Raw genomic sequence first — 115343 nt, forward strand, 5'->3', positions numbered from 1 at the left:
CCACCGAATCGACAAGGCCGAAGGAGCTTAGCCCGCAATCTGAAGGGGTGCGGCACCGACGGAGCCGTTCATATGCCGCGCAGAAAGTATTGGTGAAGGGTCAGGTGGGAATGGCGCCCAACCGCGTCGGGCTGTACAACCCCGCGTTCGAGCACGACTCGTGCGGGGTGGCCATGGTCGTGGACATGCATGGCCGCCGTAGCCGCGACATCGTCGACAAGGCGATCACCGCGCTGCTGAACCTCGAGCACCGCGGCGCTCAAGGCGCCGAGCCACACAGCGGGGACGGCGCCGGAATCATGATCCAGGTTCCCGACCGGTTCCTGCGCTCGGTGGTGGAGTTCGAGTTGCCGCCCGCCGGCAGCTATGCCACCGGTATCGCGTTTTTGCCGCAGTCTTCCAAAGACGCCGCGGCCGCGTGTGCGGCGGTGGAGAAGATCGTCGAAGCCGAGGGGCTGCAAGTGCTCGGCTGGCGAGACGTGCCCACCGACGACTCTTCGCTGGGCGCGCTGTCCCGCGACGCGATGCCCACGTTCCGGCAGCTGTTCATCGCCGGGGCCTCGGGTATGACGCTGGAGCGGCGCGCGTATGTGATCCGCAAACGTGCCGAACACGAGCTGGGCACCAAGGGCCCCGGCCAGGACGGTCCCGGTCGCGAAACCGTCTATTTCCCGAGCCTTTCCGGTCAGACGTTCGTCTATAAGGGCATGTTGACCACGCCGCAGCTCAAGGCGTTCTACCTTGATCTGCAAGACGACCGGTTGGAAAGCGCGCTGGGCATAGTGCATTCGCGGTTTTCCACCAACACTTTCCCGTCGTGGCCGCTGGCGCATCCGTACCGGCGCATCGCGCACAACGGCGAGATCAACACCGTCACCGGCAACGAGAACTGGATGCGTGCCCGGGAGGCGCTGGTCAAGACCGATATTTTCGGCTCGTACGACGACGTGCAGAAGCTGTTTCCGATCTGCACCCGCGGCGGCTCGGACACCGCACGCTTCGACGAAGTGCTGGAGTTTTTGCACCTGGGTGGACGCAGCCTGGCCCACGCGGTGCTGATGATGATCCCAGAGGCGTGGGAGCGCCACGAATCGATGGACCCCGCGCGGCGCGCCTTCTACCAGTATCACGCCTCACTGATGGAGCCGTGGGACGGGCCGCGTCGATGACGTTCACCGACGGCACCGTGGTGGGCGCGGTGCTCGACCGCAACGGCCTGCGGCCGTCGCGGATTTGGGTCACCGACGACGGCCTGGTCGTGATGGCCTCCGAGGCCGGGGTGCTCGACCTCGACCCGTCGAAGGTAGTCCGCCGGATGCGGCTGCAACCGGGCCGCATGTTCTTGGTCGACACCGCGCAGGGCCGCATCGTCGATGACGAGGAGATCAAGGCCGAGCTGGCCGCCCAGCACCCCTACCAGGAATGGCTCGACAGGGGCCTGATCCCGCTCGACAAACTGCCGCAAGGCAACTACGTGCGGATGCCGCACCACCGAGTTGTCTTGCGCCAGTTGATGTTCGGCTACACCTACGAAGAGCTTAACCTGCTGGTCGCTCCGATGGCGCGCACCGGCGCCGAGCCGATCGGGTCGATGGGCACCGACACCCCGGTCGCGGTGCTCTCGCATCGGCCCCGGATGCTGTTCGACTACTTCCACCAGCTGTTCGCCCAGGTGACCAACCCTCCGCTGGACGCCATCCGCGAAGAGGTGGTGACCAGCCTGCAGCACACCATCGGGCCGGAAGGCGACCTGCTCAACCCGGACGAGAAATCCTGTCACCAGATCCAGTTGTCGCAGCCCATCCTGCGTAACCACGAGCTGGCCAAGCTGGTCAACCTCGATCCCGACGTGGAAGTCAACGGCCGACGGCTGGACTTGCGCTCCAAGGTCATTCGCTGCTTGTACCCGGTCGCCGAGGGCGGCGCCGGGCTGAAAGCCGCGCTTGACGAGGTGCGTTCGCAGACATCGGCGGCGATCGCCGACGGCGCGCGCATCATTATCCTCTCCGATCGCGAGTCCGACGAGACGATGGCCCCGATCCCGTCGCTGCTTGCCGTCTCCGCGGTGCACCACCATCTGGTGCGGGAACGCACCCGCACCCAGGTCGGGCTGGTTGTCGAGTCCGGTGACGCCCGCGAGGTGCACCACATGGCCATGCTGCTCGGCTTCGGGGCGGCCGCAATCAACCCGTACATGGCGTTCGAGTCGATCGAGGACATGCTCGATCGGGGTGTCCTGGAAAACCTCGACCGCGAGACCGCGCTGCGCAACTACATCAAGGCCGCCGGCAAGGGCGTGCTCAAAGTGATGTCGAAGATGGGTATTTCGACGTTGGCTTCCTACACCGGCGCACAGTTGTTCCAGGCGGTCGGCATCTCCGAAGAGGTGCTCGACGAGTACTTCACCGGGCTGACCTGTCCCACCGGTGGCATCACCCTCGACGACATCGCTGCCGACGTCGCGGCCCGCCACTCGTTGGCGTTTCTGGACCGGGCACGCGAGCGCGCCCATCGCGAGCTCGAGGTGGGCGGGGAATACCAGTGGCGCCGGGAGGGCGAATACCACCTGTTCAACCCGGACACGGTGTTCAAGCTGCAGCATTCCACCCGCACCGGGCAGTACAAGATCTTCAAGGAGTACACCAAGCTGGTCGATGACCAAAGTGAGCGGATGGCGTCGCTTCGCGGGCTGCTGAAGTTCAAAGCCGGTGTGCGCCCGCCGGTTCCGCTAGAGGAAGTCGAACCGGCCAGTGAGATCGTCAAGCGCTTCGCGACCGGGGCGATGAGCTACGGCTCGATCTCCGCCGAGGCCCACGAGACCCTGGCGATCGCGATGAACCGGCTGGGCGGGCGGTCGAACTGCGGTGAGGGCGGCGAGCATGTCAGCCGCTACGAGCGTGACCCGAACGGCGACTGGCGCCGCAGCGCGATCAAACAGGTCGCCTCGGCTCGGTTCGGCGTCACCTCGGACTACCTGACCAACTGCACCGACATTCAGATCAAGATGGCCCAGGGTGCGAAACCCGGTGAGGGCGGCCAGCTTCCGGGCGGCAAGGTGTACCCGTGGATCGCTGAGGTGCGCCACTCCACACCCGGAGTGGGATTGATCTCCCCGCCGCCGCACCACGACATCTATTCCATCGAGGACCTGGCCCAGCTGATCTACGACCTGAAGAACGCCAACCCGCAGGCCCGCATCCACGTGAAATTGGTGTCCGAGGTCGGGGTGGGCACGGTGGCCGCGGGGGTGTCCAAGGCCCACGCCGACGTGGTGCTGATCTCCGGGCACGACGGCGGCACCGGGGCGACGCCGCTGACGTCGATGAAGCACGCCGGCGCGCCGTGGGAGCTCGGCCTGGCCGAGACACAACAAACGTTGCTGCTCAACGGGTTACGCGACCGGATCGTGGTGCAGGTCGACGGCCAGCTCAAGACCGGCCGCGACGTGATGATCGCCGCGCTGCTCGGCGCCGAGGAATTCGGGTTCGCCACCGCGCCGCTGGTGGTGTCTGGCTGCGTCATGATGCGCGTCTGCCACCTGGACACCTGCCCGGTCGGGGTGGCCACCCAGAACCCGGTGCTTCGACAGCGATTTACCGGCAAGCCCGAGTTCGTCGAGAACTTCTTCATGTTCGTCGCCGAAGAAGTCCGGGAATATATGGCCCAGCTAGGCTTTCGCACCCTCAACGAAGCGGTCGGCCAAGTGAACGCGCTGGACACCACGCTGGCGCGGGCGCACTGGAAGGCCCATAAGCTCGATTTGACGCCGATACTGCACGAGCCGGAGTCGGCGTTTATGAACCAGGACCTCTACTGCAGCTCAAGCCAGGATCACGGGCTGGACAAAGCGCTGGATCAGCAGCTGATCGTGATGAGCCGCGAGGCGCTGGACTCCGGCACGCCGGTGCGGTTCTCCACCACGATTTCCAACGTCAACCGCACGGTGGGAACCATGCTCGGCCATGAGGTGACGAAAGCCTATGGCGGCCAAGGCCTGCCCGACGGGACCATCGACATCGCGTTCGACGGGTCGGCGGGCAACAGCTTCGGAGCGTTCGTGCCCAGGGGCATCACGCTGCGGGTCTACGGGGACGCCAACGACTACGTCGGCAAAGGTCTCTCCGGAGGTCGAATCGTGGTACGGCCCTCCGACAATGCGCCGGACGACTATGTTGCCGAGGACAACATCATCGGCGGCAACGTGATCCTGTTTGGCGCCACCAGCGGCGAGGCCTTCCTGCGCGGGGTGGTCGGTGAACGGTTCGCGGTCCGTAACTCCGGAGCCCACGCGGTCGTCGAAGGCGTCGGTGACCATGGCTGCGAGTACATGACCGGCGGCAAGGTCGTCATCCTCGGCCGCACCGGGCGCAACTTCGCGGCCGGGATGTCGGGCGGTGTGGCCTACGTCTACGACCCGGACGGCGCGCTGCCGGGCAACCTCAACACCGAAATGGTGGAACTGGAAAGCCTCGACCAGGACGACCTGGACTGGCTGCATGGCATGATCCAGGCCCACGTCGACAATACCGATTCGGCGGTGGGGCAACGCATTCTGTCCGACTGGGCGGGGGAGCAGCGGCACTTTGTCAAGGTGATGCCGCTCGACTACAAGCGTGTGCTGCAAGCGATCGCCGACGCTGAGCGGGACGGCACCGACGTCGACCAGGCAATCATGGCGGCCGCGCATGGCTGATCCGACGGGTTTTCTGAAGTACACCCGCCGGGAGTTGCCCAAGCGCCGCCCGGTGGAGTTGCGTCTGCGCGACTGGCGCGAGGTCTACGAGGACTTCGACCGGGATGTGCTTCGGCAGCAGGCCACCCGGTGCATGGATTGCGGGATTCCCTTCTGCCACAACGGATGTCCGTTAGGCAACTTGATTCCGGAATGGAATGATCTGGTACGGCGGGGGCGTTGGCGAGACGCGATCGAACGGCTGCACGCCACCAACAACTTTCCTGACTTCACCGGGCGGCTGTGCCCGGCGCCGTGCGAGCCGGCTTGCGTGCTCGGGATTAACCAGGATCCGGTGACGATCAAACAGATCGAGCTGGAGATCATCGACAAGGCCTTCGAGGAAGGCTGGGTGGTCCCGCTGCCGCCGGACAAGCTGACCGGAAAGACGGTCGCCGTGGTCGGCTCGGGTCCCGCGGGCCTGGCCGCCGCACAGCAACTGACCCGCGCCGGGCATGGTGTCACCGTCTTCGAACGCGATGACCGCATCGGCGGGCTGCTGCGCTACGGCATTCCCGAGTTCAAGATGGAAAAGCGCCACCTCAACCGTCGGCTCGAGCAAATGAAAGCCGAGGGCACCGAGTTTCGCCCGGGCGTCAACGTCGGCGTCGACATCAGCGCCGATCAACTGCGCGCCGACTTCGACGCGGTGGTGCTGGCCGGCGGCGCCACCGCGTGGCGCGAGCTGCCGATTCCCGGCCGTGACTTGGACGGCATCCACCAGGCGATGGAATATCTGCCGTGGGCCAACCGGGTGCAGGAAGGCGACGACGTGCTCGGCCCGGACGGAGAGCCGCCGATCACCGCCAAAGGCAAGAAGGTGGTCATCATCGGCGGCGGGGACACCGGCGCCGACTGTTTGGGCACGGTGCACCGGCAAGGCGCGATCAGCGTGCACCAGTTCGAGATCATGCCGCGTCCACCTGACACGCGCGCCGAGTCGACACCCTGGCCGACCTACCCGCTGATGTACCGGGTCTCGGCGGCCCACGAGGAAGGCGGCGAGCGGGTGTTCTCGGTCAACACCGAGGAATTCGTGGGCCGCGACGGGCACGTCACCGCGCTCAGGGCGCACGAGGTGCGCATGCAAGACGGCAAGTTCGTCAAGGTCGAGGGCACCGATTTCGAACTGGAAGCCGACTTAGTGTTGCTGGCCATGGGCTTCGTCGGGCCTGAAAAATCGGCCCTGCTCGCCGACCTCGGGGTCGAGTTCAACGAACGCGGGAACGTCGCACGCGGCGACGACTTCGAGACCTCGGTGCCCGGTGTGTTCGTTGCCGGCGACATGGGCCGCGGCCAGTCGTTGATCGTGTGGGCCATCGCTGAGGGCCGGGCCGCCGCCGCAGCCGTGGACCGCTATCTGATGGGGCACAGCGCCCTGCCGGCACCCATCAAGCCGACCGCCGCGCCACAACGTTAGTCACGTCCACCTCACCAGAATCACCAGAAACATGCCGTGATTGCGTCGGCGCGTCTTCCAGCGTTTGCCAGCAAAGGGGTGTGTAATGGCCGGATGTGGGCGCTACACTCGTTGTAGACCCAGGTTCAGTTGACCGATTGCAGGAGTGATTCCCGTGCATATCAACCTCATACCTCGGTCACGGGTGGGACGAATTGCCTGGTCATGGTTTCGGCACCCGGTGAAGAGCCGTGAATTCCCGGCCAAGCACGAGCGCCTGGTAACCGCCGAGGAACTGCTGCGCTTCGGCGTGTAGCGGCGGCCACGCTTCAGTCGGCTGTCGGTGTTACGCGTTTGCTGAGATTTATCAACTCGTTACCTGGCGTTGTGCGCATCGAGACCTATAGTCCCGAGCCCCTGATCGCCTCCGCCAGCGGCTCAAGTACCGCCGGATCGTGAGGCGGCGCGATGTACACGATGCCCAGATCCAGACCCTCGGCCGCCAACGTGGCAGCATTCTCGAGCAGCTGTGCGTAATTGCGGTCCGGCCCCAGGAACAGGTGCGCCGACAGCATGATCTCCTTCGGGTCGCGGCCGATGTCGGCGCAGTGCGCGGCCAGGACGTCGCGCTTGCGGGCGAATTCCTCGGCTGGGCCGCCGGCAAAGTTCCAGTGCTGGGCGTAGCGGGCGGTGATACGCAGGGTGCGTTTTTCGCCGCTGCCGCCGATGCAGATCGGCGGGTGGGGGCGCTGTGGCCCTTTGGGCTCGTTGCGGGCGGCCTTGAGCTGGTAGTACTTGCCGTCGAAGTCGGTCGTTTCCTGGCTGAGCAGACTGGTGAGCACCTGGCAGGCTTCCTCGAACCGGTCCATGCGTTCCCTGATGCTGCCCAGCTCGATGCCGTAGGCGCCCGATTCTTCTTCGTTCCAGCCGGCGCCGATGCCCAACTCGAGTCGGCCGTTGGAGATGATGTCCAGTGCTGCAACCATATTGGCCAGCACCGCGGGGTGACGGTAGTGAATGCCGGTGACGAGGGTGCCTAACCGAAGCCGGGTGGTGGCCTGAGCCAGCGCGGTCAGGGTGGTCCAACCCTCCAGGCAGGGGCCGGTGGAATCGGAGAAGATCGGATAGAAGTGGTCGAACGTCCACCCGGATTCGTAGACGTCGATGTCGTCGGCGGCCTTCCAGACGGCCAACATGTCAGCCCAGGTGGTGTTCTGCGGAGATGTCTTGAACGCGAATCGCATTCCCCGAGCCTAACGGGGCGCGGTCGATGTCGGCGCGCGGCCAACTAGACTCCCCCGGACCATGGGTCTCGGCATCGACACCAAGATCACCCTGCTGTCGGCGGGGCTGATCTTTCTGCTCGCGCTCCTGCTCGGCGTGTGGAAGTACCGGCAGATGATGGTCGCCGCCGACCACCGGGCGCATCCCTACGTCGACATCGCGCACCGGGCCGCGCTGCTCTACTCGTTTGCGACGCTGCTGATCGCGGTTTTCGTCGAACTCAGCGCCTGGCCGACATGGGTCAATCTGACCGCGGCGATGGTGATGGTGTTCTTCTTTGTTGCCGCCATCGCCAGCTACATCGACCACGGCGTGCGCCGAGACACCACCAACCAATTCGAACACGCCGACCGCAGGCTCAAGTTGGAGATGGCCTCGCTCATCGCCGGTGAGATCGGCGGGTTTGCGGTCATCCTGGCCGGGTTCATCACCGGCCAGTTCATAACTGGTTGACGACGGGCAGACTTGGGTTATGGATCCGGTGGTTGCGCTGCGACAGATCGCCTACTACAAGGATCGTGCCCGCGAAGACCCCCGCCGAGTCATGGCCTACCGCAATGCCGCCGACATCGTGGAGGCGCTAGACGACGCGGAGCGTGAGCGGCACGGTCAGGCCAACAGCTGGCAGTCGTTGCCGGGCATCGGACCCAAAACCGCGAAGGTGATCGACCAAGCCTGGTCCGGGCAAGAGCCCGACTTGCTGGCCGAATTGCGCTCTGCCGCAGGTGATCTCGGCGGTGGCGAATTACGCGCAGCGCTGCGTGGGGATTTGCATCTGCATTCGAATTGGTCGGACGGCTCGGCGCCGATCGAGGAGATGATGGCGACCGCCGCCGCCCTGGGCCATGAATACTGTGCGTTGACCGACCATTCCCCGCGGCTGACGATCGCCAACGGGCTCTCGGCGCAACGGCTGCGCGAACAGCTGGAGGTGATCGAGGGGCTGCGCGAACAGTTCGCGCCGATGCGGATCCTGACCGGGATCGAGGTGGATATCCTCGACGACGGCAGCCTCGACCAGGAACCCGAACTGCTGGAGCGCCTCGACGTCGTGGTGGCCAGCGTGCACTCGAAACTGTCCATGGATGCGCAGGCCATGACCCGGCGGATGGTGCGCGCGGTGTCCAACGGCCACGTCGACGTGCTCGGGCACTGCACGGGCCGGCTGGTGGCGGGTAACCGCGGTATCCGCCCCGAATCCAAGTTCGACGCGGAAACGGTTTTCTCCGCCTGCCGCGACCACGGCACCGCGGTGGAGATCAACTCCCGGCCTGAGCGCCGCGACCCGCCGCGCCGCTTGATCGACCTCGCGTTACAGATCGGCTGCAATTTCAGCATCGACACCGACGCCCATGCGCCCGGACAACTCGACTTCCTCGGCTACGGCGCACAGCGCGCCCTGGACGCCGGCGTGCCCGCCGAGCGGATCGTCAACACCTGGCCGGTGGACAAGCTGCTCGCCTGGACGACCGGGTGAGGCGGCCTGCGGCCGAGCGGCCGAAAATCAGTCCGGCAGGTGCGGCATCTCCAGGCCGGGATCGCGGCCGATCTGCACCGCGCGGGTCAGCGCCGACTTCCCGAAGCGCCGTCGCACCTCGTCGACCGCGGCGTCGATCGCCAACGGCCGCGGCTCTTTCGCGGTAAAGGGCAGCACCAATTGCTCGGCGCCGCTGCGGTCGATACCCGAGACCGCGAACCCCAGCAGCGTCAGCCCCCGCTCGGCAATGAGCGGACGGGCAGATGCGACCAGCTGCCGGGCGGCGACGAGGATGATCTGCGTCGACGACGTCGGCCACGGCAAGGTCCGCGACCGCGTCGCGCGGCTGAAGTCGGCGAACCTCAGCCGCAGCACGACGGTGCGTCCGCTGCGCCCGGCCGCGCGCATGCGTGCGGCAATCCGGTCGATCAGGCTGATCACCACGGCGTCGATCTCGGCGGCCGACATGGCGGTCCCGGCGCGACCGAGCGCACGCTGGGCGCCGATCGACCGGCGACGTACACCGGTGCTGACCCGGCGGCGGTCGATGTTGCGCGACAGCGCATACAGCCGGTAGCCCATCGCCCGGCCCACCAGCGAGGCCAGCATCGACTCGCTGAGCTCGGCGACGTCGGCGACGGTGTCGATACCGTGCGCGTGTAGCCTCTCGGCGGTTTTGGTGCCCACGCCCCACAGTCGGCGCACCGGCAGCGGATGCAGAAACGCCAGCTCCCGGTCGGGCGGCACCACCAGCAATCCGTCCGGTTTAGCTTGCTGGCTGGCCACTTTGGCGAGGAATTTCGTGCGGGCGACGCCGACAGTGATAGGCAGCCCGACCCGGTCACGCACGTCGGCGCGCAACCGTGCCGCAATCTCAACCGGCGCGCCGGATACCCGGTGCAGCCCGGCCACGTCGAGGAACGCCTCGTCCACCGAGACCGCCTCCACCAGCGGTGTGGTGTCGCGGAATACCTCAAACACCGCGTCGCTGGCCCGCAAGTAGGCGCTGACCCGGGGCGGCACGACGACGGCCTGCGGACAGAGCCGTCGCGCTTGAGTTCCGCTCATCGCGGTGCGCACGCCATAGGCCTTGGCCTCGTAGCTGGCGGCCAGCACCACCCCGGCGCCGACGATCACCGGGCGGCCGCGCAGGGCCGGCTCGTCGCGCTGCTCGACCGACGCGTAGAACGAGTCCAAGTCGGCGTGCAGGATGGACGCCTGGTGACCAGCAGAGGCCCACACGAACATATGTTCGCATGGCTGGGTGACAAGTTAACTCGGTTCGCCGTAGATGCTGGTGACCCAGATGTGCACCAGGGTGTCGAGTAGGTGTTCGTTGGGTACCGAGGGACGCGCATCCGCGAAGGACGCCAACATCACCTTTTCGTTGAGCAGGTTCAGCGCCGCGGACAGGTCGTGAGCCGGCAGCGTCACCGGCGCCGCACCGCGGCCGCGTTCGGCCTCGATCACCGCGGCGGCGTGGGCGACCCACTTTTGCATGAAGCGCGACCAGAGCTCGCGGACATCTTCGTTGGTGCGGGCGGCGTCGGCGGCGAGGGACACCGCGCGGTGCGTGCTGAACGTTTCGACGAAAACGTTGATGCCGGTGCGCCACAAGGTCTTTGTGTCCGCTGGGGGATTGGCCACCATGCTTTCCAACGCCGAGTCGGCCTCGACGATCACCCGCTCGAACAAGGTGAGCAGTACCGCGTCCTTGGACGGGAAATAGAAGTAAAAAGTCGGCCTCGACAGCCCGGCACCCTTAGCCAGGTCGTCCACCGAGATCTCGGCGAGCGAACGCTCCTCGAGCAGCCGTTCGGCGGTGGCCAGGATCGCCAGCTCACGGTCGTCGCCAGACGGGCGCGCCGAACGTCGGCTATGGGAGGCGCGGACGGGACTGAGGGTCGTCACGGCTGCTACTTTACACCGCGTCGACGAATTCAACACCTTGTTGACTGACTCGACACTATGTTGATACCGTTGGTCCCATGACTGAGCACCTCGACGTGGTCATCGTCGGCGCCGGCATTTCCGGTATCAGCGCCGCTTGGCACCTGCAGAACCGGTGCCCGACTAAGAGCTACACCATCCTCGAGCGCCGCGACGACCTCGGCGGCACGTGGGACCTGTTCAAATACCCGGGCATCCGCTCGGACTCGGACATGTTCACGCTGGGCTTCCGGTTCAAGCCGTGGCGTTCAGCGAAGTCGATCGCCGACGGCGCGTCGATCAAGGCCTACCTCAAGGAGGCCGCGGCGGAAAACGGGATCGACCGGCGCATTCGCTACCGCCACCGAGTCGTGGCCGCCGATTGGTCTGACGCCGACAATTGTTGGACGCTCACCGTCGAGAACGACGACCGGCGCAGTCAGATCAGCTGCACCTTCCTGTTCGCGTGCAGCGGCTACTACAACTACGACGAGGGCTATTCGCCGAAGTTCGAGGGTTCGCAGGATTTCTCAGGCACCATCGTCCACCCGCAGCACTGGCCGGAGGATCTGGACTACGCGGGCAAGAAGATCATCGTCATCGGGTCTGGCGCTACGGCGGTGACTCTCATTCCGGCCCTGGTGAATTCGGGTGCCGGGCACGTGACCATGTTGCAGCGCTCGCCGACGTATATCGGGTCACTGCCCGAGGTGGACCCGTTCGCCGAGCGGGCCAACCGGCTGCTGCCGGACAAGGCAGCCCATGTCGCCAACCGGTGGAAGGCGATCGCGTTCAGCACGCTGCAGTACCAGCTTTCCCGGCGCTTCCCCAACTACATGCGCAAGACGCTGATGACGATGGCCAAGCGGCGGCTGCCGGAAGGCTACGACGTCGAAAAGCATTTCGGCCCACGCTACAAGGTGTGGGATCAGCGTTTGTGCTTGGCGCCCAACGGGGATCTGTTCCGCGCCATCCGGCACGGACAGGCCGACGTCGTCACCGATACCATCGACCGGTTCACCAAGACCGGGATCAGGCTGAACTCCGGCGACGAGCTGCAAGCCGACGTCATCATCACCGCAACGGGGTTGAACCTGCAGTTGTTCGGGGGTGCTCAGATCCGGCGTAACGGCATGCCGGTCGAGCTCAACGAGACGATGGCCTACAAAGGCATGATGCTGACCGACATGCCCAACATGGCGTTTACCATCGGCTACACCAATGCGTCGTGGACGCTCAAGGCCGACCTGGTTTCGGAGTTCGTCTGCCGGTTGCTCAACTACATGGATGACAACGGCTTTGACACGGTGGTGCCGCAGCACCCCGGAAACTCGGTGGACGAGCGCCCGTTAATGGATTTCACGCCGGGTTACGTGCTGCGGGCACTGGACTACCTGCCTAAAGCCGGTTCTCGAATCCCGTGGCGGCTCAAGCAGAACTACCTGCTCGACCTACGCTTGCTCCGGCGCGGCCGAGTCGACGACGACGCCCTGCAGTTCCGCAAGCATCGGGTCGCGGTGGCCGCCTAGCCTAGCCACGACCGGGTGAGGTGACGACGATTCCGTCGTCGTCGCTGTAGAGGACGTCGCCGGGCACGAACGTCACCCCGCCCAAGTCGATCGCGACGTCGCGCTCACCGGCGCCGGTCTTGGCGCTCTTGCGGGGATTGGTGCCGAGCGCCTTGATCCCGATGTCGATGACGCGCAGCCTGGCGGTGTCACGTACCGCGCCGTGCACGACCAGCCCGGCCCAGCCGTTGCTGCGGGCCAACTCGGCGATGACATCGCCGACCAACGCGGTGTGCAACGAGCCGGCGCCGTCGATTACCAGCACCCCGCCGTCGCCGGGTTCGGAGAGCACAGCTTTCACCAGGGCGTTGTCCTGGAAACAGCGCACGGTGCTGACCGGTCCGGCGAACTGGCGGCGGCCGCCGAACTGGTGAAACTGGACGTCACAACTGCGCACGTCGTCGCCGATGTCGTCGACCAGGTCGGCGGTGGGCCGGAATGTCACGGCCACCGGTTCAGCGGCGCCGCAGCTGTCGGATCAGCAGCAGCGCGATCAGGCCGAGGGCGACCGCGACCACCACCGGCACCGGGGAGCGGGCAGCCGACGGCACCGCGGGCGCCGGGGGAACCGGGTAGTCGGCGGTCTCGACCGTCGACTTGGCTTGCGCCGCAGCCTGTTTGGCTCCGTCAGCAAGCTGGCCGTTGGTTTCGACACGCGCAGAGGCGGGCGGTTCAACCTTGGCGGGGGCTGCCTTCTTGGCGGGAGGTTTCCTGGCGGGCGACTTCTTCGCTGGCGCTTTCTTGGCAGCGGTTTTCGGGGCCTTCTTCGCGTCTTTCGCGGCCTTGGCGGGCGCTTTCTTGGCGGCGGTCTTCTTCACCGCCTTCTGTGGTGGCTTCGGGGCCGGCGTCTGCTCAGCCGGGGGCGTCTGGTCGGCCGGGGCTTCTGGTCGGCCGCCGGTCCGGCCTCCTCGGCTGGCCGTGTGGGCGGGGTCGGTGCCGCGCCGGGTGCGTCTTCTGGGTGATCCTGCGGGTCTGCCATGCGGCTGCTCCTTTGCAGATTTTCGTCGCGTCCGCCAGTCGCGTACACCAGCAGTCGAAACCCCATCATGCCAGCACCGGTGGCCGAAAACGGCTGGGGAGCCAAGCCGACTGGACCTCATGGTCGGCGGCGCAGCAGAGCCCACACCGCCGCACCGGCAACGAGCACGACGGCGCCGACCGCAAACGGCCAAGCCGGGATCGCTCGCGGGGGGCCAGTGCCGGGATATGCCGCGGGTCCAGGCTCACCGGTGCCCGGCACGGCGAGCCGAAACGACCACGAACCCGACACCACATGGCCGTCCGCGGAGGTCACCCGGTAGTTCACCGTGTAGGTGCCGGCCGGTCCCAACGGTCGGACGCCGACGCTGACGACCGCGCCCTGCACCTGCGGCTGACCCGAGGACCACAGGTTCTTATCCGGGCCGACGACCGTCATCGCCGCGAAGCTGGTTTGCATCGGCTCGTTGAAGGTGGCGCTGACTCGTGCCGGACCGGTGTTCAGCACGGCATTTTCCGGTGGATCGGCGGACACCCGGATGGCATGCGCGGCGACGGGTGCGCCGTTGAAGACGCCGGCCCATATGATCGCGGCGAGGAGCAGGCCGAGGGTCGCTGCGCGCGCTACACCGGTCATCAGCCCTACGCGCGCCGGCGTAGCAGCGCTATGCCGACGCCCAGCGCGGCGACCAGCAGGGCGCACCCGCCGAGCAGGCGAGCGGTGTTGTCAGGTGAGCTGTTGGCCTGCCGCGCAGCCGAATCCGTCGGCGCGATCGCAGCGGGCATGTGGTGTGATAATGGCCCCCGAGGCCCGGCGACGAGGGGCAGCCGGGGTGCGGGATGTTCCGGCTCGGCGCCACCCGGCAGCGGCGGCTCATCCCACTTCACGACCGACCCGTCCGCGTAGGTCTGGGTGGCCGGGAATGTCACGGTGTCGCTGTCGGGCAGTTTCAGCGAGATCCGAAACAGCGCGAACTGATCGGCGGGAATGCCGCCGTTCGGGACGGCGGTCCAGGTGACGGACCGCACGGCACCCGACGCAGCGTCCCTGTCGAGTTTGGCCGTCCATCCGGGCACGGTTTCGGTGCCGGCAACGGCCACCCCCGGCAGTGCGACGCTTAGCGCAGTGGTGGGCGCGCCGGTCGGCGATTCGTTCGGCACCTCGAAGGTGACGATGGCCATGTTGCCGCGCACCAGGTTGTCGCTGCTGACATGTACGTGCGCCCAGGCCGGCGCGACACCAGCGGCGGCGCCGACGTAAAGCGTTGCGGCGCTGACGGTTACAAACGCGATACGCATCGCCAACCTGTGACGGCGGGGCATCGACGGTCAGCCTACCCCGAGCCGGGCCATCAGGTCGGCGTCGATGCCGTCGAGTTGTTTGGCGATCGCGGCGTGCGCGCCGCGCCGCCGTGAGGCGGGCATGTTTTCCGCGGCGGTGATAGCCGCGGACAGATCGCTCAGACGCTCGCTGATCGCGGCGACGAACTGGTTGGTCTCAGCATCTTTGGGGTTTTTGTCTTGGACCGCGCGAAGGGTTTGCTCGGCGCCGGCGACACGGGCCGACAGCCGGGCGCCGTGTCCCGAGAACCGACCGATCTGGGCCAGCGGCACCCCGAGCCGGTCGGCGCGACGTTGGTCGATCGCCCCCCGCACGGCCATGGCTGCCCGGTAGACCAGCGGCGCGACGATCGGTGCCAGCAGGCGAGACACCGTCAACACCCGCCGGATTCGCGTGGGTGACAGCAATTTTCCCTCGCGTGCCGCCTTAAGCTGGGTCTCGGCGGCTTTGAGTGCTGCTCGGTCGCTATCACGCTGGGCTTTGAGCTGGGCCTTGAGCGCCTTGGCTTCTGCCCGCTGAGCCGATTTGATGCGGCGTGCCTCGTTTTTCGCGGCCAGTTTTGCGTCGAGCTTGGCGCGTTGCTTGATCGCACGGGCCTCGGCACGACGAATCGCACGGGTCTTTCGCTTGCCGAACAGGCCCATTCCCGGCCGCCCCTCCCGCTATCTCGTTGACCGCTCGCGGCGCGTGTGCGTGATCGCCGTGCCAACCCTAATCGGCGTCGGCCGGTGTCCTTGCGTCAGGTCAGCGCCCGGCGGGCTAGGCGTCGAGGTGCTCTTTGCGGCGCAGCTCTTCAACCCGCTGCGCGACGTCTTCTTGGGCCTCGGGAGAGAGGTCGGCGGCTCCCATTGCGATGCGGCGAATGTTTTCGTTACGCATCGCGGCCCACCACGACAACTCCTTGTCGAGCTTTTCGTAGTACTCGTCGTCGGTGAAGTAGGCGGGCTTGATGCGGAAGAAGTTGGCCAGCGCGGCCATGGTCGCCGCCGAGGGGTTCGTCCGGTTGCCGGAGCGTAGCTGTGACAGGTAGGGAGCCGACATCGTGATGCCCTCTGCCTTGAGCGCCGCGATCACCTCAGCCGAGGTGTGCGGCCCGCGCCCGGGCGGATAGACCGTGTCGAACAGGCGGTTTAGGCGAGCAGCAAACGTCGTGCTCATCGATATGACCTCCAGCGGGTTTGACGAACGAAACGACTCCATCCACGTATTTGCTGATCATCGTAGCGACAGTTATGCCCACAACCAAGTGCAAACCCGTGCGGAATTAATACCGACGCCCGCGGCGGCGATCGGCGGCGCCGTTAAACGACATCACGTGTTTCCCGATGCGTATGTGCATATGCACCAAGGAAAATATGTCGTGCTACGGGTCCGCCATATCGAGGGCCGCAGGCCCGTGTGCTCGCGCGGCCCTCTACCCGCGTCGCCCGGCAACCAACTAGCTGCGTAGGTCGATACGGAAGGCGCTTTGCTGTCGGGTGGCTGCGCCTAGTCGCCGCGACGACGTGCCATCGGCGCTCGGCGGCTCTCTCGCGCGGATTCCGGCGATGGCCCAAAGGGGTCGGCGAGCGGCTGCCTGCGGCGGATGGAACGCAGTGCGGGCATCGTCGCCGCGACCGCCACCGCGGCGACCGCCGCGACGCCCACCCAGCGCCAACCCAGGACGCCGTCGAAGAGCATCCACAATCCGAACGCCAGGAACAGCAGGCCGGCCATGAGGTGCAGCAGCCGCTCCGGCAGGCGGCGGTGCAGCAGGATTCCCGCAACGATGGCCAAGCCGTTGGCCAGCACCATGCCGACCGTGGTGCCGACCCACACGCCCACCCAGTCGTGATCGCTGGCCAGCGTGATCGTCGCCAGCGTGGTCTTATCGCTCAGCTCTGCCAACACGATGGACGACACGACAGCGAGCAGCGCGAATCGCGGTTCTCGGATCGGGGGAACGCCATCGGTGCCGGTGCGGGCCTCCCGCCAGGTCCACGCGGCGAAGACCAAGAACGCGATCGCCGACGCGAAGGCCATCGGCCGCGCCGGCAGCGTCATCCCCAACGAATGCCCGATCGCCACCGAGGCCCCGTGAACCAAGGTCGAGGCGATCGCCACTCCGGTCAGCACCACCCACCAGCGGTAGCGCAGCGAATAGGTGATGGTGATGAGCTGCGAGCGGTCGCCGAGCTCGGCGACGAAAACTACCCAGAAGCTTAGAATCGTGGCTGCGAGCATGTGCCGTGACCTTTCGACGCGTCGCCGGCGACCTCAGCGGTCGCCGAACTCCGGTCGAAGGTCTCGCCCACCGTCCGCTTGGATCGGTTCGCCAGCCGGGCTGTTCGCCAGTATGTCGACTGGGCGATTCAGGACTACTCCCCTTCGATGACGATCTCAGGCTAGCGGCGCTGACGGCGGTTCGCCAGCACCGCAGGCAAGTTCGGGAAGCCGTATTTGTCGATTCGGGTGTTGCCCATTTCGGATTAGCGCGTGCTATATCGGGCAGCGGTGTGGTGTTTGGGGTTGGCGCGTTGAATTCGCTTACGCGGCAAGCAGCATCGCGAGGATCGCAGTGTCCGGATGGCTAATCGGGTCGACGCCGACGCGACTAACCATAGACGTCACCGTGCCGTCGGCTTCTGCCTCAACCCAGGCCGCCCGGTGCTCCAACCCGAGGTACGGCAGTCCGGGCAGCAGGACGCAGCCCGACGCCGCCCCGGTGCATTCCGGCAATGACGGCGTGGTCTCCGACGGCGGATGCAACATCATGAGCGCGGGAGGTTGGTGATCAGCGAAATGCCCTGGCGCGATGGCAGACTCGCCCACCACCGGCCCCTCGGCCACCACCAGGCCCACGGTGCCAGGCTCCGGTGATTCGGGGAGTTCTTCGCGAGCACCGAAAACGGTTGTGGTGGAAAGCAATCCAGGCAACGACGCCACTCGGACTGCCACCATAAGAAACTGGGCCCACTCCTTCGTCGAATCCGGCCAGCGCCCCGAGATCACGAATCCCTTCAGGGAGCCATGGGAATGAAAGGGGGCAACTTCAATTGGCCGGCCTGACCCAGCTTCCATTTCAGCCTCCGCGATACCTCCGCTCGAACAACTCGCAACAACACATCGGTGGGTCGATGAGCACAGCATGCGCCAGCAATCGAGCACCTGCAAGCCGACACGGCTAGTCACCAGCGGCGGGCAAAGGCAGGGCACCGCGCGCTTGGCGCGGCGCCCCGTCTCCGATTCGCCTCGATAGGCGGGCGCACTACCGGCAGCTAGGCGCCCGACCCGCCGGCTTCAGCCGGCGATCAGACCCTTGGTTTTCGAGGTCGCGGCCGCATACCGCTCCTGGACGTCCGCCCAGTTGACCACGTTCCAGAATGCTTTGGCGAAGTCAGCCTTGACATTCTTGTACTGCAGGTAGAAGGCGTGCTCCCACATGTCGAGCACCAGCAGGGGGACGATCCCGAGCGGGAAGTTGGACTGGTGGTCGTAGACCTGGAACACCAGGAGCTTGCCACCCAGGCTGTCCCAGCCGAGTGCCGCCCAGCCCGACCCCTGCACGGTCGTGGCGGCCGCGGTGAACTGGGCGCGGAACTTGTCGAACGAGCCGAACGCGTCGTCGATGGCGGCGGCCAATTCGCCGGTCGGCTTGTCACCGCCGTTGGGGGACAGGTTCTTCCACCACAGGCAGTGATTGACATGGCCGGCCAGGTTGAACGCGAGGGCCTTCTCATGCCCGACGATCGCGGAATGATCGTCTTTGGCGCGCGCCTCCTCCAGCTTGGCGAGCGCGTCGTTGGCGCCTTTGACGTACGTCGCGTGGTGCTTGCTGTGGTGAAGCTCGTTGATTTGACCCGAGATATGCGGCTCCAGTGCCCCGTAGTCCCAATCCAGATCGGGCAAGGTGTATTCAGCCACTCCGATTCCTTCCTTGATCGTCGATGATCTGCTTTGTGACGCTCTGCTTTCAGGGTTCCCGCCTTGCGGCGGCCTAAGCGTGTTCAACCCTGCTCCATGACCGCGCGTGCCGCAACCAAGGTGCGCGGAGTGCCTGCCCGAGAGTGCGAACCGGCGCGACGTCAGACCAAAACGATGAAAGCCAACACCGCCAGCAACGCCAAGGCGATCAACCCGGCGCGCACGCCAGCCACGACGTAGGAGCGATTACATGTCGGCGATCCGGAAAACCACTGCGGCGACGAAGCCGCCGACCGCGGCCCGACTGGTTGTGTGGTCATCGCGTGCCCCTGGCCTGCACCTGAACTGCCCCCAGTGAAATGAGTCACAACGGATGTGGTGCTCGCGATCATAACGCCTGTGGCAGCGGCAGGAAAACAGCCCTGTTGACAGGCTTCTGACCTGTGTATTTGCCCGACGAGGCCGGTGGCTGGGTTAAGCGTTGCCGCGTGAGCCGACGCCGGCTCAGGGTTGCTTAGCGCGGCGAGGTATTTCGCTCGGCAGGTCAGAAGCCTTTGGATGGTGTGGCTGACGGCCGCAGTGTTATCCACAGTCGCGGGGCGCGCGTCGTATTGACACGACGTCAATGCACCCGCCACCCGCACCCGGCTGTGGATAAGGCTGTGGAAACTGTGGATAGCTGTCGGTAGCTGAGACTGCGGATTGGCGGCGTCCCGGCCGCACCGCGAGGCCGGGCTGGTACTGCGACGAGCTTAAGCTTGTGCCGTGATCCAGGTGTGCTCCCGCTGCGGCACCCGCTGGAACGTTCGAGATCGGCAACGGGTCTGGTGTCCACGCTGCCGTGGAACGCTGCACGCGCCGGTGCCTCACGCTGACCTGCGGTGGAGCGGGCATCCAAGCGCCCAGCCCGGCGTCGCACCGCGCACGCCGCCGCAGCTGCCGCCGGGTTACCGGTGGATAGCGGTGCGTCCCGGCCCTCCTCCGCCGCCGCGACGACGGCGGCGGCCGCTGGGACCGACGCCGCGATACGCGGCCATACCGCGATGGGGCCTGGTGGACCGTGTCGATCTCATCGCGGGTCAGCCGTCGCCGCTTCAGCCGGGACCCACACCGGCGAAGGTGCGGGCCACCCTGTTGACCAGCATCGTGGTGCTGGCCATCGCGGCGCTGGTGTACCTGGTGCGCTACGTGCTGCTGGTCATCAACCGCAGCACGCTACTGAACCCGGTGGTGGCCGCGGCTGCGCTTTGGCTCGGGGTCCTGGCCAGCCTGGCCGCGGTGGCCACGGTCGTATTTTGCGCTGTGGTGCTAATCAGATGGTTGATAGTCCGACGGGCCGCCGCGTTTGGCTATCGCCGTCGGCCCGAACCGCGGCCCGAACGAGCGATGTGGGCCGGCTGCCTGGTGCCGCTGGTCAACTTGCTGTGGGCGCCGGTGTACGTCATCGAACTGGCGAAGGTCGAAGACATCCATGCCCGGCTGCGCCGACCCATCTTGGTGTGGTGGGCAGTGTGGGTCGTCAGCACCGCGGTATCGATGTGGGCGATCGCGACCAGCCGCGCCCACGACGCGCAAGGCATTGCCAACAACACCCTCACGACCGCGTTCGCCTATCTGCTGGCGGCGCTGACCGTCGCCGCCATCGCGAAGGTGTTCGAGGGATTCGAGCGCAAGCCTGTGGAGCGGCCCACCCATCGCTGGGTGGTTGTCGATGACGACCAGGCCCGCGCAGCCCCGTCCGGCGCTGCTGTTGAGTTAGCGGGCCAGGAACCGGCAGCATAGTCCTATGACGTGGGCCGACGAGGTGCTCGCCGGGCATCCTTTCGTGGTGGCACACCGCGGCGCCTCGGCAGCTCGGCCCGAACATACGTTGGCCGCATACGATCTGGCCCTCAAAGAGGGCGCCGACGGAGTCGAATGCGATGTGCGGCTAACCCGCGACGGTCATCTGGTGTGCGTGCACGACCGGCGGCTGGACCGGACGTCCAGTGGCGTCGGCCTAGTCAGCACGATGACGCTAGCGCAGCTTCGTGAACTGGAATACGGTGCGTGGCACCGCAGTTGGCGCCCCGACGGCACCCACGGCGACACGGGATTGCTGACGCTGGATGCCCTTGTCGCGCTGGTGTTGGACTGGAACCGACCGGTCAAGATCTTCATCGAGACCAAGCATCCAGTTCGCTACGGGGCGCTGGTGGAAAGCAAGGTGCTGGCCCTGTTGCAGCGCTTTGGGATCGCAACTCCGGCATCGGCTGACCGGTCGCGCGCGGTCGTCATGTCGTTTTCAGCGATGGCGCTGTGGCGGATTCGGCGAGCGGCGCCGCTGCTGCCTACCGTGCTGCTCAGCCGGGCCTACCGATATCTAGGTGGCCCGACGGCCAGCTCGGTCGGGGCCACCGCAATAGGGCCGTCGATCGCGACGCTTCGTGAGCATCCCGAACTGGTGGACCGCGCCGCCGCCCAGGGCCGCGCGTTGTACTGCTGGAACGTCGACCATTTCGAGGACGTCGAGTTCTGCCGCGAAGTCGGAGTGGCGTGGATCGCCACCCATTACCCCGGCCGCGCCAAGGCGTGGCTGCAAAACGGACTGACCGGAGCGGGTCGCGACTGAGCCCACGCTACAGGCGTCCTCCGGCCACCGTCGGCGCGGACGAGTCGGTGGCCGGCATCGCTACCTCGCGGGCGACGAAGTTCTCGAGGTTGAAGAGGTTGTCCCCGGCGCGGCGGGCCACCCGCAACAACGTGGTCATCAGCGCCACCTCCTCGACCTGTTCGCTGAGGAACCACTGCATGAACTGCTCGCCGAGGTAGTCGCCTTCGTCGCGGGCCGCGGCGGCCAGCCTGCTGACCTGCTCGGTGACGGCACGCTCCTGGTCAAGCGCCAACGCCAGCGCCTCTGCCGGGGCGTCGAACCGGTTGCGGACGGGGCCCACACCGGGGATTTCGACACCGAGATCGCGGTCGAGCAGATGCTGTACCAGCATCATCGCGTGATTTCGCTCCTCCACCGCTTGCCGGTAGAAGTGGTTCGCAAGCTGCGGCAGATGAGCGTCGTCGAAATAAACCGCAATCGCAACATATTGCTGGGCAGCAGTGAATTCGTTGTAAATCTGCTCTTGCAGCAATGCGTGGAATTTCGTTTTGGGTATATCCCGCTCAGTCATACGAGCCACGTTACCGCAGCTCAAAGGCGATTGTCATGCAAGGTAATACTTACTGAGGCCAGCGTCCCCTAAGTAAAGCAAGGCTATATTAAATAGACAATTCAAGACGCGTTATTCACAATTTATGGTTGCTCGCCCTGGGGGCCAGATGGCAGCGGTGCGTCGGACGCCAGCGCGTCGAACAACTGGCGGGCCGCATCGTGATTCCACACCACCACCGAGCCCGAATCGCTGCCGGTGAACTCGCCGATCGGCACGGTCATCGTGGCGGTGGCACCGCGCAGCGCCCACCCGAGCCGGGCTAGATCCCAGACGTGGTCGCCCTGGTCGACGGTCAGCGCGTCGGCCGCCGCGCGCGGCACCGTATACCACCGCCAGGGATTGAGCCAGACCGCTGGGCTGGCGGCACGGTGCAGCAGCGTCGACAGCAACTGGCGCTGGTGCACCATCCGGTCCAGGTCGGCGCGCGGCGTTGCCCGGCTGCGGACATAGCCGAGCGCGGCGCGGCCGTCGGCGCGCTGGCATCCGGCCGGCAGATCGATACCGGCGAGCGGATCGTCGACCGCTGCGGTGGGACAGACGGTGACCCCGCCGAGGGCGTCAACCAGGCGGGCGAAGCCACTGAACCCGATCTCGACGTAGTGGTCCAACCGCAGGCCGGTGGCTTGTTCGACGGTTTGGGCCAGCAGCGGCGCCCCGCCCATCGCGAACGCCGCGTTGATCTTGTCGCCGCCATAGCCGGGGATCGGCACGTACGAATCGCGCGGGATCGACACCATCGTGGTCGGCGAACTCGACCCGATCCCTGGCACGTGCACCAGCAGGATCGTGTCGGTGCGCCCGTTGCCGGTGTCGCCGCCGGTGCTCAGCGCTTGCTGCTGCTCGACGGTGAGCCCCTGGCGGCTGTCGGAACCGACGAGCAGCCAGGTGGTACCGCGGCCCGGCGCCGGCCGGCCGGGATAGTCGGTGAGCACCGGGGTGCGCCGCAGTGAGGTGTCGAGCCACAACGCCCCGCCCAGCACACTGGCGGTGGCCAGCAGCACCCCGATCAGCAGCGTCAGCGCCGCGATCCGGCCCCACGCACGCTTGCGGCGCGGTTTTCGCGGACGTCTGGGGGGCGGCGGGGCGGCAGGCCAGCCGGTGACCGGCCTGCGATAGCCGGGGTCACGCGGAATCACCGGGGCCGCCTCCGGCAATGGGCGCCGTCGCCGACCCGGTGCGCGGCCGCCGTTCATCCGGATAACCTACGCGCGGTCAGCGCAGCCATCCCACGCGGTGGGCCAGCAGCACATAACCGACGTACGCGGCCGTGTCGATCAGACCGTGGGCGATTATCAGCGGCCAGAGTCGGCCGGTGCGCTGCCACACATACCCGAACACCACTCCCATCGCCAAATTGCCCAGCCCCGCGCCGAAACCCTGATAGAGGTGGTAGGCGCCGCGCAGCAGGCTCGAGCAACTCAACGCCACGCGCGGGGCGACACCCAATTGTCGCAGCCGGGTAAGCAGGTACCCGACGACTAGCACCTCTTCGGCCCAGCCGTTGGCGAAGGCGGCGACCACCAGCATCGGGATACGCCACCAGGTGTCGCCCAGGCTCGACGGGACGACCGAGGCGTCAAGCCCTAGCTTGCGCGCGGCCAGGTATAGACCCAGGCCGGGCACACCGATCACCACCGCCAGCCCGATGCCGCCGCCTAGGTCGGCGCGCCAGCGAAACCGGGACAGCCCTATCTGCGCCGGACGAAATCCGCTGCGCCACAACAGGTACAACCCGAGCCCGCCCCAGGCGATCAACTGCGCAGCGACCGCGACGTTCAGACCCAGGTCGACCAGGTCGAAGTAGGACCGCTTGGGGTTCAACGGGATTCGCTGAGTGCTGAGGTTACGCAACACCGAATCGGTGAGCTCCAGCACGGCGGTGACGGCGCTGAGCCCGAACGTGACGCCCAGCACCACGACGATCTCGATGCCCAGTGCGCGTCGCTGCAGCTGCTCAGTGTGCGGCGAGTTCACCCCGACACGGTAACCGCAGCCAGTGGTCAGTACCGGCGGGCGCGCAGGCCGTTGGCGAACGGGCAACCCATCAGCAGGCGGATGGCTTGGCTCAAGCCGGCCACGTCGTCGACTGGCTTGCGAAAGGGCAGTCGCACGTCACGGTCGCCGTCTGCGGTTTCCACCCGCAACCGCACGCCGTAGCGATCCAGTCCCAAGGGCCGGACGTCGCCCCGCCGAAGGGGCGCAGGCAGTTTGGACGCCAGGCGCGCGACCACGTCTTGGTGGACGCTGTCCAGGTGGCGCAGCCAGCAGGACTCCATTGCGCAAAACGGGTCCGGCCGGGCCGCCAGCAGGGCCGCAACGTCGACCGACTCGGCCCCGGAGGCGTCGGTCACCACCACCGCCTCGATCTGCAATCGCAGCAACGCATAGCGGGTGTCGCCCGGCCGCGGCGGTTGGGACGCCGGCGTCTGGATTTGCAGCAGCGCCGGATTGGGGTCCTCGGCGGCGATCCGATCGAGCAGGGGGGACACCGCGGCGGGCGGAAGGGGTTGCAGGCGTCCGCGCATCCACACCAGCGCACGCACCGGTTCACGCAGCGGCAGTGGCGCATAATCGGCCAGTTCAAGAACGGCTTGGGTGCCATCGGGAGCGGCGGACGTCGCCGGCACAGCGACCGCGATGGACCCGTCGTCGAGGAGGTGGTGCAGGGGAGTGGTGATCGGCTCGGCACCCTCGACGGCCAGTAGCGCGCCTCCCGCGCGGGCGCAGGTGCTGCGGATGCGCTCGGCCGTGGTCGGCGCGGTGCTGCCAGAACTCATCAGACCTCCGAATCGTGACTAAGGTAAGCCTAACTTAACTAATTCGTGGGCGGCGGCGCAAGACCGGCGAACAGATAGGGTTTGACCGTGGCCCGCATCGCGTACCTCGGTCCTCAGGGAACGTTTACCGAAGCGGCGCTGCGGCAGATGACGGCGGCCGGCTTGGTTCCCGACCACAACGCGGATGCCTTGCAGCCGTTGCCTGTCGAAAGCCCGCCGGCCGCGCTCGACCACGTCCGCAACGGCGCGGCCGACTACGCCTGCGTGCCGATCGAGAATTCGATCGACGGCTCGGTGGCACCTACGCTGGACAGCCTGGCCATCGGCTCGCCGCTGCAGGTGTTCGCCGAGGTGACGCTGGACGTGGCGTTCAGCATCGCCGTGAAACCCGGGCGTAGCGCCGCCGAGGTGCGCACGCTGGCGGCCTTCCCGATGGCCGCAGCGCAGATACGTCGGTGGCTGGCCGCGCACCTGCCGGACGCCGAACTGCAGCCGCCAACTCCAACGCCGACGCGGCGCAGCAAGTCGCCGACGGCCGCGTCGACGCGGCGGTCAGTACCGCGCTGGCCGCCGAGCAGCGCGGCTTGGCTGCGCTTGCCGAGAACGTCGTCGACGAGCCCAACGCGCGCACGCGCTTCGTGTTAGTCGGCCCACCGGGCCCGCCGCCGCCACGCACTGGCGCAGACCGGACTTCGGTGGTGCTGCGCATCAACAACGTGCCGGGGGCGCTGGTGTCGGCGTTGACCGAGCTCGGTGTCCGTGACATTGACCTCACCCGCATCGAATCCCGGCCCACCCGAACAGAATTGGGCACCTACATGTTCTTCCTGGACTGTGTTGGTCATATCGACGACAGCGCGGTCGCCGAAGCACTTAAGGCGCTGCACCGCCGATGCGCCGACGTGCGGTATCTGGGCTCCTGGCCGACGGGCACGCCCGCCGGGGCGCTGCCGCCGCAGTGCGACGAGGCGGAGCGCTGGCTGGCGCGGGTGCGAGAAGGCAAACCCGAACTGGCCGAGGGCTGCGGCCGATGAGCGGCCGACTCGTCCTGCTGCGGCACGCCCAGTCCTACGGCAACCTTGAGCGCCGACTGGACACCCGGCCGCCCGGAGCGGGGCTGACGCCGCTGGGACGCGAGCAGGCTCGGGAGTTCGCGCGCAGCGGCGCGACGCGACCGGCGATGCTGATGCACTCGGTGGCCACCCGGGCCGCAGAGACGGCCGCGGTGATCAGCGCCGAATGGAGCATGCCGGCCCGCGAGGTCGAGGGCATCCACGAGGTGCAGGTCGGGGAGTTGGAAAACCGCAGCGACGACGAAGCGGTCGCCGAATTCAACGCGATCTACAAACGCTGGCACGAGGGCGAACTCGACCTGGCGCTACCCGGAGGCGAGACCGGCAACCAAGTCCTGGACCGTTACGTGCCGGTGCTCACCGACTTACGGCTGCGCTACCTCGACCGCGACGACTGGAGCGGCGACATCGTCGTCGTCAGTCACGGCGCGGCGATTCGGCTGGCCGCGGCGGTGCTGGCCGGAGTGGACGGCAGTTTCGTCGTCGACCACCATCTGGGCAACACCGAAGCGGTGGTGCTGGTCCCGATCACCGACGGGCGATGGAGTTGCGTGCGCTGGGCCGATCAGACGCCGCCGTTTTATCCCGAGCCCGAGCCCACCCCGGTGGCCGACGCGGTGCGGTCGAGCACCGACCCGATGGGCTGACGTCAGACGGCCAGCGCGGCCGGTTGGCCACACGTGCAGCCGATGGCGTCACAGTCGACGACGAAGTCGTGCGGCACCAGTTCCGGGCTGGTGCAACCGTCCTCGGTGCACTCCGATCTGCGCAGGCAATGACGAATGACGGTGCCGTGGCAGTGATCCAAGCCGGCCAGGCAGTCGCGGCAGCTTGTGTTCATGGGCCGTTCATAGCACCATGCGCCGACAAATCCGTCGACGCCACGCCCGAGATCCGTGGTTTAAGCCCAGCCGAGCTGGTGGAGTCGGTCGTCGTCGATCCCGAAGTGGTGGGCGATCTCGTGGATCACCGTGACTTTCACCTCGTCGACAACCTGATCGTCGCTGTCACAAACGTCGAGCAGCGCATCGCGGTAGATCGTGATGGTGTCCGGCAGTGATCCGGCGTAGTTGGAGTCCCGCTCGGTCAGCGCCACGCCCTCGTAGAGGCCGAGCAGATCGGGGTCGTCGGGATGCCGGTCGGCGACCAGCACGACGACGTTGTCCATGACGGCCGCCAGCTGCGGTGGAATCAGGTCCAGTGCGTCGGAGACCAGTTCGTCGAACCGGTGCGGATCCATCCGCACAGACACCGCGGCTAGGCCCCGGCGCGGGCTGAGCTGGGCCAGGCGGTGGCCCGGCCGGTGGGGCTTCCGGGGCAGGCGGTTGCGGTGGCGGTGCCTCTGGAGCCGCGGGGGCGGCGCTTCGGCACCGGGCGCGGGCGCCGGCGGCTGGTTGGCTGGCGCGGGTGGCTGGTTGGCGGCACCCGCGGTGGGGCGGCGGGTGCGGCGGGTTGGTTGGGCAGATGCTCGTTGCCTTGCCGCTGCTGGGTCGGCGGGGCAGCCGGTGCGGTGGCGGCGTTGGTGGGCATCGGGATGGCTGGCGGGTTGAGCCGCTCCGGAGGGATCTCCGGCGGCGGGATCGGCGGCTGGCCGTTGATCAGCAGCGGCCCCTTGGCGCTGTTCAGCAACGTGGCCCAGCCGCCGTTGCCGAGCGTCGCGCCGATGCTGCACGCCACCTCGTGGCTGCCGGCCGACCAGCTGGGCAACGAGATGGTGCTGTAGATCAGGGTCAGCGTGGTGTTGCGCAGCTGCACCGGAGCCAGGTAGGCGTCGGTGAGCCGGGTGCAGGTGTCCTTGATGTAGGTGTCCTGTTCAGCCTCGGAAGGCAGGGCGGCGGGGAACTTCTCGGCCAAGTTGACGGTGCCGGTCACCTCCATGGCATGCGGCGCGGCGCAGTCGACCGGGACGTCGTTTGGCTGGTTGGCCGACAGGTCGATGCCCAGGCAGGTGCCGGCCGGCCACACCTTGGACTGGTCGAGGTCGGCGACCTTGCCTTTGAACGGGATCTGCTGGTTGTCCGGGCCGGGCAGTTGCAGGCCGCACAGCAGGCGGCGTTCGCCGGACTGTCGCCACGCCCGGTCACCCGACCAGAGCATGCTGATGCTGAACTTGCTGTTGGGGTCGAACCGGGTGCCGAGGTAGCGGCGCACCGCCGCTTCGCACTGCTCCTGGCTGATCTGTTCGATGCGCGCGGCCGACGGCGGGGCGGCGTCGGGCCCGTACTCCGAGCCCGGGAAGGTGCGCATGTCGACGGATTCGGCGACCTCGAACCGGTGCTCGTCCTTGCAGTCGACGATGGTCGCGGCCTCCGGCATCCGGTCCGGCCACATCAGGCAGTTACCGCTGGTGGCGTGGTTGAACGCTTCGTTGCCCTTGGTGCCGGTGCTCGGCACCGGGTCGACGTAGCCGGCCAGCCGACCGGGGCGGCTGCCGCCGATCGGAACCACGGTCACCACACCGGCGATCAGCAGGCCACCGAGAGCGGTCAGTAACAGCGCACGCCGGGTCGACGAGGCTTGCAAAGTGTGCAACCACTCGAATCGCGCCAGCCGGCGTTGCGGCTGTTCGGCGGCGGGATGTTCCTGCTCGGGTGCGTCCAGCATCCGCTCCATTCTGACAGGCGCGCGACAGACCGAGCGAACGTGTGACTGATGATGCAGGTGTGGCGTTGTTGTCGGCGGCGTTGGCCGCCCCGCTGCCCGGCGGCTCGGGTCGAAAGTAGGGTCGGGTCGTGATCGACCTGAGGCTCCTGCGCGACGACCCCGAGACGGTGCGCCGTTCCCAGATCAGCCGCGGCGAGGACCCGGGACTGGTCGACGTGCTGCTTGCCGCCGACGCCGCCCGCCGGACCGCGATCTCGCGGGCAGATTCGCTACGCGCCGAACAGAAGGCCGCCAGCAAGAAGGTGGGCGCCGCATCGGCCGCGGAACGCCCGGCCCTGCTGCAGCAGGCCAAAGAACTGGCCGAGCAGGTCAAGGCCGCGGAGGCGGTGCAGGCCGACGCCGAGGCAGCGTTCACCGCCGCACACATGGCCATCTCGAACGTCATCCTCGACGGGGTGCCCGCCGGCGGAGAGGAGGACTACACGGTCCTCGACGTGGTCGGCGAGCCTGCTGGCATCGAAAACCCCAGGGATCATTTGGAACTCGGCGAATCGCTGGGCCTGATCGACATGGCGCGCGGCGCCAAGGTGTCGGGGTCGCGGTTCTATTTCCTAACCGGCCGCGGCGCGCTGTTGCAGCTGGGGTTGCTGCAGCTGGCGCTGCGGTTAGCCGTCGACAACGGTTTCATCCCGCTCATCCCGCCGGTGCTGGTGCGCCCGCAGGTGATGTCGGGCACCGGGTTTCTGGGCGCGCACGCCGAAGAGGTGTATCGCATCGAAGCCGACGACCTGTATCTGGTGGGCACCTCCGAGGTGCCGCTGGCCGGCTACCACGGCGACGAGATCCTGGACCTGTCGGGCGGGCCACTGCGCTACGTGGGCTGGTCGTCGTGTTTTCGACGCGAAGCCGGCAGTCACGGCAAGGACACCCGCGGCATCATCCGGGTGCATCAGTTCGACAAGGTGGAAGGGTTCGTCTACTGCGTGCCCGACGACGCCGAGGCCGAACACGAGCGGCTGCTGGGCTGGCAGCGCGAGATGCTGGCCCGCATCGAGGTGCCCTATCGCGTGATCGACGTGGCCGCAGGCGAACTCGGGTCGTCGGCGGCGCGCAAGTTCGACTGCGAGGCGTGGCTGCCGTCCCAGCATGCCTACCGCGAGCTGACGTCGACCTCGAACTGCACCACCTTTCAGGCGCGCCGGCTTGCGACGCGTTACCGCGACGCCGACGGCAAGCCGCAGATCGCGGCGACCCTCAACGGCACCCTGGCCACCACCCGCTGGCTGGTGGCCATCCTGGAAAACCACCAGCGACCCGACGGCAGCGTGCGGGTGCCCGATGCGCTGGTGCCGTTCGTGGGCACCGAGGTGCTGGAGCCTTAAGCCTGCACGGCTTGACGCGATTGCTCGTGGCGGCGCTGGCGCTCGACGGCGGCGAAGTACAACGCGAACGCAAACGCGAAACTGGTGAACAGGCTCGACACGAAGAACAGCCACGGCCGCCGCAGCCCCCGCCGGTAGCCGTCGACTATCGTAAACAGGGGCAGCAGAACGACATTGGCGATCGTGTAGTCCTGGCTTGCCGAGCTGGCCGCAGGGTTGGTGAACATCAACCGGATGTAGTCCGACCAGCTGCCGGGGCCCCAGATCGGGTTTGCCGATCCGGCCGAATAGTCGTGCACGAAGCGGATATTGAAGTACCAGCCCAGCGCCACCGACACGACGCCGACGACGTAGTAGGCGCATTCCAGCGGCGACAACAGTGGCCCGGATGACGGCCTGGCGAACACGTGCTGATTCGAGGCGACGATCCAGGAGATCACCGTCAAACCGAGCAGTGCGTGGACAACGAGGGAGACCATGACGCAACGCCACCACTCTCGGCTACTTTTGTCAATATTGACAGAACTTAGGAAGGGTACCGTACTGGCATGGTCCGGCCCGCGCAGACCGCGCGCAGCGAACGCACTCGTGAGGCGTTGCGACAGGCCGCGATGGTGCGGTTTTTGGCCCAGGGTTTCGAGGAGACATCGGCCGAGCAGATCGCGGCGGACGCCGGGGTGTCGCTGCGGACGTTTTATCGGCACTTCTCCTCCAAACACGATCTCCTGTTTGCCGACTACGACGCCGGACTGCATTGGTTTCGGGCAGCATTGGCCGCCCGTCCGGTCGACGAGCCGATCATCGAATCCGTGCAGTCGGCCATCTTCGCGTTCCCGTACGACGTTGAGGCCGTGACGAAAATCGCTGCGTTGCGAAACGCCGAACTGGACTCGAGCCGGATCGTTCGGCACATCCGGCAGGTGGAAGCGGACTTCGCCGACGCCGTGGCCGAGCACCTGAGCCGGCGTGCGCGCACCAGCACCGTCGACGAACGCCTGCGGGCCACGGTGACCGCGCGCTGCATAGCCGCCGCGGTGTTCGGCGCGATGGAGGTCTGGATGCTGGGCCAAAATCGTTCGCTGGCCGAACTGGCCCGGCTATGTCATGCCGCGCTGGCTTCGCTGGAAGACGGTCTGCTGCCGCCCGACCGCTAGGGTTTTGTCACTATTGACAAAACTGTCGATCTGCGCGAGCCTGCGGTGCAGGGGCTGACCAAGGGCGGAAGTGATGGCCGACTACGACGCGATCGTCATCGGTGCGGGGCACAACGGGCTGGCCGCGGCGGTAATTCTGCAACGCGCGGGCCTCCGCACGGTGTGTTTGGAGGCCAAGCGCTATGCGGGCGGCATGGCATCGACGGTCGAGTTGTTCGACGGCTACCGGTTCGAGATTGCCGGCTCGGTGCAGTTCCCGACCGCGGCAACGGTAAGCCGTGAATTGGGGCTGGACACCTTGCCGACCGTCGACGCCGAGGTGATGTCGGTAGCGCTGCGCGGGGTCGGCGACGATCCGGTCGTCCAGTACACCGACCCAATCAAGCTGCTCGCCCACCTGGGCGACGTGCACGGCGCCGACGCCGTCAACGGCATGGCGGGGCTGCTGGCGTGGAGTCAGGCGCCGACGCGGGCACTGGGCCGGTTCGAGGCCGGCACGCCGCCGAAGACTTACGACGAGATGTTCGCCTGCGCCAGTGGCGAATTCGAACGTTCAGCTATCGACGACATGCTGTTCGGCTCGGTCACCGACGTGCTCGACCGGTATTTGCCGGACCGGGAAAAGCACGGTGCGCTGCGCGGCTCGTTCACTGTGCTGGCGGTCAACACCCTCTACCGGGGGCCGGCCACGCCGGGCAGCGCGGCGGCGCTGGCGTTCGGGCTCGGTGTGCCCGACGGCGACAGCGTGCTGATGAAAAAGCTGCGCGGCGGCATCGGAGCGCTCACGTCGCACCTGCGGGAGCAGTTCGAAACCCACGGCGGCGAATTGCGCCTGCGCACCAAGGCAACCCAGATCGTCGCCGACGACGGCCGGGTTCGCGGTGTTCGAATTGAGGCGGGGGACACCGTGAGCGCGCCGGTCGTCGTCTCCGCTATCGCCCCGGATCTGACCGTCAACGGGCTGATCGATCCGGCCGCATTGCCCGCTGACATCCGTGAACGTTACGCGCGTATCGACCACCGGGGCAGCTATCTTCAGATGCACTTCGCGCTAGACGAGCCGCCACAATTTGCGGCACCCTATGAGATGCTCAACGATCCCGAAATGCAGGCATCCATCGGTATTTTCAGCACGCCGGAAGAAGTGCAGCAGCAGTGGGAGGAATGCCGCCGGGGCGTCGTGCCGGCCGACCCCACGGTCGTGCTGCAGATTCCGTCGCTGCACGATCCGCAGCTCGCGCCGCCCGGCAAACAGGCCGCGTCGGCGTTCGCGCTGTGGTTCCCGATTGAAGGCGGTCCACGGTCCTACGGGCAGATGAAGGCCGAGATGGGGCAGCGGGTGATCGACAAGATCACCCGGCTGGCCCCAAATTTCGGAGGCAGCATCACCCGACACACCACGTTCACCCCACGCCACATGGGCACGATGTTCGGCGCGCCGGGTGGCGACTACTGCCACGGCCTGTTGAACCCCAACCAGATCGGCCCGAATCGACCCGGCCCCAAAGGCTTTCTGGGACAACCGATACCTCTCGAGGGACTCTACTTGGCCAGCGCGGGCTGCCACGGCGGACCGGGGATAACGTTCATTCCCGGCTACAATGCCGCACACCAGGCGTTGGCCGACATGGGCCGCTAGGCCGGGCTAGCGGACCTCGCTGAGCAATGTGTCAAGCAGCGCCGTGAACTCGCGCGGCTTGGCCGGCGTGAACGCCGGGCGGGGCCGGGTTCCGGGCACGTCGAGGGTGATCAACGTCGACTTGAGCGGACGGCTCACGTCCAGCGGCAGCCAGCGGCGCAGATCCGAGCTGCCCCAGATGCGAAACCGGTGCCAAAACAGGCCCAGCGGCTCGGCTTTATAGCCACGGATCGTCTTCAATGGGATGACTTTCGACGTCCCCGACGGAAAGTGATAGCGGCGCAAGGTGATCGCCTCACGATCCAGCTGGATTAGGCCGTCGTCGTAGCAATCGCTGGATGTCGTGCTCACAGCCGGCTGCACCGAAGCTCGTGACCCCGTGCGGTCAGGCAGTGCCCGGTGTCTAAGTTCCACTGCCAGCCGTGCAGGTTACAGGTCAAGGTGTTGCCCTCCACCACACCGAATCTCGACAGGTCAGCTTTCAGATGCGGACAGCGACGCTGGATCTCATAGCCGTCCAGGATGATCGATGCAGTGTCGTCATGCGCCTCGGCGAACCAGCCGTCGGCGTAGGCGATGCGCTCGTCGGTCAAGCACTTGAAGAAGGTGTACAAATACTCGTTGTAGCCGCCGACCCTCCGGGCGGTGAATCGGGTGGACAAGAAGATCGTGTTGACCCAGTCCGGCTCGTTGTCGCGCAGCACGGTGCGCACCAGCTCGGGTGCGATCTCGAAGCTGTAGCGAAACCTCTCCTCCGGAATCGGTTCGCGCACAGTCCGTTTCGGAAAGTCCAGGACAACGGTTTCGGGCCCGAGCACCAACTCGACAGGGTAGCCGATGCCGTCGCAGATCTCGTCGCTGGCCGACATGATCGGTTCGAACAATGCCTGCAGAGGCTCCAGCAGGGGCTCACCGGTCGCGGGCGCCCAGGTCGCCTTCTCGGCGGCGATCACGGGTGCCATCCGGGCGGCATACGCGGACAGGTAAGCGGCCTTGCCGGTGGTGAAGACCGCCTCGGCCTGGTCGGCGGGCAGCGGGTGCTTCAGCGAATTCAAGTGTGCGCCAGTGAAGTCAGCGGTCGAACCGGGAATCATCAGCAACCCACGGTCGTGGCCGTGGGCGCGCATTTGATCCAGAAACACCATCTGGTCGGGGAAGATGTTGGCGGGATCGCCGCGGTCGTCGTTGAGGTGGCGCAGTTCGGGGTCGAGGAAGCATGGTGGGCCCGCCGACGGAATGACCCAGCTGGCGTCGACCTGCGCGATGTATTGGCGGGCGCGGTCCATCTGGCGTTGCCGTTTTTGCGTGCCGAACACCGCCTTGGCCCGCGCGGGCATGTCGTAGACCATCGGATACCAGATCGCGCCGGAGTACTGCAGCATGTGCACGTCGACGTGGCCGAACTGCGAATGCAGCGCGTCCAGCTCCACCGGCCGGGCGTCGTTCATGTTGAAGACGGTGGTTTCGCCGTCGGAGACCACCAGAGCCGAGTCGCCGATCGGGCCGTCGGCGGGGGCGCGCAGCGCGATGATCATGACCTCCAAAGCCCCTTGCGGGCCCTCGACGCGGTGCTTGACCGAATCCGTCGTCTCGAAGAACCGGTGAAACCCCAGCTTTTCCAGCTCGGCGCGAAGGTCCGGCACCGGATAGTCGGGCAAGAGCACCACCGCGTCCTTGTCGACGTGCGCCCGCAGCAGCTTGGCGTCGAAATGGTCTTTGTGCAGATGCGAAATGTAGAGGTAGTCGCATTGACCCAGCTGGTCCCAGTCCAGCGCGCTGTTGTCCGGGAACGGGAACCACGACGCGAAATAAGCGGGGTTGACCCAGGGATCGCACAAGATGCTGCCCGCACGCGTCTCGATCAGGAAGCCGGCATGACCGACGCTGGTGACCCGCACAAATGCCTTCCTGTTGGGGCTGCTGATTTGCCGCCATTGAGCTTAGCGACGCGGTATCACCCCGGCGCCGGGCCGCGGATGTTACGGGTGCGCGAGTGCGTGGTCGGTCAGTGCCCCCATTGCCGGTGCCAGCAGCCGGGAGTATTCGAACGTTATGTGTGTCGCGTCATTGATGTCCGGGTATACCAGGGTGTTGCCGACGATGGCGGGGCAGCGCTTGGCGGTGCAGAAGAGGGCGGTGACGTCGGCGTAGTGTCCGCCAGCGGCTTTGGTGGCGGCGGCTTCGGCCGCTATCCCGGCATCGTTCACCGCCGCCGAGCGTGCCGGCGCGCAGGCGTTCGCATCCTCGAGGTGACCGGACAGGCAGATCGGCACCACGGTGTGCGGGTCTGGGATGGGGCCGAGCACCAGCACCTGCGCACCGGTGCCGCGCAACTGCCGCACCAAGACGGTGAGGCTGTCGATCCAGGCCCGGTCATAGGAGGTAACACCGTAGCCGGGCGAATACCCGCGCCACATGCTGACCACGACCAGCTTCGGATGCTCGGCGCGCAACCGGGGGAGCAACTGGGCCTGCCACTGCCCGCATTCGGTGTACTTCCTCCGAAGGTGGGGATTGATGATGGGCAGGTTCATCGGTGGGCAAGCGGCCTTGGCCAGGGTTTCCAGCCGCCAGTGCCGCTGGGCGGCGACCTGTTGGAACGCGGGAGCCCACATCGTGGCATCCGAGTCACCGACCAGGGCCACCGTCGTCGCCGAGGCGGTATCACCCGACGCGCACACACGGGGTTGGCGGTCGATGACTTTGTTCAGACAGCCGGTTGAGAACATGGCTAAAGGTTCGGCGGCGGCGTCGGCGAGGGGCGGGTTGAGGTTTGACGGTACTGCCGTCAGGTCGGCAGATGCTGCGAGGGCGGCTTGCACTTGGGCGAACGCGTGCTGCACGGCGGTGTGGTAGCGGTGGGGGCCCGCCGGGTCGGGTGCGGCGGTGATGGCCAGCGCCGTGGCGGCGCGCCGCGCCCGACCGGGGTGGGCACCGCCACCAGCAGCACCACGCCGACGCAGGTCGCGACCGCGGTGGCCACCCCGCCGAGGACCAGGCTGCGCGCCGGCGAGCGCCGAATCGGCGCGGCGAACCGCAACGGGTTTTCCACCAGATACAAGGTCAGCACCGCCAGCGCACCGGACACGCCGCCGCGACCAGCCGGCCGCCAGCCCCAGCGGGTGACCCAGCAGCGGCGCTGCCAGCAGCAGCACCGGCCAGTGCCACAGATACCACGAATACGACACCCGCCCGATCGCGCGCATCGGCGAACGGGCCAGGAGCCGACCCGCGCCGAACCGGCCATCGGCGCAGCCGGCGCCGATCACCAGGGCGGTGCCCAGCACCGGCAGCAGCGCGGCGCTACCCGGATAGGGCGTGGTCGGGCCCACCAGGGTGCAGGACAGCAGGATCAGCACCAGCCCCGCCCACCCGGTGATCGCGGCGCCCGGTGCCGGCAGCCGGCGCCACAGGCCGGCGGTCAGGGCCACCAGCCCGCCCACCGCCAGCTGCCAGGCCCGGGTGGGCAGCGAAAAACGCCACCGCTGGCACCACATAGGTGGCGGCCAGCGACAGCGCGAACGACACCGCCGCGACCACCGCCAGCACCACCAGATACGGGATCTGCGACGAGCCGGGGCGCGCGCCGACGCACCCGCCGGATCAGCCAGGCCGTGCCGATCATCAACGCCGGCCACACCAGGTAGAACTGCTCCTCAACCCCCAACGACCAATAGTGCTGAAACGGCGACGGCGGCATCTCATGCAGGAAATAGTCACTGCCCTCTAACAAGAACCGGTAGTTGGCCACATACAACGCGCTGGCGATGCCGTCGCCGAACACGGTGCGGGCCTGCAGCGGGGGCAGCAGGATTGCTGACGCGATCGCGGTGATCACCCCGACCGTGGCCGAGGCCGGCAGCAGGCGGCGGGCCCGCGCCCCGTAGAAGCGGCGCAGCCGCACGGTCCCGGTGCTGTCAACCTCGCGCCACAGCAGCCCGGTGATCAAAAAACCGGAAATGACGAAAAAGACGTCGACGCCGACGAACCCGCCACCGACACCGGGCACCTCGGCATGAAACAGCACAACGGCCAGCACCGCGACCGCACGCAACCCCTCAATATCTAGGCGAAATCCCGGTCGTGCCGGACGCTGACCCCGCACCGCCTGAACAGGGCTGACGCTATCAGTCCGCAAGATCCCCCCTAGGCAAGAGGCACGGTATTTGATCAACAAGCTCGCCACATTTAATGGCCATCGCAGGCGGTGATGCAGAATCCGACATGTGTCAACCGGGCGCGAGTGCGTGGTCGGTCAGCGACCCGATCGCCGGCGCCAATAAGCGGCTGTATTCGAGTGTCAGGTGAGAAGCGTCGTAGTACACCAGGGTGTTGCCGACGATGGCGGGGCAGCGCTTGGCGGTGCAGAAGAGGTCGGTGACGTCGGCGTAGTGTCCGCCAGCGGCTTTGGTGGCGGCGGCTTCGGCCGCAATACCAGAGTCGTTCACCGCAGCTGACCGTGCCGGCGCGCAGGCCCTCGCATCGTCGAGGTGACCGGACAGGCAGATCGGCACCACGGTGTGGGGGTAGGAAATCGGCCCGAGTACCAGCACCTGGGCGCCGGTGCCGCGCAGTTGCTGCACCAGGCCGGTCAGGCTGTTGAGCCACGCCGGGTCATATGAGGTGAAACCTGAGGGCCAACCGTAGCTGGCGCCGTACCGCCGCCCCATACTCACGACCACCAACAGCGGCTGTTCGGCGCGCAACCGGTTGATGATCCGGTCGCGCCACTCCTCGCAGGCGGTGTACTCGCTGCGGCCGAGGGGATTGATGATGGGCAGGCTCATCGGTGGGCAGGCCATCTTGGCCAGGGTTTCCAGCCGCCAGTGCCGCTGGGCGGCGACCTGTTGGAACGCGGGAGCCCACATCGTGGCGTTCGAGTCACCGACCAGGGCCACCGTCGTCGCCGAGGCGGTATCACCCGACGCGCACACAGGCTGGTCGACTTGGAAAACATTACGCAGACAGTTACTGAGCAACACCGACTTGAGTTCGGCGGCGGCGTCGGCGAGGGGCGGGTTGAGGTTTGACGGTACTGCCGTCAGGTCGGCAGATGCTGCGAGGGCGGCTTGCACTTGGGCGAACGCGTGCTGCACGGCGGTGTGGTAGCGGTGGGGGCCCGCCGGGTCGGGTGCGGCGGTGATGGCCAGCGCCGTGGCCGGCGCGCCGCGCCCGACCGGGGTGGGCACCGCCACCAGCAGCACCACGCCGACGCAGGCCGCGACCGCGGTGGCCACCCCGCCGAGGACCAGGCTGCGCGCCGGCGAGCGCCGAATCGGCGCGGCGAACCGCAACGGGTTTTCCACCAGATGCAAGGTCAGCACCGCCAGCGCACCGGACACGCCGGCCGCGACCAGCCGGCCGGCCAGCCCCAGCGGGTGACCCAGCAGCGGCGCTGCCAGCAGCAGCACCGGCCAGTGCCACAGATACCACGAATACGACACCCGCCCGATCGCGCGCATCGGCGAACGGGCCAGGAGCCGACCCGCGCCGAACCGGCCATCGGCGCAGCCGGCGCCGATCACCAGGGCGGTGCCCAGCACCGGCAGCAGCGCGGCGCTACCCGGATAGGGCGTGGTCGGGCCCACCAGGGTGCAGGACAGCAGGATCAGCACCAGCCCCGCCCACCCGGTGATCGCGGCGCCCGGTGCCGGCAGCCGGCGCCACAGGCCGGCGGTCAGGGCCACCAGCCCGCCCACCGCCAGCTGCCAGGCCCGGGTGGGCAGCGAAAAAAACGCCACCGCTGGCACCACATAGGTGGCGGCCAGCGACAGCGCGAACGACACCGCCGCGACCACCGCCAGCACCACCAGATACGGGATCTGCGACGAGCCGGCAGGCGCGCGCCGACGCACCCGCCGGATCAGCCAGGCCGTGCCGATCATCAACGCCGGCCACACCAGGTAGAACTGCTCCTCAACCCCCAACGACCAATAGTGCTGAAACGGCGACGGCGGCATCTCATGCAGGAAATAGTCACTGCCCTCTAACAAGAACCGGTAGTTGGCCACATACAACGCGCTGGCGATGCCGTCGCCGAACACGGTGCGGGCCTGCAGCGGGGGCAGCAGGATTGCTGACGCGATCGCGGTGATCACCCCGACCGTGGCCGAGGCCGGCAGCAGGCGGCGGGCCCGCGCCCCGTAGAAGCGGCGCAGCCGCACGGTCCCGGTGCTGTCAACCTCGCGCCACAGCAGCCCGGTGATCAAAAAACCGGAAATGACGAAAAAGACGTCGACGCCGACGAACCCGCCACCGACACCGGGCACCTCGGCATGAAACAGCACAACGGCCAGCACCGCGACCGCACGCAACCCCTCAATATCTAGGCGAAATCCCGGTCGTGCCGGACGCTGACCCCGCACCGCCTGAACAGGGCTGACGCTATCAGTCCGCAAGATCCCCCCTAGGCAAGAGGCACGATAATCGAATGCAGGTAGTGTGACATTTCGCCGCAATTTAAGCGGTGATTCCGCGTCGAATTTAGTCGAATATATTTACCGACCCGCGCTAGTTACGGCGTGTGCGACCTGTTGGCTCACTGGCGCTGTGCACACCATCCGTTCGTGTGTCCCGAACAATAGGCTGCCGCTGCCTAATAGCCTTGCAGGGCAATGATATTGCGGGCTCTACGCGAAGATTTCCGATTCGACGTCGATGAAACGGTCACTAGGGTTATGCTTCTGGCCGGCTGAGCCGGCAACAAAAGTGAGAGGCCACGACCCGCGATGAAATTTGTGCTGGCCTGCTACGGAAGTCGCGGCGATGTGGAGCCCTGCGTCACTGTTGGTCGTGAATTGCGGCGCCGCGGGCATGACGTCCGCATGGCAGTCCCCCCCGATCTCGCTGGCTTCGCCGCGACGGCTGAGCTTACAGCGGTGCCCTATGGGCTTGACACGAGAAAGCCACTACAGGCGCAGCGCGACTTCTCGACGCATCTGTTCCGCAACCCTTGGCGGATGCGGGATCTGATAAGACTGTGGCGCGAGGTTGGCAACCTCGTCGCCCAGTGCCGGGTGATGATGAACACGACGCTGGCGTCGCTGGCGGACGGAGCCGACCTGCTGGTGACCGGCCAGGGTTTCGAGGAGCTCGCTTCCAACGTCGCTGAGTATCACGACATTCCGTTGGCCACACTGCACTACTTTCCGGCGCGAGTCAACAGCCACTTCATTCCGCTTCGGCCGGCGCCACTGGCCCGCGCCGCGATGCGAATCGATGAGTGGGGGTATTGGCGCTGGACGAAGAGGGGACAAGACGCACAGCGCCACGCACTTGGCCTGCCAAGGACGACGGAACCCGCGCCGCGGCGGATCACCGCGCGCGGATCACTGGAAATTCAGGCCTACGACGAGCTTTGCATTCCCGGCCTAGCCGCGGAGTGGGCGAAATTCGACGGCCAGCGGCCCTTTGTCGGCGCGCTCACGATGGAGTTGCCGACAGACGCCGATGACGAGGTCGCCTCGTGGATCGCGGCGGGTACACCCCCGATTTACTTTGGTTTCGGCAGCTTCCCGGTCCAGTCTCCGGCGGACACGCTCGCCATGATCAGTTGGGCCTGTTCGCAGTTGGGCGAGCGGGCTTTGGTTTGCGCCGGTGGCACCGACTTCGGCAACGTCGCAAATTTGGACCACGTCAAGGTGGTGGGCGCTGTGAACCACTCAGCCACGTTTCCCGCCTGCCGCGCGGTCGTGCACCATGGTGGTGCGGGCACCACGGCGGCGGTGCTGCGCGCCGGAGTCCCCCAGCTGATCCTCTGGACGACGGGCGATCAGCCACTCTGGGGGGCTCAGATCAAACGACTGAAAGTTGGGACCGCGCGGCGCTTTTCGACCACCAACCGAATGTCGCTGGTCGCAGATCTTTGCACCATCCTGGAGCCGCAATACCTCAGCCAGGCACGTGAGACCGCCACCCGGATGACCAAACCGGCCGAAAGCGTCGCCGTCGCTGCTGATCTGGTGGAAAACTTTGCCCGCTTGAGGCGTTTCGGGTGACCCCTGGAGAGCGTCGCGAACATCGTCAAAGCGTATCGGCGTCGAAGCGGGACAGCACCAGGTCGAGCCTTCCGCGCCGGTCCAATGCGGCTAAGTCGCGCAGCCGCTGTGGTGCACCGACACTTCTCGGCCATAGGTAGCGCCACGGCCAGTAATTGCATGGCAGCTGGTAGACGTGGAAGCCACGCTCCAGAAAAGGCTGCAGCACGTCGATTGGGCGCAGCTGCGGGTCGCTCCACCATCTCGGCATGACTTCGACCACCAATTCCGCCTCGGGCGCGAGTATGTCCAGCGATACCAGGAGGCCGGCGAGCACGCGGTCTTCGGCCCCCTCCACGTCAATCTTGATTAGACGTGCGCTCGCCAATTCCTCACGTGTTACCAAAGAACCGAGCATCGCCGCTCGCACCCGCTCCTGCTCGCGGAAGCGGAAGTGGCGGCCGAGACGGGCCACCGTTGTGGTAAGGCCGCTGTCGTAGGCCGACCCGACGAACAGTGGGAGTTCGCCGTCGCGATCCGACACCGCGGCGGCCACTAAGCGGATATTGGTCAAACCGTTCAGTGCTGCGGTTTCCTGCAGCGCGGCGCCGGCGAACGGGGCCGGCTCAATTGCCACGACGGCCCCGTGCGGACCCACGAGTTGGCTGGCCAAAGCGCTGAGATATCCGATATTGGCGCCGACGTCGATGAAGGTGTCCCCGGGCCGTAGTCGGCGGCGCATGAACGCCTCGAGATCTGGTTCCCAGGCGCCGAAAAGGTACACGTACATCTGGAGAACCTCGGGAAGCTGGCATCGAAGACGGATGCCGTCGTCGGAGATGCCGTCGACAGTTAGCGGCCTCCACCGTGCGGCACGGATGTTCAGCAGCAATGCCATTGCGTAGTACGGCACTATCAGCAGCAGCGCCCGGATCCAGCGCTCAGCACTGCTGACGCGTTCTTTGTCTGTGCGGAGCAGTCGTATGGAGGCCCGCCACAACGCCACCGTCCGCGCGCGGATTATTTGGGTCACACAGCGCCTCCGGTGCTGATCGATGAGACATCGGCGCGCAGCGAAGGCAGATCGCGTTTGCCCGAATATGTCACATCAAAGCCCGGCAATTGCTTGTGGACCAAGGGCATACGCGTTTGTTCCTCCTTAGGTCCACCGGGACGGTGTCCGGGTCGACTAGCTTTTTCGCGGTTCTGGGCCGCACGTCATTGAAACACAGCGAAGTTAGCCGAGGTAGAGAATCGCAATCTTCCCGGGCTGACGTCATGTGTTTATTCGACACCTGTTAAGCCAGCAAGCGCGGCGTAGAGATTCCGCTGTCCATTCGACCATCATGTTTGCCCGATCCATTCGAGCAGTGCGCGGAGGCCGTCGTCGAGGGTCCACTTCGGATGCCAGTCCAGTTCGTTGGCGGCCGGCTCGATGGTACAGCTGGCGGCGCGGACGTCGCCGTCGCGAAACTTCGCGACCACGATCGGTTCGGGCGCGTCGCAGAGCGTGGCGATTTTGCGGGCCAGTTGGTGGATGGTGGTCGCAATGCCCGATCCGATGTCTAACCAGCGTGATCCGTTAGCGGGTTTTCGTGTGGCGGCCACCAGGGCGTCGACCACATCGTCGATAAAGACGAAATCGCGGAGTATGCGCCCGTCTTCGTAGACCTCAAGTGGAAGTTGGGCGCGTGCCGACCGCGCAAACAACGCCACGATGCCGGTGTAAGGGTTAGTCAGCGACTGGCCCGGACCGTAGACATTCTGCAGGCGCAGCACCGTCAGCGGGGTGTCATGCGCGGCCGCCCAGGCCGCTAGCATGTGCTCCTGGGTGAGCTTGGTGGCGGCGTAGATGCTGGTTGGTCTCGGTTCAGTACGGCCTGCGCAGCTGGGCAGCGGTACCGCGGGGATGCCGGTGGGTCCCACCGGATCCCATTCGCCAGCCAGCAGCTGAGCGTGGCTACGGGGGCGCGGGTAGAAGACCTCAGAGCCGCTTTGCCAGGCGCCTTCGCCGTAGACCGCGCGTGACGAGGTCAAAACTAGCTGGTCGGGCACGAGAGCCGAGCGGGTCAGAGCGTCAAGCAACTGCGCCGTGCCGACCACGTTGACTAAGCCGTGCCGGCTGGCTTCGGTTAGCGACTGGGCGGTACCCGTTTCGGCGGCCAAATGCACGATTTGCCGCGGTTGAAATAACCGCAGTACAGCATCCCAGTCTGGGGCGTGGCTGACATCCCCGGTGAAAAACCTCACCGCTGCCGGTAGATCCGGTGGCTAGTTTCCAGCGTGGACCTGCGGGTGCAGCACGTCCATCACCGCCACGTCATGACCGGCGTTGCTCAGACGGCGGGCGAGCGCTGACCCGATGAATCCTGCCCCACCTGTGACGAGCACGGATGTCGACAACGGCTCCAGCCTCCGCTTCGTCTGCGCGGCAAACAGGTTGAGCGGCGAGCGATCAATCAATGCCCACCCAGAAGCCCGATCATATCGGGGCCACCTTGCTATCGGCCTGTCGATCACAGCTGACGTCACACGGCTGGCCGCGATTACCTTGGCGCTGACCCAGCCACCCGAAGCGGAATCGAGTTCAATTGCGGATCAGGAATCCATTCGGCGCGAATGTCCAACCGAATTTGTTTTCCCGCTCCACGTCATGCGTGTAATCGGTCGGAAATTCGCGTTCGTATGCTTCGATGGCTTCATACGGACCCGGTCCCCACCCAGGAAAAACAGGGTGTCCATTGAGCATTGAGTCTTCCACAACTAGATAGTCACCGGCAGAAAGCAAAGGCCGCAATAGTTTCATTTCGGCCACCACATGATTCATTGAGTGGTCACTGTCCAGAATGGCGAAAATCTTCCCGGGAAACTCAATTTTGAGGCGTTTGATATGTTCGGCTACGGCCGGTACTGTGGATCTCGATTCGACGAACAAGATATCGGAGTCGCGCCGGACTGCTGGATCCAGACGCCCATGGTATGCGTCGACAGACATAACCTTGAACGGCTCACCAATCTGTCTCATGACGCTGGCGAAGAACAAGGCGGACCCGCCGCGCCACGAGCCGAATTCAATTACTAAAGAAGGCTTTAGCTGAAACAAAATCTCCTGGTAATTCCACATGTCACCGACCCACTTCAAGCACTCGACGCCCATCCAAGTAGTCTTTTTCCACACTCCGGTATTGAAGTACCACTTGTGGTATTCTTCGCACTCCGCACCGGTCGGCTGGTAGAAGTATGGACCTAGTAATGTGACCGCGAATTGCTTTATGAGAATTGACGGCCTAGGCGATGCCTCGACTATCGCTGCGGCAATTCGTAGCACCGGATTGCGTTCCACACAGCTGACATTGCGTGTTGTCTCTCGTGGTGCGCGGCTTCTGCGATTATGCCCGACATGCAGTTGGTATCGACGCATCGCCGCAATGTTAGCAGCGGTGCTGCCGCCACGCGGCACAGTCGGAGAGGCGAAAACCGAATACCGAAGACCTGCTCAATACGAGGGTCAGCTGGGCCGGTCCTGGGTTATGCTGCCGCACGGCTGAGTCAGGGAATGCGACGCGGCCGCTTTCGTTTCGCAATACGTGCGTACAGAAGACGAAAGGCGATGAACCGCGATGAGGTTTCTGCTGGCAAGTTGGGGAAGCCGCGGGGATGTCGAGCCATTCGTCGCTGTCGGCCGCGAACTCGAACGGCGCGGACACGACGTGCACGTGATCGCCCCGCCCGACTTAGTCAGCTTCGCCGAGGAAGCCGGGCTTGCGGTTGATTCGTGCGGGCTGGAAACACGGGTGTGGTTAGACGTGCACACCGATTTCTGGACGTGTTTGTTCCGCACACCTTGGAGGCTTCGCGATCTGGCCATGTTGTGGCGTGAAGTCGGCAAGCTTATCAGCGAGTGCTGGGGCGAAATGTGCATGAAGCTGACCTCATTGGCGAGCGGGGTTGACTTACTGTTCACCAACGTGAGTTTCGAGCAGCCTGCTGCCAATGTTGCTGAGTACTACGGCATTCCGCTGGCCACGCTGCACTACCGTCCGATACGTCCTAACGGGCGTCTCGTACCAGTCCTGCCTGCGCCATTGATTCGCTTGGCGATGACAGTGGATGAGTACCTGTCTTGGTGCATGGCGAAGAAGGTGGACGACAGGCAGCGCGATGAACTAGGGCTACCAAAGGCTGCATGCCGCCCGTCGCAGCGGATCGTTGAGCAAGGATGGCTGGAAATACAGGCTTACGAAGAGATTTGCTTTCCAGGGCTGGCGGCCGAATGGGCCCAATTCGGGCGTCGACGTCCCTTTGTCGGCGCGCTGACGATGGATTTGCCGACAGATGCCGACGACGAGATCGCGTCGTGGATTGCCGCTGGAGCGCCGCCGATTTATTTCGGGTTCGGCAGCATACCGGTGGAATCTGCCGGCGACACGGTTGCGATGATCAGCGCGGCTTGTGCGCAATTAGGTCAACGGGCATTGGTGTGCGCCGGTTGGAGCGACTTCAGTAACGTTCCCAGCTGCGAACATGTCAAGGTGGTGGAATCAGTAAATTTCGCGACCACATTCCCGGCCTGCCGGGCGATTGTGCACCACGGTGGCGCGGGTACTTTGGCCGCAGGCCTGCGTGCCGGTGTCCCCCAGTTGATCTTGTCGATGATGCCCGACCACTCGATCTGGGCCGCTCAGCTCAAACGGCTGAAAGTCGGGTTCGGGCGGCGCTTTTCGAGCACAACCCAAAAGACTCTGGTCGCCGATCTGCGTCGCATTCTTGCTCCCGAATATGGCGCTCGGGCGCGCGAGATCGCCACCCAGACGACTAAACCCGCGGAAAGCGTGGCGACCACCGCGGACCTTGTCGAAGATTTTGCTCGGCTACAGCGTGTCAGGTAGATCGGTGAGTGCGGTCGTCGTTTGATTCCCCAGTAGTGATGTATCCGATTGGCGCGGTTAGGTTGGGTAGGCCGTGACCGGCAAAGATCTTTCAGCAAAGTCGGGGAATCATGAGTTGTCAGCGATCTAATTAAAGGACGACCGCAGTCATGGTGGTGTAACGTTGCGCCCCAGCAAGACTTGCAGATTCGGGAAATTTTCTGGAGTATGGCTGGATTTCTGAGCGCCGTGGTGTGGCAATCGCCGCTGCCGATCGCTAACAAGACAATCACGCACCGAGTGAGTAACGGCAAATATGCGCGGAAGTAGCTCAACCTATGACGCCATCATCGTCGGCTCGGGCGCCTGCGGCGCGTGGGCGGCCAAGGAGTTGACGGAAGGCGGCATGAACGTGGTGCTGCTTGAGGCCGGCAGGAATCTTGATATCGCCCGCGACTTTCCTGACGGCGCAAAGCTTCGCGGGATGGGAATAGTAGGACGTGTCAGATCGGCGATACAGGGCCAACATGTTCAAGCCCGGTGCCCACCGTTCTCTGAGACCACGAAACAGTTCTACGTCAATGACAAAGAAAACCCCTACACGACGGAGCGAGGGAATCCGTTCTTGTGGTTCAGGGGCCGGCAACTCGGCGGCCGACTTCACACCTGGTGCCGGCAGGTATACCGCATGTCGGATTACGAGCTGAAAGCCGCCAGCATCCGCGGAGATGGCGTCGATTGGCCGCTGTCGTACGAAGATTTGGCGCCGTACTACGACATCGTTGAGCAAACTCTGGTGGTTCACGGTATATGCGCAGGCATTCCAAACTGTCCCGACGGACAGTTCATCGGGCCGGCGAAGACGACCAAGCTCGAAGAATCGTTCCTCGCTAATGTCGAGAGAAGGCTGCCAAACGTCCGAGTGACCTACGCGAGGATCGTTAAGTACGACAACAACAGGATTCCCTTACCGATCAGGCTCGCGATCGCCACCGGTCGCCTAGAGATCCGAACAGATGCCGTGGTGAGTCGGTTGCTTATCGACGAGCAGTCGGGCAAAGCGACCGGCGTCGAGTACATCGACCGGTTGACCAAAGAGACGCAGACCGTTCAGGCAAACATTGTGGTCCTCTGCGCGTCGGCGATCGAGAGCGTGCGGATCCTTCTGAACTCCGCGTGCGCGAAGCACCCGTTGGGTGTCGGGGGCTCATCGGGCCACCTAGGTCGTTACCTGTGCGACCATGTCGTCTACGCGCAGGCCGGGAGGGTGTCTGAGCAGTATGTCGAGCCCGCGCCCAATGAGGATGGATTCGACTTCGTGGCAAATGGCCTCTACATCCCAAGCTTTTGCGAAAAGGAATCGAAGAATTTTCCGGGCGGTTACGGAATTCAGGTCGCGATCGGGCGCGGCACACCGATGTGGGCCATGAATGCGTTCGGCGAGATGCAGCCGCGGTATGAAAACCGCGTGTCGATCGATCCGAACGTCAAAGATGCATGGGGAATCCCGGTGGCTAGAATCGCGTGCAGCCATTCTCAATACGAAGCCAACATGGTCGCCCATATGAAGCGCAGGATTCCCGAAATCGCGGCCGCTGGCGGTTTGGAGGTTGACACGAATCCCTGGCTAAATCGCCGGGGTCGCGTTTTCCCGCCGGGAACAGCCATCCACGAGACGGGCGGTGCGCGCATGGGCGACAGGCCGGACAACTCCGTGCTTAATCCCCATTGTCAGTGCTGGGATGCCGACAACGTGTTCGTCACCGACGGCGCCTGCTTTGTGTCCCCCGGCTTCCAAAACCCGACCCTCACGATGATGGCCCTCACTGTTCGCGCCTGTCGGTTCATCGTTGATGAGTACGCGAAGTGAGAGGACTCAGTGGAGTACCAAGAAGTTGGCGGGGTTGATAAACCCGTTTCACGCATAGTCTTTGGCACCGATCGGTTGCGGGGGCGTCGACTGCCGTGGCTACCCGATCACAGTGTTGAGCAACAGGCCTTCTCAATTTTGGATCAATCATTTGAGCTGGGATGCAACGCATTCGACACAGCACGTGTCTATGGCGACGCCGAACGGACCTTGGGTGCCTGGATTCGGGCACGCCGGAACCGCGACGAAGTCGTGGTCATCAGCAAGGGGTGTCACCCCAGCCTGCTCTCAGGTCGGCCGCGGCTATCACCGTCTGCGGTGTCACATGACCTTGAAACATCCCTCAAGGCGCTCGGCACGGATTTCATCGATCTCTATCTGCTCCACTACGACAATCCCACTGCGCAAGTCGACGCGATCATGGAGCGGCTGAACCGTCACCTGGCCGAAGGCAAGATCGGTGCCATTGGAGCATCGAACTGGACGCACGAACGAATCGCTAGTGCCAATGCATCGGCACAGCGCAATGGGTGGCGACCGTTCTCTGCGTCGAGCGTTCAATTCAGCCTTGCTGATTGGGTCCGACCTCCATGGCGAGGCGCTGTCACGGTCGGTGGCAAAGAGCAACATAGCGCTAGGGACTGGTACATGACGCAGGGGCTGCCGGTGTTCGCGTACTCCAGCCTTGCCCGCGGATTCTTCTCCGATCACTACGATCCGAAGAAGCCCAACAGCAATCGGGTGGGCCGGTGGTGCGCAAAATATTTCGGGAGCGAGGGGAACATCGAAAAGCTTGAGCGCACAAGATCATTCGCTTACGAGAGGAATCTCACCGTTGCGCAGGTAGCGCTCGCATATGTGTTGTGCCACCCGCTTCACCCATTTGCCGTGGTTGGCTGCCAGACGTCTGAGAAGTTCGCCGAGAACGTGGCCGCATTGGAGGTGAAGCTGGATGATGCGACGCTTCACTGGCTCGCAACAGGCGAAGCGGAGCGATGAAGTTTTTGACCTTTGTTACCCCTATTACTCGTTCGCCTACCGCTAGCGTTGTCGCGGCGATATTCAACGGCGCCGACTTACCGGAACTGAGGGCCTTGGAATCGGGGTTGTCACGGCGTCGTCATCGCCGTTTAGCAGCAAAGAACGAACCAGTGGGCGCGGCCCGTAGGGCCGAAGCAATTGACTGACCGGGCGGGGGCGCACAAGTTGCGGCCACCAGAACCACCGTCCGAGCAGCGCGGCGATTGACGGTGTCATGAACGAGCGGACGACCAAGGTGTCAAACAAAAGACCGAGGCCGATCGTGGTGCCCACTTGAGCGATTATGCGCAGGTCGCTGACCGCCATCGACATCATTGTGAACGCGAAGACCAGGCCTGCGTTCGTCACGACCTTGCCGGTACCGCCCATTGCCCGGATGATCCCGGTGTTTATCCCGGCGGCAATTTCTTCTTTCATCCGGGATACCAACAGCAGGTTGTAGTCGGAGCCCACCGCCAGCAGGATGATCACCGACATGGGGAGCACCATCCAGTGCAGTTTGATGCCCAGGACATACTGCCAGACGAGCACGGACAAGCCGAAGGACGCTCCCAACGAAAGGGCCACCGTCCCCACGATAACCAAGGCAGCAATGAAGCTTCGCGTGATGATCAGCATGATAATGAAAATCAGGCAAAGAGAACCGACCCCGGCGATCAAGAGATCGTATCGGGAGCCGTCGCCCCAATCCTTGTAGGTTGCCGCGGTGCCCGCCAAATAGATCTTGGAGTTCACAAGGGGCGTTCCTTTGAGAGCCTCCTCTGCGGCCGACTTTATCTTGTCGATGCGCTTAATGCCCTCCGGTGACGCGGGCTCGCCGCGCTGCGAAATTATGAATCGGGCCGCTTTCCCGTCTGGCGACAAAAACGAACCCATTGCGCGCTGGAAATCTTTGTTCTGGAAAACCTCCGGAGGCAGATAAAAAGAGTCATCGTTCTTGGCGGCGTCGAATGCCTGGCCGAGTGCCATGGCGTTATTGTTCGCGTCCTCCATCTCGTCGAAAATGCCAGCCATAGTGCTGTGCATAGTTAGCATCATCGTGCGCATGCTCTGCAAACTGGCAATTATCGGCGGAAAGTACTGAAGCAGCTGGGGCATCAGTGCATCCATTTTGTCGAGGTCTTTGACCAGATCGCGCATCTTATCGGTAAGTTCGTCGACACCATCGATTGCGTCGAATATCGATCTGAGCGACCAGCAGATGGGAATGTCGTAGCAATGTTTTTCCCAGTAGAAGTAGCTCCGAATCGGCCTGAAGAAATCTTCAAAGTCGGCAGCGTGATCCCGCAGTTCCTCGGTGATATCGGTGAGTTCCTTCGTTGTGACAATCGTTCGATGCGTCGTGGCGACCATCTGTTGCGTGATCGTGTACATATGCTGCGTTATACCGATCATTTTTGCCATATCGTCAGCCTGCTTGAGTATGTCGTGAATACGTTCTTTCATGTACTTCATGTCTTGTTGCATCGTCGCATTTTGCAGGCTGATTAAGAAAGGTATCGAGGTATGTCCAATCGGGGTGCCCTCGGGCCGGGTTATGGCCTGCACCCGCGAAACTCCGGGAAGCTGAAAAATCGCTTTGGCTAGTTTGTTTAGCACCAGAAAGTCTGCTGGATTTCGCAGATCATGGTCGGATTCGATCAGTAAAATCTCCGGCATCAGTCGTGACTGGGAGAAATGCCGATCAGCGGCCGCATACCCCAAATTCGCCGGAATTTCTTTGGGGATGTAGAGGCGGTCGTTGTAGCTGGTTTTGTAGCCGGGCAGTGCCAGCAGACCCATAAATGCGATCGCACACGCGGCAGCCAAGGTCGGGACGGGCCAGCGCACGATGGTGGTGCCTACCCTACGCCAGCGCCGAACCCTGAGCGCGCGCCTGGGTTCGAATAGACCAAAGCGGCTGCCCAGGGCAATAACAGCCGGAACCAATGTGAGTGCGACGGCGACCGCGACGAGCATGCCCACGGCGCACGGCACGCCCATGGTCTGGAAATAGGGCATCCGGGTAAAGCTTAGGCAGAAGATCGCCCCAGCGATTGTCAATCCCGACGCTAAGACAACCTTGGCGACCCCGCGATAGGTGGTGTAATAGGCCGTTTCCGGATCTTCACCGGCCTGGCGTGCCTCATGATATCGACCGAAGAAAAATATAGCGTAATCGGTTCCAGCCGCGATTCCCAGAGATACCAGCAGGTTAATAGCGAACGTCGAGAGAACAAGAATATTGTTGTGCCCGAGGAATGCGACGATTCCCCGCGCCGCGGCCAGCTCGACGCCAACCATGACCAATAACAAAATGACGGTGACGACCGAGCGGTAGACGAGGAGCAGCATTGTGAAGATTATCGCGACCGTTACCGCGGTGATCTTGACAATAGACTTGTTGCCGCTGTGCTGCATATCCACAATGAGCGGCGCCGCACCGGTGACGTATGCCTTTACTCCCGGCGGCGGTGGAGTTCGCTTGACAATACCTCGCACCGCAGCCACGGACTCGTCACCCAAGGTCGTACCTTGGTTGCCGGCAAGATTCACTTGCACATAAGCGGCCCTGCCATCGGCGCTTTGCACACCCGCTGCGGTTAAGCGATCGCCCCATAAATCCTGGACATGCTCGACGTGCTTCGGGTCATCCCGCAGTTGGCGAATCAGTTCGGTGTAGAAACGGTGAGCATCGTCCCCGAGTGGTCGCTGCCCCTCCAGGACAATCATCGCGAAACTATCGGAGTCGGATTCTCTGAAGTCTCTACCCATGCGGGTCATTGCCTGCACCGAAGGCGCGTCCTTCGGGCTCATGGATACCGAGTGCTGCTGGCCCACTCGCTCCAAAGATGGCACCGCGAAAGTCACAAGCAGAGTCAGCGTCACCCAGGCAAGGATGACGAGTAGGGAAAACCGGCGAATCGTCCGCGCCAGGAGCGGCGGCCGGCCGTTTCCGGTAGTCATGGGGCTTTCACCGGGCCAAAGGTAAACACCCGCTAATTCCTCAACAACAAGGACCGCACAACAGGGCGAGCCCCGACCGGTCTGAGTAATCCGCTAGCTGGCCGCGGGCGCACTTGCTGCGGCCACCAGAACCAACGTCCCAGAAGCGCAGCAATCGATGGCGTCATAAAGGCTCGAACAACCAGCGTGTCGAATAGCAGGCCGAGGCCGATCGTTGTGCCGATCTGGCCCACGATACGCAGGTCGCTCACGACCATAGACATCATGGTGAATGCAAAAACCAGCCCGGCGTTAGTCACAACCTTGCCGGTACCACCCATTGCGCGGATGATGCCTGTATTTATCCCAGCAGCTATTTCCTCTTTCATCCGGGAAACCAGCAATAAGTTGTAGTCAGACCCGACCGCTAGGAGCACAATCACTGACATAGCTAGCACTACCCAGTGAATTCGTATGCCGAGAAGGTACTGCCACACCAGCACAGACAACCCGAAAGACGCGCCCAATGAAAGCGCCACTGTACCTACGATAACAAGCGCGGCGATAAAACTGCGCGTCATGATCAGCATGATGATAAAGATCAGACAGAGCGCCGCGACCGCAGCGATCAACAGATCGTATTTCGACCCGTCAACGATATCCTTCGAAATTGCTGCGGTACCCGTGAGATAGATTTTTGCATTTTCCAGCGGAGTTCCCTTTAACGCCTCTTCGGCCGCGGTCTTTATTTCGTTGACTCGCGCAATACCCTCGGGTGAGGCCGGATCGCCCTTCTGGTTGATGAGCATGCGGGTGGCCTTACCGTCCGGCGACAAAAACACCTTCATGATCCGTTGGACGTCTTTGTTCTTGAAAATTTCCGGCGGCAGGTAGAAAGAGTCGTCATTCTTGGCTTTGTCGAAAGCTTTCCCCATGGCGGTCGCATTATCGCTGCCGTCCTCCATCTGGCTGAAGATCCCGGACATCGTGCTGTGCATGGTCAGCATCATGGTGCGGGTGCTCTGCATGGTGGCGATCATTGGGGGGAATTGCGTGAGCAGCTGCGGCAGCAGGACGTCAAGTTTGTCGAGGTCTTTGACGAGGTCCTCAAGCTTATCGGTAACCAGGTCAACACCGTCGAGTGAATCGAATATCGACCTCAGTGACCAACAGATCGGAATGTCGTAGCAGTGCCTTTCCCAATAGAAATAGCTACGGATCGGCCTCCAGAAATCTTCGAAATCAGCGATGTGATCGCGCAACTCCTCCGTGATCGCTTGCATTTCGTGCGTTTCACTGATCATGTGATGAGTGGTGTTGGTGAGCTCTTGCATTAGCGCATACATACGTTGCATTAGACTGATGGTCTTCGCCAATTCATCAGCCTGTTTGAGCATGTCGTTCATACGCAGTTTCTGAAACGCAAGATTTTGCATCTGGCTGGCCTGCCCCATGCTGATCATAAACGGAATGGTCGTGTGCTGAATCGGGTCTCCGGTAGGCCTAGTTATTGCCTGCACGCTTGCAATGCCGGGGACAGCAAACACACCCTTCGCGAGTTTGTTAAGTATTAAGAAGTCTGCCGGATTACGCATATCGTGGTCAGCCTCAACCAAGAGAATCTCAGGCATCATCATTCGAGACTCAGAAAAATGTCGTGCGGCAGCCGCGTACCCCTGGTTGGCCGGGATATCTTGAGGAATGTACTTCTGGTCGTTATAGCTAGGGACATATCCCGGAAGCGCTAATAGACCGATCAACGCGACTGCTAGTGTGGCGGCGAGAATGGGCGCGGGCCACCGGACGATTGACGCGCCCACCCGTCGCCATCCACGGGTCCCAATCTTTCGCTTGGGGTCGAAGAGGCCAAAACGACTACCCACCGCAATAACGGCCGGAACCAAAGTAAGCGCTACTGCGACCGCAATTAGCATGCCCACCGAGCAGGGGATGCCGATTGCTCGGAAGGCGTTAAGTCGAGTAAAGCTCAAACAGAAGAGGGCACCGGCGATCGTTAAACCAGACGCCAAGACAACTTTGGCGACCCCGCGGTAAGTAGTGAAGTAGGCAGTAAGGCGATCCTCGCCGGCCTGGCGTGCTTCTTGATAACGTCCTAGAAAGAATATGCCGTAATCTGTACCAGCAGCGATAGCCAAAGACGTCAGCATGTTGACGACGAAGGTAGTAAGACCGATAAGCTGATGGTGGCCGACAAACGCGATGACGCCGCGTGCTACCTGCAGTTCTATTCCGACCATCACAAGCAAAAGAATTACAGTAATAGCCGAGCGGTAGACCAAGAATAGCATCGTACAAATTACCGCAAGGCTTACAGCCGTGATGGTAATAACTGTTCTGTCGCCACTATGGCCCATATCCGCGGCGATTGCTGCGGGCCCAGTTACATACGTCTTCACGCCGGGCGGTGGTGGTGTGCGTGCCACGACATCGCGAACAGCCTCGGCCGATTCGTTCCCTAACGCCTGCCCGAGTTCACCGGCCAGGTCCAACTGGACATAGACGGCCTTGCCATCGGAGCTCTGGGCGGCGTCCGCTGTCAGAGGATCGCCCCAAAAATTGTGAATGTGCCGCACATGCTTTGAGTCATCTTCAAGCTGACGGACGAGACGATCGTAGTACCGGTGTGCATCGTCACCTAATGGTTGCTGACCCTCCAAAACGACCATCACTACACTGCCGGAGTTCGATTCCTTGAAGTCTTCGACGACGCGCGTCGCTGTCTGGAACGACGGGGCATCCGTGGGGCTCAGCGATACTGAGCGTTCTTTCTCTACCTGCTCCAGTGGCGGGACTGCGGCGCTCACGATGAAGGCGATTGCCAACCACGCCAAGATAATAGGCACGGCGAATCGGTGGATCGTCCGCGCTGCAAACGGCGGTGCAGTGTGTTTTTCAGCAATGTGTTGGTTGATCATGCGGCCTTCAATAGGCAGAAGGTGAATGCGTTCACTTCATTTGATACTCGTTCAGCTTTTACTTCGCCGTCGACCACGATGCGACACCCAATGCTGTTACTGTCACCCTGTGCCACAATGCTTCCGACGGCCGTCGCCTCGGTAGTTGCAAATTCCAACGACCACGGCAAGTGCGCGTTTTCGACTCGCTGCGGGTCAGCATTAACGTCGAAATAGCTGATAGTAGCGACAGTCCCTGGCGGGCCGAAGACCTCGTACGTAAGGTGCTTAGGGTTGAACGGTTTGGTGTCGGCGGTTTTTGTGTCGGCATACGAAGCACGTTTCTCAGAGCCGAAAACACTATGGAGTCGTGTCACAGTGAAACCTCCGCTGGCGATGACTACGAGTATGACCAACGGAATCCACAGCCGCCTGAAAACTCGGAAAATCGCGAATCCCCTCCACCCGTTTCGATACCCGACGCATCTGAGCCACTCGAGCATGCAACTACACATCGGCCGCGACACGCCAGACGGCAACGCCTCGAATGTGGTGCGTCGCCGGCTAGCCGTGCGGCGATCACCTCGAGTGTGTGGCGCTAGGGAGCGCGACCCGATCTTGATGAGTAAACCATGTGGACGGCTGCCGTATAGCTTGTTCTCAATGAGATATGGGATCGTGACCCTGACTGCACGCGTAGGAGGGCACGGCTGATCTGCATCGATCCTCGGGGTACGTCGTGTTAGTTAGCTCACCGATAGTCGATCGATACTCCAGCAGCATCTCACCGGAGGGTAAAACTCCAGCGTCCCGAGGTGGCGGTGAAATCTGCACGCGCATTGCTGGCGAACGAGACGTTGCACAGGAGACATGGCTGACTTTCCAACCGCGTTACGGTCCCAACTCCGTCGCCGGGGCCATTTCAGTCCCGTGCGGAAGTGTTTGCGATCTCCTGACGTTTCCGTGGGTCGGGTTTCATATTGCTCGGCCAGGTAGTGCCGGGCAAAGGGCGCCCCGGGTGAGCATGGTCATGCCGATCAGCGCCTCAGGGCTGTGAAACCCGTACGCACGCTTGGTCAATGCCCGCAGGTGGGTATTGGTATTGGTGGATTCCGAGCGGGCATTCGACAGTTGGTGATCGAGGGTGTTGCCAATGAGCTCCTTGCGACGGCGGATGGTGCGGGCTACGGCAACGAACTCCGGGATGCGCGAGTGCGACGCCCAGGACAGCCAACCAGCCAGCAGACGGCGGCCGTCGCGGCCTTTGACCCGAACCACTTCGCGGAGTTGCTCTTTTAGCAGATACGCCCGATACAGCGTGGCGTTGGTAGCCGTGATTGCGGCCAGGCTGGTGCGTTGCTCACCGGTCAAGTGGGCCGGGTTCTTGCGCACCGCCCACATCGCGTGCCGGTCGCGGACACCGGCGCGGGCCATGGTACGCACCCGCACCCGGTCGAGGGCCTTGAGCGCCCAGGCCACCACATGAAACGATCCAGACAGCTCACCGCGGCCGGGGCCCGGTCCCGCAGCACGGCGTGAATGCATTCTGCCCCACCACAGCTGACGTGAGTCAACGCCGCGGCACGTTCGGCGCCGAGCTGGTCGAAAAACCGGCCCAAGGTGTCCTTGTTACGGCCTTCAGCGGCCCACACCAGCCGAGCCTGTTGTGTGATCGATGACGCAGGTCAGATAGCGGTGGCCTTTGCGGTAGGCGATCTCGTCGATGCCGATGCGCGTCAGCCCGGCCCAGCAGGTCGTTGGTGTCGTGGCCATCGGCGGCTCACGATCGCGGCGATAACGCGCCAGGCCACCCGCAAAAACACCGCGACCACACTGAGGGCGGCGTGGGCGGTCAACCACGCGGCTGTGTCCTCAAAAGCCCAGGTATGACGGGCGCCGGGCCACGCCCAGGGCAGGTGGGCCACCCCCACTCCATGCTCGGGGCAGGCTACCCGCGGTGCTGCCGCCTGCAGATAGGTCTTCGTCGTCTCCAGATCCAGGCTGCGCCAGCGCCTGATCCCGTCCCCGCCGTCATAGGCCGGACAGCGTTTCTGGCACCGCGAGCACCGGCTGGCCTGGTTCGCCTTGGGCCGCACCTTAAACACCAGCACCTCGCTGGTCACCGGCGGTCTGCCACGCGAAGTTCTACTCAGGCTGATGCCACACCCAGGTTTATTGTCACATTTGCGTTGGGCGCCGCCATCGCTGCACAAACGACATAGTGACGTGGTGGGTAACCACACCAAGCGCCTTGGAGGCCAGCGAGTTTCGTTGTAGCACCAGTTTTACTACGACGGCGCCGCATTTCGTCTCCAATAGCTGGGCATGTTCGAGAAGCACGACAACAATCCGCCAGAGCATCAGATCGGCATCGGGAGTAGCTGATGCTCCAGAACTGGAATTACGGCCGCGCCATTGCACTTGCCTGCGATGAGTTCGCATCAACTTGCAAATTCCAGTTAATGAGGTGGCGTTCGAGCGTATGTGACAGCTCCGTCGCGGCGGAGGTGACGTGACGTTGAGCTGCGCTGGCTCAATGTCACATCTGCCAATGGCTAGCGCTTGCAGTTGGCTTCACCGCAGGTCTACTTGCTGCTGCCGCCCAGACGTCTCTTCTACCGCTCCACGTCTCGCAAGAGCAGACGTCGATGCTGCCGCCCAATACTGGCTGTGCGACATGTCACAATCCGGGAACTTTGTTGAAACCACGGACCAGCCCAGTCGATATCCAGTATGGTTTGGAACCGTTGCGCTCGTGTCAATTAAGACGGCTTGGGGGACTAGGGGGACTAGTGAGGATCAATCCCTTCAGCGGTGGTAATGGCGGTTTTTTTCGCCCTGGTTGGCGACGAGGAGCAACACAGCCTTTGGCCCAACTTGGTCCAGGTTGTAACTTGCCGTCGGCCGGTTTACGGCCAAACAGTGCAGGCTGCACCTTTGGACCACACCGGACAGAACCGGACCGATATGCGGCCGAAGAGTCTGCACAAGTGGCTGCGAAGCGGTCGGGCTGTTAATACGTAAGCCGCCTTGGTTCGGGGAGTCCAATGGAACCTGACGGTAAGGCACTTTCGCAGTCACGAGGAAACTCGACTGAGCTTGACGCCCAGGCATTGCCGCTAACGCGTGCACAGCTCGACATATGGCTCGCGCAGCAAACAAGTCACTCAGGTACGGAGTGGCAGCTCGGATTGTTTGTCAGAATCCAGGGCGCGGTGGAACGTGATGCTCTTGAGTGGGCGATCCGCCGAGTGGTGCGGGAGGCTGAACCAGCCAGGGCAGCCATTTTTGAGGTAGATGGCCAAGTTTTCCAACGAGCGGTCGATTACCCGGATGTCGAACTTCCCTTCTTCGACCTGACCGGTTCGTCACAACCCGAGCAAGAGGCCCAGCAGATAGCGTCTTTGATCCAACGAACGCCCATGCCGTTCACGGGCCCACTATTCAAGTTCGCGTTATTTCGCACGCGGGTTGACGAGTTCTACCTGTTCGCCTGCGGTCACCACATCGTCATCGACGGCACAGGTATTCTGCTTTTGGGTCATCGGGTCGCTTCTGTCTACTCTGCGATCGTTTCCGGTGCACCCGTTTCTGCGGCCTCCTTCGGCTCCCTGCAGGATTTGGTCGACTACGAATTGGAATATGAATCCTCTCCCGATTACCTGGAAGACCAGGCATATTGGACCAGGAATCTTCCCTCGGGAAACGAGCCTCTTTATCGAGCTTCCCACTCCGCGGGTGAGTCCGATCCGTATCAATTATCAGCGCCGGTTCAGTTAAATGATGCAGTAGTTCGTCGCGTTGACGGCATATGCCAAGCGTGGAACATGCCCCGGTCGTCGGTGATTACCGCAGCGTGCGCACTTTTGGCCCGTGAGTGGTGCGCCGACGGTTCAGAGGTAGTGCTTGATTTCCCTGTCAGCAGGCGAGTACGCCCGGAGTCGAAGTCGCTTCCCGGCATGATGGCTGGGATTGTGCCGCTGGTATTAACGGTATCGCCAGACGCATCCGTCGCCAGCTTCTGTGAGCATGTTGATAAGCGGATACGCGAAGCGCTGCAGCATCAAAGGTTTCCAGTGCAAGCCCTTGAGCGGAAACTCCGGCTTCGCGACCCAGGGCAGCTAACCGACAGGGTGAGCATCAATTTTCTCCCGTCTACGCTCACGCTGTCCTTCGGTGGTCTCACGGCATCGGCGTCTTACACCAACGCCGGGATTGTCGGCGGCTTCGGCTTGATCTTCTCTACTGCCGGCGACGAGCTCTACCTCAGCACAGTAGGCGAGCTGCAACCGTTTTCGAATTTCGACGTCTCTGAGTTAGCACAGCGCTTGGAGCGGGTGTTGGTGGCGATGACCGCCGACCCGGGGCGGGTGTTGTCGTCGGTTGAGGTGGTCGATGCCGCCGAGTTGGCGCGTTTGGGTGAGGTGGGTAACCGGGTGGTGTTGACCCGGCCGGCGCCGGTGCTGGTGTCGGTGCCGCGGTTGTTTGCCGGGCAGGTGGCCCGCGCCCCGGATGCGGTGGCGCTCAGCTGTGGTGGGCGATCGTGGAGTTACCGGCAGCTCGATGAGGCGTCGAACCGGTTGGCGCACTTGCTGATCGACTACGGGGCGGGTGCGGGGTCGTGTGTGGCGTTGTTGTTGCCGCGCTGCGCCGAGGCGATCATCGCGATCCTGGGGGTGTTAAAGAGCGGGGCGGCGTATCTGCCCATCGACCCCGCACTGCCAGATGCCCGGGTCGGGTTCATGCTCGCCGACGCCGCTCCCCTCGCGGTGATCACCACCACCGGGCTCGCTGATCGGCTCGATGGCCACGATGTGGCGGTCATCGACATCAAGGACCCGCGGATCAACACCCAACCCAACACCAACCTGCCCGGCCCGGCCCCCGATGACATCGCCTACCTGATCTACACCTCGGGCACCACGGGGGTGCCTAAGGGGGTGGCGATCACCCATGGCAATGTGGCGCAGTTGATCGGGTCGGTGGATGCGGGTTTGGCCGGGCCGGGGCGGGTGTGGTCGCAGTGGCATTCGTTGGCCTTCGACGTCTCGGGTTGGGAGATCTTCGGCGCGCTGTTGCATGGGGGCCGGCTGGTGGTGGTGCCCGAGCCGGTGGTCCGCTCTCCGGCTGAGTTGCACGATCTGCTGGTTGCTGAGCGGGTTGATGTGTTGTGTCAGACCCCGTCGGCGGCGGGGATGCTGTCGCCGCAGGGGCTGGAGTCGGTGGCGTTGGTGGTCGCTGGTGAGGCCTGCCCGGTGGAGTTGGTGCAGCGTTGGGCGCCGGGGCGGGTGATGATCAACGCCTACGGGCCCACCGAAACCACAGTGTATGCCGCAATGAGTGCGCCATTGCGGGCTGGGTCAGATGCGCCGATTGGGTCGCCGGTGGCGGGGGCGGCGTTGTTTGTGCTGGATCGGTGGTTGCGCCCGGTGCCCCCTGCTGTGGTGGGGGAGTTGTATGTGGCTGGTCCTGCGGTGGGGGTGGGGTATTGGCGGCGGCCGGGGTTGACCGGGTCGCGGTTTGTGGCGTGCCCGTTTGGGGGGGTTTGGGGCGCGGATGTATCGCACCGGGGATGTGGTGCGTTGGCGTGCCGATGGGCAGTTGGAGTATGTGGGCCGCGCTGATGAGCAGGTCAAGATCCGCGGGTATCGCATCGAGTTGGGTGAGATTCAGGCGGCGTTGAGCGCGCTGGAGGGGGTGGGGCAGGCGGCGGTGATTGCCCGCGAAGACCGTCCGGGGGGATAAGCGCCTGGTGGGGTATGTCACCGGTGCGGTGGATCCGGGGTGGTTGCGGGCCAAGCTGCGTGAGCGGTTGCCGGAGTACATGGTGCCCGCGGCGGTGGTGGTGGTGGAGGCGTTGCCGTTGACGGTTAACGGCAAGTTGGATAAGCGGGCCCTGCCGGCACCGGAGTATGCCGATGCCGATCGTTATCGGGCTCCGGCCGGGCCGACCGAGGAGTTGTTGGCCGGTATTTATGCGCGGATTCTTGGTGTGCCGCGGGTGGGGGCCGAGGATTCGTTTTTTGATTTGGGTGGGGATTCGTTGTCGGCGATGCGGTTGGTGGCCGCGGTCAATGAGGCGTTGGGTGCCGGGTTGTCGGTGCGGGCGGTGTTTGAGGCGCCCACGGTGGGGCAGTTGGCGGGTCGTGTCGGGGGTGAGGGTGCCGCCCGGTTGGCGCCGGTGCGGCCGGTGGCGCGCCCGGCGGTGGTGCCGTTGTCGTTTGCCCAGCAGCGGTTGTGGTTTTTAGAGCAGTTGCAGGGGCCGTCCCCGGTTTACAACATGGGGGTGGCGTTGCGGCTGTGTGGGCGGCTGGATGCGGCGGCGTTGGGGGCGGCGCTTTCTGATGTGGTGGCCCGCCATGAGAGCCTGCGCACGGTGTTTCCCGCGGTGGAGGGGACACCGCGGCAGGTGGTGGTGCCGGTTGAGCGCGCCGAGTTCGGTTGGCAGGTGGTCGATGCCAGCGGTTGGTCGCCGGCATCGTTGGGGCAGGCCGTTGAGGCCGCGGTGCGGTATTCGTTTGATTTGGCGGTCGAGATTCCGTTGCGGGCACGGCTTTTCCGGGTTGCCGAGGATGAGCATGTGCTGGTGGCGGTGGTGCATCATATCGCCGCTGATGGTTGGTCGATCACCCCGTTGGTGCGCGATTTAAGTGTTGCTTATGCCGCCCGTTGTGGGGGCGGGCCCCGGGTGGGATCCGTTGCCGGTGCAGTACGCCGATTACACGTTGTGGCAGCGCGAGCAGCTGGGTGAGCTTGATGATCCCGATAGTCTGATCGCCGCCCAGGTGGCGTTTTGGGAACACGAGCTGGCGGGGTTGCCCGAGCGGTTGGAGTTGCCCACCGATCGGCCGTATCCGCCGGTGGCCGATCATCGCGGGGCGCGGGTGCCCTTGGAGTGGCCGGCGCAGGTGCAGCAGCAGATTGCCCGGGTTGCCCGGGAGCACAACGCGACCAGTTTCATGGTGATGCAGGCCGCGTTGGCGGTGCTGCTGGCCAAACTTAGCGCGACTGCGGATGTGGCGATCGGGTTTCCGATCGCGGGGCGGCGTGACCCGGTGCTGGATGAGTTGGTGGGGTTTTTCGTCAACACCTTGGTGTTGCGGGTGGATTTGGCCGGCAATCCCAGCATCGAGGAGGTGTTGGGCCAGGTGCGCGCGCGCAGCCTGGCCGCCTACGAGCACCAGGATGTGCCGTTTGAGTTGTTGGTGGAGCGGCTCAACCCGTCTCGGAGCTTGGCCCATCACCCGCTGGTGCAGGTGATGTTGGCCTGGCAAAACAGCATCCCGGAGTTGGGTTTGGGGGAGGTGCAGGCCAGCCCGGTGCCGGTGGATACGCGTACCGCGCGCATGGATTTGGCGTTTTCCATCGAGGAGCGCTGGACCGAGCATGGGCAGCCGGCCGGGATTTGCGGGGTGGTGGAGTTTCGCACCGATGTGTTTGATGCGGCCAGCATTCAGATGTTGATCGGGCGCTTGCAGCGGGTGGTGGTGGCGATGACCGCCGACCCGAGGCGGGTGTTGTCCTCGGTTGAGGTGGTCGATGCCGCCGAGTTGGCGCGTTTGGGTGAGGTGGGTAACCGGGTGGTGTTGACCCGGCCGGCGCCGGTGCTGGTGTCGGTGCCGCGGTTGTTTGCCGGGCAGGTGGCCCGCGCCCCGGATGCGGTGGCGCTCAGCTGTGGTGGGCGATCGTGGAGTTACCGGCAGCTCGATGAGGCGTCGAACCGGTTGGCGCACTTGCTGATCGACTACGGGGCGGGTGCGGGGTCGTGTGTGGCGTTGTTGTTGCCGCGCTGCGCCGAGGCGATCATCGCGATCCTGGGGGTGTTAAAGAGCGGGGCGGCGTATCTGCCCATCGACCCCGCACACCCGGTCGAGCGCATCGGGTTCATGCTCGCCGACGCCGCCCCCTCGCGGTGATCACCACCACCGGGCTCGCTGACCGGCTCGATGGCCACGATGTGGCGGTCATCGACATCAACGACCCGCGGATCAACACCCAACCCAACACCAACCTGCCCGGCCCGGCCCCCGATGACATCGCCTACCTGATCTACACCTCCGGCACCACGGGGGTGCCTAAGGGGGTGGCGATCACCCATGGCAATGTGGCGCAGTTGATCGGGTCGGTGGATGCGGGTTTGGCCGGGCCGGGGCGGGTGTGGTCGCAGTGGCATTCCTATAGCTTCGACATCTCGGGTTGGGAGATCTTCGGCGCGCTGTTGCATGGGGGCCGGCTGGTGGTGGTGCCCGAGCAGGTCGCGGCGTCTCCGGCTGAGTTGCACGATCTGCTGGTTGCTGAGCGGGTTGATGTGTTGTGTCAGACCCCGTCGGCGGCGGGGATGCTGTCGCCGCAGGGGCTGGAGTCGGTGGCGTTGTTGGTTGGTGGTGAGGCCTGCCCGGTGGAGTTGGTGCAGCGTTGGGCGCCGGGGCGGGTGATGATCAACGAATACGGGCCCACCGAGACCACGATGTGGGTGACCTTGAGCGCGCCGTTGGCTCCGGGTGAGGAGGCGCCGCCGATTGGGTCGCCGGTGGCGGGGGCGGCGTTGTTTGTGCTGGATCGGTGGTTGCGCCCGGTGCCCCCTGCTGTGGTGGGGGAGTTGTATGTGGCTGGTCCTGCGGTGGGGGTGGGGTATTGGCGGCGGCCGGGGTTGACCGGGTCGCGGTTTGTGGCGTGCCCGTTTGGGGGGTTTGGGGCGCGGATGTATCGCACCGGGGATGTGGTGCGTTGGCGTGCCGATGGGCAGTTGGAGTATTTGGGCCGCGCTGATGAGCAGGTCAAGATCCGCGGGTATCGCATCGAGTTGGGTGAGATTCAGGCGGCGTTGAGCGCGCTGGAGGGGGTGGGGCAGGCGGCGGTGATTGCCCGCGAAGACCGTCCGGGCGACAAGCGCCTGGTGGGGTATGTCACCGGCAGTGTGGATCCGGGGTGGTTGCGGGCCAAGCTGCGTGAGCGGTTGCCGGAGTACATGGTGCCCGCGGCGGTGGTGGTGGTGGAGGCGTTGCCGTTGACGGTTAACGGCAAGTTGGATAAGCGGGCCCTGCCGGCACCGGAGTATGCCGATGCCGATCGTTATCGGGCTCCGGCCGGGCCGACCGAGGAGTTGTTGGCCGGTATTTATGCGCGGATTCTTGGTGTGCCGCGGGTGGGGGCCGAGGATTCGTTTTTGATTTGGGTGGGGATTCGTTGTCGGCGATGCGGTTGGTGGCCGCGGTCAATGAGGCGTTGGGTGCCGGGTTGTCGGTGCGGGCGGTGTTTGAGGCGCCCACGGTGGGGCAGTTGGCGGGTCGTGTCGGGGGTGAGGGTGCCGCCCGGTTGGCGCCGGTGCGGCCGGTGGCGCGCCCGGCGGTGGTGCCGTTGTCGTTTGCCCAGCAGCGGTTGTGGTTTTTAGAGCAGTTGCAGGGGCCGTCCCCGGTTTACAACATGGGGGTGGCGTTGCGGCTGTGTGGGCGGCTGGATGCGGCGGCGTTGGGGGCGGCGCTTTCTGATGTGGTGGCCCGCCATGAGAGCCTGCGCACGGTGTTTCCCGCGGTGGAGGGGACACCGCGGCAGGTGGTGGTGCCGGTTGAGCGCGCCGAGTTCGGTTGGCAGGTGGTCGATGCCAGCGGTTGGTCGCCGGCATCGTTGGGGCAGGCCGTTGAGGCCGCGGTGCGGTATTCGTTCGATTTGGCGGTCGAGATTCCGTTGCGGGCACGGCTTTTCCGGGTTGCCGAGGATGAGCATGTGCTGGTGGCGGTGGTGCATCATATCGCCGCTGATGGTTGGTCGATCACCCCGTTGGTGCGCGATTTAAGTGTTGCTTATGCCGCCCGTTGTGGGGGCGGGCCCCGGGGTGGGATCCGTTGCCGGTGCAGTACGCCGATTACACGTTGTGGCAGCGCGAGCAGCTGGGTGAGCTTGATGATCCCGATAGTCTGATCGCCGCCCAGGTGGCGTTTTGGGAACACGAGCTGGCGGGGTTGCCCGAGCGGTTGGAGTTGCCCACCGATCGGCCGTATCCGCCGGTGGCCGATCATCGCGGGGCGCGGGTGCCCTTGGAGTGGCCGGCGCAGGTGCAGCAGCAGATTGCCCGGGTGGCCCGGGAGCACAACGCGACCAGTTTCATGGTGATGCAGGCCGCGTTGGCGGTGTTGTTGTCCAAGCTGGCCGCCAGTGCTGAGGTGGCGATCGGGTTTCCGATCGCGGGGCGGCGTGACCCGGTGCTGGATGAGTTGGTGGGGTTTTTCGTCAACACCTTGGTGTTGCGGGTGGATTTGGCCGGCAATCCCAGCATCGAGGAGGTGTTGGGCCAGGTGCGCGCGCGCAGCCTGGCCGCCTACGAGCACCAGGATGTGCCGTTTGAGTTGTTGGTGGAGCGGCTCAACCCGTCTCGGAGCTTGGCCCATCACCCGCTGGTGCAGGTGATGTTGGCCTGGCAAAACAGCATCCCGGAGTTGGGTTTGGGGGAGGTGCAGGCCAGCCCGGTGCCGGTGGATACGCGTACCGCGCGCATGGATTTGGCGTTTTCCATCGAGGAGCGCTGGACCGAGCATGGGCAGCCGGCCGGGATTTGCGGGGTGGTGGAGTTTCGCACCGATGTGTTTGATGCGGCCAGCATTCAGATGTTGATCGGGCGCTTGCAGCGGGTGGTGGTGGCGATGACCGCCGACCCGGGGCGGGTGTTGTCCTCGGTTGAGGTGGTCGATGCCGCCGAGTTGGCGCGTTTGGGTGAGGTGGGTAACCGGGTGGTGTTGACCCGGCGGCGCCGGTGCTGGTGTCGGTGCCGCGGTTGTTTGCCGGGCAGGTGGCCCGCGCCCCGGATGCGGTGGCGCTCAGCTGTGGTGGGCGGTCGTGGAGTTACCGGCAGCTCGATGAGGCGTCGAACCGGTTGGCGCACTTGCTGATCGACTACGGGGCGGGTGCGGGGGCGTGTGTGGCGTTGTTGTTGCCGCGCTGCGCCGAGGCGATCATCGCGATCCTGGGGGTGTTAAAGAGCGGGGCGGCGTATCTGCCCATCGACCCCGCACACCCGGTCGAGCGCATCGGGTTCATGCTCGCCGACGCCGCTCCCCTCGCGGTGATCACCACCACCGGGCTCGCTGATCGGCTCGATGGCCACGATGTGGCGGTCATCGACATCAACGACCCGCGGATCAACACCCAACCCAACACCAACCTGCCCGGCCCGGCCCCCGATGACATCGCCTACCTGATCTACACCTCCGGCACCACCGGCGTCCCCAAAGGAGTCGCCGTCAGCCACCACAACGTGATCCAACTGTTCGACTCATTGGAAGCTAGCTTTGATTTGGGGCCGGGGCAGGTTTGGACGCAATTTCACTCTTTGGCCTTCGACTTCTCGGTGTGGGAGATCTTCGGCGCGCTGCTGCACGGGGGCCGGCTGGTGGTGGTGCCGGACGAAGTGGCGGCGTCACCGGACGAGTTCCATGAGGTGCTGGTCGCTGAGCAGGTCAGCGTCTTAAGTCAAACCCCCTCGGCCGTGGGCATGTTATCGACGGAGGGGTTGGAGTCAACGACGTTGGTGATTGGCGCCGAGCCGTGCCCGGCCGACCTGGTGGACCGTTGGGCGCCGGGGCGGGTGATGATCAACGCCTACGGGCCCACCGAGACCACGATGTGGGCATCCAAAAGCGCGCCGTTGGCGCCGGGTTCGGGGACACCGCCGATTGGGTCGCCGGTTCCAGCGGCAGCCTTTTTCGTGCTCGACAGCTGGTTGCGCCCGGTTCCCCCTGGTGTGGCCGGCGAGTTGTATATAGCGGGTCGCGGTGTGACGTACGGGTATTGGCGGCGGCCGGGGTTGACCGGGTCGCGGTTTGTGGCGTGCCCGTTTGGGGGGTTTGGGGCGCGGATGTATCGCACCGGGGATGTGGTGCGTTGGCGTGCCGATGGGCAGTTGGAGTATTTGGGCCGCGCTGATGAGCAGGTCAAGATCCGCGGGTATCGCATCGAGTTGGGTGAGATTCAGGCGGCGTTGAGCGCGCTGGAGGGGTGGGGCAGGCGGCGGTGATTGCCCGCGAAGACCGTCCGGGGGATAAGCGCCTGGTGGGGTATGTCACCGGTGCGGTGGATCCGGGGTGGTTGCGGGCCAAGCTGCGTGAGCGGTTGCCGGAGTACATGGTGCCCGCGGCGGTGGTGGTGGTGGAGGCGTTGCCGTTGACGGTTAACGGCAAGTTGGATAAGCGGGCCCTGCCGGCACCGGAGTATGCCGATGCCGATCGTTATCGGGCTCCGGCCGGGCCGACCGAGGAGTTGTTGGCCGGTATTTATGCGCGGATTCTTGGTGTGCCGCGGGTGGGGGCCGAGGATTCGTTTTGATTTGGGTGGGGATTCGTTGTCGGCGATGCGGTTGGTGGCCGCGGTCAATGAGGCGTTGGGTGCCGGGTTGTCGGTGCGGGCGGTGTTTGAGGCGCCCACGGTGGCGCAGTTGGCGGGCCGTGTCGGGGGTGAGGGTGCCGCCCGGTTGGCGCCGGTGCGGCCGGTGGCGCGCCCGGCGGTGGTGCCGTTGTCGTTTGCCCAGCAGCGGTTGTGGTTTTTAGAGCAGTTGCAGGGGCCGTCCCCGGTTTACAACATGGGGGTGGCGTTGCGGCTGTGTGGGCGGCTGGATGCGGCGGCGTTGGGGGCGGCGCTTTCTGATGTGGTGGCCCGCCATGAGAGCCTGCGCACGGTGTTTCCCGCGGTGGAGGGGACACCGCGGCAGGTGGTGGTGCCGGTTGAGCGCGCCGAGTTCGGTTGGCAGGTGGTCGATGCCAGCGGTTGGTCGCCGGCATCGTTGGGGCAGGCCGTTGAGGCCGCGGTGCGGTATTCGTTTGATTTGGCGGTCGAGATTCCGTTGCGGGCACGGCTTTTCCGGGTTGCCGAGGATGAGCATGTGCTGGTGGCGGTGGTGCATCATATCGCCGCTGATGGTTGGTCGATCACCCCGTTGGTGCGCGATTTAAGTGTTGCTTATGCCGCCCGTTGTGGGGGCGGGCCCCGGGGTGGGATCCGTTGCCGGTGCAGTACGCCGATTACACGTTGTGGCAGCGCGAGCAGCTGGGTGAGCTTGATGATCCCGATAGTCTGATCGCCGCCCAGGTGGCGTTTTGGGAACACGAGCTGGCGGGGTTGCCCGAGCGGTTGGAGTTGCCCACCGATCGGCCGTATCCGCCGGTGGCCGATCATCGCGGGGCGCGGGTGCCCTTGAGTGGCGGCGCAGGTGCAGCAGCAGATTGCCCGGGTGGCCCGGGAGCACAACGCGACCAGTTTCATGGTGATGCAGGCCGCGTTGGCGGTGTTGTTGTCCAAGCTGGCCGCCAGTGCTGAGGTGGCGATCGGGTTTCCGATCGCGGGGCGGCGTGACCCGGTGCTGGATGAGTTGGTGGGGTTTTTCGTCAACACCTTGGTGTTGCGGGTGGATTTGGCCGGCAATCCCAGCATCGAGGAGGTGTTGGGCCAGGTGCGCGCGCGCAGCCTGGCCGCCTACGAGCACCAGGATGTGCCGTTTGAGTTGTTGGTGGAGCGGCTCAACCCCACCCGAAGCTTGACCCATTCTCCGCTGGTGCAAGTGGTGTTGGGTTGGCAGAACTTTCCCGGCCACAGCAGTGGCGCCCATGCGGAGTTGGGTTTGGGGGAGGTGCAGGCCAGCCCGGTGCCGGTGGATACGCGTACCGCGCGCATGGATTTGGCGTTCTTCTTGGGGGAGCGCTGGACCGAGCATGGGCAGCCGGCCGGGATTTGCGGGGTGGTGGAGTTTCGCACCGATGTGTTTGATGCGGCCAGCATTCAGATGTTGATCGGGCGCTTGCAGCGGGTGGTGGTGGCGATGACCGCCGACCCGGGGCGGGTGTTGTCCTCGGTTGAGGTGGTCGATGCCGCCGAGTTGGCGCGTTTGGGTGAGGTGGGTAACCGGGTGGTGTTGACCCGGCCGGCGCCGGTGCTGGTGTCGGTGCCGCGGTTGTTTGCCGGGCAGGTGGCCCGCGCCCCGGATGCGGTGGCGCTCAGCTGTGGTGGGCGATCGTGGAGTTACCGGCAGCTCGATGAGGCGTCGAACCGGTTGGCGCACTTGCTGATCGACTACGGGGCGGGTGCGGGGTCGTGTGTGGCGTTGTTGTTGCCGCGCTGCGCCGAGGCGATCATCGCGATCCTGGGGGTGTTAAAGAGCGGGGCGGCGTATCTGCCCATCGACCCCGCACACCCGGTCGAGCGCATCGGGTTCATGCTCGCCGACGCCGCCCCCTCGCGGTGATCACCACCACCGGGCTCGCTGACCGGCTCGATGGCCACGATGTGGCGGTCATCGACATCAACGACCCGCGGATCAACACCCAACCCAACACCAACCTGCCCGGCCCGGCCCCCGATGACATCGCCTACCTGATCTACACCTCCGGCACCACGGGGTGCCTAAGGGGTGGCGATCACCCATGGCAATGTGGCGCAGTTGATCGGGTCGGTGGATGCGGGTTTGGCCGGGCCGGGGCGGGTGTGGTCGCAGTGGCATTCCTATAGCTTCGACATCTCGGGTTGGGAGATCTTCGGCGCGCTGTTGCATGGGGGCCGGCTGGTGGTGGTGCCCGAGCAGGTCGCGGCGTCACCGGCTGAGTTGCACGATCTGCTGGTTGCTGAGCAGGTTGATGTGTTGTGTCAGACCCCGTCGGCGGCGGGGATGCTGTCGCCGCAGGGGCTGGAGTCGGTGGCGTTGTTGGTTGGTGGTGAGGCCTGCCCGGTGGAGTTGGTGCAGCGTTGGGCGCCGGGGCGGGTGATGATCAACGAATACGGGCCCACCGAGACCACGATGTGGGTGACCTTGAGCGCGCCGTTGGCTCCGGGTGAGGAGGCGCCGCCGATTGGGTCGCCGGTGGCGGGGGCGGCGTTGTTTGTGCTGGATCGGTGGTTGCGCCCGGTGCCCCCTGCTGTGGTGGGGGAGTTGTATGTGGCTGGTCCTGCGGTGGGGGTGGGGTATTGGCGGCGGCCGGGGTTGACCGGGTCGCGGTTTGTGGCGTGCCCGTTTGGGGGGTTTGGGGCGCGGATGTATCGCACCGGGGATGTGGTGCGTTGGCGTGCCGATGGGCAGTTGGAGTATTTGGGCCGCGCTGATGAGCAGGTCAAGATCCGCGGGTATCGCATCGAGTTGGGTGAGATTCAGGCGGCGTTGAGCGCGCTGGAGGGGTGGGGCAGGCGGCGGTGATTGCCCGCGAAGACCGTCCGGGGGATAAGCGCCTGGTGGGGTATGTCACCGGTGCGGTGGATCCGGGGTGGTTGCGGGCCAAGCTGCGTGAGCGGTTGCCGGAGTACATGGTGCCCGCGGCGGTGGTGGTGGTGGAGGCGTTGCCGTTGACGGTTAACGGCAAGTTGGATAAGCGGGCCCTGCCGGCACCCGAATACAGCGATTCCGATCGGTATAGGGCCCCGACCACTCCTACCGAGGAGTTGTTGGCCGGTATTTATGCGCGGATTCTTGGTGTGCCGCGGGTGGGGGCCGAGGATTCGTTTTTTGATTTGGGTGGCGATTCGTTGTCGGCGATGCGGTTGGTGGCCGCGGTCAATGAGGCGTTGGGTGCCGGGTTGTCGGTGCGGGCGGTGTTTGAGGCGCCCACGGTGGCGCAGTTGGCGGGTCGTGTCGGGGGTGAGGGTGCCGCCCGGTTGGCGCCGGTGCGGCCGGTGGAGCGGTCGGCGGTGGTGCCGTTGTCGTTTGCCCAGCAGCGGTTGTGGTTTTTAGAGCAGTTGCAGGGGCCGTCCCCGGTTTACAACATGGGGGTGGCGTTGCGGCTGTGTGGGCGGCTGGATGCGGCGGCGTTGGGGGCGGCGCTTTCTGATGTGGTGGCCCGCCATGAGAGCCTGCGCACGGTGTTTCCCGCGGTGGAGGGGACACCGCGGCAGGTGGTGGTGCCGGTTGAGCGCGCCGAGTTCGGTTGGCAGGTGGTCGATGCCAGCGGTTGGTCGCCGGCATCGTTGGGGCAGGCCGTTGAGGCCGCGGTGCGGTATTCGTTTGATTTGGCGGTCGAGATTCCGTTGCGGGCACGGCTTTTCCGGGTTGCCGAGGATGAGCATGTGCTGGTGGCGGTGGTGCATCATATCGCCGCTGATGGTTGGTCGATCACCCCGTTGGTGCGCGATTTAAGTGTTGCTTATGCCGCCCGTTGTGGGGGCGGGCCCCGGGGTGGGATCCGTTGCCGGTGCAGTACGCCGATTACACGTTGTGGCAGCGCGAGCAGCTGGGTGAGCTTGATGATCCCGATAGTCTGATCGCCGCCCAGGTGGCGTTTTGGGAACACGAGCTGGCGGGGTTGCCCGAGCGGTTGGAGTTGCCCACCGATCGGCCGTATCCGCCGGTGGCCGATCATCGCGGGGCGCGGGTGCCCTTGGAGTGGCCGGCGCAGGTGCAGCAGCAGATTGCCCGGGTGGCCCGGGAGCACAACGCGACCAGTTTCATGGTGATGCAGGCCGCGTTGGCGGTGTTGTTGTCCAAGCTGGCCGCCAGTGCTGAGGTGGCGATCGGGTTTCCGATCGCGGGGCGGCGTGACCCGGTGCTGGATGAGTTGGTGGGGTTTTCGTCAACACCTTGGTGTTGCGGGTGGATTTGGCCGGCAATCCCAGCATCGAGGAGGTGTTGGGCCAGGTGCGCGCGCGCAGCCTGGCCGCCTACGAGCACCAGGATGTGCCGTTTGAGTTGTTGGTGGAGCGGCTCAACCCGTCTCGGAGCTTGGCCCATCACCCGCTGGTGCAGGTGATGTTGGCCTGGCAAAACAGCATCCCGGAGTTGGGTTTGGGGGAGGTGCAGGCCAGCCCGGTGCCGGTGGATACGCGTACCGCGCGCATGGATTTGGCGTTTTCCATCGAGGAGCGCTGGACCGAGCATGGGCAGCCGGCCGGGATTTGCGGGGTGGTGGAGTTTCGCACCGATGTGTTTGATGCGGCCAGCATTCAGATGTTGATCGGGCGCTTGCAGCGGGTGGTGGTGGCGATGACCGCCGACCCGAGGCGGGTGTTGTCCTCGGTTGAGGTGGTCGATGCCGCCGAGTTGGCGCGTTTGGGTGAGGTGGGTAACCGGGTGGTGTTGACCCGGCGGCGCCGGTGCTGGTGTCGGTGCCGCGGTTGTTTGCCGGGCAGGTGGCCCGCGCCCCGGATGCGGTGGCGCTCAGCTGTGGTGGGCGATCGTGGAGTTACCGGCAGCTCGATGAGGCGTCGAACCGGTTGGCGCACTTGCTGATCGACTACGGGGCGGGTGCGGGGTCGTGTGTGGCGTTGTTGTTGCCGCGCTGCGCCGAGGCGATCATCGCGATCCTGGGGGTGTTAAAGAGCGGGGCGGCGTATCTGCCCATCGACCCCGCACACCCGGTCGAGCGCATCGGGTTCATGCTCGCCGACGCCGCCCCCTCGCGGTGATCACCACCACCGGGCTCGCTGACCGGCTCGATGGCCACGATGTGGCGGTCATCGACATCAACGACCCGCGGATCAACACCCAACCCAACACCAACCTGCCCGGCCCGGCCCCCGATGACATCGCCTACCTGATCTACACCTCCGGCACCACGGGGGTGCCTAAGGGGCGATCACCCATGGCAATGTGGCGCAGTTGATCGGGTCGGTGGATGCGGGTTTGGCCGGGCCGGGGCGGGTGTGGTCGCAGTGGCATTCCTATAGCTTCGACATCTCGGGTTGGGAGATCTTCGGCGCGCTGTTGCATGGGGGCCGGCTGGTAGTCGCACCTGACGAGGTGGCGACTTCACCGGACGACTTCCATGCGTTCCTTATCGCTGAACAGGTCAACGTCCTAAACCAGACCCCGTCCGCGGTCGACATGCTGTCGCCGCAGGGGCTGGAGTCGGTGGCGTTGTTGGTTGGTGGTGAGGCCTGCCCGGTGGAGTTGGTGCAGCGTTGGGCGCCGGGGCGGGTGATGATCAACGCCTACGGGCCCACCGAAACCACGATGTGGGCATCGATGACTGGGCCGTTGGCTCCGGGTGAGGAGGCGCCGCCGATTGGGTCGCCGGTGGCGGGGGCGGCGTTGTTTGTGCTGGATCGGTGGTTGCGCCCGGTGCCCCCTGCTGTGGTGGGGGAGTTGTATGTGGCTGGTCCTGCGGTGGGGGTGGGGTATTGGCGGCGGCCGGGGTTGACCGGGTCGCGGTTTGTGGCGTGCCCGTTTGGGGGGTTTGGGGCGCGGATGTATCGCACCGGGGATGTGGTGCGTTGGCGTGCCGATGGGCAGTTGGAGTATTTGGGCCGCGCTGATGAGCAGGTCAAGATCCGCGGGTATCGCATCGAGTTGGGTGAGATTCAGGCGGCGTTGAGCGCGCTGGAGGGGGGGGGCAGGCGGCGGTGATTGCCCGCGAAGACCGTCCGGGGGATAAGCGCCTGGTGGGGTATGTCACCGGCAGTGTGGATCCGGGGTGGTTGCGGGCCAAGCTGCGTGAGCGGTTGCCGGAGTACATGGTGCCCGCGGCGGTGGTGGTGGTGGAGGCGTTGCCGTTGACGGTTAACGGCAAGTTGGATAAGCGGGCCCTGCCGGCACCGGAGTATGCCGATGCCGATCGTTATCGGGCTCCGGCCGGGCCGACCGAGGAGTTGTTGGCCGGTATTTATGCCCGGATTCTTGGTGTGCCGCGGGTGGGGGCCGAGGATTCGTTTTTTGATTTGGGTGGGGATTCGTTGTCGGCGATGCGGTTGGTGGCCGCGGTCAATGAGGCGTTGGGTGCCGGGTTGTCGGTGCGGGCGGTGTTTGAGGCGCCCACGGTGGCGCAGTTGGCGGGCCGTGTCGGGGGTGAGGGTGCCGCCCGGTTGGCGCCGGTGCGGCCGGTGGCGCGCCCGGCGGTGGTGCCGTTGTCGTTTGCCCAGCAGCGGTTGTGGTTTTTAGAGCAGTTGCAGGGGCCGTCCCCGGTTTACAACATGGGGGTGGCGTTGCGGCTGTGTGGGCGGCTGGATGCGGCGGCGTTGGGGGCGGCGCTTTCTGATGTGGTGGCCCGCCATGAGAGCCTGCGCACGGTGTTTCCCGCGGTGGAGGGGACACCGCGGCAGGTGGTGGTGCCGGTTGAGCGCGCCGAGTTCGGTTGGCAGGTGGTCGATGCCAGCGGTTGGTCGCCGGCATCGTTGGGGCAGGCCGTTGAGGCCGCGGTGCGGTATTCGTTTGATTTGGCGGTCGAGATTCCGTTGCGGGCACGGCTTTTCCGGGTTGCCGAGGATGAGCATGTGCTGGTGGCGGTGGTGCATCATATCGCCGCTGATGGTTGGTCGATCACCCCGTTGGTGCGCGATTTAAGTGTTGCTTATGCCGCCCGTTGTGGGGCGGGCCCCGGGGTGGGATCCGTTGCCGGTGCAGTACGCCGATTACACGTTGTGGCAGCGCGAGCAGCTGGGTGAGCTTGATGATCCCGATAGTCTGATCGCCGCCCAGGTGGCGTTTTGGGAACACGAGCTGGCGGGGTTGCCCGAGCGGTTGGAGTTGCCCACCGATCGGCCGTATCCGCCGGTGGCCGATCATCGCGGGGCGCGGGTGCCCTTGGAGTGGCCGGCGCAGGTGCAGCAGCAGATTGCCCGGGTGGCCCGGGAGCACAACGCGACCAGTTTCATGGTGATGCAGGCCGCGTTGGCGGTGTTGTTGTCCAAGCTGGCCGCCAGTGCTGAGGTGGCGATCGGGTTTCCGATCGCGGGGCGGCGTGACCCGGTGCTGGATGAGTTGGTGGGGTTTTCGTCAACACCTTGGTGTTGCGGGTGGATTTGGCCGGCAATCCCAGCATCGAGGAGGTGTTGGGCCAGGTGCGCGCGCGCAGCCTGGCCGCCTACGAGCACCAGGATGTGCCGTTTGAGTTGTTGGTGGAGCGGCTCAACCCGTCTCGGAGCTTGGCCCATCACCCGCTGGTGCAGGTGATGTTGGCCTGGCAAAACAGCATCCCGGAGTTGGGTTTGGGGGAGGTGCAGGCCAGCCCGGTGCCGGTGGATACGCGTACCGCGCGCATGGATTTGGCGTTTTCCATCGAGGAGCGCTGGACCGAGCATGGGCAGCCGGCCGGGATTTGCGGGGTGGTGGAGTTTCGCACCGATGTGTTTGATGCGGCCAGCATTCAGATGTTGATCGGGCGCTTGCAGCGGGTGGTGGTGGCGATGACCGCCGACCCGGGGCGGGTGTTGTCCTCGGTTGAGGTGGTCGATGCCGCCGAGTTGGCGCGTTTGGGTGAGGTGGGTAACCGGGTGGTGTTGACCCGGCGGCGCCGGTGCTGGTGTCGGTGCCGCGGTTGTTTGCCGGGCAGGTGGCCCGCGCCCCGGATGCGGTGGCGCTCAGCTGTGGTGGGCGATCGTGGAGTTACCGGCAGCTCGATGAGGCGTCGAACCGGTTGGCGCACTTGCTGATCGACTACGGGGCGGGTGCGGGGTCGTGTGTGGCGTTGTTGTTGCCGCGCTGCGCCGAGGCGATCATCGCGATCCTGGGGGTGTTAAAGAGCGGGGCGGCGTATCTGCCCATCGACCCCGCACACCCGGTCGAGCGCATCGGGTTCATGCTCGCCGACGCCGCTCCCCTCGCGGTGATCACCACCACCGGGCTCGCTGACCGGCTCGATGGCCACGATGTGGCGGTCATCGACATCAACGACCCGCGGATCAACACCCAACCCAACACCAACCTGCCCGGCCCGGCCCCCGATGACATCGCCTACCTGATCTACACCTCCGGCACCACCGGCGTCCCCAAAGGAGTCGCCGTCAGCCACCACAACGTCACTCAGCTTCTCACCGCGGCTGATACACCTCTGCCGTCCGGACCAGAACGGGTATGGGCGCAGTGGCACTCCTACGCATTCGACGCTTCGGTGGAGGAGATCTTCGGCGCGCTGCTGCATGGCGGCCGGCTGGTGGTGGTGCCCGAAGAAGTGGTCGGCTCACCAGAAGACTTCCGTGCGTTGCTCGTTGGCGAAAACGTCACAGTCCTCACCCAGACCCCGTCCGCGGCGGCGGTGCTCTCGCCGGAGGGCCTGGAGTCCGTGGCGCTGCTGATGGCCGGTGAGCCGTGCCCGGTGGAGTTGGTGCAGCGTTGGGCGCCGGGGCGGGTGATGATCAACGCCTACGGCCCCACCGAAACCACCGTATGTGCTTCCAGGACTGCGTCACTGAGAGCAGGGTCCGGTGCGCCGCCGATCGGCTCGCCGGTGGCGGGCGCAGCGTTTTTCGTGCTCGACAGCTGGTTGCGCCCGGTCCCCCCTGGTGTGGCCGGCGAGTTGTATATAGCGGGTCGCGGTGTGTCGTACGGGTATTGGCGCCGGCCGGGGTTGACCGGGTCGCGGTTTGTGGCGTGCCCGTTTGGGGGGTTTGGGGCGCGGATGTATCGCACCGGGGATGTGGTGCGTTGGCGTGCCGATGGGCAGTTGGACTATCTGAGCCGCGCCGATGAGCAGGTCAAGATCCGCGGGTATCGCATCGAACTTGGCGAAATCCGGACGGCGTTGAGCGCGCTGGAGGGGGTGGAGCAGGCCGCGGTGATTGCCCGCGAAGACCGCCCCGGCGACAAGCGCCTCGTCGGCTACATCACCGGCACCGCCGACCCGGCCGAGGTTCGCCAAAAGCTGGCGCAGCGGTTGCCCGAGTACATGATTCCCGCGGCGGTGGTGGCGATCGAAGCGCTGCCACTGACCCCGAACGGCAAACTCGACACTCGCGCCCTGCCGGCACCCGAATACGGTGACATCGACCGGTACCGGGCTCCGGCCACTGCCACCGAGGAGATCCTGGCCAGCATCTACGCCGAGGTGCTCGGGCTTGAGCGCGTCGGCGTCGACGACTCCTTCTTCGATCTTGGTGGAGACAGCATTTTGTCGATGCAGGTCGTGGCGCGGGCGCGTGCTGCGGGCCTGCTGTTGCGGCCACGCGACGTATTCGTCGAGCAGACCGTGGCCCGGCTGGCCGAGGTCGTCCAGGTCGCCGACAGCGCCGGTGGCGTTGTCGACGAGGGCACCGGGCAACTGCCCGCGACCCCGATCATGCGCTGGCTGCAGAGCATCGGCGGCGCGGTAGAGCAGTTCAACCAGACGGTGCTGCTGCAGGCGCCGGCCGGGGCAACGGAGGCCGACGTGGCGGTGCTGTTGCAGGCGTTGCTGGATCGGCATGCCATGTTGCGGGCACGTGTCGACGACGACGGTGCGGGCAGCTGGTTGGTCACGGTGCCCGACGCCGGTTCAGTGGACGCCCGCACCTGCCTGAGCACCGTCGAAACGCTCACCGATGAGGCGCTGATCACGGCGCGGTCGCGGCTCAGCCCGGCCGCGGGGGTGATGGTCAGCGCGCTGTGGGTGACCTCCACCAGCCAGTTGGTGTTGATGATTCACCATCTGGCCGTTGACGGCGTGTCATGGCGAATCCTGCTGGAGGACATAAACATTGCCTGGGCCCAGCACCGTGGCGGGCAGCCGATAGCCTTGCCGCCGGCAGGCACGTCGTTCGCCCGGTGGGCGTCGCTGCTTGTCGAGTACGCCCACCGACCGGAAGTGGTCGAGCAGGCGGGTGCATGGCGCAAGGTGGCAGGCGTGTCGGCGGCCCTGCCGGCCGTGCGCCCGGAACTCGACACCTTTGCCACCGCAGGATTCCTGTCGGTGTCGCTGGATACCCAGACCACCCGGATGCTGCTCGGTGAGGTGCCGGCGGCCTTCCATGCCGGCGTGCAGGAGATCCTGCTCATCGGCTTCGCCCTGGCGATGGCGGAGTTTTTAGGCACTGGCGCGCCGATTGGCATCGATGTGGAGGGTCATGGCCGCCAGGACGAGATCGCGCCCGACATCGACCTGTCGCGAACGGTGGGCTGGTTTACCACCAAATACCCGGTGTCATTAACGGTAGACCCACTGCCATGGGGACAAGTAGTGGCAGGCGAGGCAGTGCTGGGGACACTGGTCAAAGACGCCAAAGAGCAGCTGCGCGCCCTGCCAGATCCGTTGACCTACGGCGTATTACGCTACTTCAACCCCGAGGCGGACGTGGCTGGCTTCGACCCGCCAATCGGGTTCAACTATCTGGGCCGGCTGAGCGGCCCTGGCTCCGGCGAACCGTCCGCTGACCTCTGGCGTATCAGCCCCGAGGGCTTGTCGTTGACGGGTGCAGCCTCGGCGATCCCGATGCCGTTGCCGCACACGGTGGAACTCAACGCCGGCACCGTCGACTCCGACGCGGGCGCGCAGCTGCACGCCAACTGGACCTGGGCGCCCTCCGCGCTGGACCAGGCCAAAGTGAGCCGGCTCAGCAGGTTGTGGTTCGAGGCCTTGCGCGGCATCTGCGCGCACGTGCGCGCCGGCGGCGGGGGACTGACCCCGTCGGACATTGCACCCGCCCGGCTGAGCCAGAATCAGATCGACGAGCTGCACCGGCGCTACCAGGTCGCCGACGTGCTGCCGCTGACGCCTTTGCAGCAGGGGCTGCTGTTCCACGCCAGTACCACGCAGGCCAACGACGACGACGTCTACGCCGTCCAGCTGGAGTTCACCATCACCGGCCCACTTGAGCCACAGCGGTTGCGCGCCGCCGTTGACACGGTGATCAAGCGGCACCCCAACCTGGTGGCCCGATTCTGCGACCAGTTCGACGTGCCCGTGCAGATCATCCCCGCCGATCCTGTGGCGCCCTGGCGGTACGTCGAACTCGACGGCGACGGCATCGACGAGCAAATCCAGCATGTTTGCGCCGCCGAACGTGTTGCGGTGTACAACCTCACCGGCCAGCCGGCGTTTCGGGCCGCGTTGATCCGCATCGCGGAGGACCGGCATCGGTTTGTGCTGACCGCCCACCACATTGTGATGGATGGGTGGTCGCTGCCGGTTGTGTTGCGGGAGCTGTTCGCCGGCTATTACGGGCAGCGGCTGCCGGCACCCGCGTCGTATCGCAGCTTTATCACTTGGCTGGCCGATCGTGACCTTGACGCCGCGCGCACGGCGTGGCGTGCGGTGTTCGACGGTTTCGACAACCCCACGCTGGTGGGCCCGCCCGACCGGTTGGGGCCGGGGCGGCGAGGCGTGGCCTCGGTGAAGGTGCCCGAACGGATCACCCGCGCGGTTAGCGAGTTGGCGCGCTCGCAGCATACGACGGTCAACACCGTGCTGCAGGCTGGGTTCGCGCAGCTGCTGATGTTGCTGACCGGCCAGCGAGATGTCGCCTTCGGCACCGCGGTCTCGGGTCGGCCCGCCGAGGTGGCCGGCGCGGAGTCGATGGTGGGTCTGTTGATCAACACCGTGCCGGTGCGGGCGCGCATCACGGGGCAAACCACGGTCGCCGAGCTGCTCGAGCAGCTGCAGCACGTGCACAACGACACACTCGAACATCAGCACCTGGCGCTTAGCGACATTCACCGCGCCACGGGCCACGAGCAACTGTTCGACACCCTTTTCGTGTACGAGAACTATCCAATCGACACCGCCGCCTTGTCCGGCGCCGACGGGCTGGCCATCACCGAGTTCACCACCCGCGAATACAACCACTACCCGCTGTCCGTGGTGGCCGTGCCCGGCCGCGAGCTGGTGCTTCGCGTCGAATTCGACACCGAGGTGTTCGATGCGCCCGGCGTCGAGGCGCTCACCGAGCGGTTGCGGCGGGTGTTGGTGGCGATGACGGCTGATCCGGGGCGGCGGTTGTCGATGGTGGATGTGTTGGACGAAGCTGAGCGCGTCCGGCTTGATGGGTGGGGTAACCGGGTGGTGTTGACCCGCGCGGCGGCCAGGCCGGTGTCGATTCCGGTGGTGTTCGCTGAGCAGGTGGCGCGCAGCCCGGAGGCGGTGGCGGTCACCGCCGTCGGTGGCTCGATGACCTATCGGGAACTGGATGCGGCGGCGAACCGGTTGGCGCATCTCCTGACTGGTCTCGGGGTGGTGCGGGTCAGCGGGTGGGGGTGTTGTTGCCCCGGTCGGTCGAGGCGATTGTGGCGATCGTGGCCGTCCTGAAGACGGGGGCGGCGTATGTGCCGATGGATCCGGCGCACCCGCCGGCGCGGTTGAGGTTTTTGCTCGAGGATGCCGCGCCGGTCGCCGCGGTCACCACCGCGGGGCTGGCTGAGCGGCTGGACGGGCGCGAGCTGCTGGTTGTCGATGTCAACGACCCCGCGATTGCCGCCCAGCCGCACGCCCCGCTGCCGGTGCCGGCGCCGGAGGAGATCGCGTATGTGATTTACACCTCGGGTACTACCGGTGTGCCTAAGGGGGTGGCGATTGCGCATGGCAATGTGACGCGGCTGCTGGCGACCCTGGACGCCGAGCTGGGGTTGTCGGCGGGGCAGGTGTGGACGCAGTGCCATTCGCTGGCGTTTGACTTTTCGGTGTGGGAGATTTTCGGCGCGCTGCTGCACGGTGGCGGCTGGTGGTGGTTTCTGATGCGGTGGTGCGTTCGCCAGAAGACTTGCGCGCGTTGCTGATTGCCGAGCAGGTCAGCATGTTGAGCCAGACCCCGTCGGCGTTTTATGCGCTGCAAACCGTTGATGCGCAACACCCCGACCGGGCACAGCGGCTGGCGTTGCAGACGGTGGTGTTCGGCGGTGAGGCGCTCGAACCCCAACGGCTTAGGTCGTGGCTGGATGGCCATCCGGGCGTGCCGAGGCTGGTCAACATGTATGGGATCACCGAGACGACGGTGCATGCCTCGTTTCGGGAAATAGCCGCCAGCGACGCCGCTAGTTCAGCCAGCCCGATTGGGGTGCCGTTGGCCCATCTCGGGTTTTTTGTGCTGGACGGGTTGTTGCGGCCGGTGCCCGCGGGGGTGGTCGGGGAGTTGTATGTGGCTGGCGCCGGGGTGGCGTACGGGTATGTGGGCCGTGCCGGGCTGACGGCGTCGCGGTTTGTGGCCTGCCCGTTCGGCGGGCCTGGGGCGCGCATGTATCGCACCGGGGATTTGGTGCGCTGGGGTGCTGATGGGCAGCTGCAATATGTGGGCCGCGCCGATGAGCAGGTCAAGATCCGCGGGTATCGCATCGAACTGGGCGAAGTCCAGGCCACCCTGGCCGCAGTGGAGGGTGTGCAGCAGGCGATGGTGATCGCCCGCGAGGACCGCCCCGGCGACAAGCGCCTGGTGGGCTATGTCACCGGAACCGTCGACCCCGCCGCGATCCGCGAGCAGCTGGCCGAGCGGTTGCCGGGCTACATGGTGCCGCCGCGGTGGTGGTACTGGACGCGTTGCCGTTGACGGTCAACGGCAAACTCGACACCCGGGCCCTGCCCGCCCCGGAATACAGTGACGCCGACCACTACCGGGCCCCGGCCGACGCGGTCGAGGAGATCTTGGCCGGCATCTTCGCCGAGGTGCTGGGCCTGGAGCGGGTCGGGGGCGACGACTCCTTCTTCGATTTAGGCGGCGACAGCATCCTGTCGATGCAGGTGGCGGCGCGCGCCCGTGCCGCGGGCCTGTTGCTGAGGCCGCGCGATGTTTTCGTCGAGCAGACCGTGGCCCGGCTGGCTCGGGTGGCTCGGGTGGCAGAGGTGGTCGATGGCGGGGTCGACGAGGGCATTGGGCAGTTGGCGGCCACCCCGATCATGCGCTGGCTGCGCAGCCTGGGCGGCGCGGTCGAGCAGTTCAACCAGACGATGGTGGTGCAGGCGCCGGTAGGGGTCACCGACACCGACGTCGTGGTGGTGTTGCAGGCGTTGCTGGACCGGCACGCGATGTTGCGGGCACGGGTCGATGACGACGGTGCCGGGGGCTGGTTGCTGACGGTGCCCGAGCGCGGCTCGGCGGACGCGCGCGACTGCCTGCACGTCACGGACGCGCTATCCGATGAGGCGCTGATCGAAGCGCGGTCACGGCTGGACCCGGCCGCCGGTCGGATGGTCAGTGCGCTGTGGGTAAGCTCCACACGACAATTGGTGCTGACGATTCATCACCTGGCCGTCGACGGGGTGTCGTGGCGGATCTTGCTGGAGGACCTCAACATCGCGTGGGCCCAGCACCGCGGTGGGCAGCCGGTCGCGTTGCCGGCGACCGGGACGTCGTTTACCCGATGGGCTTCGCTGCTGAGCCGGTACGCGCGCCGCCCGACGTTGTAGCCACCGCCGAGGTGTGGCGGCAGGTCGCGGCGACCCCGGCGGCGTTGCCCGCGGTGCGCCCTGAGACAGACACATTCGCCGCCGCCGGATACTTGTCGGCGTCGCTGGACGCCCACGACACCCGCATGCTGCTCGGCGAAGTTCCGGCGGCCTTCCACGCCGGGGTCCACGACATCCTGCTGATCGGCTTCGCCCTGGCAGTGGCTCAGCTAGGGGCCGCTCGCGGCGCCCCGATCGGCATCGACGTCGAGGGCCACGGCCGCGACGAGGACATTGCCCCCGACGTCGACCTGTCGCGCACGGTGGGGTGGTTCACCACCAAGTACCCGGTGTCGTTGACGGTCGACCCGTTGCCCTGGGCGCAGGTAGTGACCGGAGGACCCGCGCTGGGAGCGGTGATCAAGCGCGCTAAAGAGCAGCTTCGCGCCTTGCCGGATCCGCTGACCTACGGCGTGCTGCGCTACCTCAACGACGACGTCGACATCGCCGAATCGGACCCGCCGATCGGGTTCAACTACCTGGGCCGGCTGGGTGCCCCCGCGGCGTATGCATCCGGTGATGTGTGGCGCATCAGTGCCGAGGGATTGTCGCTGACCGGCGCGGCCGCGGCGATCCGAGTGCCGCTGCCGCACACCCTGGAGCTCAACGCCGGCACCGTCGACTCCGACGCCGGCCCGCAGCTGCACGCCAACTGGACCTGGGCGCCGTCGGCGCTGGACCACGCCCAGGTCAGCCGGCTGAGCCAGTTGTGGTTCGAGGCGTTGCGCGGTATTTGCGCGCACGTGCGGGCCGGTGGCGGTGGATTGACCCCGTCGGATATCGAGCCTGCCCGGTTGAGCCAGCAGCAGATCGACGAACTGCACCAGCGTCACCGCGTCGCTGACATTTTGCCGCTCACACCACTGCAGCAGGGGTTGCTCTTCCACGCCAGCGCCGCCCACGGCAGCGGCGATGACGTGTATGCGGTTCAGCTTGATGTGGCCATCACCGGCCCGTTGGATCCGCACCGGCTGCGCGAGGCGGTGGGCACGGTGGTCAACCGGCATCCCAACCTGGTGGCCCGATTCTGGGACGGGTTCGACGAGCCGGTGCAGGTGATTCCGGCTGATCCTGCGCCGCCGTGGCGGTATGTCGAACTCGACGGCGCCGACGTCGAGGCGCAGGTCGAGGAGATCTGCGCCGCCGAACGCGCCGCGGTCTGTGACCTCAACGGCCAGCCGGCGTTCCGGGCGGCATTGATCCGCGTCAGCGAGCACCAGCACCGGTTTGTGCTCACCAACCACCACATCGTCCTCGACGGCTGGTCGAAGCCGATCCTGCTACGGGAGCTATTCGCCAGCTACCACGGCCATCGACTCCCCGCGCCCCCGCCGTACCGCAGCTTCGTCAGATGGCTGGCCGATCGCGATCGCGCCGCCGCCCACGCGGCATGGCGGGAAGTGCTCGACGGTTTCGACACCCCAACACTGGTCGCACCCGCAGATCGAAAAGCGGCCGGGCGGCGAGGCGTCGCAACGTATCGCGTGCCCGAGCAAACGACCCGGGCCCTAACGGAGCTGGCACGCTCAGCCCGCGTCACCGTCAACACCGTGCTGCAGGGTGCGTGGGCACAGGTGCTGATATGGCTGACCGGCCACCATGACGTGGCCTTCGGCACCGCGGTCTCCGGTCGGCCCACCGAGCTCGCCGGCGCCGACTCGATGGTGGGCCTGTTGATCAACACGGTGCCGGTGCGGGCGCGCATCACGCCGGAAACCACCGTCGCCGACCTGCTCGACCAGCTGCAAAAGGCACACACCCACACGCTGGACCACCAGCACCTGCCGCTCGGCGACATTCATCGGCTCACCGGTCACGACCAGCTGTTCGACACCCTGTTCGTCTACGAAAACTATCCGATCGACACTGTCGCGATATCGAGCGTCAACCAGCTGGCCATCACCGACTACACCATCCGCGAATACAACCACTACCCACTGTCGGTGGCGGCCGTTCCGGGCGACGAAATCGTCCTTCGCGTCGAGTTCGACACCGCCGTTTTCGATGAGGCCCGCATTGGGAAGCTGGTGGAGCGGTTACAGCGGGTGTTGGTGGCGATGACGGCTGGCGCGGGGCAGTCATGACGGCGGACACGACGCGGCGGTTGTTGTCGATCGATCTGCTCGACGACGATGAGCACGCCCAGCTGGAGCAGTGGGGTAATCAGGCGGTGCTGAGCGGGCCGCCGCCGGCACCGGTGTCGATCCCGCAGTTGTTTGCCGCGCAGGTGGCCCGCACGCCAGGGGCAGTGGCGATCAGCTGCGGCGGCCGGTCGATGACGTATCGGGAGCTTGATGAGGCCGCCAACCGGTTGGCGCATTTGTTGGCCGGTTACGGCGCAGGCCCGGGTTGTTTTGTGGCGCTGATGTTTTCGCGGTCTGCCGAGGCGATCGTGGCAATCTTGGCGGTGTTGAAGACCGGTGCGGCGTATGTGCCGATCGACCCGGCGCTGCCGGCAGCGCGGGTGGGGTTCATCCTCGACGACGTCGCACCGATGGTGGCGGTCACCACCGCGGAGCTGTGCGCGCGATTCGAAGGTCGCCGGGTGGTGGTCATCGACATCGACGACCCGCGCATCCAGACCCAGCCTGGCACCGCGCTGCCCGGCCCGGCCCCTGAGGACATTGCCTACCTGATCTACACCTCAGGCACGACCGGTGTCCCCAAGGCGGTCGCCGCCAGCCACCACAACGTCACTCAGTTGATGGCGTCGCTAGATGCGGGGTTGCGCGCGCCTGGGCTGGTGAAAGTGTCCACCCAATGGCATTCCTATGCGTTTGACGCCTCGGTGCGCGAGATCTGGGGTGCGCTGTTTCATGGTGGGCGGCTGGTGGTGGTGCCCGATGAGGTGGCGGGCTCACCGGGGCAGCTGCACGCCTTGCTGGTCGACGAGCGGGTTGATGTGTTGACCCAGACCCCGTCGGCGGCGGCGGTGCTCTCCCCTGAGGGGTTGGAGTCGGTGTCGCTGGTGGTTGGTGGCGAGACCTGCCCGGCAGAGCTGGTGGAGCGCTGGGCGCCGGGTCGGGTGATGATCAACGCCTACGGACCCACCGAGACCACGGTTGATGTGACGATCAGTGCGCCGCTGACGGCGGGCTCGGGAGCGCCGCCGATCGGCACGCCAGTGGCGGGTGCGGCGTTGTTTGTGCTCGACGGCTGGTTGCGGCCGGTGTCGGCGGGGGTGGTCGGCGAACTGTACGTGTCCGGCCACGGCGTGACATATGGCTATGTGGGACGGGCCGGGCTGACCGCGTCGCGGTTTGTGGCCTGCCCGTTCGGGGCGTGGGGCATGCGGATGTATCGCAGCGGGGATCTGGTGCGCTGGCGCCCCGATGGCCAGCTGGAGTTCCTGGGCCGCGCCGATGAACAGGTCAAGATCCGCGGCTATCGCATCGAACTCGGCGAAATCCAGGCCGCCCTGGCTGCTTTGGACGGCGTGGAGCAGGCAGTGGTGACCGCCCGCGAGGACCGCCCCGGCGACAAGCGGTTGGTTGGCTATGTGACCGGCACCGCCGACCCCGCCGAGGTTCGCCGACAGCTGGCCGAGCAGTTGCCCGACTACATGGTGCCGGCCGCGGTGGTGGTGCTCGACACGCTGCCGCGCACCCCCACCGGCAAACTCGACAAACGTGCCCTGCCGACACCGGAATACGCCGACACCGATCGGTATCGGCCACCGTCTAGCCCGACCGAGGAGATCCTGGCCGGTATCTACGCCCAGATCTTGGGACTGGCGCGGGTGGGGGCCGACGACTCGTTTTTCGATCTGGGTGGGGATTCGTTGTCGGCGATGCGGTTGGTGGCCGCGGTCAACGCTGGGCTGGATGCCGGGTTGTCGGTGCGCACAGTGTTCGAGACGCCCACCGTGGCCCAGCTGGCGGGCCGCATCGGCGTCGAAGCTGCGGGTCGGCTCGAGCCGCTGCGGCCGGTGCCGCGGCCGGCGGTGGTGCCGTTGTCGTTTGCCCAGCAGCGGTTGTGGTTTTTGGAGCAGTTGCACGGACCCTCCCCGATCTACACCCTGGCCGTGGCGCTGCGGCTGTGCGGGCACCTGGACGCCGAGGCGCTCGGTCAAGCACTGGCCGATGTGGTGGCCCGCCACGAAAGCCTGCGCACCGTGTTTCCCGCCGTCGACGGCATGCCCCGGCAGGAGGTGGTGGCGCCGGAGCGGGCCGACTTCGGCTGGCAAAGGGTCGATGCCGCCAGCTGGCCGGCAAGCCAGCTCGACCACGCCATCGACGCCGCGGTCCGGCACAGTTTTGATTTGGCGAGTGAAATCCCTTTGCGGGCAAAGCTTTTCGTGGTCACCGAAGATGAGCACGTGCTGGTGGCCGTCGTGCATCACATCGCGGCCGACGGGTGGTCGACGTCGCTGCTGGTGCGTGATCTGGGCATCGCCTATGCCGCCCGGTGTGCGGGGCGGGCCCCGGCGTGGGATCCGCTGGCGGTGCAGTATGCCGATTACACGCTGTGGCAACGCGAGCAGCTCGGCGATCTCGACGACCCCGACAGCCAGTTGGCCAGCCAACTGGCCTATTGGCAGCACAGCCTGGCCGGGCTGCCCGAGCAGCTGGTGTTGCCCACCGATCGGCCCTACCCGCCGGTGGCCGACTACCGCGGCGCGCGGGTGGCGGTGGACTGGCCGGCCGAGTTGCAGCAGCGGGTGGGGCGGGTGGCGCGCGAGCACAAGGCAAGCAGTTTCATGGTGATACAGGCCGCGCTGGCGCTGCTGCTGGCCAAGCTCAGCGCCACCGCTGACGTGGCGGTGGGGTTTCCGATCGCTGGGCGGCGCGATCCGGCGCTCGATGAGCTGGTGGGATTTTTCGTCAATACCTTGGTGCTGCGGGTCGATGTGGCCGGCAATCCCACGACCGGCCAGCTGCTGGCCCAGGTTCGCGCGCGCAGCCTGGCCGCCTACGAACACCAGGACGTGCCCTTCGAGCTGCTGGTGGAGCGGCTCAACCCGGCCCGAAGCCTGACCCATCACCCGCTCGTGCAAGTGATGTTGGCCTGGCAGAACAACACACCCGCCGAGCTGAGCTTGGGCGAAGTGCAGGCCAGCCCGCTCCCGGTGCACGCCAACACCGCCCGCATGGATTTGACGTTCTCGCTGGCCGAACGCTGGACGAAGACCGGTGAGCCCGCCGGCATCGGCGGATTGGTGGAATTCCGCACCGATGTCTTCGACGCCGCCAGCATCGAGGCGCTCATCGAGCGGTTCAAGACCACGGTGCTGGCGCTCACCGCCGACCCCAGCCGACGGCTCTCATCGATCGATCTGCTCGACGACACCGAACACGCCTATCTCGATGTCTGGGCAAATCGGGCTGCACTGACCCGCCCGGCCCCGGCCCCGGTGTCGATACCAGAGGCGTTCGCCGTGCAGGTAGACCGCCACCCGCAGGCGGTGGCGCTGACCTACGGCGGCGCCTCGCTGACTTACCGGGAGCTGGACGAGGCCGCCAACCGGTTGGCGCACTTGCTGGCCGCTCGCGGGGTGGGTCCGGGACAGCGTGTGGCGCTGCTGTTTTCGCGTTCGGCCGAGGCGATCGTGGCGATTTTGGCGGTGCTCAAAACCGGGGCCGCGTATGTGCCGATCGACCCGGCGCACCCGCCGGCGCGGGTCGCCTTCCTGCTCGACGATGCCGCACCGATCGCCGCGATCACCACCGCGGAGCTGGCCGACCGGCTCGACGGGCATGATCTGCTGGTCGTCGACGTCGACGACCCTGCTGTGGCTGCCCAGCCCAGGACCGCGTTGCCGGTGCCGGCGGCCGATGACCTCGCGTACCTGATCTACACCTCGGGCACGACCGGGGTGCCCAAGGGTGTGGCCATCACCCACCGCAATGTGATCCAGCTGCTGGAGTCCGTGGACGGCGAGCTGGCATCGAGACAGGTGTGGTCGCAATGGCATTCGTATGCGTTCGACGTCTCGGTGTGGGAGATCTTCGGTACGTTGCTGCGCGGCGGGCGGCTGGTCGTGGTGCCCGACGCGGTGGTGCGCGCGCCGGCGGAGTTTCACGCCTTGCTAGTGGGCGAGCAGGTCAGCGTGTTGAGCCAGACCCCGTCGGCGTTTTATGCCCTGCAGTCCGCGGATGCCCTGTCACCGGAGCGGGGTCGGCAACTCAAGCTGCGGGCGGTCGTGTTCGCCGGCGAAGCGCTGGAACCCCCGCGCCTTCGCACCTGGCTGGACCACCACCCGGGTTCACCGCGGCTCATCAATATGTATGGCACCACCGAGACGACGGTGCATGCCTCGTTTCGGGAGATCAGCGCCGCCGACGCCGACAGCACGGCCAGCCCGATCGGGGTGCCGCTGGCCAATCTCGGGTTTTTCGTGCTGGATGGTTGGTTGCGTCCGGTGCCGGCCGGGGTGGTGGGGGAGTTGTACATCGCCGGCGCGGGGTTGGGGTGCGGGTATTGGCGGCGCTCTGGGTTGACTGCGTCGCGGTTTGTGGCCTGCCCGTTCGGGGGGCCGGGCCAACGGATGTATCGCAGCGGGGACTTGGTGCGGTGGGGCGCTGACGGGCAGTTGACCTATCTGGGCCGGGCCGATGAACAGGTCAAGATCCGCGGCTATCGCATCGAGTTGGGCGAAATCCAGGCCGCCATAGCAGGACTGGCGGGGGTGCAGCAGGCGGTGGTGATCGCCCGCGAGGACCGCCCCGGTGATAAACGCCTGGTGGCCTATGTGACTGGGGTGGTTGATCCGGCCGCGATCCGCGACCAGTTGGCCCAGCGGCTGCCCGCCTACATGGTGCCGGTGGCGGTGGTGGCACTTGAGGCGTTGCCGTTGACGGTCAACGGCAAACTCGACAAACGCGCCCTGCCGGCACCGGCATACGCCGATTCGGACCGCTACCGCGCCCCGAGCACGCCCGCCGAGGAAATCCTGGCCGGCATCTACGCCCGGGTCCTGGGATTGCCACGGGTCGGAGTCGACGACTCATTTTTCGATTTGGGTGGGGATTCGCTGTCGGCGATGCGGCTGGTGGCCGCGGTCAACACCAGCCTGGATGCTGGGCTGTCGGTGCGCACGGTGTTCGAGGCGCCCACGGTGGCCCAGCTGGCGCCGCGGCTGGGAGCCGGTGGGCGCCGGTTGGCGCCGTTGCGGCCGGTGGAGCGGTCGGCGGTGGTGCCGTTGTCGTTTGCCCAGCAGCGGCTGTGGTTTATCGACCAGCTGCAAGGGCCCTCCCCGATGTACAACATGGCGGTGGCGCTGCGGCTACGCGGGCGGCTCGACGCCGCGGCGTTGGGTCAAGCGCTGGCTGACGTAGTGGCTCGCCACGAGAGTCTGCGCACCGTGTTTCCGGCGGTGGAGGGAACACCGCGGCAGGTGGTGGTGCCGCCCCCGCGCGCCGACACCGGCTGGCAGGTCATCGACGCCGGTGGCTGGCCGGCGGACCGCCTAGCCGAGGCCGTCGAGGCCGCTGCGCGGCGCAGTTTCAACATCGCAACTGAAATCCCTTTGCGGGCAACGCTTTTACGCATTGGCGACGAAGAGCATGTGCTGGTGGCGGTGGTACACCACATCGCCGCTGACGGCTGGTCATTGACCCCGCTGGTACGTGATTTGGGGATCGCCTATGCCAGCCGGTGTGCGGGCCAGCCGCCGGATTGGGCGCCGTTGCCGGTGCAGTACGCCGATTACACGCTGTGGCAGCGTGAGCAGTTGGGGGATCTCGACGATCCCGACAGCCCGATCGCCGCGCAGCTGGCCTATTGGGAACAGGCACTGGCCGGCATGCCCGAACGCCTTGATCTGCCGACCGATCGGCCCTATCCGCCAGTGGCCGATCATCGCGGCGCCCGGGTGGCCATCGACTGGCCACCGCAGTTGCAGCAGCGCATCGCCGGGCTAGCACGGGAACACAACGCGACCAGTTTCATGGTGGTGCAGGCCGCGTTGGCGCTGCTGCTGGCCAAGGTCAGCGCCAGCGGTGAGGTGGCGGTGGGATTCGCGGTGGCCGGACGGCGCGATCCGGCGCTCGATGAGCTGGTGGGTTGCTTCGTCAACACGTTGGTGCTGCGGGTGGATGTGGCCGGCGATCCCGCGGTGGCTCAGCTGTTGGAGCAGGTGCGTGCCCGCAGCCTGGCCGCCTTCGAGCACCAGGATGTGCCGTTCGAGGTGCTGGTGGAGCGGCTCAACCCGACCCGGTCGCTGACCCATTCGCCGCTGGTTCAGGTGGTGTTGGCCTGGCAGAACTTCGCCGGGGCGGCCACGGGCGCCCTGCCTGAGGTGGGGTTGGGTGAGCTGCAGGTCAGCCCGGTGCCGGTGGACACCCACACCGCTCGGATGGATTTGGCGATTTTCCTCGGGGAGCGCTGGAACGACGACGGTGAGCCGGCCGGGATTTCCGGGGTAGTGGAATTTCGCACCGACGTGTTCGACGCCGCCAGCATCCACGCCCTGATCGAGCGCTGGCAGCGTGTGGTGATGGCGCTAAGCGCCGACCCCACCCGGCGGCTGTCGTCGATTGATCTGCTCGACGAGGCGGAGCTGGCGCGCCTGGCTGAGATCGGCAATCGGGCCGCATTGACCGCACCGGCACCCCCACCGGTGTCGATCCCGGAGCTATTCGCTACCCAGGTCGCCGGTAACCCGAACGCGCCGGCGCTGACTTGCCGCGGCCGCTCACTGACCTATCAGGAACTCGACGCGGCCGCTAACCGGTTGGCGCACCTGTTGGCCGCGCACGGGGCGGGCCCGGGAACCTATGTGGCGCTGCTGTTTTCCCGTTCAACCGAGGCGGTCATCGCAATGCTGGCGGTGCTGAAAACCGGGGCCGGCTATGTGCCGATCGACCCGGCGATGCCGGCCACCCGGGTGGGGTTCATGCTCGCTGACGCCGCCCCGATCGCAGTGGTCACCACCGCGGCGCTGCGTCCCCGTTTGGACGACCACGACCTGGTGGTCATCGACATCGACGACCCGACGATCGCCGGCTATCCGGCCACGGCTTTACCGACGCCGGCCGACGACGACATCGCGTATTTGATCTACACCTCGGGCACCACCGGCGCCCCCAAAGGGGTGGCCGTCACCCACCACAACGTGACTCAGCTACTGGGCTGCCCGCAAGCGCAGCAGTTCCCGGGCGGGGTGTGGACGCAGTGTCACTCGTTTAGTTTCGACTTTTCGGTGTGGGAGGTCTTCGGCGCGCTGCTGCACGGGCGGCGGCTGCTGGTGGTACCCGACGAGGTGACCAGCTCACCGCAAGACTTCCACGACCTGCTGGTGGCCGAACACGTCGACGTCGTCAACCAAACCCCCTCTGCGTTGGGTGTGCTTTCCCCCGACGGGCTGGAATCCGTGGCGGTGTTGGTCGGTGGGGAGGCCTGCCCGCCTGACCTGGTGGACCGCTGGGCGTCCGGGCGGGTGATGGTCAACGCCTACGGCCCCACCGAGACCACGGTGTGGGTGGCGATAAGTGCACCTATGCAACCGGGGTCGGGCGCGCCGATCGGCTCACCGCTGCCGGGGGCGGCGCTGTTTGTGCTCGACGAGTGGCTGCGCCCGGTGCCCGTCGGGGTGGTGGGCGAGTTGTACGTGGCCGGCCCGACGGTCGCGACGGGGTATTGGCGGCGGCCAGCGCTGACCGGGTCGCGGTTTGTGGCCTGCCCGTTCGGCGGCGAGGGCGCACGAATGTATCGCACCGGGGATTTGGTGTCGTGGGGGGCTGACGGGCAACTGCGGTATGTGGGCCGCGCCGACGAGCAGGTCAAGATCCGGGGCTATCGCATCGAGCTCGGCGACATCCAGGCCGCGCTGGCCGCGCTGGACGGTGTGACGCAGGCGGCGGTGATCGCCCGCGAGGACCGCCCCGGCGACAAGCGTCTAGTCGGCTACGTCGCCGACAGCGCCGACCCGTCCCAGATCCGCGCCGCGCTGGCCCAGCGGCTGCCCGCCTACATGGTGCCCGCGGCGGTGATGGTGCTCGACGCGCTGCCGCGCACCCCCAACGGCAAACTCGACCGGCGCGCCCTGCCCGCACCGCGCTACACCGACGCCGACCGCTACCAGCCCCCGGCCACCCCCACCGAGCAGATCCTGGCCGACATCTACGCCCAAGTGCTCGCACTGCAGCGGGTCGGTGTCGAGGAATCGTTTTTCGATCTCGGCGGCGATTCGCTGTCCGCGATGCGGCTAGTCGCCGCGATCAACAAGGCACTGGATACCCGCATGGCGGTGCGCGCGGTGTTTCAGGCGCCTTCGGTGCGGGCCCTGGCTCAACAGCTGGGTCGACCCGACAGCGCCGCCGAAGTGATCCCCGCCGAGATCCTCAAAGATGGCAGCGGAATTCCGTTGTGCTGCATTCACGAAGGCACCGGCATCAGCTACCCTTACCGCGGCCTCGGCGACTATTTGGAGTGCCCGATCATCGGGATCAACCAGACCCCGCACACCGACCAAGCCCAACCCGCGTCCATTCGCGACATGGCCAAAAACTACGCCGACCGACTCCAAACCGTCTATCCCGCACAGTCCTACAACCTGCTGGGTTGGTCATTCGGAGGTGTCGTCGCCCACCAGCTTGCCGTCGAGCTTCGCCGACGCGGATGCGCCATCCACCGACTGATCCTGTTGGACCCCATTGCTCCCACCGACAGCCAACCCCAATCCATCTCCAACGAAACCGACATCGAAAGCCGCATCCTGCAACGCTTCCTACAACTCAGTGGCATCGACACCGCCGACAATACGCAGCCGCTCACCTACCAGCGGGCACAGCAACTAATCCGCCAACACCGAGACCACACCGCAGAACTTGTGCTCCCACCTCAAGGACTGCTCAACCACATGGTGCACAGCGCCCACGCCAACCAGTACTACATCACCGACCACAACCCCGACGTATTCGACGGCGACACAGTCATATTCACCGCCGCCCGAAGCGGAAACCACAACGCACTACAAAGCTGGCGACCCTACATCACCGGCGACATCAGGCACCACCCCGTCGACTGCGAACACAACGACATGATGACGCCTACAACACTGCGCACCTACGCCCAACAACTCAAAGACTCGCTACAACGCTAAAGCGCAAGAAAACACCGGTTACCACATTGCCGGTACTAGCCGATAGCGAACTTTCTGCGTGTATTCGCGGTATCCGGCCAGCTCGTTGCGCAACAGCTTCTCCTCGTCGCGAATCCGCAAGGCAAGCACGCTCACACCGGTTATGACGAAGACCAGGCCCCAATAGGAGCCGAGCGCAAGGGGGATACCGATCATCGCGATCACGTTGCCGGTGTACATGGGATGCCGCACCAGCCCGTACAGGCCAGTGGAGATGAGCTGCTGACCGGCTTCGACGCGGACGGTCGCGCCCGCATAGCTGTTTTGAACGAGCGCCATCATTGCGACAGCGAGCCCGACGGCCGCCAGCACATCGCCGATCACGCAAACCGCCGTCGGTACCGAGGACCAGCCGAAGCGGTGATCGAGCGCGCTGACCACGAACATCGCCGTCAGCGACAACCACGTACCCCCGATGGCGATCTTTTGCGCCATCCGGGGTTCCGCCGTCGGCCCCGCACGCATGCGCCGCTGAAGCGCCTCGGGGTTCGTGCGCAGCAAATAGATACTGGGGCTCCAGATCGAAACGACGAATATCGCCAAGAAGACCCAAGCTTGCCAGTAACGAAGTGTGCCGGCGGCCAAAAACAGCATCGAGCCGAACACGACGACCTGGATGAGCCCGGATAGGAACATCCTCGGAGTGCTTTTCACGGCTTCTCCTACACCGTGCGGGCCAGACGATCGGTGAGCAGTCCGGCGAACTTTGCTGGGTCGTCGGGCACACCGCCTTCGGCGAGAAGTGCTGCGCCGTAAAGTAATTCGGCAGTCTCAACCAGTCCCGGATCGTCGGCGCGGTCTTTGCGCGCCTGCTGCAGGCTGACGACCAGCGGGTGCTTGGGGTTGAGTTCGAGGATCCGCTTGGTAGCGGGAATAGCCTGCCCCGACGCCCGGTACATGCGGGCCAGCGCCGGTGTGATGCCCAACGCGGGCGTGACCAGGCAGGCTGGCGATTCGGTCAGCCGGCCCGACAGCCGCACTTCGGAGACATGGTCGCTTAACGTCTCCTTCAGCCAACTCAGCAGGTCAGCGAATTCCTTCTGCTGCTCCTCACGCTCGGCCTGACTCTTTTCATCCTCGGACGCTAAATCCACCTCGCCCTTGGCCACCGACTGCAGTCGCTTGCCGTCGAACTCGGGCACGGATCCGACCCAGATCTCGTCCACCGGGTCGGTCAGCAGCAGCACCTCATAGCCCTTGGCCTTGAACGCCTCCAGATGCGGCGACTTCAACAGCTGCTCCCGTGATTCACCGGTCGCATAGAAGATTTGCTCCTGGCCGTCCTTCATGCGCTCGACATATTCAGGCAGGGTGGTGAGCTGGTCGTCGCTGTGTGTGGAGGCGAACGAACAAATACGCAAAAGCGTGTCCTGGTTGTCGAAGTCCGAGATCAGGCCCTCTTTGAGGGCCTTGCCGAACTCGGTCCACAAGGTGCGGTAATCGTCGGGCCGCTCGGCCTGAATGTCCTTGATCGTCGACAAAACCTTCTTCGTCAGCCGACGGCGGATCGCAGAGATATGCCGATCGTGCTGCAGCATTTCACGAGAAACGTTGAGCGACAAGTCCTCTGCGTCGACGACGCCCTTGACGAAACGCAGGTACCGCGGCATGAGCTGCTCGCAGTCGTCCATGACGAAGACCCGCTTGACATACAGCTGCACCCCGACCTTGGCATCGCGGTTGAACAAGTCGAACGGTGCACGCGAGGGGATGAACAGCAAAGCCTGGTATTCGAACGTGCCCTCGGCCTTCATCGGGATGATCTCCAGCGGGTCATCCCAGGCGCGGGCGATGTGCTTGTAGAACTCCTTGTACTCGTCGTCGGAGACCTCGTCTTTGGACTTGGCCCACAACGCCTTCATCGAGTTGAGGGTCTCGGTCTCGATGGTGACTTGCTCTTTGCCGCCCTCCTCGCCGGGCGGGGTGCGTCGCTCGACCTCCATGCGGATGGGCCAGGCGATGAAGTCGGAGTACTTCTTGACCAGCTCCCTGATCTTCCACTCCGCGGTGTAGTCATGGAGCCCGTCCTCGGCGTCTACCGGCTTGAGGTCCAGGGTCACCGATGTTCCCTGCGGAGCATTCTCGACGGACTCGATCGTGTAGGTGCCGTCGCCGCTGGACACCCACCGGGTGGCGGCACTTTCGCCGGCCTTGCGGGTGAGCAGCTCGACCTTGTCGGCCACCATGAACGTCGAATAGAACCCGATACCGAACTGCCCGATCAGTTCCTCGGAGGCGGCCGCGTTCTTGGCCTCGCGCAGCTTCTGACGCAGCTCCGCGGTACCCGACCTGGCCAGGGTGCCGATCAGGTCCACGACCTCTTCGCGCGTCATACCGATGCCGTTGTCGCGAACGGTCAGGCGGCGCGCATCTTTGTCGACCTCGATCTCGATGTGCAGGTCCGAGGTGTCGACGTCGAGGTCCTTGTTCCGCAGCGTTTCGAGCCGCAGCTTGTCCAGCGCGTCGGAGGCATTCGAGATCAACTCCCGCAAAAACGCATCCTTGTGGGAGTACACCGAGTGGACCAGCAAATCCAACAGCTGGCGTGCCTCCGCCTGAAACTCCAACTGCTCCACCTGGGCGGTCATGTGATCCCCTTCGACAACACGGCCTTCGACTGCGGGTATCCGGCAAGATAATACCGAGCGCGTCGCTCGTCCGGTGCCCGCAGCAACGCAAGGAGCGGGCTGGTTGCCGCCGAGCTCAGATGCCGTCCACACCCTGGCACACAGGCGTCCAGTCATGCAGCCGCTCGGGCAGGAGCGAGATTCGTTTCCCGCATGCCTGGTTCGCAGCGGCCCTCGGCCTTAGCCAGTCCTGCTGCAACGCGTTATTCGATGTCGCCAGTCAGGCCGAATTCAGCCAACGTGTGTGCCGCCAACTCCCGCAAAGCGAGCTTTGTGTTCTCTGCGCCCGGTTGGTACGCGTTAATGCTGAGGCGGATCTGCCCCGCGATGCGCCGAGTCTGCACGTTGAGTTGGCCGCCCACACGCTCAAGCCACTGTCGCGTTACGCCCTGGCCGGTTACTCGGATCATGCCGCGCTCGGCATCGGTGCCATCGGGGCGGTTCACCACCGAGCTGAGATCACCGAGATTTGAACAGAACACCGAAAGATCAGGATCGGCGGACATCGCATCAGACATCCGTTTCCACACCCGCTTGGGTGTGAACGGGGCCAGCGGAAGAAGCTGCAGCGACTCTTCGGGCGTCTCCCGTAGAGTCCTCAGCGCCTGCTTGATGGCAGCGCGGGTGTCACGCAGATCGGTCGTTACCCGCTCCGGGTCGACGCTGACGCGCGCAGACGACACGGCGTTCGCGCGCGTATCGCCTTCGGTGCGGTCGCTGATCGGGAGTTGCAAGGTGACGGCGCCGTCGCCGGCACGTCGGCGCCCCATCCGCTGCCCAAGTTTGGCAGCAAAACCTGCGGCCAGCGTGTTGCTGGTTCCGCCAAGAGCTTTCGCACAGGCATCCCAGTCGTCGAGGCCGACGTAAATCGTGACAGTTGGCACGACGACGACCTCATCGGCGCCACCACAGGGGGCGACGGGTGACGGCGCAGGTGATCGGGCACCACTGCGACTGCGGCCGGCTTGTTTTCGCGCCAGTCTTGCCGCCGCAACAAGCGCCCGCCCAACCTCCGGCACGTCGCGCGCAGTTTGGCGAGCATCCTGAATTACCGCGCGCAGCCGAGTGCGCGACTGTGGCGGTGGGTAGCCAAGATCGCGGGTGTTGCCCAAGACCGCATCAGCTAGCGCGACGACAAGCCCGAGGCCATCGACTATGTAGTGGGAAACCACCAGGCTGACCGCGGTGGCGCCGTCCGTGAGCCGAATGACGCCGAGATGCCAACCGGGCCCCCATTCCGGATCAATGGGCAGTTGTAAGCGGTCATCGGCCCAGTCGCTGAGTTCGGTGCGTGGGCGGGCGTGCTCCGCGATGTCGATGTCTAGCGGCCCCCGATCCAAGACCCACCGATGCCTGCCGAAGGGCAGTGGCGAGCACTCGATGCGCCGCCCCAACAACCCGTAGCCGAGGTTATGGTGAAAACGCTTCAGCCCATCGAAGTCGATTGCGTGCTCATAGATCCACACCACCTGCGTGACGAGCTTTAGGCCGGCGGCGCGGCCCGCCGCAAATAAGGCTTGATCCGCCAATGCGAGCCGATGGGTCGACCGCGCATCACTAGCGGGTGCGCGGCGACTTAGCGGTGGGCGGGTGGGACGCCTCCGGACTGACACCGATCAGCCTCCGGCGATACGAAACATCACGCAGAATGACCCACGCCGAACGGCGTCGGCGTTGCCTGCGTCGACCCGATTCATCACAGCATTAGAACATGTGAACCCGTGGGTGAGAGCGGCCTTGAGCCTTGACGCGGGCATTTGATTTGTGGGCCTGTCTGCGGCGCGAACCGCTCTTCGACGACGGATCCGGCGGGACTTGGGCTGAGCGGCCTTCAGGATCACTTCAGGCTGGCGCGTCGACGATCAGTTGAAACTTGCGCGTGCGTGGATTGACCGGCAGATCATCGGTCGCAACGACGTCAAAAGCGACGTTGTCCATCAATTTCCGGTCGAGCATTTCGCGCAATCGATCCTCCGCCGCTGCGAGCGCCTCTGCGCGCTGGGTCGCGGCGAGCGATGAGTCCAAAACGACTTTGAAGATGAATTTGGTTTTGCTCACCATTTGCATTTGGAAGCGGGTGATCCCTGGAACGAAGATTCCGTTGACCGTGTACGGGCTGATGAAGTCGTCGACGCCATCGCGATTCGTGAACATCGGCACCTTTTCCGCGCGACCGATCACGCTATTGATCACGAGATATGGCGACGATGGATGTGTTTGCGCAAGCGGCCGGATAATGTCAGACATTCGATAGCGGATCAGGGGCTGGGTGTAGTTGAACAGATTGGTGACGAGAACGTGATCGTCGAAGATCTCGTAGATTATGTCGTCGTCGTGCAGCGTCATCGTTTGACCGTCCGGATTCGCGAGGCCTTGCACGAGGTGTTCCGCTGTCCCGTAGATGTTTAAGGCACGGCAGTTGAACGCGGACTCGATTATCTCTTTGTCCGCGGGCGTCATCGCTTCTGCAGCGGTCGTTACGGCGATGGGGTTGACTTTCAGAATTCCCTTGTTTTGCTGCTCGGCGAGGATTTTAAGGCCGGTCGTGTAGCCGCCAATCACTTCCGGTTGAAACGTGTTTAGCTGTTCGACCGTCTGCGGCAGCGGCGAGTTGATTTCGAAGAATCGGCGGTCAACGAGCAAGCGTGCGATGCCACGCGTTGCCGAGCTCATCACCGACACGAAGGCGTGGTGGCCCGTGGCGGTGGCGTAATAGGCAATTCGAAATCGACCAGAACGCTTGCGTACCGGCCTTTCTTGGGCCAGGTTGCGGCCCAGCGCCGCAATACCCTGCACCCAATCCCGTTCGGAATACAAGAAGTAGCCGACCTCGCCCGACGTACCCGAGGTATGGACAACGTGGTACTCACCGAACAACAATTCGTTCGGAGCAGTCGATCGCGTCAAGAATTCAGCAATAGCGTGCTTCGTGATTTTTCGGTCCGTCACGATCCGATCGAAGTTTGCCATGAGCATCGACTTGGTCAATACAGGAAAGTCTTGCGGCACACATATTTCCGGATTGATGCCGTGCTCCTTGACAATTTCGGCATAATAAGGCGATTTTGCCTTGATATGACGGACGAGGCGGCGGAATTTCTCGAGCTTGATCGCCTCGAGCTCCGGGCGCGACATTTTCGTGTTGCGCCTCAGCTCGCGCTGCTTTGCGAGAAGGGTCAAAAATGGCCAAGCCATCGATTATGCCCTCACATGCGTCGTCACCAGCTCAGACGCCGCCAACGCCCTGAGCCACCAGCAACACCCCGCCCACTGTGCACATGGCGACCACGATCTTTCGCCGCTGAGCCCGCGCCCAGTCGTGCAGCCGTTGCACCAGCGCCTGGGTTTGCGCCGGCCTGGCCAGATAGCAGGCCAGGGTGATCTCGACGACCGCCAGCACACCGACGACGTAGGCGACGGCGGCGCTGACCTGCGTGCCGATCGCGGCACCCGAGGCCACGATGATCGCGACTACGTAGAGCATCTCGTCGGCTCCGGGTCCCCCGAAGAAGAAGCCGACCACCCACGCGACCCACAAGGATCCGTTTTCCCACGCATTGCGGATGCGGCTGAGCAGCCGCCCGAATACAGATTCGCCCTCGGGCGGCGCGCCATCCCCGCGCCGAAGCAGCCGCGCGACCGGGTTCGGGGCATCCGCGTCCGCCTCAGGGCTCGCTGTGTTGCCCCCCGATGTCGGTAGGTGCGCTCGTTGACGTCGGCGCGCCAGCGCGCGCACTGCCGTCAGCGCCGCGACCGAAAGCACGATCACGCCCAACCCGAGTTGAATGTGCCGGGCGGTGGAACTCGCGGTCGTTCCCGGGGTGGCCAAATCGTGCATGACAGACCTAAAGGTGGGCGTGACGTGCAGTATGAACAGCGGAACCAGCAGGCAGGGAATACTGACCACCAAACCGCCGGCCCCGTAAGCGAGCAGGTTTTGCACGGGCCGCGGTCGGGAGATCACCAGAAGGGTGAGGCCGATACGTATGGGATTGATTCCCGTGAAAAGCCCCAATCCCAGCATCAGCATCGAGCTCCCCACGGCCGGAACCCTACCGGTTGCTCTTGCCTGTTGGCTTCTTTTGAAGGTTCTGGCCTGTGGAAGCTATAGCTGCTTGGGGTTCGCGGCACAGGCGGCCGTCGTCCCGACGCGATGCGCGGGTGGCTGGCCGAACATGTCGCGGGTTGCCTTGTCCCAGCCTGAGTTTGGTCGACCAAGCTTGGGGACTCGTGCCACATGGCAATAGCAAGCGGCCAAACGGTCGCGAGATTGTCGCGCGCTACAGCGCAATGAGCAGGAGGTGCTACTCGACCTCGCCAGTCAGACCGAAGTCGCCCAGCGTCTGCGCAGCCAGCTCACGCAAAGCGGCCCTGGTGTTCTCGGCGCCCGGCTGGTAGGCGCCGACGCTGATGCGAATCTTGTCCCGGATGCGCCAAGACTGCAGGGTCATCTGGCCGCCGGTTCGCTCAAGCAGCTGTCGCCTTTCCTGTTGGGCAGTCACCCGCGTCATGACGAGCTCGGAGTCGGTGCCATCGAGGCGGCACACCACCGAGCCGAGCTCGCCCAGATTAGAACAAAACACCGGCAGATTCGGGTCGGCATACATCACATCGGACAGCCGTATCAATGCTGGCTTTGGCAGGAACGAAGTCAGCCACAGGAGCCGCGACGACTCATCCTGCGTCTCACGCAGACTGCGCAGCGCCTGCTTAATAGCGGCGCGGAGGTCGCGCAAATCCGTCGTTACCCGCGTCGGATCGACACTGAGGCTGGCAATCAGCATTGCGTTCGCGCGGGTATCACCTTCGGTGCGCTCGTTTATGGGCAGTTGCAGGGTCACAGCGCCGTCACTGGCACGTCGACGCCCCATGCGCTCGCCGAGTCTCACGGCGAGCCCGGCGACCAGCGTGTTACTCGTCGCGCCAAGGGCCGCCGCACGGGCATCCCAATCGACGACATCGACCTGGATCATGACAGTAGGCACGACGACGACGTCATCCGCGTCGGCTGCAGGGATCGGGACCGGAGCTGGCGCCGACGGTCGAGCAATATCACGCTGCACACGACGGGCCAGTTTCGCCGCTGCGACAAGCGCTCGGGCAACCTCAGGTGAGTCCCGTGCTGTTTGGCGGGCGTCCTCAAGCACTGCGCGCAGCCGAGTACGGGAATGCGGCGGTGCGTAACCAAGATCGTGCGTGTTGCCCAGGACTGCGTCAGCTACCGTGACGGCCAGCCCGAGGCCGTCAACCAGATAGTGGGAAAGCACCAGAGTGACCGCGGTGCAGCCATCTTTCAAGGGAAGAACGCCAAGATGCCAGCCGGGTCCCCATTCCGGATCGATAGGCAGTTGTGAGCGTTCGTCTGCCCAGTCGCTGAGTTCAGCGCGTGGACGCGCACTCTGGGCGATATCGATGTCCGACGGCCCGCGATCCAAGACCCATCGGGGCCGGGCGAACGGCAGCGGCGAACGCTCGATGCGTCGTCCCAACAACCCGAATCCGAGATTGCGGTGAAACTGCCGTAGCCCGTCGAGGTCGACCGCGTGCTCGTAGATCCACACGCACTGGATGACGAGCTTCCGGCCGATAGCACGGTGCCCCGCGTACAAGCTGTGGTCCGCCAACGCAAGGAGACTGTCCACCCGCGCGTCGCCGTCGGATCCGCGGCGCTCGGATGATCCGCGTTCAGGACCTAACCGGGCACGCACCATCAGCCGTCGCCGATACGGATCGATTCGCCCGCGACCCCGTGCAAGGCGTGAACCTCATAGCGCAGAACGACGCCGCCCAGGCCGGTGCGGCCTTTTACGAGGTCAGACGAATTCACCACATGAGAGTAGAACATGCTAATCCGCGGCTCAGAGACCCACGTTGGTCGGCAGGCGTGGATGGGCGGAAGGGTCCGGTCTTCCCTCCGAGGACACGCATGGAAAGTGCAGGGAGCTAGGATCTCGGCGATGAAATTTGCGCTGGCTAGCTATGGAACGCGCGGCGATGTCGAGCCCTGCGTCGCCGTCACCCGTGAGCTGCTGCGCCGCGGGCACGAAGTGCGCATAGCCGTCCCCCCTGACCTGGTTAGCTTCGCTGAGTCGGCCGGATTTGCCGCCGTCCCTTATGGACCCGATGCGCGGCGGTTCCAGGATGCACACCGCGATTTCCTAGCGAACTTGTTCCGCAAGCCCTGGAAGGTCCGGGATCTACTGCGTTTGTGGGGCAAAGATTGGGCGCTGTTTACCCAATTCTGGAAAGAGACCAGCACGACCCTGATGGCGCTGGCCGACGGGGTTGACTTGCTGTTCACCGGCGTGCTTGGCGAGCAGGCCGCCGCCAACATCGCGGAGTATTACGGCATTCCCTTGGCCACGCTGCATACCTACCCGATGCGGGCCAACGGCCAGCTCGCCACATTCCTGCCGACGCCGGTGGGCCGTTCCGTGGTGACGATGTCCGAGTGGCTGGAGATGCCCCTGACCAAGAAGCTCGCGGACGCGCAGCGCCGTGAATTGGGGCTGCCGAAGGCGAAAGGCCTGCCGTCGCGGCGGATCACCGAACGCGGGTCGTTGGAAATCCAGGCCTACGACGAAGTGTGCTTCCCCGGGCTGGCAGCCGAATGGGCGCGGTTCGATAGCCAACGGCCTTTTGTCGGGGCTCTGACGGTGGAATCGACGACGGACACCGATGACGAGGTCGCCTCGTGGATTGCCGCCGGAACACCGCCGATTTTTTTCGGTTTCGGCAGCATGCCCGTCGCCTCTCCGGTCGACACGCTTGCGATGATCAGCGCGGCCTGCGCAGAGTTGGGTGAACGGGCGTTGGTATGTGCCGGCGGGACTGACTTCGCCCGCGCCCCCCACTTCGAACACGTCAAGGTGGTCAGCGCGATGAATTACGCCGCCGCATTCCCCGCTTGCCGCGCAGTCGTGCACCACGGTGGCGCGGGCACGGCGGCCGCGAGCCTGCGCGCCGGAGTTCCCGCGCTAATCCTTCCGACGTGGCCCGATCAGACGCTGTGGGGAACTGTGGTGAAACGGTTGGGGGTAGGCACCTTCCGGCGCTTTTCGACCACTACCCAGCAAACGTTGGTCGCAGACCTGCGCACCATCCTCGCGCCGCAATACGTCGCCCGCGCTCGTGAGGTCGCCACCCAGATGACGACGCCCGCCGAAAGCGTTGCCGCCGCAGCTGATCGCGTGGAGAACTACGCCCGGTTGCGCACCGTGGGGTAATCGGCCAAATCAAACCGTCAAGATGGTCGGAAATCAGGCGCTGGCCATACCACTGACCACCAGCGCGACCCCACCCACTGTGCACATGGCTATGAGGATCTTTTGCCGGTGGGCTCTCGCCCAGTCGTGTAGCCGTTGCACGACCGCTTGAGTTTTCGCCGGCTTGGCCAGATAGCAGAGCAGGGTTATCTCGACAACGGCAAGCATTCCAACGACGAACGCAATAGCGGCGCTGGCTTGCGCGCCGATCGCGACTCCGGAAGCCACTATGAAAGTGAGTAGGAAAAACACCCCGTCGAGTGGCGGGCCTGATCCGAGGCCGATCACCCATGAAACCCACAACGATCCGTTTTCCCACGAGTTGTACATACGACCGAGCAGTCGTGTGATCGCAGATCCGCCTCCCGTCGAGGCATCCTGCGCACGGCCCAGCAGCCGCGTGATCGGGTTCGGTGAATCCGCGTCCAGAACCAGGGTCGAGCTGTTGCCGCCCGCTGCCGGCACCTGCGCTCGCTGTGGCCGGCGTGTCAACGCGCGCACTACCAGCACCGCGGCAATCGATAGCGCGAGCACACCTATGCCGAGTTGAATGTGCCGGACAGTGGAACTTGTGGCGAAACGGTCCGCGAAAGATTTAAGCACTCGTGTGTTGTGCAGCACCGCCAGCGGAACAACCACGGTGAACATACACGCTATGAGGTTTCCGACGCCGTAGGCGAGCAGGTTTTGCACAGGCCGCGGCCGGGAGATCACGAGCAGCGTAATGCCGAGACGCATTGGGTCGAATCCAGTCAGAAGCCCGCACCCTAGCGCCATCACTAGCAGCGAGCTCCACATGGCCGGAACACTACCCTGTTGCCATTTGGCCGTTGGATTCTTCGAAGCTTCCCAGGTCAGTTCAGCTCGCCTGGCGCACGGTTTGTCGTCAGAGTGAGAGCTGGCGCCCGAAAAGGTTCATGCGCATAGCTAAGCGCTTACGGAAGCTTCACAATCCGCCATCGCGAAAGCATAGCTCTGACAAGGCATTTGCCGAAACCAGATATCAGCGGACGCACGACCCGTAGTCAGGAAATGTCGAGTGCTGCCGGGCAGCCGCAGGAGATCGGATCGCACCACGATTCGCAAAGGGTTAGCTGTGTTGTTTGCTCAGCCGGAGTTCGGCTCGATGTCGTCCGAGCGACGTGTGGTTTCATTGTTGCTGCATAGTCCAACCACTTAAAGGCATACGGTAAGAAGTACGGTACAAAAGTGGACAACGTACTCGATCCGCTCGACCAGGCCATGTTTGAGTTCGGCCGAGCGATGGGAGTCAACGTCGTGGTGCAAGCGGTCTGGCTTTACAACCGCGCGATCGACATCGACGGGCTGCGACAGTTCCACGACCGTCTTCAGCGGGGCCGGCTATCACGCCGCATCGAGTGTTCGCCACTGCGGTTCGGTCGGCACCGCTGGGTATCGTCCAACGGCTCATCCGATCTCGAGATCGTGGCGTTGCCCCGACCACGCGGAGAATTCGACGCCTGGCTAAACGAGCAGGCCAACACCCCGTTGGACCCGGAGCAAGGACCCGTATGGCACCTTGCAGTGCTCCCGTTCACCGACGGCGGCACCGGGATCAGCTTGGTCATCCCGCATTGCGTCACCGACGGCCTTGGCCTGTTCGAGGGACTGGCAGATGCTGCGCTTGGGCGCGACGACCCCATCGACTGGCCTGCAAGTGGGTCGCGCCGGCGCTGGCAGGCCGTGCGCGAGGATGCCCGCCAAACCGCGCGCGACGCCCGCGCCATCCGCCACGGCATCGCCTCCGCAGTGCGGTTGGTGAGACGCAGCCGTGGTGGCGCTCAACCCGCCACACCGCTGCCTGCCCTGCCGCCCGTCGGCGCCGACGAACCTATCGCGGTCCCACTGGCAACGATGTTCGTCGACACCGACGAGTGGGAGGACCGCGCACATGCGCTCGGAGGCAGCAGCACCGCGCTGCTCGCGGGACTGACAGCCCACCTCGCGCAGCAAAGGGGACGGGTCACCGCGGACGGCCTCGTCGCTTTGCGGATACCGTTCAACGAGCGCACCGCCGGGGATACTCGCGGCAACGCGGTGAGCAATGTCGACATCATGGTCGACCCCGCCCCTGTCACGACGGACCTGCGCGGAATCCGGGCCGCGATCAAACAAGCGCTGATAGACCACCGCGAGCTGCCGGACGAAGAGCGGGCGATGTTGTCGGTCGTTCCCCTGCTACCCAAACGGCTGCTGAAGCTCGCCGGCAATCCAACCGGTGTCGTAGCAACCAGCCTCGGCGTGGTACCGCCAGCCGCCACACGCCCGGATGGCACGGACGCCGACTACCTCGCCATGAAGATGCACTACCCGGGCGTGACCACCGCGATGATGCACCGATTCGGCGGACTGCAAATTGTGGGATCGGGAACAGCGAACGGACACGTCTTTGTCACTGTCCTTGGTTATCAGCCTGGCCAGCACAACTCGAATGACGGCTTACGACATGACCTTTCCAGTGCCTTGAAAGGCTTTTCGCTTACCGGCACGTTTCTCTGAACGCCCGATTGAAGGAACCATGAAGTTTGTGCTCGCGTGCTACGGAAGTCGCGGCGATGTCGAACCCTGCGTCGCAATCGGACGCGAACTGCTGCGTCGCGGGCACGAGGTCCGCATAGCGGTCCCTCCTGACCTGGTCGGGTTAGCCGAAGCGGCGGGGCTGTCGGCAGTCGCCTGTGGACCAGATGCACGAGACGTTCTGGACGCCCACCGCAAGTTCTGGACCTGCTTTTTCCGAACGCCTTGGCGGGTGCGGAATCTGATCGAGCTGCGCGGCCAAGTCGGCGAGCCGATCATGCGGTGCTGGGAGGAGATGGCCGCGACGCTGAAGTCGCTGGCGGACGGCGCCGATCTGGTGTTCACCGGCCTGAATTTCGAAGACGCCGCGGCCAACGTCGCCGAGTACTACGGCATTCCGCTGGCCACGTTGCATTACTTCCCGCTGCGGGCCAACGGGCAACTCCTATCGTTTCTGCCGGCGCCGCTGGGGCGCGCGGCAATGACGGCGTTCTGGTGGCTGTCGTGGCAGGGAACGAAGAAGGTCGAGGACGCCCAGCGCCACGAACTCGGGCTACCGAAGGCAAGCGGCCCCTCGCCGCGACGGATCACCGAACGCGGATCCCTCGAAATTCAGGCCTACGACGAGGTGTGCTTTCCCGGGCTGGCCGCGGAGTGGGCGAAATTCGGTGGTCAACGGCCCTTCGTCGGTGCGCTGACGATGGAGCTGCCCACCGACGCGGACGACGAGGTCGCCTCGTGGATCGCGGCGGGAACACCGCCGATTTTCTTCGGGTTCGGCAGCATCGCGGTCGAATCTGCTGCCGACACGCTGGCCATGATCAGCGGCGCCTGCGCACAGCTGGGCCAGCGGGCGGTGGTGTGCTCCGGCGGAACGAACTTCACCGGCGCCCCTCATTTCGACAACGTCAAGGTGGTGAAGGCAGTAAGTTATGCGGCCACTTTTCCGGCGTGCCGCGCGGTCGTCCACCACGGTGGCGCAGGTACCACTGCCGCGGGTCTGCGCGCTGGCGTGCCCACATTGATCCTCTCGACAGACCTCGACCAGACGCTGTGGGGAGTGCGGGTCAAACGGTTGAAAGTGGGCACTGCCCGGCGCTTCTCAACCACGACCCAACAGTCGCTGATCGAGGATCTGCGCACCATCCTTGCCCCCCAGTACGTTGCCCGAGCCCGCGAGATCGCCGCTCGCATGAGCAAACCGTCCGAAAGTGTCGCGGCCGCTGCGGATCTGGTGGAAAATTTTGCCCGCAAACGGCGTATTGACTGAGACACGACTCAGGCTGTCGAGACGCTCACGGCCGCCGAGTGACACAGACCACCCGGGCCGACGCACGGTGTTCTGTAGGTGGCGCGGGCATCCTGAATGGCGGGCGCTAACGGGAGGGGAATGACACTGGCCACCACGCGCTTACGAGCACTACGCGACAACATGATTGAGCGTGCCGCGCTGGCGGTGGTCCAGGGTGCGCAGAGACGACTCTATCCGTACCTGACCAGGCGCGTCGACGATGACGTCGTCTTCCTCAACTACGGCTACGAGGAAGATCCGCCGATGGGCTTGTCCCTCGATGCCGCCGACGAACCCGACCGCTACCCCATCCAGCTTTATCACGCCACCGCCACCCAGGCCGGCGGCTTGGCCGGAAAGCGGGTGTTGGAGGTGGGTTGCGGGCATGGCGGCGGCGCGTCGTACCTGACACGCGCCTTGATGCCGGAATCGTATGTCGGGTTAGATGTCAACGCCGCCGGTGTCGAGTTCTGCCGTCGGCGCCACCAAGTGCCTGGATTGCAGTTCGTGCATGGTGACGCCGAAAATCTGCCGTTCCCGGCCGCGTCGTTCGATGCAGTGATCAACGTCGAGTCCTCGCACTGCTACCCGCACTTCGACCGATTCATCGCAGAGGTCGCCCGCGTACTGCGTCCCAGTGGAGCGTTCCTGCATGCCGATGTGCGCCACCGTGCGGACTGGGCGACCCGAGCAGAGGTCGTGCTGCACAATGCACCCGGGCTGCGGGTGGTGTCGTGGCGGCAGATCGACGCCGAGGTGCTGCGGGGAATGACACTGAACTCGGAGCGCATGCAGGCGTCGATGCAGGACGTTGCGCCTCGTATTCTGCGACGCTGGGTCCGCGACGCGGTGCCGGCGTACGGGTCGGCAATCTACCGGAACATCCAGAACGGACGAGACTCGTACCGGATGTACTGTCTGGTCAAGGCGTCAAACGACCACTGAGACCAGCGGCCAATTCGGAAGTGAAGGACTTGGATCCGCGATGAAGTTTGTGCTCGCAGCCTACGGAACGCGCGGGGATATCGAGCCGTGCGTCGTACTGGGTCGTGAGCTGCAGCGCCGCGGGCACGATGTGGCCATGGCCGTTCCTCCTAATTTGGTGGGCGACGTCGAGGCGGCCGGACTTGCGGCGATGGCCTATGGGATGGATTCGCAGGCACTGATCGACACCCACCGCGACTTCTGGACGTCGCTGTTTCGCAACTTTTGGAATATCCCGGAAGTCCGCCGGCTGTGGCGCGAAGTGTGGAATCCCGGCATCCAGTCGTGGCAGGAGATGAGCAAGGCGCTGACGTCGCTGACCGACGGCGCCGATCTGCTGTTGAGCGGCATAAGTTTTCAGGAGGGCGCGGCGAACATCGCCGAATATTACGGCATTCCTTTGGTCACTCTGCATACTTTTCCGATTCGGGCCAACGGTTACCTAGTACCGATCCTGCCGGCGCCGTTGGGCCGGCGAGCGATAACAGCGCTGGAGTGGCTGCACTGGCGCATGACCCGCAAGGTCGAGGACGAACAACGCCGTGAACTGGGCCTACCGAAGGCAAAGGGGCCCTCACCGCGGCGCATCGCCGAACGCGGAGCGCTGGAAATCCAGGCTTACGACGAGGTGTGCTTTCCGAAACTGTCTGCGCAATGGGCGAAATTCGACGGTCAACGACCGTTTGTCGGAGCGCTGACCCTGGAGTCGCCCACAGATGCCGACGAGGAGGTGGCGTCGTGGATTGCCGAGGGAACACCGCCGATCTTCTTCGGCTTCGGCAGCATCCCGGTCGAATCCCCTGCCAACACCCTGGCCATGATCGCCGCGGCCTGCACCCAGTTGGGCGAGCGTGCGCTGGTGTGCTCGGCATGGAGTGATTTCAGTGGCCTTCCGCATTTCGACCACGTCAAAGTGGTCGGCGCGGTGGACTTCGCGGCGATCTTTCCGACGTGCCGTGTGGTGGTGCACCACGGTGGTGCCGGCACCACTGCCGTGGGTCTGCGCGCCGGAGTTCCGACGGTGATCCTTTGGACGTGGCCGGACCAATCGCTCCGCGGAGCTGCGCTCAAACGGTTGAAAGTCGGCACATCCAGGCGCTTTTCGTCGACTACGCTCGAGTCGCTGGTGGCGGACCTGCGCACCGTCCTCGCCCCCCGGTACCTGAACCGGGCACGTGAGATCGCCCCGCGGATCACCGGGCCTGCCGAAAGCCTTGCCGCAGCCGCTGATCTGGTAGAAAACGTCGCCCGCCTCAAACGCGTGGGTTGATCTGAGCGGTAGTCATCGCCGTACCGCGTCCGGTTCGCAAATGAGAAACACCATTTGACCGCGCGGTGGCGACCAAACGGACATAAAGCGGCCGATTGTCCGATGAGTTCAGTGATCGATATTCGCACATGCTGAGTAAATGGCCAGGGCGTAGCAGTCGCCGGTGTAAAAGCGGCGCTACCTGTGATCTTCCCCGTGAATCGTTGTCTCCGACATAGAGAGCAGCAAATTTTATGCTGCGGGCACTTCGTGGCTTCATGCTGAAACGCCAAGTGCCACTTAGGAAATTGCCGAAATTCTCGCTGGTAGCCCGTCTATCGGGTTACTCTGTGACTGGCTGAGCCCGTGGACGTGAGGCTACCGCTTTCATGCGCGAGAGCGCATGGGAGGTGAAAGGCTTGAAAACTCAGCGATGAAATTAGCGTTGGCGACGTGGGGAAGTCGTGGTGAAGTTGAACCGTTTGCTGCCCTAGGTCGTGAGCTGTTGCGCCGGGGGCATGACGTGCGCATTGCCGTCGCACCGGACCTCGTCAGTTTTGCTGAATCGGCAGGCCTTGCAGCGATCGGGTACGGCCCGGAATTGCAGGCCATCGTGGACGCGTATCGAGACTTTTGGGCGCGTTTCTTCGGTGAGTTTTGGAGGGTTCGCGATCTGATCGCGCTGTGGCGCGAAATCGCGGACACCCTTACCGCATCTCGGCCGGAGATCAGCGCGACGCTGAGGTCGCTGGCCGACGGGGCAGACGTGTTGATCACTGGCATGAATTTCGAAGATTCCGCTGCCAACGTCGCGGAGTATCACGACATGCCATTGGCCACGCTACACTGGTTTCCCATGCGACCCAACGGCCAACTCGTGCCATTGCTGCCCGGACCCTTGGGCCGCTCGACAATGGCGGTGCTCGAGTGGCTGTCGTGGCTGGGGACGAAGAAATTCGAGGACGCCCAGCGCCGCGAACTCGGCCTGCCGAAAGCACGCACCCCCTGGCCGCGGCGCATCATCCGACGCGGAGCGCTGGAAATCCAGGCCTACGACGAGGCTTGCTTTCCGGGGCTGGCCGCCGAATGGGCGAAATGGAATGGGCAGCGGCCCTTTGTCGGCGCGCTGACGTTGGAGTTACCAACCAATGCCGATGACGAGGTCGCGTCGTGGATCGCCGCGGGAACACCGCCCATCTTCTTCGGCTTCGGCAGCATCCCGGTCGAATCACCGGCCGACACGCTCAGCATGATCGGCGGGGCCTGCTCGCAGCTGGGCGAGCGGGCGCTGCTGTGCGGCGGATCGACCGACTTCAGCCATGTTCCGCATATGGAGCACGTCAAGGTAGTGGACACGGTGAATTTCGCGGCCATTTTTCCGGCATGCCGCGCCGTTGTGCACCACGGTGGCGCCGGCACCACGGCCGTAGGGCTGCGCTCCGGAGTGCCCACGTTGATCCTCTCCACGGATCTCAATCAGACGCTGTGGGGCGCACAGATCAAGAGATTGAAAGTAGGTACAGCCCAGCGCTTTTCAGCAGTCAACGAGCAATCACTGGTCGCCGACCTGCAGACCATCCTCGCGCCAGATTACGTCGCCCGAGCCCGCGAGCTCGCCGGCCGGATGAGCAAACCGGCCGAAAGCGTAACCAAAGCTGCCGATCTTGTTGAGGACTTCGCACGCGGTAGGGGTGTCGGCTGTTCGGCTAACTAATAGCGACATCGGATGATCGACGGAGTTCAGCTCGAAGTACAGGTCGTCGACGCCGTCGGAGTGCGACTACTTGGCTGTGATTGTCTGGTCTACCTTGACTTGGCTCACGATCCGGGGTTTGCGGGTAGTTGCGGCGGGTTGACCCGTTGTTGTTCGGTTTTGGATGCGGGGCGAGTGAGTCTCGCGCGGTCGAGCACCGCGTTGGGCCAATCAGGCTGTGCCGCTGAGCAGATGATGACGGCACCGCCCGGCGCGGATCGGTGGCCCAAACTTGAGTTCCTAACTGAAGTCAGGCCACTTGTGGGCTCGTCGTAGGCTTGGGTTTAGCGGGCTGGGATGTTGGAGCGCTTGGCGACTCCTGTGACGCCTGGCCGGCCTTATTGCGGCGCTTGTGCATGAGTTTGTGGCGGGCGTGGTCGCGCTGGCGGGGGTCGAGTTGGTAACGCTGTTTGATGATGACGCGGCCTTGGGATTCTGTAATCGCGGTTCCGTCGATGTCGCGCAGTTGGTAGCGCTGTCCTGCGCGCATGCAGGTGGCGATGCGGGTGACCAGCATGGTGGCAAGGTGGCAGATCGCTGAGTCGTGGTGGCGGTCCCCGGCCATCAGACGCTGGTACTTTGCGGCAGATTGGGGGTCGACTTTGCGTGCCTGATCGGCTGCGGTGTAAAGCATTTCGCGCAGTAGTGGGTCGCCGGCCTTGGTGATCGACGATTCGGTCTTGACCACCCCTGATTGGCTGACTTTCGGGATTAGTCCGGTGTAGGCGCGGATCGCCGCAAGCGAGGTGAACCGGTGCGGGTCGCCGATCTGGCCGGCGATGACCGCGCTGATGGTGGGGCCGACGCCGGGTGCGGACGCGACGATCCCCTGCGGGTCGGCGTCTGTGTAGAGGTTGGCGATCCGCTCGTCGATCGCTTTGATCTGACGGGTCAAAAACAATGCTTGTTCGGCCTCGTGGGCGATATCGGCGGACAGTTCGGCGAAGTCCATCCCATCGGTGCCCTCGACATTCCATAGGGCGAGGGTTTCTCTGGCTGCGGCGATTAGGCCGGCGGCATGCTCGTCACGCCAATTGCCACGGGGACCGCGTGGCAAGGAACCGGGCCAGTCTGGCCTGGCCGAGCCGGATCACTGCGTGCGGATCGGCGTAACGAGCCAAAAGTTCCAGCGCGGCGTTACCGTAATTCGAGCCCAGTACCGCATACCAGGTCGGTCCCAGCGATCAGCGCGTCGAGGCGGGCGTAGACCGCGGTGCGGGGCTTGACCATAGTGGAACGCTGCTTGACCAGCCGCCGCAACGGATTAGCCGGCCCTTGGCCGGAATACTCACGCAGCCCATCAGGATGCAGCAGCGGCAGCCGGGCCAAAAGCTCCGAGTCGATCCGGTCGTTCTTGGCGTGCTTGGAGTAGTACTTGCGCAGGTCAGCCGACTGGAGCCTGTCACGAATTCTGTGTAAGTCTGAGGTAATTTGACTACGAATTGTATTCTAACACAATGGGATTCGGCCTGGGAACAGTTTGGCGAGTGTGTTCAACGCCACAGTCCAGTTGTAGGTCCCGGTGCCCGAATAACCTCCTCTCTCGCTGGAGATGTTGCGCAAACCCAGATACAGCAACTTCATCGCCGAGTCCTTGTCCGGGAAGTGGCCGCGGTTCTTGGTGATTTTGCGTAGCTGGAAATTTATCGACTCGATCGCGTTAGTGGTGTAGACGATCTTGCGCAGCTCCACTGGATAGTCCAGGAACGGCACGAATTCGGGCCAGGCTTTGCGCCACACGTCGACCGCGCCGGGATATTGGGCCCCGTACGTGGTGTCGAATTCCTTCAGTGCCAGCTCGGCGGCATCCACGGTAGGGGCGCTGTAGATCGCCCGCATGGATGAGGCGACCTTTTTGCGGTCCTTGTAAGACACGAACCGCATCGCGTTGCGGATCACGTGCACCACGCAGGTCTGCACGACAGTGTCGGGGTAAATCGAGCGGATCGCATCGGGCAGGCCGGTCAGCCCGTCGCAGCAGGCGATAAGGATGTCGCGCACCCCGCGGTTGCGCAGGTCGATGACGACTTTCTGCCAAAATTTGGCGCCCTCGGAATCTTGGATCCAGCAGCCCAGGGCGTGTTTGCGCCCATCGAGGTCCACGCCAATGGCCAGGTAGGCCACCTTGGTGCCCACCACCCCGTTGTCGGCGATCCGTAGCCGCAGCCCGTCGATATACAGGATCGGGTAGACCTCATCGAGCGGGCGCGATTGCCAGGCCTTGATCTCATCGACCACCACCTCGGTGATATTGGAGATCAGCTCCCGCGACACCTTGGCCCCGTACACCTCTTCGAGGTGGGCCTCGATATCCCGGGTGGTCATGCCACGCGAATACAACGACAGCACTACCGAATTGATGTTGTTGAGCCGGCGCTTCTTTTTAGGCACGATCACCGGCTCAAAGGTGCCGTTGCGATCCCGCGGCACCGCGATATCGACCGGGCCGTTAACCGTGGTCACCGTCTTCGCCGAAGACCCATTGCGAGAATTACCCGACCCGCGGCCGGCCGGGTCACCGGATTCATAACCCAAATGGTGGGTCATCTCGGTTTGTAAGGCCCGCTCGAGCACCGCCTTGGTCAGTTCGGTCAGCAAACCATCCGCGCCGTCGATCGGGGTGCCCGATTTCACCGCGTCCTTGATCAGCGAATCCAGGGTCTCGGCCGAAAACGTCTCCGCCAGTTGGCGAGCCGCCGACTTCTCCTTACCAGCCGACTCCATGACCTTCGTCACAAAACACTCCTTCTGTCCGCCCAGATGGCGGTCCGATGATGGACCACCCCGGACTTACACAGATGGAATGACACGCCCGCCGACTGCGTGGTCGGCACCATCACCACCTTCGCGCCGCGCCGGCGAAACCACTCGGCGATCACGATCCAGGCGTTTCTGGTGGGCTCTAGGACCACCGTCAGCTCGGCCGGATCCTTGACACCCGCATCGGCCCACACCCGCTCCAGCTCCTCGGTGCGGGTCATGAACTTACGACCCCGCCACACCGTCTTGCCGTCACGGGACAGCGTCGCTTGATGCGCAGCCCGAACCGCAACGTCGATCCCCAACGTCAATGTCACTGTAAAACCCTTCTGCCACTGGCTCTTTCAGACCACCAGGTGACTGAGCGCCGCGGCCACGGCCCAGACATTCTCTAAGCAGGAGTCCACACCCACCGGCTGGCTCCAAGTTCCCGAACAAGGACACCGCACGACCAGACACCGAAGTCCACGGGAGGCCGCTCAAACTTCAGGGATCACCACGTGTCCCAGTCGGACCCTCGGACCTGCCCGTGGACTCACACAGAGGCTAAATGTCAGACCCGGCTGCGATGATGACGGTATGTCGTCGACCGCTGCGCCTGCTGCCACCGGGTTGAGTCCTGCCGAGCGTCTTGAGGTGTTGTTCGAGGAGTTGGCGGAGTTGGCCGGTCAGCGCAACGCCATTGATGGGCGCATCGTGCAGATCGTCGCCGAGCTGGATCGCGACGAGCTGTGCGGCGCCACCGGTGCGCGCTCGGTGGCGGCGTTGGTGGCCTGGAAGCTCGGCTTGTCGTCGACCAACGCCCACACGATCACCACCGTGGCGCGCCGGCTAGAAGAGTTTCCCCGCTGCGCGGCGGGCCTGGCCGAGGGCCGGCTGTCGCTGGATCAGGTCGGGGTCATCGCCGCACGGGCCGGTGAGGGATCCGATGAGCATTACGCGCAGTTGGCGGCGGTGGCCACGGTCAACCAGTTGCGCACCGCGGTGCGGCTCGAACCGCGACCCCAACCCGAGCCGCAGCGGCCAGCGCCGCGTTCGATCACCAAGACCAGCGATGAGCGGTCCAGTTGTTGGCGGATCAGACTTCCCCACGACGAGGCGGCCACGTTCGACGCCGCCCTGGCCTCTCACCTCGATGCGCTGATCGCCGAGTGGAAACACGACCACGGCGAGCGCGGGTCAAAGAATTGTCCCCCGCTGCCGAGCACGATCGATGCGTTTATGCGCCTGGTCGAGACGGGCTGGGACGCCGATGCCACCCGCCGGCCCCACGGCCAGCACACCACCGTGGTGATGCACGTCGACGTTGAACGGCGCGCCGCCGCGCTGCATTTGGGTCCGCTGCTGTCGGATGCCGAACGCCAATATCTGACCTGTGATGCCCTCTGTGAAGTGTGGTTCGAACGGGCCGGCGAGCCCATCGGCGCCGGCCGCGCCACGCGGCTGATCGGCCGGCGGCTGCGCCGCGCCCTCGAGCACCGCCACCCCACCTGTGCAGTCCCCGGCTGCGGGGCCACCCGCGGCCTGCACGCCCACCACATAACCCACTGGGAAGACGGCGGGCCCACCGAATTATCCAAGCTCAAATGTCGCTAAACTACCCTCATGGCGAAACCGAGAACTCCCGGTCAACGCGTCGGGGTGCGGTCGGCGGCGATCTACGCCCGGATCTCCGCCGATGTGGAGGGCACCGGGCTGGGAGTGGCACGTCAGTTGGAGGACTGCCGCAAGCTCGCCGCTGATCGGGGCTGGCAGGTCGGCGATGAGTACGTCGACAACGATGTATCGGCCTACTCGGGCAAGCCGCGTCGCGAGTACGCCCGGATGTTGGATGACCTGAAATCCGGTGCGCGTGATGCGGTGATCGTCTACAACCTCGACCGTCTGCATCGTCGCCCGGTCGAGTTGGAAGACTTCGTCACCCTGTGTGAAGTGGCGGGCGTGCGCGATGTCGCCACCGTGACCGCCGACATCGATCTCGGCAACGATGACGGGTTGTTCATGGCCCGGATTTTCGCCGCGTTCGCCGCCAAAGAATCCGGCCGCAAATCCGCGCGTATCCGCCGCAAAATGCTGCAGAACGCCGAACAAGGATTGCCGCACGGCCCAGCGCGGCCGTTCGGCTACGAACCCGACAAAATCACCCTCCGCCCCGACGAAGCGAAAGTCGTTCGGGAGATGGTGGACCGCTACCTGGCCGGGGCATCGATCCGATCGTTGACGATTTGGCTCAACGACACCGGGATCGCCCCGCCCGCGTCCACGTCGTGGCAGACCACCACCGTCCGCCACATCCTGGCCTCAGGACGGATTGCCGGGTTGCGCGAGCATCACGGGGAGGTGATCGGTCCCGCGGCGTGGCCGGCGATCATCACCCCCGCCGAGCGGGACCGCATCCTCGCCCGGATGACTGCCCGCTCAGTGACCAAGACCCGCGCCCCACGCACCTACCTACTGTCTGGGATGCTGCGCTGCGGACGCTGCGGGAACCGCTTGTTTTCCCAAGCCCGCCACAACAATCCAACCAACCGAGTCCGCCGCTACGTCTGCCTCAAAGGCCCCGACCACGGCGGCTGCGGCCGACTCACCGTGGTCGCGCAACCAGTCGAAGAACTGTTGACTGACGCGGTACTGACCCGACTGGACTCCCCGCAGCTCGCCGACGCCCTGAACGGGAAAGCCAGAGTCGACGCTGATGTCGCCGCGCTCGCTGCGCAGCTAGAAGCCGACCAGGCCC

General features: G+C 65.0%; 58 protein-coding genes and 11 pseudogenes (1 of these 69 only partly in view). 26 read left to right on the top strand and 43 right to left on the bottom strand.

The window, feature by feature from the left end; translation table 11 throughout:
• The first annotated feature begins 110 nt into the window (after positions 1-110).
• The 3 genes and pseudogenes from gltB to MYXE_RS23665 all read left to right on the top strand — a co-directional run bounded on the left by gltB (position 111) and on the right by MYXE_RS23665 (position 6447).
• A pseudogene (gene gltB, locus MYXE_RS00275) lies at positions 111-4693 on the top strand (glutamate synthase large subunit).
• Positions 4686-6152: a glutamate synthase subunit beta gene (locus tag MYXE_RS00280; protein WP_085197946.1), complete on the top strand. Its 1467-nt coding sequence runs from the start codon at positions 4686-4688 to the stop codon at positions 6150-6152. Before gltB ends, MYXE_RS00280 begins: the two are co-directional and overlap by 8 nt.
• A 154-nt stretch (positions 6153-6306) precedes the next feature.
• Positions 6307-6447 carry a hypothetical protein gene (locus MYXE_RS23665; protein ID WP_086009161.1) on the top strand — a complete coding sequence of 47 codons (141 nt, stop codon included), beginning with the start codon at positions 6307-6309 and terminating at the stop codon, positions 6445-6447.
• An 85-nt stretch (positions 6448-6532) separates the two neighbouring features.
• On the opposite strand, the gene MYXE_RS00285 is transcribed toward MYXE_RS23665, so the two are convergent.
• Entirely contained in the window at positions 6533-7375 is an 843-nt protein-coding gene (locus tag MYXE_RS00285; RefSeq protein WP_085197949.1) for an LLM class F420-dependent oxidoreductase, read from the bottom strand.
• A gap of 61 nt (positions 7376-7436) precedes the next feature.
• Between MYXE_RS00285 and MYXE_RS00290 the strand changes: the two genes are divergently transcribed.
• Both MYXE_RS00290 and MYXE_RS00295 read left to right on the top strand, forming a co-directional pair.
• Complete coding sequence (locus MYXE_RS00290) at positions 7437-7868, top strand: hypothetical protein (protein ID WP_003919872.1); 432 nt, start codon at positions 7437-7439, stop codon at positions 7866-7868.
• A gap of 19 nt (positions 7869-7887) precedes the next feature.
• Positions 7888-8892: a PHP domain-containing protein gene (locus tag MYXE_RS00295; RefSeq protein ID WP_085197953.1), complete on the top strand. Its 1005-nt coding sequence runs from the start codon at positions 7888-7890 to the stop codon at positions 8890-8892.
• 27 nt (positions 8893-8919) lie between these two features.
• Here MYXE_RS00295 and dinB read toward each other — a convergent pair whose 3' ends face one another.
• A complete protein-coding gene (dinB, locus tag MYXE_RS00300; protein ID WP_085197956.1) occupies positions 8920-10140 on the bottom strand; it encodes a DNA polymerase IV in 1221 nt (406 codons plus the stop codon).
• A 24-nt stretch (positions 10141-10164) separates the two neighbouring features.
• Complete coding sequence (locus MYXE_RS00305) at positions 10165-10803, bottom strand: TetR/AcrR family transcriptional regulator (RefSeq protein ID WP_085197958.1); 639 nt, start codon at positions 10801-10803, stop codon at positions 10165-10167.
• A gap of 77 nt (positions 10804-10880) precedes the next feature.
• On the opposite strand from MYXE_RS00305, the gene MYXE_RS00310 reads away from it, so the two are divergent.
• A complete protein-coding gene (locus MYXE_RS00310; RefSeq protein WP_085197961.1) occupies positions 10881-12350 on the top strand; it encodes a flavin-containing monooxygenase in 1470 nt (489 codons plus the stop codon).
• Position 12351: 1 nt separating this feature from the next.
• Here MYXE_RS00310 and rraA read toward each other — a convergent pair whose 3' ends face one another.
• The 10 genes and pseudogenes from rraA to MYXE_RS23670 all read right to left on the bottom strand — a co-directional run bounded on the left by rraA (position 12352) and on the right by MYXE_RS23670 (position 18932).
• Positions 12352-12840: a ribonuclease E activity regulator RraA gene (rraA, locus tag MYXE_RS00315; protein WP_003919877.1), complete on the bottom strand. Its 489-nt coding sequence runs from the start codon at positions 12838-12840 to the stop codon at positions 12352-12354.
• A 4-nt stretch (positions 12841-12844) separates the two neighbouring features.
• Positions 12845-13368 (bottom strand): annotated as a pseudogene (locus MYXE_RS00320) (Rv3852 family protein).
• A 117-nt stretch (positions 13369-13485) separates the two neighbouring features.
• A complete protein-coding gene (locus MYXE_RS00325; RefSeq protein ID WP_003919879.1) occupies positions 13486-14004 on the bottom strand; it encodes a copper resistance CopC family protein in 519 nt (172 codons plus the stop codon).
• A 5-nt stretch (positions 14005-14009) separates the two neighbouring features.
• Positions 14010-14690: a YcnI family protein gene (locus MYXE_RS00330; protein ID WP_085197963.1), complete on the bottom strand. Its 681-nt coding sequence runs from the start codon at positions 14688-14690 to the stop codon at positions 14010-14012.
• A 6-nt stretch (positions 14691-14696) separates the two neighbouring features.
• The gene (locus MYXE_RS00335; protein WP_085197965.1) at positions 14697-15353 is read right to left on the bottom strand and encodes a DUF6474 family protein; all 657 of its coding nucleotides are present in this window, start codon (positions 15351-15353) and stop codon (positions 14697-14699) included.
• A gap of 115 nt (positions 15354-15468) precedes the next feature.
• The gene (locus tag MYXE_RS00340) at positions 15469-15867 is read right to left on the bottom strand and encodes a helix-turn-helix domain-containing protein (protein WP_003919882.1); all 399 of its coding nucleotides are present in this window, start codon (positions 15865-15867) and stop codon (positions 15469-15471) included.
• A gap of 330 nt (positions 15868-16197) precedes the next feature.
• The gene (locus tag MYXE_RS00345) at positions 16198-16932 is read right to left on the bottom strand and encodes a TMEM165/GDT1 family protein (RefSeq protein ID WP_085197968.1); all 735 of its coding nucleotides are present in this window, start codon (positions 16930-16932) and stop codon (positions 16198-16200) included.
• 303 nt (positions 16933-17235) lie between these two features.
• Positions 17236-17769: a hypothetical protein gene (locus MYXE_RS00350; protein WP_003919884.1), complete on the bottom strand. Its 534-nt coding sequence runs from the start codon at positions 17767-17769 to the stop codon at positions 17236-17238.
• 219 nt (positions 17770-17988) lie between these two features.
• Positions 17989-18612, bottom strand: coding sequence for a superoxide dismutase (locus tag MYXE_RS00355; RefSeq protein ID WP_003919885.1), 624 nt, complete (start codon positions 18610-18612; stop codon positions 17989-17991).
• Positions 18613-18773: 161 nt separating this feature from the next.
• Positions 18774-18932, bottom strand: a complete 159-nt coding sequence (locus MYXE_RS23670; RefSeq protein ID WP_162829742.1) for a hypothetical protein — start codon at positions 18930-18932, stop codon at positions 18774-18776.
• A gap of 445 nt (positions 18933-19377) precedes the next feature.
• On the opposite strand from MYXE_RS23670, the gene MYXE_RS00360 reads away from it, so the two are divergent.
• Both MYXE_RS00360 and MYXE_RS00365 read left to right on the top strand, forming a co-directional pair.
• On the top strand, positions 19378-20394 hold the full coding sequence (locus MYXE_RS00360; protein ID WP_081485270.1) for a DUF4328 domain-containing protein: 1017 nt from the start codon (positions 19378-19380) through the stop codon (positions 20392-20394).
• 4 nt (positions 20395-20398) lie between these two features.
• On the top strand, positions 20399-21223 hold the full coding sequence (locus MYXE_RS00365; RefSeq protein ID WP_085197973.1) for a glycerophosphodiester phosphodiesterase: 825 nt from the start codon (positions 20399-20401) through the stop codon (positions 21221-21223).
• Between the two features lie 7 nt (positions 21224-21230).
• Here the strand turns inward: MYXE_RS00365 and MYXE_RS00370 are convergent, their stop codons facing one another.
• The 4 genes from MYXE_RS00370 to MYXE_RS00385 all read right to left on the bottom strand — a co-directional run bounded on the left by MYXE_RS00370 (position 21231) and on the right by MYXE_RS00385 (position 24595).
• Positions 21231-21776 (bottom strand): ferritin, encoded by a 546-nt coding sequence (locus tag MYXE_RS00370; protein WP_085197976.1) that lies wholly within the window; start codon positions 21774-21776, stop codon positions 21231-21233.
• 122 nt (positions 21777-21898) lie between these two features.
• Complete coding sequence (locus MYXE_RS00375) at positions 21899-23011, bottom strand: LCP family protein (RefSeq protein WP_085197979.1); 1113 nt, start codon at positions 23009-23011, stop codon at positions 21899-21901.
• 19 nt (positions 23012-23030) lie between these two features.
• Positions 23031-23792: a CPBP family intramembrane glutamic endopeptidase gene (locus MYXE_RS00380; protein WP_085197981.1), complete on the bottom strand. Its 762-nt coding sequence runs from the start codon at positions 23790-23792 to the stop codon at positions 23031-23033.
• A 26-nt stretch (positions 23793-23818) separates the two neighbouring features.
• Positions 23819-24595 (bottom strand): DUF2470 domain-containing protein, encoded by a 777-nt coding sequence (locus MYXE_RS00385; RefSeq protein ID WP_085197984.1) that lies wholly within the window; start codon positions 24593-24595, stop codon positions 23819-23821.
• A gap of 87 nt (positions 24596-24682) precedes the next feature.
• Between MYXE_RS00385 and pheA the strand changes: the two are divergent.
• Positions 24683-25629: pseudogene (gene pheA, locus MYXE_RS00390) on the top strand (prephenate dehydratase).
• Positions 25626-26315 (top strand): histidine phosphatase family protein, encoded by a 690-nt coding sequence (locus MYXE_RS00395; RefSeq protein ID WP_085197990.1) that lies wholly within the window; start codon positions 25626-25628, stop codon positions 26313-26315. The pseudogene pheA and the gene MYXE_RS00395 overlap by 4 nt, the downstream one beginning before the upstream one ends.
• A gap of 2 nt (positions 26316-26317) precedes the next feature.
• Here the strand turns inward: MYXE_RS00395 and MYXE_RS00400 are convergent, their stop codons facing one another.
• The 3 genes and pseudogenes from MYXE_RS00400 to MYXE_RS24835 all read right to left on the bottom strand — a co-directional run.
• Positions 26318-26509: a hypothetical protein gene (locus tag MYXE_RS00400; RefSeq protein ID WP_003919894.1), complete on the bottom strand. Its 192-nt coding sequence runs from the start codon at positions 26507-26509 to the stop codon at positions 26318-26320.
• A 60-nt stretch (positions 26510-26569) separates the two neighbouring features.
• Positions 26570-26920, bottom strand: a complete 351-nt coding sequence (locus tag MYXE_RS00405) for a metallopeptidase family protein (RefSeq protein WP_003919895.1) — start codon at positions 26918-26920, stop codon at positions 26570-26572.
• Between the two features lie 7 nt (positions 26921-26927).
• Positions 26928-28272 (bottom strand): annotated as a pseudogene (locus MYXE_RS24835) (septum formation family protein); the annotation flags it as partial.
• Between the two features lie 128 nt (positions 28273-28400).
• On the opposite strand from MYXE_RS24835, the gene serS reads away from it, so the two are divergent.
• On the top strand, positions 28401-29654 hold the full coding sequence (serS, locus tag MYXE_RS00415; protein ID WP_085197996.1) for a serine--tRNA ligase: 1254 nt from the start codon (positions 28401-28403) through the stop codon (positions 29652-29654).
• Here the strand turns inward: serS and MYXE_RS00420 are convergent.
• Positions 29651-30133 carry a DUF2834 domain-containing protein gene (locus MYXE_RS00420; protein ID WP_003919898.1) on the bottom strand — a complete coding sequence of 161 codons (483 nt, stop codon included), beginning with the start codon at positions 30131-30133 and terminating at the stop codon, positions 29651-29653. The two genes, serS and MYXE_RS00420, sit on opposite strands and share 4 nt — an antisense overlap.
• Before the next feature lie 69 nt (positions 30134-30202).
• Here MYXE_RS00420 and MYXE_RS00425 point away from each other — a divergent pair, with 69 nt between their 5' ends.
• Positions 30203-30808 (top strand): TetR/AcrR family transcriptional regulator, encoded by a 606-nt coding sequence (locus MYXE_RS00425; protein WP_003919899.1) that lies wholly within the window; start codon positions 30203-30205, stop codon positions 30806-30808.
• 73 nt (positions 30809-30881) lie between these two features.
• Positions 30882-32447 carry a phytoene desaturase family protein gene (locus tag MYXE_RS00430; RefSeq protein WP_085197998.1) on the top strand — a complete coding sequence of 522 codons (1566 nt, stop codon included), beginning with the start codon at positions 30882-30884 and terminating at the stop codon, positions 32445-32447.
• Positions 32448-32453: 6 nt separating this feature from the next.
• Here the strand turns inward: MYXE_RS00430 and MYXE_RS00435 are convergent, their stop codons facing one another.
• The 4 genes and pseudogenes from MYXE_RS00435 to MYXE_RS00450 all read right to left on the bottom strand — a co-directional run bounded on the left by MYXE_RS00435 (position 32454) and on the right by MYXE_RS00450 (position 38848).
• Entirely contained in the window at positions 32454-32798 is a 345-nt protein-coding gene (locus MYXE_RS00435) for a hypothetical protein (RefSeq protein WP_085198034.1), read from the bottom strand.
• A complete protein-coding gene (locus MYXE_RS00440) occupies positions 32795-34345 on the bottom strand; it encodes an MBL fold metallo-hydrolase (protein ID WP_085198000.1) in 1551 nt (516 codons plus the stop codon). Before MYXE_RS00440 ends, MYXE_RS00435 begins: the two co-directional genes overlap by 4 nt.
• 81 nt (positions 34346-34426) lie before the next feature.
• Positions 34427-36588: pseudogene (locus tag MYXE_RS23855) on the bottom strand (acyltransferase family protein).
• 88 nt (positions 36589-36676) lie between these two features.
• Positions 36677-38848 carry an acyltransferase family protein gene (locus MYXE_RS00450; protein WP_085198040.1) on the bottom strand — a complete coding sequence of 724 codons (2172 nt, stop codon included), beginning with the start codon at positions 38846-38848 and terminating at the stop codon, positions 36677-36679.
• Between the two features lie 327 nt (positions 38849-39175).
• Here MYXE_RS00450 and MYXE_RS00455 point away from each other — a divergent pair, with 327 nt between their 5' ends.
• Positions 39176-40444, top strand: a complete 1269-nt coding sequence (locus tag MYXE_RS00455) for a glycosyltransferase (protein ID WP_039891317.1) — start codon at positions 39176-39178, stop codon at positions 40442-40444.
• 25 nt (positions 40445-40469) lie between these two features.
• On the opposite strand, the gene MYXE_RS00460 is transcribed toward MYXE_RS00455, so the two are convergent.
• The 3 genes and pseudogenes from MYXE_RS00460 to MYXE_RS00470 all read right to left on the bottom strand — a co-directional run bounded on the left by MYXE_RS00460 (position 40470) and on the right by MYXE_RS00470 (position 43703).
• Positions 40470-41456, bottom strand: coding sequence for an FkbM family methyltransferase (locus MYXE_RS00460; RefSeq protein WP_085198003.1), 987 nt, complete (start codon positions 41454-41456; stop codon positions 40470-40472).
• A 311-nt stretch (positions 41457-41767) separates the two neighbouring features.
• Positions 41768-42814: pseudogene (locus tag MYXE_RS00465) on the bottom strand (NAD-dependent epimerase/dehydratase family protein).
• 196 nt (positions 42815-43010) lie between these two features.
• Positions 43011-43703 (bottom strand): rhamnosyl O-methyltransferase, encoded by a 693-nt coding sequence (locus MYXE_RS00470; RefSeq protein WP_085198043.1) that lies wholly within the window; start codon positions 43701-43703, stop codon positions 43011-43013.
• Between the two features lie 340 nt (positions 43704-44043).
• On the opposite strand from MYXE_RS00470, the gene MYXE_RS00475 reads away from it, so the two are divergent.
• The 3 genes from MYXE_RS00475 (at position 44044) to MYXE_RS00485 (ending at position 48160) form a co-directional block, all read left to right on the top strand.
• The gene (locus MYXE_RS00475; protein WP_085198005.1) at positions 44044-45312 is read left to right on the top strand and encodes a glycosyltransferase; all 1269 of its coding nucleotides are present in this window, start codon (positions 44044-44046) and stop codon (positions 45310-45312) included.
• A gap of 295 nt (positions 45313-45607) precedes the next feature.
• Complete coding sequence (locus MYXE_RS00480; RefSeq protein WP_085198008.1) at positions 45608-47161, top strand: GMC oxidoreductase; 1554 nt, start codon at positions 45608-45610, stop codon at positions 47159-47161.
• Positions 47162-47170: 9 nt separating this feature from the next.
• Positions 47171-48160 (top strand): aldo/keto reductase, encoded by a 990-nt coding sequence (locus MYXE_RS00485; RefSeq protein WP_085198011.1) that lies wholly within the window; start codon positions 47171-47173, stop codon positions 48158-48160.
• A gap of 63 nt (positions 48161-48223) precedes the next feature.
• Here the strand turns inward: MYXE_RS00485 and MYXE_RS00490 are convergent, their stop codons facing one another.
• The 5 genes and pseudogenes from MYXE_RS00490 to MYXE_RS00515 form a co-directional block, all read right to left on the bottom strand.
• Positions 48224-51148, bottom strand: a complete 2925-nt coding sequence (locus MYXE_RS00490) for an MMPL/RND family transporter (protein WP_085198014.1) — start codon at positions 51146-51148, stop codon at positions 48224-48226.
• Between the two features lie 32 nt (positions 51149-51180).
• Positions 51181-54063, bottom strand: coding sequence for an MMPL/RND family transporter (locus MYXE_RS00495; protein ID WP_085198016.1), 2883 nt, complete (start codon positions 54061-54063; stop codon positions 51181-51183).
• Positions 54060-54419 carry an MmpS family transport accessory protein gene (locus MYXE_RS00500; RefSeq protein WP_332102199.1) on the bottom strand — a complete coding sequence of 120 codons (360 nt, stop codon included), beginning with the start codon at positions 54417-54419 and terminating at the stop codon, positions 54060-54062. The genes MYXE_RS00495 and MYXE_RS00500 overlap by 4 nt, the downstream gene beginning before the upstream one ends.
• Positions 54420-55017: 598 nt before the next feature.
• A pseudogene (locus MYXE_RS00505) lies at positions 55018-55694 on the bottom strand (transposase).
• An 84-nt stretch (positions 55695-55778) separates the two neighbouring features.
• Positions 55779-56165, bottom strand: coding sequence for a transposase family protein (locus MYXE_RS00515; protein WP_161552001.1), 387 nt, complete (start codon positions 56163-56165; stop codon positions 55779-55781).
• A 924-nt stretch (positions 56166-57089) separates the two neighbouring features.
• Between MYXE_RS00515 and MYXE_RS25150 the strand changes: the two are divergent.
• Positions 57090-92022, top strand: a pseudogene (locus MYXE_RS25150) (amino acid adenylation domain-containing protein); the annotation flags it as partial.
• A 96-nt stretch (positions 92023-92118) separates the two neighbouring features.
• Here MYXE_RS25150 and MYXE_RS00615 read toward each other — a convergent pair.
• The 6 genes from MYXE_RS00615 to MYXE_RS00640 all read right to left on the bottom strand — a co-directional run bounded on the left by MYXE_RS00615 (position 92119) and on the right by MYXE_RS00640 (position 100477).
• Positions 92119-92775, bottom strand: a complete 657-nt coding sequence (locus tag MYXE_RS00615) for a methyltransferase family protein (RefSeq protein WP_003922001.1) — start codon at positions 92773-92775, stop codon at positions 92119-92121.
• A gap of 26 nt (positions 92776-92801) precedes the next feature.
• Positions 92802-94727, bottom strand: a complete 1926-nt coding sequence (htpG, locus tag MYXE_RS00620; RefSeq protein WP_085195702.1) for a molecular chaperone HtpG — start codon at positions 94725-94727, stop codon at positions 92802-92804.
• 242 nt (positions 94728-94969) lie between these two features.
• Complete coding sequence (locus MYXE_RS00625; protein WP_415624451.1) at positions 94970-96379, bottom strand: condensation domain-containing protein; 1410 nt, start codon at positions 96377-96379, stop codon at positions 94970-94972.
• A 229-nt stretch (positions 96380-96608) separates the two neighbouring features.
• On the bottom strand, positions 96609-97961 hold the full coding sequence (locus tag MYXE_RS00630; protein WP_085195697.1) for a phenylacetate--CoA ligase family protein: 1353 nt from the start codon (positions 97959-97961) through the stop codon (positions 96609-96611).
• A gap of 31 nt (positions 97962-97992) precedes the next feature.
• Entirely contained in the window at positions 97993-98808 is an 816-nt protein-coding gene (locus tag MYXE_RS00635) for a GAP family protein (protein WP_232061694.1), read from the bottom strand.
• 262 nt (positions 98809-99070) lie between these two features.
• A complete protein-coding gene (locus MYXE_RS00640) occupies positions 99071-100477 on the bottom strand; it encodes a hypothetical protein (protein ID WP_003921994.1) in 1407 nt (468 codons plus the stop codon).
• A gap of 246 nt (positions 100478-100723) precedes the next feature.
• Here MYXE_RS00640 and MYXE_RS00645 point away from each other — a divergent pair, with 246 nt between their 5' ends.
• Complete coding sequence (locus tag MYXE_RS00645) at positions 100724-101992, top strand: glycosyltransferase (RefSeq protein ID WP_085195695.1); 1269 nt, start codon at positions 100724-100726, stop codon at positions 101990-101992.
• Between the two features lie 33 nt (positions 101993-102025).
• Here MYXE_RS00645 and MYXE_RS00650 read toward each other — a convergent pair whose 3' ends face one another.
• Positions 102026-102769 (bottom strand): GAP family protein, encoded by a 744-nt coding sequence (locus tag MYXE_RS00650; protein WP_003921989.1) that lies wholly within the window; start codon positions 102767-102769, stop codon positions 102026-102028.
• A gap of 471 nt (positions 102770-103240) precedes the next feature.
• On the opposite strand from MYXE_RS00650, the gene MYXE_RS00655 reads away from it, so the two are divergent.
• The 5 genes from MYXE_RS00655 (at position 103241) to MYXE_RS00675 (ending at position 109807) form a co-directional block, all read left to right on the top strand.
• Positions 103241-104551, top strand: a complete 1311-nt coding sequence (locus MYXE_RS00655) for a condensation domain-containing protein (protein ID WP_003921988.1) — start codon at positions 103241-103243, stop codon at positions 104549-104551.
• A 19-nt stretch (positions 104552-104570) separates the two neighbouring features.
• Positions 104571-105839, top strand: a complete 1269-nt coding sequence (locus MYXE_RS00660; RefSeq protein ID WP_003921987.1) for a glycosyltransferase — start codon at positions 104571-104573, stop codon at positions 105837-105839.
• Positions 105840-106001: 162 nt separating this feature from the next.
• Positions 106002-106805, top strand: a complete 804-nt coding sequence (locus tag MYXE_RS00665; protein WP_003921986.1) for a phthiotriol/phenolphthiotriol dimycocerosates methyltransferase — start codon at positions 106002-106004, stop codon at positions 106803-106805.
• A 40-nt stretch (positions 106806-106845) separates the two neighbouring features.
• Positions 106846-108114 carry a glycosyltransferase gene (locus MYXE_RS00670; protein ID WP_003921985.1) on the top strand — a complete coding sequence of 423 codons (1269 nt, stop codon included), beginning with the start codon at positions 106846-106848 and terminating at the stop codon, positions 108112-108114.
• Positions 108115-108526: 412 nt separating this feature from the next.
• Positions 108527-109807 (top strand): glycosyltransferase, encoded by a 1281-nt coding sequence (locus MYXE_RS00675; RefSeq protein ID WP_039890818.1) that lies wholly within the window; start codon positions 108527-108529, stop codon positions 109805-109807.
• 289 nt (positions 109808-110096) lie between these two features.
• Here the strand turns inward: MYXE_RS00675 and MYXE_RS00680 are convergent.
• The 3 genes and pseudogenes from MYXE_RS00680 to MYXE_RS00690 form a co-directional block, all read right to left on the bottom strand.
• Positions 110097-111241: pseudogene (locus MYXE_RS00680) on the bottom strand (transposase); the annotation flags it as partial.
• Positions 111242-111295: 54 nt separating this feature from the next.
• A complete protein-coding gene (locus tag MYXE_RS00685) occupies positions 111296-112570 on the bottom strand; it encodes an IS256 family transposase (protein ID WP_415624506.1) in 1275 nt (424 codons plus the stop codon).
• Between the two features lie 65 nt (positions 112571-112635).
• A pseudogene (locus tag MYXE_RS00690) lies at positions 112636-112923 on the bottom strand (IS110 family transposase); the annotation flags it as partial.
• Positions 112924-113185: 262 nt separating this feature from the next.
• Here MYXE_RS00690 and MYXE_RS00695 point away from each other — a divergent pair.
• A pseudogene (locus MYXE_RS00695) lies at positions 113186-114190 on the top strand (HNH endonuclease signature motif containing protein); the annotation flags it as partial.
• A 21-nt stretch (positions 114191-114211) separates the two neighbouring features.
• A protein-coding gene (locus tag MYXE_RS00700; protein WP_023870415.1) for a recombinase family protein crosses the window boundary here: on the top strand, positions 114212-115343 show its 5' portion. The gene runs 308 nt beyond the window's last position; 1132 of the gene's 1440 nt are visible here — the first part of the coding sequence; its start codon is at positions 114212-114214; its stop codon lies beyond the right edge, outside the window.

It is taken from the genome of Mycobacterium xenopi, assembly GCF_009936235.1.
Lineage (GTDB): Bacteria > Actinomycetota > Actinomycetes > Mycobacteriales > Mycobacteriaceae > Mycobacterium > Mycobacterium xenopi.

What these genes read in the sequence shown, in the direction of transcription:
- MYXE_RS00280 (WP_085197946.1), top strand. Translation starts at nt 4,686, where the DNA reads ATGGCTGATCCGACGGGTTTTCTGAAGTACACCCGCCGGGAGTTGCCC.
- MYXE_RS00285 (WP_085197949.1), bottom strand. Translation starts at nt 7,375, where the DNA reads ATGCGATTCGCGTTCAAGACATCTCCGCAGAACACCACCTGGGCTGAC.
- MYXE_RS00290 (WP_003919872.1), top strand. Translation starts at nt 7,437, where the DNA reads ATGGGTCTCGGCATCGACACCAAGATCACCCTGCTGTCGGCGGGGCTG.
- MYXE_RS00295 (WP_085197953.1), top strand. Translation starts at nt 7,888, where the DNA reads ATGGATCCGGTGGTTGCGCTGCGACAGATCGCCTACTACAAGGATCGT.
- dinB (WP_085197956.1), bottom strand. Translation starts at nt 10,140, where the DNA reads ATGTTCGTGTGGGCCTCTGCTGGTCACCAGGCGTCCATCCTGCACGCC.
- MYXE_RS00310 (WP_085197961.1), top strand. Translation starts at nt 10,881, where the DNA reads ATGACTGAGCACCTCGACGTGGTCATCGTCGGCGCCGGCATTTCCGGT.
- MYXE_RS00325 (WP_003919879.1), bottom strand. Translation starts at nt 14,004, where the DNA reads ATGACCGGTGTAGCGCGCGCAGCGACCCTCGGCCTGCTCCTCGCCGCG.
- MYXE_RS00330 (WP_085197963.1), bottom strand. Translation starts at nt 14,690, where the DNA reads ATGCCCCGCCGTCACAGGTTGGCGATGCGTATCGCGTTTGTAACCGTC.
- MYXE_RS00335 (WP_085197965.1), bottom strand. Translation starts at nt 15,353, where the DNA reads ATGGGCCTGTTCGGCAAGCGAAAGACCCGTGCGATTCGTCGTGCCGAG.
- MYXE_RS00340 (WP_003919882.1), bottom strand. Translation starts at nt 15,867, where the DNA reads ATGAGCACGACGTTTGCTGCTCGCCTAAACCGCCTGTTCGACACGGTC.
- MYXE_RS00345 (WP_085197968.1), bottom strand. Translation starts at nt 16,932, where the DNA reads ATGCTCGCAGCCACGATTCTAAGCTTCTGGGTAGTTTTCGTCGCCGAG.
- MYXE_RS00350 (WP_003919884.1), bottom strand. Translation starts at nt 17,769, where the DNA reads ATGGAAGCTGGGTCAGGCCGGCCAATTGAAGTTGCCCCCTTTCATTCC.
- MYXE_RS23670 (WP_162829742.1), bottom strand. Translation starts at nt 18,932, where the DNA reads ATGACCACACAACCAGTCGGGCCGCGGTCGGCGGCTTCGTCGCCGCAG.
- MYXE_RS00365 (WP_085197973.1), top strand. Translation starts at nt 20,399, where the DNA reads ATGACGTGGGCCGACGAGGTGCTCGCCGGGCATCCTTTCGTGGTGGCA.
- MYXE_RS00370 (WP_085197976.1), bottom strand. Translation starts at nt 21,776, where the DNA reads ATGACTGAGCGGGATATACCCAAAACGAAATTCCACGCATTGCTGCAA.
- MYXE_RS00375 (WP_085197979.1), bottom strand. Translation starts at nt 23,011, where the DNA reads ATGAACGGCGGCCGCGCACCGGGTCGGCGACGGCGCCCATTGCCGGAG.
- MYXE_RS00385 (WP_085197984.1), bottom strand. Translation starts at nt 24,595, where the DNA reads ATGAGTTCTGGCAGCACCGCGCCGACCACGGCCGAGCGCATCCGCAGC.
- MYXE_RS00395 (WP_085197990.1), top strand. Translation starts at nt 25,626, where the DNA reads ATGAGCGGCCGACTCGTCCTGCTGCGGCACGCCCAGTCCTACGGCAAC.
- MYXE_RS00400 (WP_003919894.1), bottom strand. Translation starts at nt 26,509, where the DNA reads ATGAACACAAGCTGCCGCGACTGCCTGGCCGGCTTGGATCACTGCCAC.
- MYXE_RS00420 (WP_003919898.1), bottom strand. Translation starts at nt 30,133, where the DNA reads ATGGTCTCCCTCGTTGTCCACGCACTGCTCGGTTTGACGGTGATCTCC.
- MYXE_RS00425 (WP_003919899.1), top strand. Translation starts at nt 30,203, where the DNA reads ATGGTCCGGCCCGCGCAGACCGCGCGCAGCGAACGCACTCGTGAGGCG.
- MYXE_RS00430 (WP_085197998.1), top strand. Translation starts at nt 30,882, where the DNA reads ATGGCCGACTACGACGCGATCGTCATCGGTGCGGGGCACAACGGGCTG.
- MYXE_RS00455 (WP_039891317.1), top strand. Translation starts at nt 39,176, where the DNA reads ATGAAATTTGTGCTGGCCTGCTACGGAAGTCGCGGCGATGTGGAGCCC.
- MYXE_RS00475 (WP_085198005.1), top strand. Translation starts at nt 44,044, where the DNA reads ATGAGGTTTCTGCTGGCAAGTTGGGGAAGCCGCGGGGATGTCGAGCCA.
- MYXE_RS00480 (WP_085198008.1), top strand. Translation starts at nt 45,608, where the DNA reads ATGCGCGGAAGTAGCTCAACCTATGACGCCATCATCGTCGGCTCGGGC.
- MYXE_RS00490 (WP_085198014.1), bottom strand. Translation starts at nt 51,148, where the DNA reads ATGACTACCGGAAACGGCCGGCCGCCGCTCCTGGCGCGGACGATTCGC.
- MYXE_RS00495 (WP_085198016.1), bottom strand. Translation starts at nt 54,063, where the DNA reads ATGATCAACCAACACATTGCTGAAAAACACACTGCACCGCCGTTTGCA.
- MYXE_RS00615 (WP_003922001.1), bottom strand. Translation starts at nt 92,775, where the DNA reads ATGTTCCTATCCGGGCTCATCCAGGTCGTCGTGTTCGGCTCGATGCTG.
- htpG (WP_085195702.1), bottom strand. Translation starts at nt 94,727, where the DNA reads ATGACCGCCCAGGTGGAGCAGTTGGAGTTTCAGGCGGAGGCACGCCAG.
- MYXE_RS00630 (WP_085195697.1), bottom strand. Translation starts at nt 97,961, where the DNA reads ATGGCTTGGCCATTTTTGACCCTTCTCGCAAAGCAGCGCGAGCTGAGG.
- MYXE_RS00640 (WP_003921994.1), bottom strand. Translation starts at nt 100,477, where the DNA reads ATGGTGCGTGCCCGGTTAGGTCCTGAACGCGGATCATCCGAGCGCCGC.
- MYXE_RS00645 (WP_085195695.1), top strand. Translation starts at nt 100,724, where the DNA reads ATGAAATTTGCGCTGGCTAGCTATGGAACGCGCGGCGATGTCGAGCCC.
- MYXE_RS00650 (WP_003921989.1), bottom strand. Translation starts at nt 102,769, where the DNA reads ATGCGTCTCGGCATTACGCTGCTCGTGATCTCCCGGCCGCGGCCTGTG.
- MYXE_RS00660 (WP_003921987.1), top strand. Translation starts at nt 104,571, where the DNA reads ATGAAGTTTGTGCTCGCGTGCTACGGAAGTCGCGGCGATGTCGAACCC.
- MYXE_RS00665 (WP_003921986.1), top strand. Translation starts at nt 106,002, where the DNA reads ATGATTGAGCGTGCCGCGCTGGCGGTGGTCCAGGGTGCGCAGAGACGA.
- MYXE_RS00670 (WP_003921985.1), top strand. Translation starts at nt 106,846, where the DNA reads ATGAAGTTTGTGCTCGCAGCCTACGGAACGCGCGGGGATATCGAGCCG.
- MYXE_RS00675 (WP_039890818.1), top strand. Translation starts at nt 108,527, where the DNA reads ATGAAATTAGCGTTGGCGACGTGGGGAAGTCGTGGTGAAGTTGAACCG.
- MYXE_RS00685 (WP_415624506.1), bottom strand. Translation starts at nt 112,570, where the DNA reads ATGGAGTCGGCTGGTAAGGAGAAGTCGGCGGCTCGCCAACTGGCGGAG.